This is a genomic window from Gluconobacter sp. DsW_056, from assembly GCF_002153595.1.
Classification (GTDB): Bacteria; Pseudomonadota; Alphaproteobacteria; order Acetobacterales; family Acetobacteraceae; genus Gluconobacter; species Gluconobacter albidus.
On the sequence record NZ_JOPF01000009.1, the window covers coordinates 57,672 to 172,315 of the forward strand.

112 protein-coding genes and 1 tRNA gene (2 of these 113 cut by a window edge) are annotated in these 114,644 nt (G+C 61.3%); 51 read left to right on the forward strand and 62 right to left on the reverse strand.

All coding sequences use genetic code 11. From position 1 onward, the window contains the following. Positions 1-814, forward strand: partial view of a hypothetical protein gene (locus tag HK22_RS07450; RefSeq protein WP_062033313.1) — the 3' portion only. 269 nt of this gene lie to the left of the window's left edge; the window shows 814 of its 1,083 coding nt (coding positions 270-1,083); its start codon lies beyond the left edge, outside the window; it ends in the stop codon at positions 812-814. Between the two features lie 5 nt (positions 815-819). Here HK22_RS07450 and HK22_RS07455 read toward each other — a convergent pair whose 3' ends face one another. Then, positions 820-1,383 (reverse strand): Smr/MutS family protein, encoded by a 564-nt coding sequence (locus HK22_RS07455; protein ID WP_233142479.1) that lies wholly within the window; start codon positions 1,381-1,383, stop codon positions 820-822. A gap of 155 nt (positions 1,384-1,538) precedes the next feature. Between HK22_RS07455 and HK22_RS07460 the strand changes: the two genes are divergently transcribed. Both HK22_RS07460 and HK22_RS07465 read left to right on the forward strand, forming a co-directional pair. Continuing rightward, positions 1,539-1,748, forward strand: coding sequence for a hypothetical protein (locus HK22_RS07460; RefSeq protein ID WP_086648837.1), 210 nt, complete (start codon positions 1,539-1,541; stop codon positions 1,746-1,748). A 127-nt stretch (positions 1,749-1,875) separates the two neighbouring features. Next, complete coding sequence (locus tag HK22_RS07465; protein ID WP_086648838.1) at positions 1,876-3,069, forward strand: lipase family protein; 1,194 nt, start codon at positions 1,876-1,878, stop codon at positions 3,067-3,069. A 76-nt stretch (positions 3,070-3,145) separates the two neighbouring features. Here the strand turns inward: HK22_RS07465 and HK22_RS07470 are convergent, their stop codons facing one another. The 4 genes from HK22_RS07470 to HK22_RS07485 form a co-directional block, all read right to left on the reverse strand. Beyond that, entirely contained in the window at positions 3,146-4,627 is a 1,482-nt protein-coding gene (locus HK22_RS07470; RefSeq protein WP_369827219.1) for a cytochrome-c peroxidase, read from the reverse strand. Between the two features lie 81 nt (positions 4,628-4,708). Beyond that, positions 4,709-5,527 carry a site-specific DNA-methyltransferase gene (locus HK22_RS07475; RefSeq protein ID WP_086648839.1) on the reverse strand — a complete coding sequence of 273 codons (819 nt, stop codon included), beginning with the start codon at positions 5,525-5,527 and terminating at the stop codon, positions 4,709-4,711. Further along, positions 5,524-6,666 carry a murein transglycosylase A gene (locus HK22_RS07480; RefSeq protein ID WP_086649097.1) on the reverse strand — a complete coding sequence of 381 codons (1,143 nt, stop codon included), beginning with the start codon at positions 6,664-6,666 and terminating at the stop codon, positions 5,524-5,526. Before HK22_RS07480 ends, HK22_RS07475 begins: the two co-directional genes overlap by 4 nt. 43 nt (positions 6,667-6,709) lie before the next feature. After that, positions 6,710-7,507: a Tim44/TimA family putative adaptor protein gene (locus HK22_RS07485; protein ID WP_086648840.1), complete on the reverse strand. Its 798-nt coding sequence runs from the start codon at positions 7,505-7,507 to the stop codon at positions 6,710-6,712. 207 nt (positions 7,508-7,714) lie between these two features. Between HK22_RS07485 and secB the strand changes: the two genes are divergently transcribed. After that, complete coding sequence (secB, locus tag HK22_RS07490; protein ID WP_062033330.1) at positions 7,715-8,236, forward strand: protein-export chaperone SecB; 522 nt, start codon at positions 7,715-7,717, stop codon at positions 8,234-8,236. Here secB and HK22_RS07495 read toward each other — a convergent pair whose 3' ends face one another. Both HK22_RS07495 and hemC read right to left on the reverse strand, forming a co-directional pair. After that, positions 8,237-8,884, reverse strand: coding sequence for a uroporphyrinogen-III synthase (locus HK22_RS07495; RefSeq protein ID WP_233142481.1), 648 nt, complete (start codon positions 8,882-8,884; stop codon positions 8,237-8,239). A 26-nt stretch (positions 8,885-8,910) separates the two neighbouring features. Beyond that, positions 8,911-9,960 carry a hydroxymethylbilane synthase gene (hemC, locus tag HK22_RS07500; RefSeq protein WP_077803816.1) on the reverse strand — a complete coding sequence of 350 codons (1,050 nt, stop codon included), beginning with the start codon at positions 9,958-9,960 and terminating at the stop codon, positions 8,911-8,913. A gap of 67 nt (positions 9,961-10,027) precedes the next feature. On the opposite strand from hemC, the gene tsaD reads away from it, so the two are divergent. The 3 genes from tsaD to HK22_RS07515 are packed head-to-tail and all read left to right on the forward strand — an operon-like array spanning position 10,028 to position 12,938. Next, entirely contained in the window at positions 10,028-11,125 is a 1,098-nt protein-coding gene (gene tsaD, locus HK22_RS07505; RefSeq protein ID WP_086648842.1) for a tRNA (adenosine(37)-N6)-threonylcarbamoyltransferase complex transferase subunit TsaD, read from the forward strand. Then, positions 11,122-11,961, forward strand: coding sequence for a 23S rRNA (adenine(2030)-N(6))-methyltransferase RlmJ (locus tag HK22_RS07510; protein WP_062033343.1), 840 nt, complete (start codon positions 11,122-11,124; stop codon positions 11,959-11,961). The genes tsaD and HK22_RS07510 overlap by 4 nt, the downstream gene beginning before the upstream one ends. 2 nt (positions 11,962-11,963) lie before the next feature. Then, on the forward strand, positions 11,964-12,938 hold the full coding sequence (locus tag HK22_RS07515) for an NAD(P)H-dependent glycerol-3-phosphate dehydrogenase (protein WP_198945507.1): 975 nt from the start codon (positions 11,964-11,966) through the stop codon (positions 12,936-12,938). A gap of 10 nt (positions 12,939-12,948) precedes the next feature. On the opposite strand, the gene sodC is transcribed toward HK22_RS07515, so the two are convergent. Together sodC and HK22_RS07525 are read right to left on the reverse strand one after the other, a co-directional pair. Beyond that, entirely contained in the window at positions 12,949-13,473 is a 525-nt protein-coding gene (gene sodC / locus HK22_RS07520; RefSeq protein ID WP_086648844.1) for a superoxide dismutase[Cu-Zn], read from the reverse strand. 98 nt (positions 13,474-13,571) lie between these two features. Then, positions 13,572-14,777 carry a NupC/NupG family nucleoside CNT transporter gene (locus tag HK22_RS07525; RefSeq protein WP_086648845.1) on the reverse strand — a complete coding sequence of 402 codons (1,206 nt, stop codon included), beginning with the start codon at positions 14,775-14,777 and terminating at the stop codon, positions 13,572-13,574. A 146-nt stretch (positions 14,778-14,923) separates the two neighbouring features. On the opposite strand from HK22_RS07525, the gene HK22_RS07530 reads away from it, so the two are divergent. The 5 genes from HK22_RS07530 (at position 14,924) to HK22_RS07550 (ending at position 23,009) form a co-directional block, all read left to right on the forward strand. After that, entirely contained in the window at positions 14,924-15,418 is a 495-nt protein-coding gene (locus HK22_RS07530; RefSeq protein WP_062033353.1) for a glutathione peroxidase, read from the forward strand. A 106-nt stretch (positions 15,419-15,524) separates the two neighbouring features. After that, a complete protein-coding gene (locus HK22_RS07535; protein ID WP_062033356.1) occupies positions 15,525-15,770 on the forward strand; it encodes a hypothetical protein in 246 nt (81 codons plus the stop codon). A 76-nt stretch (positions 15,771-15,846) separates the two neighbouring features. Beyond that, positions 15,847-17,403 (forward strand): murein biosynthesis integral membrane protein MurJ, encoded by a 1,557-nt coding sequence (gene murJ, locus HK22_RS07540; RefSeq protein ID WP_062110523.1) that lies wholly within the window; start codon positions 15,847-15,849, stop codon positions 17,401-17,403. 105 nt (positions 17,404-17,508) lie between these two features. Then, entirely contained in the window at positions 17,509-20,151 is a 2,643-nt protein-coding gene (gene mutS, locus HK22_RS07545) for a DNA mismatch repair protein MutS (RefSeq protein WP_086648846.1), read from the forward strand. Next, positions 20,148-23,009 (forward strand): [protein-PII] uridylyltransferase, encoded by a 2,862-nt coding sequence (locus HK22_RS07550; RefSeq protein ID WP_086648847.1) that lies wholly within the window; start codon positions 20,148-20,150, stop codon positions 23,007-23,009. Before mutS ends, HK22_RS07550 begins: the two co-directional genes overlap by 4 nt. Here HK22_RS07550 and HK22_RS07555 read toward each other — a convergent pair. Next, on the reverse strand, positions 22,975-24,672 hold the full coding sequence (locus HK22_RS07555) for a lipopolysaccharide assembly protein LapB (protein WP_086648848.1): 1,698 nt from the start codon (positions 24,670-24,672) through the stop codon (positions 22,975-22,977). The two genes, HK22_RS07550 and HK22_RS07555, sit on opposite strands and share 35 nt — an antisense overlap. A gap of 240 nt (positions 24,673-24,912) precedes the next feature. Here HK22_RS07555 and HK22_RS07560 point away from each other — a divergent pair, with 240 nt between their 5' ends. The 6 genes from HK22_RS07560 (at position 24,913) to HK22_RS07585 (ending at position 31,212) form a co-directional block, all read left to right on the forward strand. Beyond that, positions 24,913-25,149 carry a hypothetical protein gene (locus HK22_RS07560; RefSeq protein WP_233142483.1) on the forward strand — a complete coding sequence of 79 codons (237 nt, stop codon included), beginning with the start codon at positions 24,913-24,915 and terminating at the stop codon, positions 25,147-25,149. A gap of 48 nt (positions 25,150-25,197) precedes the next feature. Beyond that, positions 25,198-26,181, forward strand: a complete 984-nt coding sequence (locus HK22_RS07565; protein ID WP_086648850.1) for a hypothetical protein — start codon at positions 25,198-25,200, stop codon at positions 26,179-26,181. Positions 26,182-26,204: 23 nt separating this feature from the next. Continuing rightward, positions 26,205-27,605 (forward strand): threonine synthase, encoded by a 1,401-nt coding sequence (thrC, locus tag HK22_RS07570; protein WP_062033377.1) that lies wholly within the window; start codon positions 26,205-26,207, stop codon positions 27,603-27,605. Positions 27,606-27,668: 63 nt separating this feature from the next. Further along, a complete protein-coding gene (locus HK22_RS07575; RefSeq protein WP_086648851.1) occupies positions 27,669-28,934 on the forward strand; it encodes a pitrilysin family protein in 1,266 nt (421 codons plus the stop codon). Then, the gene (locus HK22_RS07580) at positions 28,931-30,262 is read left to right on the forward strand and encodes a TldD/PmbA family protein (protein WP_086648852.1); all 1,332 of its coding nucleotides are present in this window, start codon (positions 28,931-28,933) and stop codon (positions 30,260-30,262) included. Before HK22_RS07575 ends, HK22_RS07580 begins: the two co-directional genes overlap by 4 nt. After that, positions 30,262-31,212, forward strand: a complete 951-nt coding sequence (locus tag HK22_RS07585) for a Tim44 domain-containing protein (RefSeq protein ID WP_086648853.1) — start codon at positions 30,262-30,264, stop codon at positions 31,210-31,212. Before HK22_RS07580 ends, HK22_RS07585 begins: the two co-directional genes overlap by 1 nt. Positions 31,213-31,396: 184 nt before the next feature. Here HK22_RS07585 and HK22_RS07590 read toward each other — a convergent pair whose 3' ends face one another. The 3 genes from HK22_RS07590 to HK22_RS07600 all read right to left on the reverse strand — a co-directional run bounded on the left by HK22_RS07590 (position 31,397) and on the right by HK22_RS07600 (position 34,289). Then, positions 31,397-32,347 carry a heme o synthase gene (locus HK22_RS07590; RefSeq protein ID WP_077802452.1) on the reverse strand — a complete coding sequence of 317 codons (951 nt, stop codon included), beginning with the start codon at positions 32,345-32,347 and terminating at the stop codon, positions 31,397-31,399. Continuing rightward, positions 32,344-33,522 (reverse strand): cbb3-type cytochrome c oxidase subunit I, encoded by a 1,179-nt coding sequence (locus HK22_RS07595; RefSeq protein ID WP_086648854.1) that lies wholly within the window; start codon positions 33,520-33,522, stop codon positions 32,344-32,346. The genes HK22_RS07590 and HK22_RS07595 overlap by 4 nt, the downstream gene beginning before the upstream one ends. A gap of 86 nt (positions 33,523-33,608) precedes the next feature. Continuing rightward, positions 33,609-34,289 carry a class I SAM-dependent methyltransferase gene (locus HK22_RS07600; RefSeq protein ID WP_086648855.1) on the reverse strand — a complete coding sequence of 227 codons (681 nt, stop codon included), beginning with the start codon at positions 34,287-34,289 and terminating at the stop codon, positions 33,609-33,611. Positions 34,290-34,452: 163 nt separating this feature from the next. Between HK22_RS07600 and HK22_RS07605 the strand changes: the two genes are divergently transcribed. Continuing rightward, positions 34,453-34,650 (forward strand): hypothetical protein, encoded by a 198-nt coding sequence (locus HK22_RS07605; protein ID WP_062033395.1) that lies wholly within the window; start codon positions 34,453-34,455, stop codon positions 34,648-34,650. A 37-nt stretch (positions 34,651-34,687) separates the two neighbouring features. On the opposite strand, the gene gshB is transcribed toward HK22_RS07605, so the two are convergent. Further along, positions 34,688-35,665 (reverse strand): glutathione synthase, encoded by a 978-nt coding sequence (gshB, locus tag HK22_RS07610; protein ID WP_062033400.1) that lies wholly within the window; start codon positions 35,663-35,665, stop codon positions 34,688-34,690. Between the two features lie 93 nt (positions 35,666-35,758). Between gshB and HK22_RS07615 the strand changes: the two genes are divergently transcribed. Further along, entirely contained in the window at positions 35,759-36,223 is a 465-nt protein-coding gene (locus tag HK22_RS07615; RefSeq protein WP_086648856.1) for an NUDIX pyrophosphatase, read from the forward strand. A 4-nt stretch (positions 36,224-36,227) separates the two neighbouring features. On the opposite strand, the gene greB is transcribed toward HK22_RS07615, so the two are convergent. Then, the gene (greB, locus tag HK22_RS07620; RefSeq protein WP_062033406.1) at positions 36,228-36,734 is read right to left on the reverse strand and encodes a transcription elongation factor GreB; all 507 of its coding nucleotides are present in this window, start codon (positions 36,732-36,734) and stop codon (positions 36,228-36,230) included. A gap of 1 nt (position 36,735) precedes the next feature. Continuing rightward, a complete protein-coding gene (uvrB, locus tag HK22_RS07625; protein ID WP_086649098.1) occupies positions 36,736-38,946 on the reverse strand; it encodes an excinuclease ABC subunit UvrB in 2,211 nt (736 codons plus the stop codon). A gap of 169 nt (positions 38,947-39,115) precedes the next feature. Here uvrB and HK22_RS07630 point away from each other — a divergent pair, with 169 nt between their 5' ends. Further along, positions 39,116-39,529, forward strand: a complete 414-nt coding sequence (locus HK22_RS07630) for a hypothetical protein (RefSeq protein WP_086648857.1) — start codon at positions 39,116-39,118, stop codon at positions 39,527-39,529. Between the two features lie 20 nt (positions 39,530-39,549). Here the strand turns inward: HK22_RS07630 and ctlX are convergent, their stop codons facing one another. After that, positions 39,550-40,479: a citrulline utilization hydrolase CtlX gene (ctlX, locus tag HK22_RS07635; protein ID WP_086648858.1), complete on the reverse strand. Its 930-nt coding sequence runs from the start codon at positions 40,477-40,479 to the stop codon at positions 39,550-39,552. A 27-nt stretch (positions 40,480-40,506) separates the two neighbouring features. Next, entirely contained in the window at positions 40,507-41,523 is a 1,017-nt protein-coding gene (locus HK22_RS07640; RefSeq protein ID WP_086648859.1) for an ornithine cyclodeaminase, read from the reverse strand. A gap of 125 nt (positions 41,524-41,648) precedes the next feature. Between HK22_RS07640 and HK22_RS07645 the strand changes: the two genes are divergently transcribed. Further along, positions 41,649-42,068, forward strand: a complete 420-nt coding sequence (locus tag HK22_RS07645; RefSeq protein WP_086648860.1) for an Lrp/AsnC family transcriptional regulator — start codon at positions 41,649-41,651, stop codon at positions 42,066-42,068. Between the two features lie 26 nt (positions 42,069-42,094). Here HK22_RS07645 and HK22_RS07650 read toward each other — a convergent pair whose 3' ends face one another. Together HK22_RS07650 and HK22_RS07655 are read right to left on the reverse strand one after the other, a co-directional pair. Then, positions 42,095-43,456: an AarF/ABC1/UbiB kinase family protein gene (locus tag HK22_RS07650; RefSeq protein ID WP_086648861.1), complete on the reverse strand. Its 1,362-nt coding sequence runs from the start codon at positions 43,454-43,456 to the stop codon at positions 42,095-42,097. 8 nt (positions 43,457-43,464) lie between these two features. Beyond that, positions 43,465-45,273 carry a M3 family oligoendopeptidase gene (locus HK22_RS07655; protein ID WP_086648862.1) on the reverse strand — a complete coding sequence of 603 codons (1,809 nt, stop codon included), beginning with the start codon at positions 45,271-45,273 and terminating at the stop codon, positions 43,465-43,467. Positions 45,274-45,396: 123 nt separating this feature from the next. Here HK22_RS07655 and HK22_RS07660 point away from each other — a divergent pair, with 123 nt between their 5' ends. Beyond that, entirely contained in the window at positions 45,397-46,530 is a 1,134-nt protein-coding gene (locus tag HK22_RS07660; protein WP_086648863.1) for an acyltransferase, read from the forward strand. 6 nt (positions 46,531-46,536) lie between these two features. Here the strand turns inward: HK22_RS07660 and gltB are convergent, their stop codons facing one another. The 3 genes from gltB to HK22_RS07675 all read right to left on the reverse strand — a co-directional run bounded on the left by gltB (position 46,537) and on the right by HK22_RS07675 (position 53,647). Continuing rightward, positions 46,537-51,057: a glutamate synthase large subunit gene (gltB, locus tag HK22_RS07665; RefSeq protein ID WP_086648864.1), complete on the reverse strand. Its 4,521-nt coding sequence runs from the start codon at positions 51,055-51,057 to the stop codon at positions 46,537-46,539. Beyond that, positions 51,054-52,493, reverse strand: coding sequence for an NAD(P)-dependent oxidoreductase (locus tag HK22_RS07670; RefSeq protein ID WP_086648865.1), 1,440 nt, complete (start codon positions 52,491-52,493; stop codon positions 51,054-51,056). Before HK22_RS07670 ends, gltB begins: the two co-directional genes overlap by 4 nt. Before the next feature lie 155 nt (positions 52,494-52,648). Next, complete coding sequence (locus HK22_RS07675) at positions 52,649-53,647, reverse strand: complex I NDUFA9 subunit family protein (protein WP_086648866.1); 999 nt, start codon at positions 53,645-53,647, stop codon at positions 52,649-52,651. Positions 53,648-53,756: 109 nt separating this feature from the next. Between HK22_RS07675 and HK22_RS07680 the strand changes: the two genes are divergently transcribed. The 9 genes from HK22_RS07680 (at position 53,757) to HK22_RS07720 (ending at position 61,552) form a co-directional block, all read left to right on the forward strand. Then, a tRNA-Leu gene (locus HK22_RS07680) sits at positions 53,757-53,843 on the forward strand. A 62-nt stretch (positions 53,844-53,905) separates the two neighbouring features. After that, on the forward strand, positions 53,906-54,550 hold the full coding sequence (locus HK22_RS07685) for a ribonuclease D (protein WP_077802440.1): 645 nt from the start codon (positions 53,906-53,908) through the stop codon (positions 54,548-54,550). Positions 54,551-54,568: 18 nt separating this feature from the next. Next, positions 54,569-55,567 carry an SIS domain-containing protein gene (locus tag HK22_RS07690; RefSeq protein WP_062110564.1) on the forward strand — a complete coding sequence of 333 codons (999 nt, stop codon included), beginning with the start codon at positions 54,569-54,571 and terminating at the stop codon, positions 55,565-55,567. Continuing rightward, a complete protein-coding gene (gene lptC / locus HK22_RS07695; protein ID WP_077802439.1) occupies positions 55,564-56,340 on the forward strand; it encodes an LPS export ABC transporter periplasmic protein LptC in 777 nt (258 codons plus the stop codon). The genes HK22_RS07690 and lptC overlap by 4 nt, the downstream gene beginning before the upstream one ends. Beyond that, entirely contained in the window at positions 56,337-57,290 is a 954-nt protein-coding gene (locus HK22_RS07700) for an LptA/OstA family protein (protein ID WP_062110568.1), read from the forward strand. Before lptC ends, HK22_RS07700 begins: the two co-directional genes overlap by 4 nt. Continuing rightward, positions 57,287-58,042: an LPS export ABC transporter ATP-binding protein gene (lptB, locus tag HK22_RS07705; RefSeq protein ID WP_086648867.1), complete on the forward strand. Its 756-nt coding sequence runs from the start codon at positions 57,287-57,289 to the stop codon at positions 58,040-58,042. The genes HK22_RS07700 and lptB overlap by 4 nt, the downstream gene beginning before the upstream one ends. 9 nt (positions 58,043-58,051) lie before the next feature. Beyond that, positions 58,052-59,368: an RNA polymerase factor sigma-54 gene (gene rpoN, locus HK22_RS07710; RefSeq protein WP_086648868.1), complete on the forward strand. Its 1,317-nt coding sequence runs from the start codon at positions 58,052-58,054 to the stop codon at positions 59,366-59,368. A 49-nt stretch (positions 59,369-59,417) separates the two neighbouring features. Continuing rightward, entirely contained in the window at positions 59,418-60,749 is a 1,332-nt protein-coding gene (locus tag HK22_RS07715) for an anthranilate synthase component I family protein (protein WP_086648869.1), read from the forward strand. Beyond that, complete coding sequence (locus HK22_RS07720) at positions 60,746-61,552, forward strand: aminotransferase class IV (RefSeq protein WP_086648870.1); 807 nt, start codon at positions 60,746-60,748, stop codon at positions 61,550-61,552. Before HK22_RS07715 ends, HK22_RS07720 begins: the two co-directional genes overlap by 4 nt. A 75-nt stretch (positions 61,553-61,627) precedes the next feature. On the opposite strand, the gene HK22_RS07725 is transcribed toward HK22_RS07720, so the two are convergent. From HK22_RS07725 to HK22_RS07735, 3 genes are all read right to left on the reverse strand, one after another. Then, complete coding sequence (locus tag HK22_RS07725; RefSeq protein WP_062033461.1) at positions 61,628-61,990, reverse strand: RidA family protein; 363 nt, start codon at positions 61,988-61,990, stop codon at positions 61,628-61,630. A 39-nt stretch (positions 61,991-62,029) separates the two neighbouring features. Continuing rightward, the gene (locus HK22_RS07730) at positions 62,030-62,281 is read right to left on the reverse strand and encodes a DUF1150 family protein (RefSeq protein ID WP_077802433.1); all 252 of its coding nucleotides are present in this window, start codon (positions 62,279-62,281) and stop codon (positions 62,030-62,032) included. Positions 62,282-62,364: 83 nt separating this feature from the next. Next, positions 62,365-62,877: an Hsp20 family protein gene (locus HK22_RS07735; RefSeq protein ID WP_077802432.1), complete on the reverse strand. Its 513-nt coding sequence runs from the start codon at positions 62,875-62,877 to the stop codon at positions 62,365-62,367. A 187-nt stretch (positions 62,878-63,064) separates the two neighbouring features. Between HK22_RS07735 and def the strand changes: the two genes are divergently transcribed. The 3 genes from def to truA are packed head-to-tail and all read left to right on the forward strand — an operon-like array spanning position 63,065 to position 65,336. Further along, a complete protein-coding gene (gene def / locus HK22_RS07740) occupies positions 63,065-63,619 on the forward strand; it encodes a peptide deformylase (protein ID WP_062110829.1) in 555 nt (184 codons plus the stop codon). 6 nt (positions 63,620-63,625) lie between these two features. After that, on the forward strand, positions 63,626-64,540 hold the full coding sequence (fmt, locus tag HK22_RS07745; RefSeq protein ID WP_086648871.1) for a methionyl-tRNA formyltransferase: 915 nt from the start codon (positions 63,626-63,628) through the stop codon (positions 64,538-64,540). Beyond that, positions 64,533-65,336: a tRNA pseudouridine(38-40) synthase TruA gene (gene truA, locus HK22_RS07750; protein ID WP_086648872.1), complete on the forward strand. Its 804-nt coding sequence runs from the start codon at positions 64,533-64,535 to the stop codon at positions 65,334-65,336. The genes fmt and truA overlap by 8 nt, the downstream gene beginning before the upstream one ends. Here truA and HK22_RS07755 read toward each other — a convergent pair. Genes HK22_RS07755 through dapD form a run of 3 tightly spaced genes read right to left on the reverse strand, consistent with a single transcriptional unit; the run spans position 65,333 to position 67,934 of the window. Then, positions 65,333-65,914, reverse strand: coding sequence for a hypothetical protein (locus HK22_RS07755; protein ID WP_086648873.1), 582 nt, complete (start codon positions 65,912-65,914; stop codon positions 65,333-65,335). The two genes, truA and HK22_RS07755, sit on opposite strands and share 4 nt — an antisense overlap. A gap of 38 nt (positions 65,915-65,952) precedes the next feature. Beyond that, entirely contained in the window at positions 65,953-67,098 is a 1,146-nt protein-coding gene (dapE, locus tag HK22_RS07760; protein WP_086648874.1) for a succinyl-diaminopimelate desuccinylase, read from the reverse strand. A 5-nt stretch (positions 67,099-67,103) separates the two neighbouring features. After that, a complete protein-coding gene (gene dapD, locus HK22_RS07765) occupies positions 67,104-67,934 on the reverse strand; it encodes a 2,3,4,5-tetrahydropyridine-2,6-dicarboxylate N-succinyltransferase (RefSeq protein ID WP_062033875.1) in 831 nt (276 codons plus the stop codon). A 207-nt stretch (positions 67,935-68,141) separates the two neighbouring features. Between dapD and HK22_RS07770 the strand changes: the two genes are divergently transcribed. After that, the gene (locus tag HK22_RS07770) at positions 68,142-69,485 is read left to right on the forward strand and encodes a GGDEF domain-containing protein (protein WP_233142540.1); all 1,344 of its coding nucleotides are present in this window, start codon (positions 68,142-68,144) and stop codon (positions 69,483-69,485) included. Between the two features lie 29 nt (positions 69,486-69,514). On the opposite strand, the gene argB is transcribed toward HK22_RS07770, so the two are convergent. The 6 genes from argB to rpmH form a co-directional block, all read right to left on the reverse strand. Further along, on the reverse strand, positions 69,515-70,474 hold the full coding sequence (argB, locus tag HK22_RS07775) for an acetylglutamate kinase (protein ID WP_086648876.1): 960 nt from the start codon (positions 70,472-70,474) through the stop codon (positions 69,515-69,517). Then, positions 70,471-71,151, reverse strand: coding sequence for a ribosome biogenesis GTP-binding protein YihA/YsxC (yihA, locus tag HK22_RS07780; RefSeq protein ID WP_062033495.1), 681 nt, complete (start codon positions 71,149-71,151; stop codon positions 70,471-70,473). The genes argB and yihA overlap by 4 nt, the downstream gene beginning before the upstream one ends. Positions 71,152-71,168: 17 nt before the next feature. Continuing rightward, positions 71,169-72,884: a membrane protein insertase YidC gene (gene yidC, locus HK22_RS07785; protein WP_077802425.1), complete on the reverse strand. Its 1,716-nt coding sequence runs from the start codon at positions 72,882-72,884 to the stop codon at positions 71,169-71,171. Between the two features lie 90 nt (positions 72,885-72,974). Next, complete coding sequence (gene yidD, locus HK22_RS07790; RefSeq protein WP_062033500.1) at positions 72,975-73,226, reverse strand: membrane protein insertion efficiency factor YidD; 252 nt, start codon at positions 73,224-73,226, stop codon at positions 72,975-72,977. After that, positions 73,223-73,597: a ribonuclease P protein component gene (gene rnpA, locus HK22_RS07795; protein ID WP_086648877.1), complete on the reverse strand. Its 375-nt coding sequence runs from the start codon at positions 73,595-73,597 to the stop codon at positions 73,223-73,225. Before rnpA ends, yidD begins: the two co-directional genes overlap by 4 nt. Positions 73,598-73,635: 38 nt before the next feature. Continuing rightward, positions 73,636-73,770, reverse strand: a complete 135-nt coding sequence (gene rpmH, locus HK22_RS07800) for a 50S ribosomal protein L34 (RefSeq protein WP_062033507.1) — start codon at positions 73,768-73,770, stop codon at positions 73,636-73,638. A 146-nt stretch (positions 73,771-73,916) separates the two neighbouring features. On the opposite strand from rpmH, the gene HK22_RS07805 reads away from it, so the two are divergent. Beyond that, positions 73,917-74,132: a hypothetical protein gene (locus HK22_RS07805; RefSeq protein ID WP_231878160.1), complete on the forward strand. Its 216-nt coding sequence runs from the start codon at positions 73,917-73,919 to the stop codon at positions 74,130-74,132. On the opposite strand, the gene gloA is transcribed toward HK22_RS07805, so the two are convergent. From gloA to rpoZ, 19 genes are all read right to left on the reverse strand, one after another. Further along, positions 74,116-74,505 carry a lactoylglutathione lyase gene (gene gloA / locus HK22_RS07810; RefSeq protein ID WP_062033514.1) on the reverse strand — a complete coding sequence of 130 codons (390 nt, stop codon included), beginning with the start codon at positions 74,503-74,505 and terminating at the stop codon, positions 74,116-74,118. The two genes, HK22_RS07805 and gloA, sit on opposite strands and share 17 nt — an antisense overlap. Further along, complete coding sequence (locus tag HK22_RS07815; protein WP_086648878.1) at positions 74,505-75,347, reverse strand: LpxI family protein; 843 nt, start codon at positions 75,345-75,347, stop codon at positions 74,505-74,507. The genes gloA and HK22_RS07815 overlap by 1 nt, the downstream gene beginning before the upstream one ends. Positions 75,348-75,349: 2 nt before the next feature. Next, positions 75,350-76,207 (reverse strand): acyl-ACP--UDP-N-acetylglucosamine O-acyltransferase, encoded by an 858-nt coding sequence (gene lpxA / locus HK22_RS07820; RefSeq protein ID WP_077803813.1) that lies wholly within the window; start codon positions 76,205-76,207, stop codon positions 75,350-75,352. A 5-nt stretch (positions 76,208-76,212) separates the two neighbouring features. Continuing rightward, positions 76,213-76,692, reverse strand: coding sequence for a 3-hydroxyacyl-ACP dehydratase FabZ (fabZ, locus tag HK22_RS07825; protein ID WP_086649100.1), 480 nt, complete (start codon positions 76,690-76,692; stop codon positions 76,213-76,215). Between the two features lie 142 nt (positions 76,693-76,834). Next, a complete protein-coding gene (lpxD, locus tag HK22_RS07830; RefSeq protein ID WP_198945526.1) occupies positions 76,835-77,884 on the reverse strand; it encodes a UDP-3-O-(3-hydroxymyristoyl)glucosamine N-acyltransferase in 1,050 nt (349 codons plus the stop codon). 20 nt (positions 77,885-77,904) lie between these two features. Then, on the reverse strand, positions 77,905-78,819 hold the full coding sequence (locus HK22_RS07835) for an OmpH family outer membrane protein (RefSeq protein WP_174694413.1): 915 nt from the start codon (positions 78,817-78,819) through the stop codon (positions 77,905-77,907). A 52-nt stretch (positions 78,820-78,871) separates the two neighbouring features. Further along, on the reverse strand, positions 78,872-81,331 hold the full coding sequence (gene bamA / locus HK22_RS07840; protein WP_086648880.1) for an outer membrane protein assembly factor BamA: 2,460 nt from the start codon (positions 81,329-81,331) through the stop codon (positions 78,872-78,874). Positions 81,332-81,463: 132 nt separating this feature from the next. Further along, complete coding sequence (gene rseP / locus HK22_RS07845) at positions 81,464-82,564, reverse strand: RIP metalloprotease RseP (protein ID WP_086648881.1); 1,101 nt, start codon at positions 82,562-82,564, stop codon at positions 81,464-81,466. Continuing rightward, positions 82,557-83,783 (reverse strand): 1-deoxy-D-xylulose-5-phosphate reductoisomerase, encoded by a 1,227-nt coding sequence (gene dxr, locus HK22_RS07850; protein WP_086648882.1) that lies wholly within the window; start codon positions 83,781-83,783, stop codon positions 82,557-82,559. Before dxr ends, rseP begins: the two co-directional genes overlap by 8 nt. After that, entirely contained in the window at positions 83,776-84,609 is an 834-nt protein-coding gene (locus HK22_RS07855) for a phosphatidate cytidylyltransferase (RefSeq protein WP_086648883.1), read from the reverse strand. Before HK22_RS07855 ends, dxr begins: the two co-directional genes overlap by 8 nt. After that, positions 84,606-85,373 carry a polyprenyl diphosphate synthase gene (uppS, locus tag HK22_RS07860; RefSeq protein ID WP_062110601.1) on the reverse strand — a complete coding sequence of 256 codons (768 nt, stop codon included), beginning with the start codon at positions 85,371-85,373 and terminating at the stop codon, positions 84,606-84,608. The genes HK22_RS07855 and uppS overlap by 4 nt, the downstream gene beginning before the upstream one ends. Before the next feature lie 8 nt (positions 85,374-85,381). Next, positions 85,382-85,948 carry a ribosome recycling factor gene (frr, locus tag HK22_RS07865; RefSeq protein WP_062033538.1) on the reverse strand — a complete coding sequence of 189 codons (567 nt, stop codon included), beginning with the start codon at positions 85,946-85,948 and terminating at the stop codon, positions 85,382-85,384. Between the two features lie 68 nt (positions 85,949-86,016). After that, positions 86,017-86,757 (reverse strand): UMP kinase, encoded by a 741-nt coding sequence (gene pyrH, locus HK22_RS07870; protein ID WP_062033882.1) that lies wholly within the window; start codon positions 86,755-86,757, stop codon positions 86,017-86,019. Positions 86,758-86,872: 115 nt separating this feature from the next. Continuing rightward, positions 86,873-87,760, reverse strand: a complete 888-nt coding sequence (gene era / locus HK22_RS07875; RefSeq protein WP_086649102.1) for a GTPase Era — start codon at positions 87,758-87,760, stop codon at positions 86,873-86,875. A 25-nt stretch (positions 87,761-87,785) separates the two neighbouring features. Continuing rightward, positions 87,786-88,520 carry a ribonuclease III gene (gene rnc / locus HK22_RS07880; RefSeq protein WP_086648884.1) on the reverse strand — a complete coding sequence of 245 codons (735 nt, stop codon included), beginning with the start codon at positions 88,518-88,520 and terminating at the stop codon, positions 87,786-87,788. Next, the gene (lepB, locus tag HK22_RS07885) at positions 88,517-89,332 is read right to left on the reverse strand and encodes a signal peptidase I (protein WP_369827224.1); all 816 of its coding nucleotides are present in this window, start codon (positions 89,330-89,332) and stop codon (positions 88,517-88,519) included. Before lepB ends, rnc begins: the two co-directional genes overlap by 4 nt. 9 nt (positions 89,333-89,341) lie before the next feature. Continuing rightward, complete coding sequence (acpS, locus tag HK22_RS07890; RefSeq protein ID WP_086648885.1) at positions 89,342-89,803, reverse strand: holo-ACP synthase; 462 nt, start codon at positions 89,801-89,803, stop codon at positions 89,342-89,344. Between the two features lie 4 nt (positions 89,804-89,807). Then, a complete protein-coding gene (locus HK22_RS07895; protein ID WP_086648886.1) occupies positions 89,808-92,102 on the reverse strand; it encodes a bifunctional (p)ppGpp synthetase/guanosine-3',5'-bis(diphosphate) 3'-pyrophosphohydrolase in 2,295 nt (764 codons plus the stop codon). A 35-nt stretch (positions 92,103-92,137) separates the two neighbouring features. Beyond that, positions 92,138-92,533: a DNA-directed RNA polymerase subunit omega gene (gene rpoZ, locus HK22_RS07900; RefSeq protein ID WP_062033888.1), complete on the reverse strand. Its 396-nt coding sequence runs from the start codon at positions 92,531-92,533 to the stop codon at positions 92,138-92,140. A 194-nt stretch (positions 92,534-92,727) separates the two neighbouring features. Between rpoZ and HK22_RS07905 the strand changes: the two genes are divergently transcribed. After that, complete coding sequence (locus tag HK22_RS07905) at positions 92,728-93,336, forward strand: NYN domain-containing protein (protein WP_062033563.1); 609 nt, start codon at positions 92,728-92,730, stop codon at positions 93,334-93,336. After that, complete coding sequence (locus HK22_RS07910) at positions 93,333-93,896, forward strand: hypothetical protein (RefSeq protein ID WP_198945508.1); 564 nt, start codon at positions 93,333-93,335, stop codon at positions 93,894-93,896. Before HK22_RS07905 ends, HK22_RS07910 begins: the two co-directional genes overlap by 4 nt. A gap of 31 nt (positions 93,897-93,927) precedes the next feature. Here the strand turns inward: HK22_RS07910 and msrQ are convergent, their stop codons facing one another. Together msrQ and msrP are read right to left on the reverse strand one after the other, a co-directional pair. Continuing rightward, a complete protein-coding gene (gene msrQ / locus HK22_RS07915; protein ID WP_369827225.1) occupies positions 93,928-94,542 on the reverse strand; it encodes a protein-methionine-sulfoxide reductase heme-binding subunit MsrQ in 615 nt (204 codons plus the stop codon). Next, positions 94,542-95,480, reverse strand: coding sequence for a protein-methionine-sulfoxide reductase catalytic subunit MsrP (gene msrP, locus HK22_RS07920; protein ID WP_086648887.1), 939 nt, complete (start codon positions 95,478-95,480; stop codon positions 94,542-94,544). The genes msrQ and msrP overlap by 1 nt, the downstream gene beginning before the upstream one ends. Positions 95,481-95,560: 80 nt before the next feature. On the opposite strand from msrP, the gene HK22_RS07925 reads away from it, so the two are divergent. Beyond that, positions 95,561-96,433 (forward strand): NAD(P)-dependent oxidoreductase, encoded by an 873-nt coding sequence (locus HK22_RS07925; RefSeq protein WP_062033575.1) that lies wholly within the window; start codon positions 95,561-95,563, stop codon positions 96,431-96,433. 68 nt (positions 96,434-96,501) lie between these two features. Next, positions 96,502-97,110 (forward strand): superoxide dismutase, encoded by a 609-nt coding sequence (locus HK22_RS07930; RefSeq protein ID WP_062110615.1) that lies wholly within the window; start codon positions 96,502-96,504, stop codon positions 97,108-97,110. 86 nt (positions 97,111-97,196) lie between these two features. Here HK22_RS07930 and yajC read toward each other — a convergent pair whose 3' ends face one another. Continuing rightward, positions 97,197-97,541 carry a preprotein translocase subunit YajC gene (gene yajC, locus HK22_RS07935; protein ID WP_062110617.1) on the reverse strand — a complete coding sequence of 115 codons (345 nt, stop codon included), beginning with the start codon at positions 97,539-97,541 and terminating at the stop codon, positions 97,197-97,199. Positions 97,542-97,660: 119 nt separating this feature from the next. On the opposite strand from yajC, the gene HK22_RS07940 reads away from it, so the two are divergent. The 3 genes from HK22_RS07940 to HK22_RS07950 are packed head-to-tail and all read left to right on the forward strand — an operon-like array spanning position 97,661 to position 99,592. Further along, on the forward strand, positions 97,661-98,530 hold the full coding sequence (locus HK22_RS07940; protein WP_086648888.1) for an ATP-binding protein: 870 nt from the start codon (positions 97,661-97,663) through the stop codon (positions 98,528-98,530). A 14-nt stretch (positions 98,531-98,544) separates the two neighbouring features. Then, on the forward strand, positions 98,545-99,117 hold the full coding sequence (locus tag HK22_RS07945) for a hypothetical protein (protein WP_086648889.1): 573 nt from the start codon (positions 98,545-98,547) through the stop codon (positions 99,115-99,117). Between the two features lie 10 nt (positions 99,118-99,127). Next, complete coding sequence (locus HK22_RS07950; RefSeq protein ID WP_143412392.1) at positions 99,128-99,592, forward strand: hypothetical protein; 465 nt, start codon at positions 99,128-99,130, stop codon at positions 99,590-99,592. Positions 99,593-99,637: 45 nt separating this feature from the next. On the opposite strand, the gene HK22_RS07955 is transcribed toward HK22_RS07950, so the two are convergent. Further along, positions 99,638-101,857: a TonB-dependent receptor gene (locus tag HK22_RS07955; RefSeq protein ID WP_369827240.1), complete on the reverse strand. Its 2,220-nt coding sequence runs from the start codon at positions 101,855-101,857 to the stop codon at positions 99,638-99,640. A 472-nt stretch (positions 101,858-102,329) separates the two neighbouring features. Here HK22_RS07955 and HK22_RS07960 point away from each other — a divergent pair, with 472 nt between their 5' ends. Both HK22_RS07960 and HK22_RS07965 read left to right on the forward strand, forming a co-directional pair. Further along, a complete protein-coding gene (locus HK22_RS07960; RefSeq protein WP_233142487.1) occupies positions 102,330-103,499 on the forward strand; it encodes an aromatic ring-hydroxylating dioxygenase subunit alpha in 1,170 nt (389 codons plus the stop codon). Position 103,500: 1 nt separating this feature from the next. Beyond that, positions 103,501-104,505 carry a bifunctional GNAT family N-acetyltransferase/(deoxy)nucleoside triphosphate pyrophosphohydrolase gene (locus HK22_RS07965; RefSeq protein WP_086648892.1) on the forward strand — a complete coding sequence of 335 codons (1,005 nt, stop codon included), beginning with the start codon at positions 103,501-103,503 and terminating at the stop codon, positions 104,503-104,505. Between the two features lies 1 nt (position 104,506). Here the strand turns inward: HK22_RS07965 and HK22_RS07970 are convergent, their stop codons facing one another. Beyond that, positions 104,507-105,400, reverse strand: a complete 894-nt coding sequence (locus HK22_RS07970) for an SMP-30/gluconolactonase/LRE family protein (RefSeq protein ID WP_086648893.1) — start codon at positions 105,398-105,400, stop codon at positions 104,507-104,509. A gap of 99 nt (positions 105,401-105,499) precedes the next feature. Between HK22_RS07970 and HK22_RS07975 the strand changes: the two genes are divergently transcribed. Next, the gene (locus HK22_RS07975; protein ID WP_086648894.1) at positions 105,500-106,270 is read left to right on the forward strand and encodes a molybdopterin-binding protein; all 771 of its coding nucleotides are present in this window, start codon (positions 105,500-105,502) and stop codon (positions 106,268-106,270) included. 44 nt (positions 106,271-106,314) lie between these two features. Here HK22_RS07975 and HK22_RS07980 read toward each other — a convergent pair whose 3' ends face one another. The 3 genes from HK22_RS07980 to HK22_RS07990 all read right to left on the reverse strand — a co-directional run bounded on the left by HK22_RS07980 (position 106,315) and on the right by HK22_RS07990 (position 108,708). After that, positions 106,315-107,289 (reverse strand): acetyl-CoA carboxylase carboxyltransferase subunit alpha, encoded by a 975-nt coding sequence (locus HK22_RS07980; RefSeq protein WP_086648895.1) that lies wholly within the window; start codon positions 107,287-107,289, stop codon positions 106,315-106,317. Positions 107,290-107,351: 62 nt separating this feature from the next. Continuing rightward, positions 107,352-108,230, reverse strand: a complete 879-nt coding sequence (locus HK22_RS07985; protein WP_233142542.1) for a tyrosine recombinase — start codon at positions 108,228-108,230, stop codon at positions 107,352-107,354. A 55-nt stretch (positions 108,231-108,285) separates the two neighbouring features. Beyond that, on the reverse strand, positions 108,286-108,708 hold the full coding sequence (locus HK22_RS07990) for a hypothetical protein (RefSeq protein ID WP_086648897.1): 423 nt from the start codon (positions 108,706-108,708) through the stop codon (positions 108,286-108,288). Positions 108,709-108,767: 59 nt separating this feature from the next. Here HK22_RS07990 and aroB point away from each other — a divergent pair, with 59 nt between their 5' ends. The 4 genes from aroB to alaS form a co-directional block, all read left to right on the forward strand. Beyond that, positions 108,768-110,459 carry a 3-dehydroquinate synthase gene (gene aroB, locus HK22_RS07995; protein ID WP_086648898.1) on the forward strand — a complete coding sequence of 564 codons (1,692 nt, stop codon included), beginning with the start codon at positions 108,768-108,770 and terminating at the stop codon, positions 110,457-110,459. A gap of 316 nt (positions 110,460-110,775) precedes the next feature. Continuing rightward, positions 110,776-111,915 carry an OmpA family protein gene (locus tag HK22_RS08000; RefSeq protein ID WP_062033616.1) on the forward strand — a complete coding sequence of 380 codons (1,140 nt, stop codon included), beginning with the start codon at positions 110,776-110,778 and terminating at the stop codon, positions 111,913-111,915. 168 nt (positions 111,916-112,083) lie between these two features. Then, positions 112,084-112,647, forward strand: coding sequence for a GtrA family protein (locus HK22_RS08005; protein ID WP_062033617.1), 564 nt, complete (start codon positions 112,084-112,086; stop codon positions 112,645-112,647). A gap of 82 nt (positions 112,648-112,729) precedes the next feature. Then, positions 112,730-114,644, forward strand: the 5' portion of a protein-coding gene (alaS, locus tag HK22_RS08010; protein WP_086648899.1) for an alanine--tRNA ligase. 725 nt of this gene lie beyond the right edge of the window; only the first 1,915 of its 2,640 coding nucleotides appear in the window; its start codon is at positions 112,730-112,732; its stop codon lies off the right edge, out of view.

Genomic DNA, 114,644 nt, shown 5'->3' on the forward strand with positions numbered 1-114,644 from the left:
CGACGGCAACACTGCCCTGGCTTTTCCGGGCGCTACCCTTCTGGCCTCCCTGACGGGCGATTCCCGTGTTCACTACGACTTCGGACGCTGGACTCCGGTCCTCGTGGCATCCACCACGACCGTCGTCATCGCCCGCGCCGAACTGCACAAAACCCTGCGCAGCCGCCTGACGGGGTTCTTCCACGACCATCCTGTCCGCCTCGCCGTCTCCCGCATCGGGGGGCCGGAACTCAACGCGCTGATGGGCCTTTCTCTTCTGGGCCTGCGCCCCATTCCCGTGCCCGGCTATGTCGATTCGTCAAAGGCCCTGACTGCCTTGCACGAAGGCACCGTCGATGCTGTGCAGATTTCTCCATACACGCTCGACCGACCGCTGGATGATGTGCTCGCCAACCTGCCCGAAGGGACGAGCGCGATCTATTCCACCGGCGACCTGACCGACACGCATTCGACGACCATCCCCATTTTCATGGAAGCCTATCAGCAGGCCCGTCACCGCCCCCCCGAAGGCCCGTTCTATCACGCCTGGCAGGCCGTCTCCGCAGCCGCTGACACTGCCATGGCCATCGCATTGCCCATGCTGACGCCTCCGGAAATCGTCACACAGTGGAACCATGCCTGTACGGCTGCCACTGCGGATGCCGGCGTCAGACGCTGGGCCGAAACGCATCATTTCAAGCTGGTCACGGGCGACAACGCCGCTCCGTTCCTCTCACGCGCCGTTCCCGATCTGGGAGCCACGCTGGCCCTGCGCCGCTGGCTCGCCGTCAATACGCCGCGCTGGCGCGAAGGACAGGAAACCCGTCACCTCTGACAGTCTCAGCGGCGGCGCGTTTTCAGCAGGATGCGAACCGACCCATGATTGGCCGCATGGGGGTGCACGACGGCCAGAACCATGGACCGCAGATCCCCACGCTGGAGCCACAACGGAAGTTCACGGCGGATCAGGCCGCTCGTCTCCCCGCTTCCGAGCCCCGTCACAACCTCCACACAGCGCCAGTTCCGCACCCGTGCGCGCTGCATGAAATCATACAGCCGCTCAAACGCCTCCTGCACGACGTATCCATGCAGATCGAGCCGCGCATCAACCTTCATCTGCCCGCGTGACAGACGCTTCCAGCTCGTATCATCCAGCCCCGGCGCCCGTACGCCGACCGACAACTCCGCAGGACGGGACTTCGGCTTCGCGGATTGCACCGGCACGAAAGACCGCCCCGTCACCACAGGCAGGGAGCGCGGCAGCTCCGCAGCGGGTGCAGGAGATTCGACTTTCGTCACAAGACCCACGCGACGCGGAGAACGCGGAGAGCGCAACGGCTTGATATCGCGGACAACCATCCGCCACAGCGTCGCCTCTTCCTCCCTCAGATCCCGCTTCGCCACACTGCCCTCACTTCCTGTCCGGCCGCCCATGTCCATCAGGCAATTCAGGCCCCGAGCATGTAACGGCTTCCAGCACCATTGAACAATGTTCTTTCGGGACTTTACCCACGCTGATGCGTTCACAGGCAAGGTTCCATTTATGGAAAGAACGGCCCATGAGCCATCTGACACCGCAAGAGCGCGACAGCCTTCCTGATAGCGCTTTCGCCCTGCCTGAAAAACGGGCCTATCCCATCGACACTCGTGCCCGTGCCAGTAACGCCAAGGCCCGCGCCACACAGGAATACGAGCGCGGCCTGCTCACAGCGGAAGAGCGTGAACAGATCGGCAAGGCTGCCGACCGTCGCCTTGCACAGGATGATTAGCCTGTCCGAAGCATTTCAGACGCATTCGTGCCAGAACGCGCCATTTTAAATTCACTTGACGTTAAGGACCATGCCGTCAGTCTCGGCTGCAACGCCAGACCGGCCCAGGATCGACCTAGGATTTTTCATGCCCCTGCCTCTTTTACGTAAATTCGCCCCTCTTCTCGCCAGCACGGCACTCTGCATCGGCACTCTCGCCAGTGCAGCCCATGCCGCAGCACCCTCAGGCGTCCAGAAGCCCGGAACAATCACCGCTTCGGCGCCGCTCGCTGCAGCCCTCGGCCTTCCGGACGCCGGACGCGCCCTGCGCATCACCTATCTCTCAACGAACGGCATTACCGGCAAGGGCCTCGTTCCCGTCACCGCCGAAATCATCCTTCCCCCCGGCCCTGCTCCCAAGGACGGTTGGCCGATCGTCGCCTGGGCACACGGCACTGTTGGCGTGGACGACAGCTGCGCACCGTCCCTTAATCCCTATAGCGATCGCAATAGCACCTATCTCACAACATGGATGAAGCGCGGTTTCGCCATCGTCGCCACGGATTATCAGGGCCTGGGTGGTCCCGGCACCCATGCCTATCTGGACACCCGCGTCGAAGCCTACAGCGTCCTCGACAGTGTCCGTGCTGCACTGACCAACGTGCAGGGCCTGCAAAACAAGATCATGATCGTCGGCCAGTCACAGGGCGGAGGCGCCGCCGTAGCCACGGCGGCCTATGCTCCGACCTATGCCCCCGAACTGGACATTCGCGGCACCGTGGCCACGGGAGCCCCTTACGTCACCCTCGAACTTCTCGGGGATCTGCTCAAAAATGCCGCCCATCCCGACGCAGGCTACAGCCCGCTCGTCGATTACGTCCTCTACCTTGCCACCGGACTGTCAGGACACGACTCACACTTCCGCCCCGAAGAGGCTTTCACCCCTAAAGCGCTGCCTCTCTACCGCAAAGCCGCGCATGAATGCCTGACCTCCCTGTCGCAGCAGACGCAGGCCGCTGGCCTGACACTGCACAACACGCTCCAGCCGACCTTTCTCAAGGCCATCAGCCCGGCACTGAAGGGCATGGAATTCCCGACCCTCAAGCTGGCCCAGCCTCTCTTCACCGGGACGGGCACAGAAGACCGTGACGTCCCGCCTGCACTCCAGCTCGGGCTGGTTAAAGCTGCCTGCGCCGCAGGATCGCTCGTTCAGGCGCATCTTTACAAGGGCCTGAACCACAGTGAGACGGTCAACGGCTCTCTGGCAGACTCCGCAATCTTCACCACCGAAGTCATGACCGGTAAGCCTGTCCCGCCGCAGTGCAACCCCGTTCCGCAATAAGGCCTCCCAAATACCGCTCAAAAAAACGGCCCCGGATGATCCGGGGCCGTTTTCATTTCTGAACTTTCCGAGAGCTTCAGTTCGAAGCTGGTGCCGGAGCCTGTAAGGGCTGATCGGCTGGCACATCCTTCAACGGAATGCCTTCGTATTTGCCTGTCAGGGTTTTGAGGAACGCTACAATATCCGTGACATCCTGATCGGCAATATCCGTATCCGGCGTCTCGTAGCGGGCCATCTCACGCACAACCTGCTCCAGCGTAGTGGCCGAGCCATCATGCAGCCACGGACCTGTCAGCTCGACATTGCGCAGGTTCGGAACCTTGAACCGCGCCCGATCGCCTTCCGCATGCGTCACAGCCAGACGTCCTTCGTCCGCAGCCGTCAGCTTCGTGTGACGGTTCTCGAAATACGGTCCTTCCAGACCAAGAATTTCGTAAGCGTCCCCACCCACGGCAATGCCGCTATGGCAGCCTGAGCAGCCGATTTCCTTGAAGCGCTCGTAACCGCGCTTTTCCTGCGCCGTAATCGCCTTCTGATCGCCCTTCAGATACAGGTCGAAGCGGCTGTCCGGCGTGATCAGCGTCTTTTCATATTCTGCAATCGCGCCCGTGATCGTGTCTTTGTCGATCTGGTCGGAGCCAAAAGCCGCCTCGAACTGCCCGGCATAGCCCGGCGTGCTCCGAACATGCTCGGCCACCGTCGCCCAGTCATGCGAGCCCATTTCAAGCGGGTTCATGACCGGACCCGCCGCCTGTTCCGCCAGATCCTTCGCACGGCCGTTCCAGAACTGCGCCATGCTGAACACGGAATTATAGACGGTCGGCACATTGATCGGACCCTTCTGTCCACCAATACCCGTCGCGGTCGTCAGGTTGTCTACGCCCCCCTTGTTCAGACCATGACAGCTTGCGCAGTTGAGCGCTCCGTCACCCGATAATCCTTTATCGAAGAACAGCGCCCGGCCGAGTTCGGCCTTTTTCCAGTCCACGCCCACACTCTCGGGAATTGGCTGGATCGGCTCGCCACGGAACTGCGCCGCCACACCCGGCGTCGCATAATAACGCTCACGCTGCTCACGCACCCATTTCAGGATGTCCACGCGCTGTTTCTCGTTCAGATGCGCATGCGGGTGCATCAGCAGATAGGCAGCCGGCGGCATGCGGTTCTGCGTGATGACTTCCTCGATACGCGAAAGCTGCTCGACCGAAGGCGGCTTGCCGTCCTGCAACGCGGCCAGAACCGGCGCATATTCAAAATGACGCTGCCCCTGCACCAGATCGCGCTTCATGATCTGGTTGGCCAGCGGCAGGCTGAAATAGAACGGCAGGTTCGCATTCTGCGTGTGGCAGTAATCGCATCGCACTTCGCGTAGAGCCGCGAACGCCGCCATGGCCGTCGGGTCCTGTCGCGTCGGGCTGCTCGCAGGAAGCTGCGGTGCTCCAGCATGATCGAAATGCTCGAGATATGTGACAGTCCCGCCCCAGGCGACAACGCCCAGCGCCACCAGACCGGCAATTCCCTTTGTAATCGTGCTGGAACGCACCACTTTTCTCCTCATGATCACGGTGCCGTGATAATGTCGAAAAGTGACACGCAAAGTCAAAGTGATTGAACCTGTCAGAAAAACAGGTGTTGTCGATTAATCTTCGTCCTCATGATCAATCGCAGCCCGCACCCTCTTGCGAGCGACGTTCACATAAGACGTGTCGGTATCAATCCCGATCCCCACACAGCCCATCCGCTCCGCCGCCACCAGCGTCGTTCCCGACCCCATGAACGGGTCCAGCAGCACGCCGCCCGGCCGCAGCCCGTGCAGCCGGATGCAGGCTTCGGGCAACGCCACCGGGAATGTGCCCGGGTGGCTGAACTTCTCCTTGCGGCTGCGCACGGTCTCGTAGGGAATGAACCACGTATCGCCGCGACACCGCCGGTCCGTAATGTGCTGACGCCGGACGATGTTGCTCTTGTCCGTAAACGGCACACCTGCATCCAGCCGCTGCACCGGCACTTTTCCCGTCTTGGTCAGATGGAACACATGCTCATGATTGCGGTTGACGAAGCGCGCCGAATTCAGCGGTTTGAAATGCCCGTACGTAATCTCGCCAACCGAAATCGACTTGATCCAGGTGATGTGGTTCTGAAGCACGAACAGCTTGCGCAGCCGCGTCATCAACTCGAACGGCAGCCAGGGCTGGGACGACGATCCCGCAATGTTCAGGAAAAACGACCCGTCATCCCTCATCACCCGACACAGACTGGTGCAGACATCCTCCAGCCAGTCTAGATACGCATCTTCGGGCAGGCGGTCCTGATACGTCCGGTATGACACCCCCAGATTATAGGGCGGCGACGTTACCACCACATCCACGCTCTGCGACGGCATCCGTTTGAGGACCGTCGTACAGTCCCCCCGGATCAGCGTGTGAACACCGAGTTTTTCCCGGCGACTGCGGATCATTGCGCGGCAGATTCCGCAGGCGGTCGCGGCAGAAACAGCACCATTCGGCCATGCGCATGCAGGTTCCCGGCGATGGACTGTGCACTCGCGCCCCACCCGGTGAACAGATCGGCACGTCCTGCACCCTTGATATCCGTTCCGATATCCTGTGCGAACACCAGATGATCCCAGGTCGCGGGCTGCCCCGCGCCATAAGGCAGCTTCGTCTCAACCCAGAGCGGCATCGCAAACGGCACCAGAGACCGGTCAACCGCCACCGAGCGCCCGGCCGTCAGCGGCATTCCGAACGCCCCCTTCGGCCCCTGCGCCAGATTGCCGTCGTCGCGACGGAAAAAAACATAATTCGGATTACGCTCAAGCACGGACATCATCTGGTCCGGATGTGTCTCCAGCCAGTTCCGGATGCTATCCATGCTGACACCATCCGCAGGCAGTTCGCCCTGCTGTACAAGCACACGCCCCAGCGGCACATAGGCCTGTCCGTTGCGTCCGTCATAGCTCACACGCACCTGCCCGCCATCCAGCAGGATCAACCGCCCCGAGCCCTGGATCTGCAAAAACGACAGATCAATCGGATTTTTCAGCCAAGCGATCTCGAGCCCCTGCCCTTCCAGCGCGCCGCCATCAATCGCAGCACGATCGTAATAGGGCTCAAACTGTCCGTTCACCCACCGACCGCTGACCATCTGGCCATTGGTCGCCTTCGCCCGGACGAGATCATGCGGACGGCCATAGACCGGCGTCTGATACTCACCGCCGCGTGTCAGGGAGGCAGGAATCTGCGGCTCGAAATAACCGGTATAGAAGGCCTGAGTGCCGGTCTCGTATGGCTGGAACCACGTCTCCAGATACGTCTTTGCATCCGTTGCCGTAGCCAGCGCCGTACAGGCATTGCCCCAGTCGGCGGCATGACGGCCATAAGTGATGGCATCACTTCCACCGAGCAGCGTTTCGGGCGGCAACTGCGTCAGCCGGTGGCACTCCTCCCGAAGCAGCGGCATCAGCGATGCAAAATCCTCCTGCCCCCATCCGGCAAGCGAATCATATCCTACGGGAGAAAGCGAAAATGATGATGGCGCCTCCGGCTGCGTACAGCCACACAGCACGCCGAGCGTCATCAGGGTCAGCAGTTTTTTCATCGGACAGGCAGAAAACTCGAACAGAAAAGAACTCGAAAAACGATCAGGCGGGGCAGGATGCCGCAAGGCGCCACCGCGTATCGGACTGGCCGACCACGCGCTCGAACAGCCACAGATCATGGAATTCGGTAACGGCTTCGGTCCCGACCACAGGCTCTCCCTGACGATCGGTCAGGATATTTACCTGACGCGACACGACCCGGACTTCGATTCGGCCCGTCCGCACGCCATCTTCCGCAGACACCAGCATCGCATCCAGAATAGACAAGCTCTCAACGCCGCGGAGATCGCTCCGCTGCGTTTCACCAGCCTGCGTCCGCGCATCGATGGCCGCCGAAAAACCGTCCAGAGCGGCTGGCGTCAACAGTTTTTCCAGCGCAGACCGATCACCGGCTGCAAAGGCCGGAACCACCTGCCGGAACGTATCTTCCGCATCTTTCAGGAAACCTGAAGGCGAAAAACCGGGAAATGCCCCCGCAATATCGGCCAGAACAGCCCCGACGCGAGTCACGGGCGCAGGAATTTCATACTCGACTTCCGGCGCGGCGGCAGGAGCGAACACACCGTTGCCCCCTGTGGCCGAAGTCTGCCCCGGCAGTGGCGGCGGCGCACCCGGACGTGCCGTATCAGGAGCCCCGCCCTTCTGCGGGCCAAACCCGAAACGGCCACCGCCCGGACGTTCCTGTCGCACGCCCTGCATTCCGACGCGACGGCCGAGCACACGGTACAGCCTCACGCCCAGCACGACGGCGAGCACGAACAGGACCACGAGGTCCCAGGGGAAATAATGACCCGCATGCGCCATGAGGCCTGCGGGGAGGTGAATGTCATCAGAAGACATGAAGCCCTGTTTCTCAAAGTCCGGATTTCGCAGTGTCCGGTTAAAGATCCGTTGCCCTACAGATAGGGTGCAATTCCTCCGATCTCAACCATCCGTCCTCCAGAAGCGTATCTTGGCGTTCAGCAGACATCATGCTACCGCCGAGGGATCGCAATCGTTTTACTCGATGTCCGCAATAGGGTTTGCCCCTGCGGAACCGGAGACCGCATGTCAGAGAACACCGCCGACAATACCGTGATGGGTCAGGAAAACGTGCCGGCAATGCCGCTCGCCATCAACCTGCAGTACACGAAGGACCTTTCCTTCGAAGTTCCGGCTGGCGCGTCCATTTTTGCAACGCTGCGCTCTGCCCCGCAGATTTCCGTGAACATCGACGTCCAGGCCAATCGTCTGGAAGAAGACCAGGCTGTCTATGAAGTCGCTCTGGCCGTCCGCGCCGAAGCCGCCGAGCCGCCCGCACAGGAAGGTGGACAGGCCGGTCGCACGGTGTTCATTGCCGAACTGACGTATGCCGCTGTCGTGACGCTGACCAACCCGCCGCAGGAACTGGTCGAGCCGATCCTGCTGGTCGAAGTCCCGCGCCTGATCTTCCCGTATGTCCGCGCCATCGTCAGCGATGTCACGCGTGACGGCGGCTTCCCGCCCGTCGTGCTCCAGCCGATCGACTTCGTTGCCCTGTGGCAGGCCAAGCGCGCCCAGCAGTTCCCGGAACCCGCCGGCGAAGCCTAATCACACTGCCGGCCCGAGCTGCTTCAGCGGATCGGGCCACGTTACCGCGCGCCATTCCCCGTGGTTCAGGCGCGCGGCAATGGCCTCTGACAGACAGAGCGCCCGCACGGCCGACAGCGCCGTCACGTCTTCGGCTCCAAGCGCTTCCCGAAACGCTTCTGCCGTCTTCCCCGAATACAGCAGAACAGCCTCGACTCGCCCTCCCTGTAGCGCCTGAGCTGCTTCTGTAGCCAGAGCCTCGCGCTTGCAGGCCGCGTAGACTTCGACGCGTTGCACGCCCAGATCCCGCGCCAGCTCCACGCCATAGCCTTCGCCACTGGCCAGAAGCACATCTACGCCTGTAATGCCGCGCGCCCGACAGAATACGGCCAGCGCCCGCGCATCTCCTTCAGCCGCCTCGACATTCACGAACCCGGCCTGACGGGCCCGCGCAGCCGTCTGCGCACCCACTGCAACCACAAGACGGTCTCTCGGCCAGTCCCGCAGTGCAGGCAGCGCATTCGCACTGGTCACCAGAACCGCGCGGAAATCTTCCGGAGCCACTGCCGCCAGTGGCGTAATGTCCAGCATCGGACACGCCATCGCCTGCCAGCCCAGCGCCCGGACCTGCTCCATGGTGGCGGACAGTCCGGGCTCCGGCCGGGTCACCAGAACGATGCGGTCAGGTGGAAGCGTCAGGGACGCCTCATGTCTTCAAAAATATTAGCAGGCGTATCGCGACGCAGCTCATCCGCAAGCTCCGTGCCCAGACGCGCGGCTTCAAGCGGTGCCCCTTCGATGTCACGCTGCAACAGGAACGTCCCGTCCTCGCTTGCAATCATGCCCGTCAGCTTCAGCACACCCTTCTCGATCCGGGCATATCCCCCGATCGGCGTCCGGCACGACCCGTCAAGCTCCGCCAGAAGTGCGCGCTCAGCCGTCGAAACTGCCCGTGCTTCCGGATCTTCGATCGCAGACAGCAGTTCGCGCAGTTCCAGATCACTCTCACGAACCGTTACGCCCACAATGCCCTGACCCGAAGCCGGCAGCATCTGATGCGGCTCGAAAACCACATCCACACGGTCCTCCATGCCCAGACGGCGCAGCCCGGCCAGCGCCAGCAGCGTCGCGTCGCACGCTCCGGCCCGCAACTTGTCCAGACGCGTCTGCACGTTCCCGCGCAACAGACCAAACCGCAGATCCGGCCGCACATGCAGCATCTGTGCCTGACGCCGCACGGACGCACATCCAATCAACGCCCCTTCGGGCAGACAGTCATAGGGGCGCTCCGGATCAATCGTTACGGTCCGGTCCCGCAGGATCAGCGCATCGCGCGCATCCTCGCGCTTGAGCGTACACGCCAGCACGAGGCCCGGTGGCAGATTGGTTTCCAGATCCTTGAGGCTGTGCACCGCGAAATCAATCCGCCCGGCCACCAGCGCCTCGTGGATTTCCTTGGCAAAGAGACCCTTACCGCCGATTTCCGCAAGACGCTGCGCCTGATTACGGTCGCCCTCGGTGCTGATCTGGTATTCCTGAAATGCGCCCATGTCGCGCAGGACCGGACAGAACCGCGTCAGACGCGTCAGGAAATTGCGCGTCTGGACCAGCGCCAGCGGAGACGCCCGCGACCCGACACGAAGAGGAAGCTTGCGGCCAGTCGGCGGCGCAGCGGCATGGGATCGGCGGACGGCTTCCGCGGCAACTCGCTGGAGCGCATCGGAAGGCAGGACGGGAGCATTCATGAACGGCAGCTTTAGCCCATTCACACGGGACTGTCATGATATGACAGACTCGGCCATAATAAGAGCCATGCCAGCCTCCGCCATACGTCCCTCCACATCCGTGCGCCCCCTTCTCGCAATCGAAACCTCCTGCGACGACACGGCCTGCGCCATCCTCGCTTATGACGGCACGATCCTGGCTGAAGGCGTGCTGTCCCAGACCGACCATGCCATTCTCGGCGGCGTCGTTCCGGAAATCGCGGCCCGCGCGCATCTGGATGCGCTACCGACACTCGTGTCGGAAGTCCTGAAAAAAGCCTCCCTGACGCTGGCCGACATCGACATCTTCGCGGGCACAACCGGCCCGGGCCTGATCGGCGGCCTAATTGTCGGCAGCTCCTATGCCAAGGGACTGGCCATGGCGCTGCACCGCCCCTTTGTGGCTGTGAACCATATCGAGGCCCACATCCTCACCCCGCGCCTCCCCAGCCTTGGTGCAGACCTGCACTTCCCTTACCTGACGATGCTGGTCTCGGGCGGCCACTGCCAGTGCGTCTCGGTCGAGGAAACGGGCCGATATGTGCGCCTTGGTGGCACAATCGACGATGCCGCCGGAGAAGCCTTCGACAAGGTCGCCAAAATGCTTGGCCTGGGGTGGCCCGGCGGCCCCGCATTGGAAAAACTTGCCACCGAAGGGCAGGACGACGCGTATGCGCTCCCGCGCCCCCTCAAGGGCCGCGAGGGCTGCGATTTCTCGTTCTCGGGCCTTAAAACCGCCGTCAGCCGTCTGATCGACACACAGGACCCGACCGGCAGCCGCGACGCCCTTCCGCGTCAGTTCGCAGCAGACGTCGCCGCCTCCTTTCAGCGCGCCGTCGCAGACGTCATGGCCGACCGCGCCGAACATGCCCTGACCCGCAGCCCGAACGCCACTGCCCTCGTCGTCGCAGGCGGTGTCGCCGCCAACAAAACCCTGCGTCACGCCCTCGAAAAGGTCGCGGTCGCCCATGGCATCCCCTTCTTCGCGCCCCCGTTGCGCCTGTGCACGGATAATGCGGTGATGGTGGCCTGGGCTGCCCTCGAACGCCTCCATGCGGGCGAGACCCCTGACGAAATCGACACCGCCGCCCGCCCCCGCTGGCCCCTCTCAGAACGCACTCCCGCCATCCCGGAACACGCCTCTTGAACTACCGCCACATCTACCACGCCGGAAACTTCGCCGACTGCATGAAGCACGCTTTGCTTCTCGCACTCATCAAGGCGCTCAAGCGCAAACCCGCAGGTTTCGTCGTCCTCGACACTCATGCCGGATGCGGTCGCTACGACCTGTCTTCTGAAGAAGCCGAAAAAACCGGCGAATGGCGTGCAGGCATCGGTCAACTCCTCAACAGCCCGCCTGCCGCCGCCCTTGCGGATTATCTCGACGCCGTGCGACCCAACGTGCAGGAGCGGCACCGCTACCCCGGCTCCCCCGCTTTCGCCCGCGCCGAACTCCGCCCGCAGGACCAGCTCATCGCCTGCGAACTGCACCCCGAAGACGTCCGCCCCCTGCGTCGCCTCTTTCACGCCGACCCGCAGGCCGCTGTTCATCACCGTGACGGCTACGAAGCTCTCCGCGCGCTCCTGCCGCCCAAGGACTTCAAGCGCGGCCTCGTGCTCATCGACCCGCCATTTGAAAAAACGGACGATTTCGCCCGCTGCGCCGATGCCATTGCCCTGATCCGCAACCGTTTCCGCGCCGGGATCGTTGCTGTCTGGTACCCGATCAAGCACCGCACCCCCGTCCGTACCTTCTACACGGCGCTTCAGGACGCAGGCATTCAGGACATGCTCGCCTGCGAATTCCTGCTGCGGCCGCCCGTTGATCCGTCCCGTCTGAACGGCTGCGGCCTGCTGGTCGTTAACGCCCCGTTCGGTTTTGAGGACGAGGCCAGCAATATCCTGCAAGCTCTCGCCACCGGCCTGCGTTCCCCTGACGCCGAAGGCATCCAGATCAACATCGAACGACTGGCGGAAGAATAATCATGACCACACGTCCGCATATCGCCGTCATCGGCGCCGGAGCCTGGGGCACAGCGCTGGCCTGCGCCACCGCAGCGACCGGCGCGGACGTGACACTCTGGATGCGCAATCCCGTCGCGCCCGAAACCCGCACTCTCCCGCGCCTGCCAGACATCATCCTGCCCGAAAACGTCACCATAACCGGAGACTTTCCCCGTAGTGCTGACGTCGCCCTGCTCGTCACCCCCGTCCAGACCGCCCGCGACGTCTCCACGCGCCTTCAAACCATCCTCGATCCCGCAGTTCCCGTCGTGACCTGCTGCAAGGGACTGGAACAGACCACCTCCCTCCTGCCGCTCGACGTTCTGGCGGAAACCATGCCGAACCGTCCGACAGGCGTCCTCTCCGGACCGAATTTTGCCATTGAAATCGCCAAAGGACTTCCCGCCGCCGCAACGCTTGCCTGCGCGGACCTCGTGCTCGCGCAGTCTCTCACAGCCCTGCTCAACACCTCAACGTTCCGACTCTACGCCAGTGATGACGCCGCGGGCGTCCAGCTTGCAGGGGCTGCAAAGAACGTCATTGCCATCGGCGCAGGGATCACGATCGGTGCAGGCCTGGGCGAAAACGCCCGCGCCGCTCTCATCACCCGCGCCGTTGCCGAAATCGGCCGCCTCGCCGAAGCTACAGGCGGCCGTGCCAGCACGCTTGCGGGCCTCGCAGGCATGGGCGACCTCATCCTAACCTGCACGGGACGCGGCTCGCGCAACTACAGTGTGGGGCTGGAACTCGGCGAAGGCCACCCGCTCGCGGACATTCTCGCCTCACGCACAACTGTGGCGGAAGGCGTTCTGACGGCCCCCGCCCTGCTCGCCCTCGCTCGCAGGCACAACGTGCGCGTACCGATCATCGAGACCGTCACCCGCCTTCTCAACGAAGGCGTCTCGATCGAGGAAGCGCGCCACCTTCTGCTGGACCGCCCCCCGACCCGGGAATAATGACGACGCCTCAGTGCAGAACGGCGCAGGCCACCCGGTCTCCCGAACCACCGATCGGCTGGGTCTGATAGTCATCCGGCTTGGCATGAACCACCACAGATGCTCCATCCGCGTCCATCAGCGCGGGCAAACCGTGGTCGCCTTTCAGTGATACCAAGGTGGAATAAAGCTCCACCGTCGCTGTCCCGTCGGCTCCTACATACAGGTTAGGAAGGTCGCCGGCATCATTCGCATCCGCCTTCAGCAAACCATGCACAACCGGCGTCACAGCATGAACATGCGCGCCTGCACTGGTAAATTTCGGAGCCGCGCAGCTTCCCTTTTCATGGAAATGAATCCCATGCCAACCGGGCGTCAGCCCCTGCACCTGAAGGCGCAACAAAACCCCCTTCGGTGCCCCGGTTACCGTCACGATCCCATGAGACGTGCCATCCGTCCCTTTCAGTTCTCCCGAAACACTGTCCGCAGCGCTGGCCAGCGCAGGAATGGCCATCACGGAGGCCAGAAGAAGGGTCAGAAATCCGGAACGACACATGGTGAGCTCACAGTCTTTTAAAAAATCAGATGATAATTATTCGCATCTTACCCGAAACCAGCCTATCCCGCGATCAGAGATTCGTGATCCGCCAAAAATCAGACGAACAGTCCCGCAATCACCGCACTCATCGCATTGGACAACGTTCCGGCTACTACCGCCCGGACCGCAAGGGAAGCCACATCCGTCCGCCGGCGCGGCTCCGCACTTCCGAATGCGCCGATCAAAATCCCGATCGTCGAGATATTCGCAAAGCCGCACAGCGCAAAAGACAGGATCGTGATTGTCCGCTGGGACAGCGCATGGGCGTGGATCAATGGGGACAGGTTCACATAGGCCACGAACTCATTGAACGCGATCTTCTGCCCGAGCAGTCCACCGGCCACGATGCATTCATTCCAGGGCACGCCCAGAAGCCAGGCAAACGGCGCAAACACCATCCCCAGCATCCAGGACAGCGACAGCCCGACCGCACCAAGAAGCCCGTTCGCGAGCGCAATCAGCCCCACAAACGCAATCAGCACGGACCCCACCGCCACAGCGATCTTGGCACCATTCATCGCACTATCGGCAATGGCCTCGAACATGCTGTGATGCCCGTGATCTGCGCCTGCAATCTGCGCATCAGACCGGCGCGGCCCCGGAAACAGGATGCGTGAAAACAGCAACCCGCCCGGAATGGCCATGAAGGACGCCGCCAGCAGGTTCTCCATCGGCACCCCCAGCGACGCATACCCCGCCAGCACGGACCCCGCGATGGAGGATGTTCCGCTGCACAGAACCGTCGCCAGCTCCCCTTCCGACATTTCCGCCAGACAGGTCTGAAGCGCGATCGGAATTTCGCTTTGCCCCAGAAAAATCGTCAGCACCGCCGCAAATGATTCCAGCCCCGTTGTTCCCAGAACCCGTGAGAGCGCCCCGCCAATCAGCTTCGAGAGGAACTGCAATACGCCCCAGTGCTGCAAAAGTCCCAGAAGTGCCGCCACATAAACGATTTCCGGCAACACCTTCAGCGCAAAAACGAACCCCTCATTGCCGAACAACGCGTCCATTTTCGGTCCGACGAGACCACCAAACAGAAACGCACTGCCCACATCCCCGAAGGACAGGACCTTCGTCACCGCATCCGAGACAACGTGCAGTCCATGCGCGCCCGCCGGCACCCACAGCACGACCGCCGCAATCAGCACCTGCAACAGCAGGGCCCGCCCCACCAGAGCCCAGTCGATGGCCCGGCGGTTGGTAGACAGAAGCGCCCCCAGAAACAGAAGACCGGCCATGCCGAAAAGGACGCGCAGGATCACTCAGGCAAACTCCTCACAAAAACAGGTAGAACTGAACCTGAAACGACCTGAACCTGTCCATCATGTCACGTTCTGTCCACCCCTCCTCTCTCGCCTGCACGGGCTCAAGCCGCTAGAATGCCGCCCGACTGATAGGGAAACACCCCATGACCTGTGCCTATGATTTCAGCCTCCCCGGCCTGTCCGGCGATACGATCGACCTTTCGGCCTATCGCGGACGACCGCTGCTGATCGTCAACACAGCCTCCAAATGCGGCTTTACCCCGCAGTATGAAGACCTCCAGCATGTCTGGTCCCGCTATGGTCGCGACACCTCCGACGGCCTGATGGTCATCGGCGTTCCCTCCAATGATTTCGGCGAGCAGGAACCCGGTTCCGCGGAAGACATCAAGACTTTCTGTTACCGCAACTATGGCGTCTCCTTTCCCATGGCCGCCAAACAGCATGTCCGCGGCTCCGGAATCACACCGCTTTTTCAATGGCTTGATAAACAGGGAGGGTTCCTCGCCCGCCCGCGCTGGAATTTCTACAAATATCTGATCGACCGCGACGGCAAGCTCACCAACTGGTTCACCCCACTGGTCAAGCCCGCCTCAAACCGGGTCGAGGAAGCCATCCGCAAGGTCATCCTGAGCAACTGAAGCGTCGCCCTCACGCAGGAGAGATGCGGAGGTGCGTCTTTTTTCCTTGAATACCCGTATCGAAATCCGTCACAGTTCAAGTCAGAAATGTGACAGGAGATTTGTTATGAAGGACTCACTACTCCGTCCGATCCTGCCCCTTCTGGTGGTCGCGGCCCTCGGTGCGCTGACCCCGGCCGTGGCGCATCACGTCACGACATTCCTCGGCCTGTCCGGCATTTTCTGGGCCAGTGCCATGCTGATGCTGGAAGTCACGCTGCTCTGCATCGGCCTCGCCGCGGTCCGCCCCAGCATGGGCCAGTCGCAGCGCACCACCACGACCCCGTACAACCGCGAAACGATCCTGCGCTGAAGCCAATCCGCCACGGCGTGCTTTTCCTGTCACGGAGCATATGTCGCGGCGCTGAATGATAGGCTAGGATCAGGAAATGCTTCGCAATTTCCTGACAGTCGGCAGCTGGACCATGCTTTCGCGTGTCCTCGGCCTCGTTCGTGACCAGATTCTCGCCGCGTTCCTGGGTGCCGGCCCCGTTCAGGACGCCTACCTGATCGCGCTGCGGCTGCCCAACATGTTCCGGCGTCTCTTTGGTGAAGGCGCGTTCAACGCCGCTTTCGTCCCGATGTTCACCGAGCGGTACGAAACAAAAGGCCCCCAGCCCGCTTTGCGTTTCGCGGGGCAAGCCCTGTCCGGGCTGATGCTCTGGCTGGCACTGCTGACCGTTCTGGCCGAAATCTTCATGCCTCTGGTCGTGAGCTTCGTCGGCTGGGGCCTCAGCGGCACCCGTTTCGAAACTGCGGTGCATCTGTCACGAATCACTTTCCCCTACATGATGCTGATCTGCGGCGCCGCCCTCGTCTCTGGCATTCTCAACGGCCTCGGACGATTCACCGCAGCAGCAGCAGCCTACGTCACTTTCAACATCATCGGCATCGCGGCGATCCTCCTCGGCGCACTGGTCTGGCACAACACCGCCGTCGTCAGTGCCTGGGGCGTCACGCTCTCCGGTGTCGTGCAGTTCGGCGCGCTGTACTGGGCCGCCCACCGCGCGGGTATGGCGCCCCATCTGACATGGCCGAGCCTGTCCGCGGACATGCGTGCCCTGATGCGCCGCATGGGACCGGCCCTCGTCGGCTCCGGCGTCACCCAGATCAACCTGACCGTGGACATGATCATCGCAACCAAGCTCCCGGTCGGAACGCCCTCGATCCTGTATTTCGCGGACCGCATCAACCAGCTTCCCCTCGGCGTTCTGGGCTCGGCCGCCGGGACGGCCCTGCTGCCGCTCCTGACCCGCCATATCGCGAACAACGACCGCGCTGCCGTCCATTCCAGCGTCAACCGCGCCATCGACTATACGCTGCTCCTGACGCTGCCGGCCATGATCGGCATGATGGTTCTTGCCTCCCCCATCATGGCCGCCCTTTTCAGCTACGGCCATTTCACAGTCGCGGATGCCATCCTTTCCGGTCAGTGCCTTCAGGCCTATGCGCTCGGACTGCCCGCTTTCGTCCTCATCAAGGTTCTCTCCCCGGCCTTCTTCGCGGAAGGCGACACCGTCACCCCCGTACGGATCGGCTTCTTCACGCTGGGGCTGAACCTCATCATGAACCTCCTGCTCTACCGCCCGCTTGGCCATATCGGACCGCCGCTGGCCAGCACGATCGCCGCTTTCGTCAATTGCACGCTGCTCGCCGTGATCCTGCACCGGCGCGGCCTCTTCATCGCAGATCCGCTCCTCAAAGGCCGCGCCCTGCGGATTGCGGGCGCCGCCGTCATGATGGCGCTCTGGGTGGCAGCATCAGAAAAACTCGCAGCGCCTGGCCTGCCGTTCTGGCACGGCGCCTGGCGCTTTGGCATGCTGATGGCCCTGATCGTCTTTGGCATGCTGGTCTATGTCATAACGCTCGACGCGCTGAAGGTGGTGCGCCTGCGCGACGTCGCCGTGGCTTTCCAGTCACGCCTGAACCGCAGACGCACCCGCTGACCCCGCCCTGCCGGTTCACACACCGGCAGGAAGGCGTTATTGCCAAAGCACTCCTTTCCCCTTCCCCGACCTGACAACCCGGAGACCGGACCCATCGGCACCTTCATGCCCCTGCCTACCGCCGAAAACGCCAGCCCCGCGATGGCACAGTGGTTCGATCTCAAACACCGCGAACCCGACGCCCTGCTGTTTTTCCGTATGGGCGATTTCTACGAGCTGTTCTTCGCCGATGCACAGGCGGCCGCCATGGCGCTCGACATCGCGCTCACGGCGCGCGGCACGCATCAGGGCGAGCCGATCCCCATGTGCGGCGTCCCGGTCGCGGCCGCCCCGGCCTATCTGTCCCGACTGATCCGGCGTGGCTTTCGCGTCGCCGTCGCCGAACAGACGCAGACACCCCCGAAAAAGGGCGAAAAACCCCTCAAAGGCCCGCTCTCCCGCGCCATCGTCCGCGTCGTCACCCCCGGAACCCTGACCGAAGACGAACTGCTCGAAGCCGGACGCGCCAATCTCCTGCTCGCCCTCGCCCGCAGCCCGGAAAAACGCGCAAAAACGATCGGCGCGGCCTGGATCGACATCTCCACCGGCGCTTTCGAAACAGCTTCGGTCAGCGATGCCGCCCTGCCGGAGCTGATGGCACGGCTCGACCCTGCCGAAATCCTGTCCGAGCCCGACCTCATCGCGCCCGACTATGCGAACCGACTGGCTCCCGCCGCCGTCCCGCCCACGCTCGACAGCGCCCGTACTCTCGTCGCTCGCGCCTATGGCGTCGCCCAGATCGATGCCCTCGGAGACTTCCCGCCCGAACAGGCCGTTGCCTGCGCCATCGCGCTGAACTACGTCCAGCGCAGTCAGGCCGGAGCGCTCCCGCGCCTCTCCCGCCCCATTCCGCAGGGCACGGACGGCGTTCTCGGTATCGACCCTGCCACCCGCGCCAGCCTCGACATTCTCCGCACCCGCGACGGCGAAACGAAACACAGCCTCCTCGGTGCCGTCACCCGCACTGCCACGGCTGCAGGCTCCCGCCTCCTCGCACAGTGGCTGGCCTCTCCGCTGACGGACGCCACCGCCATCACGGATCGCCAGAACGGCTGGCTCTGGCTGCAATCCATCCCCGGCCTGCCCAGCGCACTCGGCGACATTCTGCGTCGCACGCCCGATCCTGCCCGTTCCTTGGGCCGCATCTCCGCCGGACGTGGACAGCCGCGCGATCTCGCCGCCATCCGCGACACGCTGATCGCCGCCAACGACATCACCGCCCTGTTCCAGCCCGCCTGCGACCCGAACACACCCACGCTGATCCGCACACTCACCGCGGGCCTTTACGGCCGCGCTGACACCCTGCTGGAACAGCTTCAGGCCGCCGTCGCCGAGAGCCTGCCTGCCCGCATCGAAGACGGCGGCTTCATCGCCCCCGGCTACAACGCGGAATTGGACCGCTATCGCGGCCTGCGTGACGAAAGCCGCCGCATCATCGCGGCCATGCAGGGCGATCTGTCCGAAAAATTCGGCGTCACGACGCTGAAAATCAAACACCACGCCCAGCTTGGCTACGTCATCGAAGTCCCGTCCGCGGCTGGCACGAAACTGCGCGACAACTCCGAACTCTCGTTCCGCCAAGGGACTGCCAGTCTCGCCCGCTTCTCCACCGAAGAGCTCGCCGGACTGGACCGCGCCATTCTCGAAGCCGCCGACAGAGCATCTGCGCTGGAACGCCGCATTTTCGCCGAACTCTGCGCCCGCATTCTCCAAACCCCGGCCCTTGATGAGGTGGCGGAGTTCCTCGCCCTCGCCGACGTGTTGCGCTCCTGCGGCCTGCTCGCAGAAGGCGGCTCATGGTGCCGCCCCGTCGTCACGGATGGCACGGAGTTCAGCCTCGTCGCCTGCCGACACCCGGTTGTCGAAGCCGCCCTGGCCGAATCGGGAAGCGCAGATGCCCGTTTCATTCCCAATGACTGCGCCCTGCCGCCCGAACACCGCGCCATGCTGCTGACTGGCCCGAACATGGCGGGCAAATCGACTTTCCTGCGCCAGACCGCACTGGCCGTTATTCTCGCGCAGGCGGGCCTTCCCGTTCCGGCAAAATCCGCCCAGATCGGCGTTGTGGACCGACTGTTCTCCCGCGTCGGCGGCGCGGACGACCTCGCCCGGGGACGCTCGACCTTCATGGTCGAAATGACCGAGACCGCAGCGATTCTCAATCAGGCCGGTCCAAAATCTCTCGTGGTCGTGGACGAGATCGGACGAGGCACCGCAACCCTCGACGGTCTGTCCATCGCATGGGCCACGCTCGAAGCCCTGCACACACAGCTTGGCTCACGGACAATCTTTGCAACACATTTCCATGAACTCGGCGCGCTGACCGAGTTCCTTCCCCGCCTGGCGCCTTACACGATGGCCGTGAAAGAGTGGCGCGGCGAGGTCATCTTCCAGCACGAAGTCCGCCCCGGTGCCGCCCGCAAGAGTTGGGGCCTGCATGTTGCAAAACTGGCGGGAATCCCCGCCTCCGTTATCAGCCGCGCCAGCCGCCTGCTGACCCAGTTCGAGCGCGAACAGGCCGATTCCCGCTCCTCCCTGCCCCTGTTTGAAGCGGTTGCGGAACCAGCGTCGCCCGCTCCCGCCGCGCCCATCGCCCCTACCCCGCTGGAAGACGCAATACACGCCATGAACCCCGATGATCTCTCTCCACGGGACGCGCTGGATGCGTTATACAATCTGAAACGCCTTGCCTCAGGAAACGGCACTTGAAAGAAAACTCTTTCTGGGGCGAAACTCTCCCTCTTTCCTTCGCTGACGATACGGATAAGCCCCTGTCTGACCGAACCGCCCCCCTCCCGTATGACCCGGCCTCCTCCCTGCAGAGCGCTCTCGATACGGCCGCGGAACAGGGGCAGACGAGCCGCGAGGCCGTGCTTTCCATCCTTCGGCGGCATCTGGGCAGCGGAAACGCCTCAGTCCGTTACCAGTTCGAAAAGCGCAGGGTTTCGGGAATCGATGCTGCCCGCGCTCTCGCCCGTCAGGCCGACGACATGGTCTGCGCACTGGCCGACCTCGCGGCCAGCAAACACGAATCCCCTGCCTCGTCCCCTCAAGAATCCCTGTGCCTCTGTGCCACCGGCGGCTATGGTGCGGGCCTGCTTGCCCCCTTCAGCGATATCGACATCCTGTTCCTGATCCCCGGCGATCCCTCCGCGGCCATGACGGCCCGGATCGAGTTTATTCTCTACGCCCTGTGGGATCTCGGCCTGCGCGTTGGCCACGCCACGCGCTCCATCGCCGAATGCGTCCGCGACGCCGATACCGATCTGACGATCCGCACCGCCCTGCTGGACCTGCGCTTCCTCCACGGGGACCGCACACTGGCGCGAAACCTGCGCTGCGCCCTGGGCGCAGACCTTCAGAACGACCGCCTGTGCGAATTCGTCATGGGCAAGATCGGCGAACGCGAGCAGCGTCACCGCCGCTTCGGCGACAACCCCTACATGGTCGAGCCCAACATCAAGGAAGGCCGCGGCGGCCTGCGGGATCTGCAAACCCTGAACTGGATGGGCCGTGCGGCCCTCGGCTGCGCCGTCTCGACACCGGACCGCAACGGTGCCCCCGCCGAAGCTCCCCAGACCCCCTCCTTCGCGTCCTTCGGTCTGCTGACGGAACGCGAAGCACACCGTGCCCGTCGCTCATGGGACTTCCTGTGGACCGTTCGCCTGCACCTGCACTACATCACGGGCCGCGCTGAAGAACGCCTGACCTTCGACGTCCAGCCCGTCATCGGCGGTCGTATGGGCTATGCAACACACGGCCGTCAGCGTGGTGTTGAGCGCTTCATGCGGCATTATTTTCTGACCGCACGCGACGTCATGCGTCTTACCAGCGTGCTGCAACCCGTCGTTCTGATGCATCTTCAGGACCAGACGACCGGCGAGCCACCCAAAATCGTTACCGGACCTGAAGAATTCCAGACGATCGCCGGGCGCATCTGTCCGATCGAGCCTGTCACCTTTGCATCCCAGCCCCGCGAAATGTTTCGCCTGCTGGACTGCGGGCGGCGCAACGACCTGCCCCTGCATCCTATCGCAATGCAGCAGATCATCCGCAACGAACGCCATGCCGTCGCCCTGCGTGATGATCCCGAAACCGCGAAAATCTTTCTGGATTTGCTCTGCGAGCCGAGTGCAGACGAAACCAAAGCCGTTCCGTTCTGGCTCCCGATCCTGAACGAAACCGGCCTTCTCGGGCGCCTCCTGCCAGACTGGTCCCGCGTTGTCGGGCAGATGCAGTTCGACAGCTATCATATCTATACGGTTGACGAGCACATCGTCGAAGCTGTGCGCATGATGGGCCAGATCGAAGCCGGTCGCATGGCGGACGAAATCCCCCTGGCCTACACGCTGGCCAGCGACCTGCGGTCCCGACGTGCGCTTTACGTCGCCGTCCTGCTACACGACATCGGCAAGGGACGCGGCGGCGACCATTCCGAAATCGGCGCCGACCTCGCGCTCACGATCTGCCCGCAGCTTGGCCTTGATCCCGAAGAAACCGATACCGTCTCCTGGCTGGTCCTGCATCATCTCCTGCTGTCTCAGACCGCCTTTACACGCGACATCGACGATCCCCGCACAATCCTCGACCTCGCCGACACCATCCAGTCTCCCGAGCGCCTGCGTCTCCTCCTTCTCCTGACCATCGCCGATATGCGCGCCGTCAGCCCGAAGGTCTGGAACGCCTGGAAAGCCACCCTGCTCCGCGAGCTTTTCTCCCGTGTCGCCGAGGTGCTGGAAGGCGGACTGGCCGCCACCGAACGCGACAGCCGCGTCAACCACGCCCGAGACCTAGCCCGGGATGGCCTCACCGGCACCTTGCCCGAAAGTAGCATCGACCGCTTTCTGGACCTCGGCTATCCGAGCTACTGGCTTGGCTTCGACACCGACACTCAAATGCGCCATGCCCGCATGGTCCACGATTCGGACCGCTACCGCTCCCCCGTCACGGTCGAAGCCTTCCCGATCCCCGAACGCGGCGTCACCGAACTCACCGTTCTCTGCGCCGACCATCCGGGCCTGTTTTCCCAGATCGCCGGTGCCCTCGCCGTCGCAGGCGCCTCCATCGTGGATGCCCGCATCCACACACTGAGCGACGGCATGGCGCTCGACACCTTCTGGGTGCAGGACGGCGAAGGCTGCTCTTTCGAGGAACCTCACCAACTGGGTCGCCTCAACCATCTCGTGGAACAGGCGCTTTCGGGCCGCCTCGACATCCGCAAAGGTATCGAGGACGCCAGCCACCACAGCACCTCGCGCCGGATGCGCGCAATTCACGTTCCGCCCCGCGTTGTCATCGACAACACGGCCTCGGACCGTCACACCGTCATTGAAGTCAACGGACGCGACCGCCCCGGCCTGCTGCACGACATCACATCAACCCTCAGCAGCCAGTCTCTCCAGATTTCCTCGGCCCATATCACGACCTACGGCATGCGCGCCGTCGATGTGTTCTATGTTCGGGATCTGCTGGGCTTGAAAATCACCGATCCGATCCGTCTCGCCCGCCTGCGCGAAACCCTGCTGGCTTCTCTCACGAGCCCTCCGGTTCCTGCCCCCGCAAAGTAAGCGCCACCGCAACCTCCTGAAGAACAACCGTCCACCCTTTGGAAACATCTGCTCCGGTGGGCGGACGGAACTGATGGACATCCCGGTACCAGTCTACGTCTTTCCAGCGCCAGTCGCCCCCTTCCCGATTGAGCAGCCAGAGCGGCCGCCCCACTGCGCCCGCCATATGCGCCACCAGCGTATCCACACTGATGACCAGTGCGCATAGCCCCACTTCCCGCGCCAGATCCAGCGGCGTCTTAAGCGACACCCGCTCCATCCAGTCCGGCGCATCACCAGGCTGAAGCGCCACAAAGCGGACGCCTGAAACCTGCCGCAATATCTCCAGACATCCCACCGGAACCGAACGTCTGCGATCAAACCGGTAAGACGGATTTCCCGACCAGCAGACCCCAACCCGGTCTGCTTCAGGTGTCTCCCTAACCGCGAGATACGGCTCGGCTGAAGGCATTTCCCCCAGCCCCAGAACATTCGGCAGGCTCAGCAGACTAATCTCCGCCGCTACAGGCCCTTCGGGCGGCAAAATCCGGTCCTGATCCAGCCCGGGCATCAATCCCGCCAGTTCCGCCGTCCGAAACCGCAGACGCAACGGCCGAAGCCGCGCTGCCTGCTGCAGAAAGCGTAGAAACTGCACCTCATCGCCCAGTCCCTGCTCTCCTACAATGGCAACGGGGTCCTCTCCCGCTGAGCCATTCCATTGCGGATTTTCCGAAACCAGCCCCAGAATCGTTCGGCGACTCTCGAAGTCCTGCCAGCCTTCCGCAAACCGCCCCTGGCCCAGCAGAATGGTTGCCCGGTTAAAACGTGCCCGCTCGGCTTCCTCTCCCGTTTCACGCCCCATGATCGTCCGGAAGAGAGTTGCAGCATCGTCTTCCCTTCCGATTTCCATCAGGATCGTGCCGAGATTATTCGCAATCCGGGCATCCAAAGGCCGCAACTCCAGCGCCCGCCGCAATGTTTCGGCCGCCGCCGCAAGTTCGCCCCGCGCCATCTCCACGAGCCCCAGACTGTTGAGCGTCTCCGCAGTCCCGGCTCCGAATTCGCAGGCCTGCACCAGAACCCCGTGCGCCTCATCAAACGCATTCCCGGCAAAAAGTGCCGCCCCCAGATTTGCCAGTGCGGCTCCGTCACGAGGCCTGTGACGCACAACCCACCGGAACTCTCCGACAGCCAGCTCCACCAGACCGTCATCCAGAAAAAGTTCCCCGATTCGGGTTCTCACATTACTTTCATCCGCCAGCAGAGCCGCCGCCTTCTGCAGAGCCTCACGCGCCTGCCCACGACGCCCCAGCCCGACACACACCTCCGCCAGAGCAGTGTGGGTTCTCGGATCGGCAGGCTGCAACAGCACGGACACATGCAATGCCGCTCGTGCTGCCTCGAGATGTCCCTGCTCGGAAAGGGCCAATCCCAGCGTCATATGCATCCGCGCCTTGCGATCGGAAGACACAGCCGGCTTCTGTAGAGCCCGTCCCACCAGTGCAATTGCCATGCCGCTCTGCCCTCGGACGCGGGCAAGACATGCCATGCCGTGCAACGCATCTGCCTGTCCCGGCTCCATCGCCAGAATGGCACGAAAGGCATCCTCAGCCCCCGAAAGATCTCCTGCATCGAAACAGGCGAAGGCGGATTCAGTGGGATCAGGGGCAAACGGCATAGTCATCAACTTTTCGTGCTCCAAAAAATCCTAAAAATCCACAAAGATGGTGTTAACGAAGTTTTCACGGTTCTTTGGTCAAAATCGTAAGTCCGAGACAGAAGCAGAGGTTTTTCAGCAATGCATCTTGAGCAACGAACTGGCCCTGTGCCGGGCTTGGTGTACGCGACTGTCCGGCAGGGAATGACCACCCGTACATTTCCTATTGAAGTGCGCCGCACAGCTTCCGGACACTATATCTCCCGCATGCCCGACAATCGCTGGTCAATCGAATGCCTGACTGTCGAAGCCGCCCTGCTCATGCATGCCGCGGTCCTGTTCCCGATCGAACAGGAACTCTCTCCATGGCTTTCCAATCCGAAGCCTGCACCGTCCGCCCTCAGCAACGCAGCTGGACCGATAAAAAGCCCCATCGCTGACGGCCAGGGGCCCGTTCCAGCCCATCAGAAAACCCTCAAACAGAAAACCGACGCGAACTCCTGAGTCCACTTCATCCTTGCCAAACAGCTCTGGCAAGGCAATGTCAGTCTTATGAAAACCCGTCTTCTGCACGCCGCCGCCCTAACAGGCCTGGTGGCACTGGCCTGCATGGCCTCCCCCGCCAGAGCGGATCACCCCTGGCAGGACTCTGCCGCTCAGGCGTCCATCACAGCCGACGCGGCACTTCCCGGCCTTCGAAGCACAACACTTTTAGCCGGCAAAAACGGAACTTATCTGGCCCTCGATAGCAGTGGACATCCCGTCCGGATCGATGCCACCAACACCTCGACTCCCCTGTCAGGTCCCGACGTTCCCACTGAGCCTCTGGTATTCCTCACGGTATCAGGCAATGATCTCTGGGGGCTTTCGACAGAAAAGATGCCCACGCTCATCCGCATGTCCATGGATGGAGCGGCCCAGTCTCGCCTCGCACTGACAGGCGCCACAGTTACGGGCAGTAATCTTGTCGCGCTCCAGATTCACGGCGCGCAGGCCTATCTGGCCGATGAAGGCAAGCCCGCCCTCGTCGTCGCTGACCTCAAGACTGGCACCGCAAAGCGCTTCCTGTCTTATGACATGTCCCTTATCGGTCGCCATCCGCTCCTGCGTGCCGGCGAGCCCCGGATGGGACCAGACGGACGCCCCATGGCCGGTGGCAATGTGCGCTTTCTGCTTCTGGACACAAAAGGTCAGTGGCTGTTCTATCAGCCCGCCTGCGGCCCGATGTCCCGCATTGACACCGCCCTGCTGACCGATACGGATTTCACCCCCGTCGAACAGCTTGACGGCATCACCGAATGGCGGACTACCCCCAGCATTGGCGGGGAAACCCTGACCCCGGACAACATATTTTACCTGTCCGACATTACTGTCGGCAGCATCCTGAAATTTGGCAGTGACCGGATTCCCCTGCGGATTATCCGGGACCCACGTCTCTATGACGCAGGCGCCCCCGCGGTTCCCGACAGTCACCAGATGGCCGTGCTGGCCACGGAAGATGGCACAACGCACATTCTTCGCATCGCTTTGCCCTGACAGGACGTGATATAAATTTCCCCATGCGCTACCGATCGACCCGCGGCGAGCTGACCGCCGACGCCCCGAACTTTTCTGACATCCTTCTCGCCGGCCTTGCGGGAGATGGTGGTCTCTACATGCCGGAGAGCTGGCCGAAGATCAGCCCGCAGACCCTGCGCGAGTGGCGCACGCTCTCCTATCCGGACCTCGCCGCCGAAGTCATCGCCCTCTTCACCGAAGGCGCTATCGACGTCGACACTCTTCGCGACATGACCCGCGATGCCTATGCTGGTTTCGACCATGCCGCCGTGGTCCCCCTGATCGAAGTCGAGCAGGATCTCTACTCCCTCGAGCTGTTCCACGGCCCGACGCTCGCCTTCAAAGACATGGCGATGCAGATGCTCGGCCGCCTGTTTGATCACGTCCTGACCCAGCGCAACCGCCATGTCACGATCGTCGGCGCGACTTCCGGCGACACTGGCTCGGCCGCCATCGAGGCCTGCCGTGGCCGCGAACGCCTCTCCGTCGTCATCCTGCACCCCAAGGGCCGCACCTCGGACGTTCAGCGCCGCCAGATGACGACCGTTCAGGATGACAACATCCTCAACATTGCCGTCGAAGGCGATTTCGACACCTGTCAGGATCTGGTCAAGGCGATGTTCGCTGACCATGCCTTCCGTGACGAAGTCTCGCTCTCGGCCGTCAATTCCATCAACTGGGCCCGTATCGCAGCCCAGATCCCGTATTACGTCCGCGCAGCCCTCGCCCTCGGCGCACCGGACCGCGAAGTCTCCTTCTCGGTTCCGACCGGCAATTTCGGCAACGTCCTCGCCGCCTGGGCCGCAAAGCAGATGGGCCTGCCCATCAAAAAGCTCTGCATCGGCTCCAACCGCAACGACATCCTCACGCGCTTCGTCATCGACAATGACATGAGCGTGCGTACGGTCGAGCCCAGCCTGTCACCGTCGATGGACATCCAGGTCTCGTCCAATTTCGAGCGTCTGCTATTCGAACTGCTGGACCGCAACGCCACACGCTGCGCCGCCATCATGCGCGAATTCCGCGAAACCGGCCGCATGGCCGTCCCGCATGACGCCTGGACCCGCATGAAGGACGTCTTCGAGGGCATGACCCTCACCGACGAGCAGAACAGCGAAGCCATGCGCCTGTTCTACAACGAGAGCCTCTATCTCGCGGACCCGCACACCGCGATCGGCCTCGCCGTCGGCAGGCGCTTCCAGGAACCCGGCACCCCCATGGTCGCGGCCGCCACGGCCCATCCCGCCAAGTTCCCGGATGCCGTGATTGCCGCCACCGGCATCCACCCCAAACTCCCGCCACATCTGTCAGACTTGTTCGAACGCACCGAGCGTTACGAATGCATGGACAGCCAGATTGCAGGCCTTCAGGACGCCGTTCGCGCCCACATCAAGCGCGCCTGATCTTCAGAAAAACACAGGCTTCCCATCCGGGAAGCCTGCCTTCCTTCGACATTACGGAACCTCATGCCCGATACGATTGAAGTCACCAGACTCGATAACGGCCTGACCATCATCACCGAACGAATGGACCGTGTTGAAACCGTGTCTTTCGGAGCCTATGTCTCCATCGGCACGCGCGACGAGACTGCCGCCAATAACGGCGTTTCCCACTTCCTCGAACACATGGCCTTCAAGGGCACCGAACGCCGCTCAGCGGCGCAGATCGCCGAAGACATCGAGAATGTTGGCGGCTATATCAACGCCTATACCGCCCGCGAAACCACAGCCTATTACGTCAAGCTGCTGAAGAACGACCTCGCCCTCGGCGTGGACATCATCGGCGACATCCTGACCCACAGCACGTTTCTGGGCGCCGAAATCGAGCGCGAACGCGGCGTCATCCTTCAGGAAATCGGTCAGGCCAACGACACGCCAGACGACATCATCTTCGATCAGTTTCAGGAACGCGCCTTCCCGGAACAGCCCATGGGCCGCCCCACACTGGGCTCGGAAGAGCTCGTCTCGACCATGACGCGCGACACGCTCATGTCCTACATGCGCGAGCACTACACGACCCACAACATCACCATCGCCGCCGCCGGAAACCTGCACCATCAGGACGTCGTGGCTCTCGTGAAGGAACACTTCCGCGACCTCCCCACCCATCAGACGCCCCGCCCCCGCGCGGCCGCGTATGAAGGCGGCGAACTGCGCACGACCCGCGAACTGGATCAGGCCCATCTCGTCATGGGCTTCCCGTCCGTCAGCTACATGCACCCCGACCATTACGCGGTCATGATCCTCTCGACGCTACTCGGCGGCGGCATGTCCTCGCGCCTGTTCCAGGAAATCCGTGAGCGTCGCGGTCTGGTCTACAGCGTCTATTCCTTCGCCTCCCCCTTCAGCGACAGCGGCCTGTTCGGCCTCTACGCCGGCACGGGCGAGGAGCAGGCCGCCGAACTCGTCCCCGTCATGATCGACGAACTCAAGCGCCTTCAGGACGGCCTGAGCGAAGCGGAACTCTCCCGCGCCCGCGCCCAGCTCAAATCCTCGCTCCTGATGTCGCTGGAAAGCACCGGCAGCCGCTGCGAACAGCTCGCCCGCCAGATCCAGGTCCATAACCGCCCGATCCCGACAGCCGAGACGGTTGGCAAGATCGATGCCGTGACGGAAGACGACATCCTGCGCGTCGCCCGCACCATTTTCTCCGGCACGCCGACCTTCACCGCCATCGGCCCCGTCGGCAACATGCCCTCCCTGGAGGACATCACAGCAAGGCTCGCCGCATGACCACAACGCCCGTCGAAGCCCTCCTCGCCGCCGCCCGCCGCCATGGCGCGGACCACGCGGACGCCATTCTCGTCCGCGACGAGTCCGAATCCGCACTCGTCCGCAAAGGCGTCCCCGAAGGTATCGAGCGCTCCGAGAGCGTCGCCCTCGGCCTGCGCGTCTTTCGCGGCAAACGCGCAGCGACGGTTTCGACCAGCGTTCTGAACGAAGCCGAATTCGACCGTCTCGCCGAACAGGCCTGCGCCATGGCTCTCGTCATCCCCGAAGACCAGTATGCCGGCCTGGCCGAATCCGCCCTTCAGGGCCGTTTCGACGCCGCCGGACTGGACCTCGAATGCAGCTCCGCACCAAGCATGGACGACCTCCTCGCCCGCGCCCGCGAGGCCGAGGACACCGCCCTCTCCTTTGAAGGCATCACCAACACCAACGGCGCCTCAGCCGGTCACGGCCGCACCTCGGTCGCACTCGGCACCTCGGCAGGCTTCTTCGGCGCCTACAGCCGCACCACACACTCCACCAGCGCCAGCGTCCTGGCTGGCGAAGGTGGCACAATGCAACGCGACTACGCCTATCGCAGCGCCGTGCATCTCGAAGACCTCGAAAGCGCGGACATTATCGGTCGTGAAGCCGCCGAGCGGGTACTAGCACGCATCAATCCCGGCCGTCCCCGCACCGGCACTTACAGCGTGATCTACGACCCGCGCGTCTCCGCCACGCTGCTCGGCCATCTGGTCGGCGCCATCAACGGTGCGGCCATCGCACGGGGCACATCTTTCCTCAAGGACAGCCTCGGCAAGCAGATCCTCTCCTCGGGCCTGACCGTCCATGACGATCCGCGCCGCATCCGGGGCGCGGCATCCCGCCCCTTCGACGCCGAAGGCTGTGCCGCTCTTCCGCTGGATCTGATCGCAAACGGCGTCCTCCAGACCTGGCTGCTCGACTCCCGCAGCGGCCGCCAGCTCAACATGCCCACGAACGGCCGCGCCAGCCGCGGCGTCGCCTCGCCGCCTTCCCCGAGTGTGACAAACCTTCATCTTGCAGCCGGAACCCTTTCTTCCGAGGCCCTGCGTTCCGATATCATTGAAGGGTTTCTGATCACCGAACTCATGGGTTCATCGGTCAACATGCTGACTGGCGATTACAGCCGTGGCGCTTCGGGCTTCATGATCCGCAACGGCGAGATCGCCGAGCCCGTCGCCGAACTCACGGTGGCAGGCAACCTGAAAGACATGTTTGCCCGCATGGTTCCGGGCAGTGATCTAATGTTCCGGCAAAGCGTTAACGCGCCGAGTATCCGGATCGACGGCATGAACATTGCAGGACTTTGATGCGTAATTTTCGACTTCTCCCGATCGCCTTTGCCTTTCTCTGCGTCCTCGGAACCGCAGTTGCACGGCCAGGCGGCGGCAGCTCCATCGGAAGCCGTGGCTCCCACACCTGGAGCGCGCCCCCGCGCACATCCATCACGCCCGGCTGGGCCCGCCCGATGGACCAGTCGGCCACCCCGCGTCCGTCGCCCAATTACGGCGCACCCGGCTATGCCTCTCCGGCCCGTCCTATGCCCGGTTACGGCGCTCCGGCATACAGGCCCTCCTACCCTGTCCGCCATCCGTTCCTGAGCGGCTTCGCAGGTGGCTTTCTGGGCGCGGGCCTCTTCGGTCTGCTGAGCGGTCACGGCATGATGGGCGGCATGACAGGCGGCACGTCCTTCTTTGGCTTCCTGTTTCAGGTCCTTATCATCGGTGGCCTGATCGCGTTCGTGCTTCGCATGTTCGGCAACCGCCGCCAGAACCAGATGAGCGGAAGCCCGATGGGCATGCCGTCATCTGCTGGCGCGGCACCGCCTTTCGGCAATAATGGCGGCAGCACCCCCGTGACGCTTACCAACGACGACTACACAAGCTTCCAGAGGCTCCTGCTCGACATCCAGGCCGCCTGGAGCGCACAGAACATGCGCGCGCTCTCCAACATGGCCACTCCGGAAATGACGGGCTATTTCAACGCCCAGCTTTCCGATCTGGCGAGCCGTGGGGCCCGGAACATCGTGTCCAACGTCCAGTTCCAGCGCGGAGACCTTTCGGAAGCTTGGCGCGAAGGCAGCCTCACCTACGCCACCGTCGCGATGCGCTACTCCATGACGGACGTCACCACGGACTCCATGGGCAACGTCATCGACGGCAGTTCCACTGAGCCCGTCACCGTGACCGAACTCTGGACCTTCGTCCGCGCCGACGGCCGCGGCAACTGGATCCTCTCCGCCATCCAGCAGGCTGGCTGACAAACCCCAAAACAGAAAAAGGCCCGGGGGAAACCCCCGGGCCTTTTTTATTGCCTGAACGCTTTTTAAAGCCGCGTCAGAGTAATCACATAAAAGATGACGGCCAGCAGCACCACGCCGCCAACAATCCCCGTAATCCGACTCAGTCGTCGTTTACGGGCCAGATCAATATCAGTGGTCATGCTCATCCGATCAGCACCCGGTCAACCAGAAGCCCGCAGAACAGCAGGAACAGATAAGCCAGCGAATAGCGGAACGCAAACCGCGCCGGCTTGTCCTTCGTCAGGCTCACCCCTTCCGCATCCTGCTGGTCCGTCAGAACCCGGAACGCACACAGAATGAAGCCCAGATCCAGCAGGCTGGTCACAACCGTATAGGTCAGCCCGACTTCATGCACGAAGCTCGGCACCAGCGACACTGCCGCAAGAATGAACGTGTAGATCAGGATCTGCCAGCGCGTATGGCGTGCACCCTTCACGACCGGCAGCATCGGTATGCCCGCCTTGCCGTAATCCTTGCACGCATAGAGCGACAGGGACCAGAAATGCGGCGGCGTCCACAGGAACACGATCGCAAACATCGCCACCGGCAGCACGTCCATGGAATTCATGGTTGCAGCCCAGCCGATCATCGGCGGAAACGCCCCCGCAGCCCCACCAATCACGATGTTCTGCGGCGTGCTTCGCTTGAGCCACATCGTGTAAATGACGCTGTAGAAGAAAATCGAGAACGCCAAGATCCCGGCCGCCAGCGCATTCGTCGCCAGCCACAGCACAACCACGGACAGAGCCGAGAGCACGACACCATAAACCAGTGCCGCCTGCTCCGGCATCCGACCGTCGGGAATGGGGCGTACGACCGTCCGCTTCATGATCGCATCAATATCGCGGTCATACCACATGTTGATCGCACCCGCGGCGCCTGCCCCGATGCAGATGCACAGAATGGTAATCAGCCCGATGGGAATGGACGGCCAGCGCGGCGCCACGGCCATACCCGCAGCACCCGTAAACACCACCAGCGAAATCACGCGCGGCTTGAGAAGCGCCAACCATTCACGCAGGGAGGGATCACCATCCTTCCCCGGAATGGAAAAAACCCCCGAAGGGGCCAGAGGTGTCGCCGTATCGCTCATGCCGAGACCCGGGCACGCCCGGTCTCCCTCAACAGAAACAGCCCCACCAGACCAAAGGCCAACAGGCTGACACCCATCAAAATCTCACCATAGATCATCACGCCCGGTACGATCGAACAGAACGCCCCCCCCAGCATGAGACCCGCATGAACCCGGCTCAGCAAAGCAGGAACACGACCGGGGAGAAGCCTCTCGACCCAGGCATAGAACCCGCCACACAACGCCATGATCCCGCCAAACGCCACGGCCGTATGATCGCCGGAATGCCCGGGCAACCCATCAGACAGCCAACCCGCAGCGAAGAGAAGAATGCTGCCAATCGCCCACAGCGCGGCGCCATCCAGATCGCGCTTCTGCTGCCACACATCCCGGCACAGCGCTCCAATCAGCACCACTGACGGCACGATCTGCGTCATCAGGACAAGGCTGGCCCCCACTCCGGATGCAAGAGACCCATACAGACCATCCATCCAGAACAGCGGCCCGCCAATCCCCATCACGCCAAAGACATAAGGCGCAACCGTCCAGGACATTCCGCCACGAGCAGTGCGCGAAAGCAGCGCCGACGTGACCAGCCCGAGTGCCGGGGTCAGCATCAGTGCCATTTCAGGCAGATGGAGCGTCTCAATCAGGACGTCGGTGGTCAGTCCGTCCATCATGCCGCGCGTGACGACAGCAGCCAGAACAGGCGCGACCAGCACAACGCTGCACGCTGTGGCCAAAAGCGACCAGGCCAGCGGCGGCATGTCCCGGAAGCGGCAGGTGCGCCCTTCAAGGCAGGTAGTGATAACATCAATCGCTACCGCCAGAATACCGACCGACCAGAGCAGCAGTGCTACAAATGGCAGAACCGGTAACAGAACCACACCAGCTGACAGAAAACCGAAGCCGGCCAGTGTCAGCCCCCGGAGCACCGTCCGGTCGGTCCCGAGCGCGATTGGCAGAAGCCACTGCCCGAAACCACCAAGCGCCGCAGGACACATGACGAAGAACGTCATGAGAATACCGTGGCAGAAGGCCTGCCCGCTCGTGGGGTGTGTCTGAAGAATTGGCAGGGCCAGCGACCCACCCAGCAGGCCCGCAAACAGGGCCAGCAGAATGAAGGATGTCCCGACTCGGCGGCTGGAGCGGGCCGAGGCAGTATCCGGAGCAGTATCGACGGCCTGATAAGTCATGATCGCGTAGTCGGTCCCTGAACTAGGAATACCGCAGCGAGCGTCGGAATACTCGGCGCCGACACACGTGCGGAACCAAACGCCGATCAGGCGACCAGGGCTGCTGCGTCGCTTTTACTCTCGCATTGCGGCAATGTCACGAGTGTAAACAGCCCTGCAGGTGGAACCGGGGTCAGCGTGGCACGACGTAGATCTTCCGGCGGCAGAAGCGACTCAATGGCGAAATCCGGATGCCAGCCCAGCGAACGCGATGCCCGCGCCATTCCACGCTCAACAGACAGACGCACGCCACCGGTTGCCAGAAAATGATTGACGAACAGGATATGTCCACCGGGCTTCACAACACGCTTGAGCTCGGCCAGCAGGCGGGCAGGATGCGGAACAACGGAAGCCACAAACATCGCCACCGCAATGTCGAAACTGTCGTCTTCGAACGTCGTGGCTTCCGCATCCATTTCCAGCAGATCGTCCACGTTCGTCAGATGCTCCTGAAGCACCCGCATCCGTGCACGCTCCAGCATGTCTTCGGAAAGATCGATTCCCGTGATGCGCTTGCTCTGGGAATAAGCCGGCAGGGCCAGCCCCGTCCCGACGCCGACCTCCAGAACCCTTTCTCCTGGCAGGGCATTGACTGCAGCCACTGCTCTCTTGCGCCCGTAACCCGAGATACCGCCAAAAACAGTATCATAAACACGGGCCCAACGACGATAAGCCGTTTTGACGGCTTCCGCGTCCAGTGCCGAACGCGGGGAAAGGGTTGAGGACATTGTGATATGCGACCTTCTTTGTCCGCTCGGCCTTCACAGGCCAGAGCTATCCGGAACATGTTCAATTCGCACCTTCTTGCCCTCCCCGATAGGCATCTGGCAAGACACGCAGTGTGCATGACGTTTCAAACCCATGCCTCAAAACGGGCTCAGGAGAACAAACGTGCTGATCTATTTCCTTGTTGCGGTCACTTTGGGCGCCTGGGGCGCCGTCTATTTCCTGTATTTCCGCATACCTCTTCAGGACTGGTTCGGTAATCGTTTCGGCCGGGAAAGCACTCCCGAAATCAAAGAACTTGCTCCAGATGAACCCCGGACATCCTTCGCCCACATGCCTTCTTCAGACGAGGATACGCCCTGACAGGCCGCCCTTCCGGGCAGCCCATTCCAACTTTCCTTCAGGCCAGAACGCGTCTTTCGATCGCATCCCAGATCAGCCCCGCACTGTTGATTCCGTCAAAACGATCCAGTTCCTGCAAACCCGTTGGTGACGTGACGTTGATTTCCGTCAGCCAGTTCCCGATCACGTCGATCCCGGTGAAAATCAGGCCATGTTCGCGCAGATAGGGCCCGATCGACTCACAGATCTCCCGATCACGCGCCGTCAGTTCCACACTCATGGCCCGACCGCCCACATGCATGTTCGAGCGCGCCTCACCCGTTGCCGGGACGCGGTTGATCGCACCGATGGCCTCGCCATCCACCAGAATGATGCGCTTGTCGCCCTGACGCACGGCCGGCTCATAACGCTGAATCATGAGCGGCTCACGCGAACGTGCGAAGTGCATCTCCAGCAGCGCCCCCAGATTCTCATCATCCGGCTTGATCCGGAAAATCCCCGCACCGCCATTGCCGAACAGCGGCTTGACGATAATGTCCTGATACTTCTCACGGAACGCCAGAATTTCGCGCGTATCCCACGTCACAAGTGTAGGCGGCATCAGATGCGGAAAATGCGTCACCAGAAGCTTTTCCGGCGCATTGCGCACAGCCACCGGATCGTTCACCACCAGCGAGCGACCTTCGCCCACACCATGCACGTGCTCAAGCATATGCGTCGCCGTGATATATCCCATGTCGAACGGCGGATCCTGACGCATCAGGATCACATCCGTCTGCCCCAGATCCAGCACCTGCTCTTCGCCAAACGTCGCGTGATTGCCACGCTCGCGCCGCACCTCGACCCGTCGCGCCCGTGCCTGTACACGGCCACCCTGACCCTGCCCTTCGACAAGGCTCAGCGTCGTCACCGGATAGACCCACAGCTCATAGCCGCGCGCCTGCGCTTCGAGCATCATCGCAAACGTGGAGTCGCCATCAATATTGACGTACTCCAGCGGGTCCATCTGAACAGCAACACGAAGAGAACGGGACATCGAGAAACTCCGGCAGGGAGAAAGGGGAGTGGTCCAGTCCTCTGTAACCGCATGACCCGGTTTTTCAAAATCCCGCACCCCGGAGTTTCCTAAATGACTACCCCACGTCGCGCTCCGTTTCAGGTTCTCGTCCTGCCGTTCCGCAAGACCGATCGCGGCACCGAATACGCCCTCTTCCGCCGCAGCGATTCCGGGGACTGGCAACCCATCGCAGGCGGCGGTGACGACGGCGAAGCACCCCTGCAAGCCGCCAGACGCGAAATGCAGGAAGAAAGCGGCCTCTCGGCCGACACACCCCTTTTTCCGCTACAGGCCAGCGCCACCATCCCGGTCAGCCATTTTGCAGCCCGCGCCACATGGTCACCGCGGCTCTACGCTATCCCGGAACACTGCTTCGCAGCCGATGCCACGGGTCAAACCCTGTCTCTTTCCGCCGAACACACGACCTGTGGCTGGTTTTCTTACGAAGACGCCCGCCACCACCTGACATGGGACTCCAACCGCACGGCACTCTGGGAAACAGCCGAACGCCTGTGCGACCGCACGCTCCTGCCATGAGCAATCAAGCCGCCGCCACCGCCATGGGATAGACAATCTTCAAAATCTCGATCTCAACCGGCCCGCGCGGCGTCTGCAACATCGCAACATCGCCCACGCGCGTCCGCATCAGTGCCCGCGCCACCGGCGAGACCAGACTGACCTCGCCGCGCGCCAGATCGGACTCGTCCACGCCAAGGATCGTTACCGTATGCTCGACGTCATCCTCGTCCACATATGTCACGGTCGCGCCAAAAAACACGCGGTCCCGCGTCGTCTGCCCGGCGGGATCGACGATCACCGCATTTTCCAGCCGCTTGCCCAGAAACCGCATCCGCCGGTCGATTTCCCGCAGCCTGCGTTTGCCATACTGATAATCCGCGTTCTCCGAACGGTCCCCATTACTCGCCGCCCAGGACACGATCTCCACAATGCGCGGCCGTTCCTTCTGCGCGAGTTCCTTCAGTTCAGCGCGCATCACCGCCGCACCTTTCGGCGACAGATAATGCGAAAGCGGCGTCTTTTCAGCCATCTCAGCGCCCCCGGCCACGCTTCTTTTTCGCAGGATCATACCCGCCCCCACCCGGCCCCAAAGGCACAGGCGTCTTCGGAGCCTTACGCGCACCGGGTCTTCCAGCGGTCGAGTTCGCAATCGGCGGCGGCTCCAGCCCCATATCAATAGCCTCAAGCCGCTTGACCTCGTCACGCAACCGGGCTGCCTGCTCGAAGTCCAGATTGGCTGCGGCCTCGCGCATCCGCTTTTCCAGATCCTGAATCGTAGCAGGCAACGATTTGCCGACGAACTGTTCCGTATCGCCAGAGCCATCCGGCGCCACGGTCACATAATCCTGCTCGAACACCGACGAAAGCGCATCGCCAATCTTCGAGCGCACCGTCATCGGCGTAATCCCGTGCGCCTCGTTCCATTCCGTCTGCTTGGCCCGACGCCGCGCCGTCTCCTCGATCGCGTATTTCAGACTGTCCGTCATCTTGTCCGCATAAAGCAGCACACGCCCATCGACGTTACGCGCCGCACGCCCGATCGTCTGGATCAGCGAGGTTTTGGACCGCAGGAACCCTTCCTTGTCGGCGTCGAGAATGGCCACGACCGAACATTCCGGAATATCCAGCCCCTCACGCAGCAGGTTGATTCCCACCAGCACATCGAAGGCCCCAAGTCGCAGATCGCGGATGATTTCAATCCGCTCCAGCGTATCCACATCCGAATGCAGATACCGGACCTTGACGCCCGCCTCCCCCAGATAGTCCGTGAGATCCTCGGCCATCCGCTTGGTCAGCGTCGTCACCAGAACACGACCGCCCTTGCTGATCGCGTCCCGACATTCATGCAGCAGATCATCCACCTGCCCCTCGACCGGCCGCACATCCGTCACCGGATCAATCAGCCCCGTCGGCCGGATGATCTGCTCGGCGAACACACCGCCCGTCTGCTCCATTTCCCACGGGCCCGGCGTCGCCGACACAAAGATCGACTGTGGCCGGAATGCATTCCACTCCCCGAACGCCAGCGGGCGGTTATCGATGCAGGACGGCAGACGGAACCCGTAATCCGACAGCACGCTTTTCCGCGCCCTGTCCCCACGCTCCATCCCGCCGATCTGCGGCACCGTGACATGACTTTCATCCACGATCAGCAGCGCATCTTCCGGCAGATATTCAAACAGCGTCGGCGGCGGATCGCCCGGCCCACGCCCCGACAGATAGCGCGAGTAGTTCTCGATCCCCTTGCACGCCCCGGTCGTCTCGATCATTTCCAGATCGAACGTGGTCCGCTGAGACAGACGCTCCGCCTCCAGCAGTTTGCCTTCTTCGGTAAACTGCGTCAGCCGCCCGCGAAGCTCGTTCTTGATCCCGATCATCGCCTGATTGAGCGTGGGACGCGGCGTCACGTAATGCGAGTTCGCATAGACGCTGATTTCCGCCAGATCCGCCGTCTTGTTTCCCGTCAGCGGATCAAACTCCACGATCTGGTCGATCTCATCGCCAAACAGCGACACACGCCAGGCCCGGTCCTCGTTCTGCACCGGGAAGATGTCGATCTGCTCACCCCGCACCCGGAACGTCCCGCGCTCGAACGCCGCGTCATTGCGCCGGTACTGCAACTCCACCAGCGCCTTGATCAGCCGTTCGCGGTCAATGGACCCGCCGACCTCAAGCCGCACCACCATTTTCGAATATGTCTCGACCGACCCGATACCGTAAATGCAGGAGACGGATGCAACGATGATGACGTCATTACGCTCCAGCAACGCCTGTGTGGCGGCATGGCGCATCCGGTCGATCTGCTCGTTGATCTGGCTGTCCTTCTCAATATACGTGTCCGACCGTGGCACATACGCCTCCGGCTGGTAGTAATCGTAGTAGGACACGAAATACTCGACCGCATTGTCCGGAAAGAACTGCTTCATCTCCCCGTAAAGCTGCGCCGCCAGCGTCTTGTTTGGCGCGAGGATAAGCGTCGGCTTCTGCGTTGCCTCGATCACCTTCGCCATGCTGAACGTCTTGCCAGACCCCGTAACGCCCAGCAGAACCTGATCCCGCTCGCCGCCCTCAACGCCCTGCACAAGCTCCGCAATCGCTGTCGGCTGATCGCCCGCCGGATCATAGTCCGACTTGACGACGAGTTTACGCGTCTTGGGTTTGACGGGCTGCCTCTCGGGAAGAAACTGCGTCAGGGGCATGGATGCGGCATTGCGCACGGAAGAGGTCGGTTTTGTGGCCATCATCCCAAGATGGGAAACCCCGTGACACAGAGCAAGAGGCATCTGCACACACATCCGGACGGACAGCATTCCGCCTGCGTATCTTTATGACATTTTATTGCTGAAAGGGATGGAGAGACTCGCAGCCCGGCGGTATCAACAGCCATGTCTCTTTGAAGGAAAAACCGTCATGGACGTCCAGACGATCGAGCAGACCTACACCCAGCTCCAGCAGCAGGCCCAGCAATCCGCGCAGGCGCTTCAGGCTCTCGGCTCCAAGATGCAGGTTGCTGCCCAGACCGGTGACATGCAGGCCCGCGAATGGTCTCTCGACCTGCGCGAACTCGCCCTCGCCTTCCAGGCTGAACAGCAGCAGGTCACGAACCTCCTGCAACAGCTCCACGCGGCCCTCGCCAACGCTCAGCCCGATTACGGCACACAAAACCCCTATCAGGCTCCGACGCAGCAGATCCCCGTCCAGCCGGTGCAGTCCGTGCCCGACAACAACTTCATCTCGGACATTCTCAATTCCGGCTTCGCCCGCTCTGTCGAAGCCGGTGCCGGATTCAGCATCGGCAACGATCTCATCAAGGAAATCTTCTGATTTTCCTCAAGACCCTTCCCTCAGGGGCGCCGGGTCAGATGAATGCCCGCCATCATGCAGCGCACAGACCCACCGGCCAGTTCAATGGTCGGTACGTCGAGCGGCAAAAGCGTGGCCGAACGTTCGATCGCCCGGATCTGCTCTGGCCGGAGCGCCGTCAGGGCGCGGCGTGACAACGCCAGAACGCGCCCTCCGGCGCCCGAAAGCTCCAGAGCATTTCCTGCAAAATCGTTGATCTGCCCAAGGGAAAGATCAACGATCTCCCGACCATTCTCTGCAAGCCTGTCATGCACCTCCCGACGGCGGACGGGATTACCGATCGTTTCCAGGCCGATCAGCGCAAACTCCGTTCCCACACACATCAGGACATTGGTGTGGTAAATGAGTCGTCCGCCCTCATCTGCGGCATCGAAAACGATCGGCTCGAAATTGAAATGCGTGCAAAAGCGCTCCATGGCCACTTCGTTGGTCCGGTTGGACTTCGCCGCATACGCAATCCGGCTGATATGATCGAGAACCATGGCCCCCGTTCCTTCCAGCGACAGGCCATCCTGCTCCAGCCCTGAATAATCAATGACATCCTGAACGCGATACTGCTGTTTCAGCATCTCAATCACATCTGAACGCCGCTCCCGCCGCCGGTTCGGTGAAAACATCGGATAAATGGCGACGTGACCGCCCGCATGCGTCGAGAACCAGTTGTTCGGAAACACGGAATCAGGCGTCTCCCGGCCCTCATCCTCAAACAGATGAACCTGAACCCCCGCTTTTTCGAGGTTCTCCGCAGCCCGGCTGACCTCGGCATAAGCCTGCTCCGCAATCTCTACACCCGTCCGGGTGCCATCACGGGTCTGGAACAGATTGTCCCCTTCCGTCTCCGGATTGGGGTGGAAATGATGCGGCCGGATCATGACAACCGCTCTGGGGGCCTGAATTGAGAAAGACGTCATCACTGTATTCCCATGGACCAGAAAAATTCAGTTTTGCTGCAAAAGACCAAACAGGTTCCGGGGATCTTCCGGTTCGGCCACAAGGTCGATCTCCGTATAGAATCCGGTTCCCTGAACCTTGTCGCGCAGATATCGCAGCGCCGAAAAATCTTCCGTAGCAAAGCCGACCGAATCAAAAATCGTGATCTCCTGACCAGACCGACGCCCCTCCGCCTCTCCGGTGATGACCTGCCACAGCTCCGTCACCGGAAAATCTTCCGGCATCTGCTGGATCTCGCCTTCGATGCGCGTCTGTTCAGGATATTCCACGAAAACACGCCCGCGCCTGAGAATATCTGCCTGAAGCTCCGTCTTGCCAGGACAGTCGCCTCCCACGGCATTGATATGAACACCGGCGCCAATCATGTTGTCTGACAGGATGGTCGCCTTCAGCTTGTCGGCCGTCACGGTGGTAATCACATCTGCGCCCAGCACCGCCTCCTGACTGCTCCGCTCCACCAGAATTTCCAGCCCGCTTTCCGCCATGTTCTGGCAGAATTTTTCAGCTGCAGCCGGATCGACATCATACACCCGCACATGTGTGATCCCCAGCAGCACCCTGAACGCCGTCGCCTGAAACTCGGATTGCGCACCCAGTCCGATCATCGCCATCACTTTGCTGTCGGGCCGTGCAAGATACCGCGCAGCCAGCGCAGACGTCGCCGCAGTCCGCAGGGCCGTCAACAGCGTCATTTCCGACAGCAGCAGGGGATACCCCGACGCCACATCCGACAGCACCCCGAATGCCGTCACGGTCTGGAGACCCTGCCGCGTATTTCCGGGATGCCCGTTGACGTATTTGAAACCATAAAGCGCAGCATCAGCGGTCGGCATCAGTTCGATCACGCCTTCGGCAGAATGGCTGGCCACACGCGGCGTCTTGTCAAATTCCGGCCAGCGCCGGAAATCGTTTTCGATAAACCCGGCAAGTTCGCTCAAAAAGGTTTCTACCCCGACCGCACGCACTAGACTGATGAGGTTCCCGACACCGACATACTGGACCATGATCTCTCCTGCTTGCTGCTACAGGAAAATGGTGCCGTCACGAATAAGCGGTTTGAATGCACAATCTGTACAGTCTTTCAGGATTCTTATGACAGATCGTCAATCCTGAAATATCATAATGTCCGATGCATATTTTCGATGATCTCGACCGCAAACTGATTGCCGTCCTGCGAGAAGATGGCCGCGCGCCCGTCGCAAAACTCGCCACCATCGCGGGCGTGTCCCGCGCGACCATACAATCACGGCTGGATCGCCTGCTGCAAAGTGGCGCCATTCTGGGCTTCACAGTCCGAGCGCGCGAACATCACGACGAAATCCGCGCCATCATGCTGATCGAAGTCGCTGGAAAATCCACGACGGCGGTTATCCGCTCCCTGCGCGCCATCTCCGAGCTTCACGCCCTTCACACGACGAACGGCGCGTGGGATCTGATCGCCGAAATCCGCACAGACACACTTCAGAACTTCGACCGCGTTCTGCGCGACGTCCGCATGACGGATGGCATTCTCAACTCAGAAACCAGCCTGCTCCTCAGCACCATCTGAACAGCAGGAAGGTGGGCCGTTTTGTCTCAGAGCGAAGACAGCGCCGGGGGCACCTTCGCCTTCGCCAGAGCCTCTTTCTGCCGTGCTGCCAGCACATTCACATCGAAGCCCTCGATCAGTTCCTCGAACATATTGTGCCAGTTCAGCCGCGCCTCCAGGCGCAGGAACGCGCTCCCCAGTCCGATCGCGGAGCGGTCCATCAGCACAAACTCACGCGGCAGTTTCACACCTCCCGTGCGCTTGAGCCCGTCATAGACCTTCTCCAGAACCTGACGCGCTTCCGCCGGATCGTTGCTCTCCTGCATGGAGCAAACCCGGTCCGTCATCAGCGGACGATAGAAGAAGCGTGCCCATTCATTCAGAATACCCGCCGTCTCACGCGAGATTCCGACGAAGCCCCACTTGCTGTAGGCATGGAAGGCCATTTCCTCGTTGTTCTCACGCAGGGCCGTGAACAGATCAATGATCCCCTCCACAAAACGCGGCGAGAAGATCCGCACAGCTCCGAAATCCAGCAGGTTCAGACCATAGTCGTCCCGCACGGTGAAGTTGCCCATATGCGGATCACCGTGAATGACACCATAGCGATAGACCGGCGTGTACCAGGCCTTGAACAATGCCGTGGCCATCGCGTTGCGATCTTCCAGCGGCAGATTTTCGCCCAGAACGACCCGCATGCTTCGGCCGCTCACCCAATCCATCGTCAGCAGCCGTCCGGTGGACAGTTCCTCCACCGGCGCCGGAACCGTCACCTCGGGCGTCTCGGAAAGCATGTCCCGATACAGCCGCAAATGGCTCGCTTCCCGCCGGTAATCCAGCTCTTCGCGCAGTCGGTCCGCGAGTTCTGTATAAACCTCATCCTGCCGGATCGTCGTCTCGAACTGCTTGTAAATGCCCAAAGCCGCCCGGAACTGCCGCAGATCCGAATCCACAGCAGCCTGCATATCCGGATACTGCAATTTGCACGCCACCTCGCGCCCATCGACTAGACGCGCCCGGTGCACCTGTCCGAGCGACGCTGCCGCCACGGCTTCATGGCTGAAGGAGCGGAAATGCTTTTCCCACCCCGCCCCAAGCTCCGCCTGCATCCGACGGCGCACAAAGCTCCAGCCCATCGGCGGCGCGTTGGACTGCAGATGCGCCAGTTCTTCCGCATATTCATCTGGAAGCGCACCCGGGATAGTGGAGAGAAGCTGGGCCGCCTTCATCAGCGGGCCCTTGAGGTTTCCCAACGCCGACTTCAGGCCCTCTGCATGAACGCCCTTGTCCGTCTTGAAGCCCAGACGGTTGCCCGCCATCCGCGCCGCAATACCGCCGACCGCGCCGGAAGTCCGCGCCATGCGACGCAGTTCCCCCATAAGGCCGGTGTTGTCGAGATCCCTCGTCATGATGCTCCTCAGTCCTCCTGCTCGAGCTGATCAATCAGCCCCGAGATCACATCCAGTCCTTTACGCCAGAAACCCGGATCTGTCGCATCAAGTCCGAACGGCGCGAGCAGTTCCTTGTGTCGCAGCGTCCCGCCCGCTTCGAGCATGGTGCGGTATTTCGCAGCAAAACCCTCAGGTTTTTCCTGATAAACACCATAAAGCGCATTCACCAGACAGTCCCCGAAAGCATACGCATAAACATAGAACGGGGAATGCACGAAATGCGGAATATACGACCAGTAGAGGTCATAATCCGGTGTGAAGTGGAACACAGGCCCCAGACTCCGCACCTGGACCTCACGCCAGATTTCTCCCAGACGCTCCGGCGAAAGTTCGCCCTTCGCGCGCTCGTCATGAACCTTCACTTCAAACTGATAAAACGCGATCTGCCGGACGACCGTGTTCAGCATGTCCTCGACTTTTGCCGCCAGCATGTGACGACGGCGCTTCGGATCGCTCTCCGCATCCAGCAATGACTGGAACGTCAGCATCTCGCCAAACACCGACGCCGTCTCCGCCAGCGTGAGCGGCGTATCGGCGTTCAGATAGCCCTGCTTTTTCCCGGCCAACGTCTGGTGCACGCCATGTCCCAGCTCATGCGCCAGCGTCATGACATCCCGCGGCTGCCCGCGATAGTTCATCAGGATGTAGGGATGCACTGACGGCACGCAGGAATGCGAGAACGCCCCCGAAGACTTGCCCGCCACGGGTGCCGCATCAATCCAAGGATGCGTCAGGAACCGGTTCACGATCTCGCCCAGACCCGGATCAAACCCGGCATAGGCCGTGCGCACAATCTCCTTGCCCTGCTCCCAGTCGATCTTCCGCACCTCGACACCCGGCAACGGCGCATTGCGGTCCCAGTGCTCCAGCTTCTCAAGCCCGAGCCACTTGGCCTTGAGCGCATAATACCGGTGCGCCAGCCGCGGATAGGCCTCGTCCACCGCGCCCACCAGCGCATCAACGACCTCGTCCTCAACCATGTTCGCCAGATTGCGCGAACTCGTCGGGCGCGGATAACCACGCAGCTTATCCCCGATCGCCTTGTCCTTGGCGAGCGTGTTGGTAATCATCGTCAACAGCCGCGAGTTTTCACCCAGAACCGCACTGATCTGCTGCGCCGCAGCCTCACGCTTGGCACGGTCCGCATTCGTCAGCAGGTTGAACGCCTCGCCCAGCGGCTTTTCCTCGCCGTCGATCGTGACACTCAGCGTCGCCATGGTTTCATCGAACAGCCGGTTCCAGGCATTTCGCCCCGTCACCGACTTGTCCATCAGCACCTGCTCGACCTCATCAGAAAGCTGATAGGGCCGGTACATCCGCAGATCCCGCAGATACGCATCCCATTTGCGCATTTCCGGCGCTTCGCAGATCTGTGCCAGATCCTCGTCCGCGATCCGGTTCAGCTCCAGCGTGAAGAACATCAGGTCGGAGGCCACCTCCGTCATCCGCTCCTGCACACCCTGCGCGAACCGCCCCCAGACCGGGTCAGTCGTATGCGCAGCAAAGCCCAGGCTGGAGAACGACCCGATCTTCCCGAGACCTTCCTCGATCGCCTCATATTCGGCGAAGGCCGCAGCGAGTTCCGCCCCGCCCAGATCGCCCAGACGTCCTTTGTACGTCTCACAGAAACGGCGCGCCTCCCCCGCCCAGCGATCAAAATCCGCCGCCAGCACCGGATCTTCCGGCGAAGCATAGAGATCGGAGAGGTCCCAGCGGGGGGGCATCTGCTCCCCGGAGGACGAATTGGGCGTGCCGTCAGCGGCAGAAAAGAGCATGGTCATACCCTGACCTTAGAGCCACAATCCCCGCCGTCAAACGGGATGTTGATGACAAATCCGTAGTGTAAAACCGCCGCCCAACCGCAACACAGCCCGCAACCCCGGATCTTCCGCCACTTCATGCATAAATACCCCCCCCAGGCATCTGAGCGCCTGACATCCTTTGAAAATCTTCGGGAGCGAATCGCAGGCCCCGATCTGGTGCGTTCGGTCGCCATTCTCGATGTCCTGATCTGCCATGACGGAAGCCTGTTTCTGGACTGGTGGCACCGCACACTCCCGTTCCATCTTGCGGTGCTGGGCTTCTACGGTGTGATGCTGTTCTTCGTCCTCAGCGGCTTCCTGATCGGCACGATCATGCTGGACCTGCTGGAACGCGGAACCTCCCTGAAAGGCTGGGGCATTTTCCTTATCCGCCGATGGATGCGAACCCTCCCGGCCTATTATGTCTGGCTGTTCTTTCTGCTGATCCCGCTCGCTTATTTCGGTCCCTATGGCGTGGTCTGGGACGAGGCCCGCCGCGTCCTGCCATGGTTCCTGACCCTGACGCAAAATCTCGGCTGGCCCATGGTCTCGAACTGGTATGGCGTCACATGGTCACTCTGCGTGGAGGAATGGTTCTACATTACCTTCCCCGCCCTGCTGCTCACCCTTCTCGCCTGCCGCGTCAAACCGGCCCTGGCCTTTGGAAGCACGCTTGCAGCCTTCTTCATCGTGCCGCTCTGCTGGCGGCTATCTCTGCCCGCAGACGTCAACTGGGACGAGGTCACCAGCAAGATCGTTCCCTGCCGTTTCGACTCGATTGCATGGGGCATTACTGCTGCATGCCTCACCCGATACGCGAAAACCGTTTCCCGCCTGCACATCCCACTGGCCCTCATCGGCACGGGGATTGTCCTGACGACATGGCTGGCAGACCTTTTGCCCATCCCGCTCTGGACACACCATTTTCAGACCATGGCGATTTTCGATGTCGTGGGCTTCGGCTACGCACTCTGCATGCCCGCGATGATGCGCCTGCGAACCCTGCCGCCCCTGATCGGCCCGGCGGTCCGCAGCCTCAGCACCCACAGCTACGGGCTTTATCTGTGCCATCTCCCGCTGGTGATGATGGCTGGCGACCTTCAGGCCCGATACGGCCTCGGCCGCAGACATGCCGTGATCTTCACGCTCCTCACCACGATCGGTGGCGCGATCCTGTCATGGCGCCTCGTGGAGCGCCCCTGCCTGAAACTCCGCCCCAGGCAGGGATAACGCGCCTCAGGCCGAAAGCTGGGACAGATCTTCCTGAACATAGCCGATGATCCGCGCATAATCGCGCGGCACAACATGCCAGAACCGCTCCAGCGTCCGCTCCCAGCAGTGCAGAAGATCCTCGGCATAGGTGCTGCCCGTCTCCGCCACATGCCGCTCAACCAGCGCCCGAAGCTCCTGATCCCAGCGGCTGCCAGCCTGCACACGGCTCCAGATCACCGTATCGGGGTTGATCTGCGCCTCGAACCGCCCCTTCACGTCCAGCACATAAGCCATGCCCCCCGTGAAACCGGCACCGAAATTGTCGCCCGTCTCCCCAAGGATCACGACCGTCCCGCCGGTCATGTATTCGCAGCCATTCGAGCCACAGCCTTCGACCACCGCCGTCGCACCGGAGTTTCGCACCGCAAAGCGCTCACCCGCCTGCCCGGCTGCAAACAGCGTCCCCGCCGTCGCCCCGTACAGAACCGTATTGCCGATGATCGCGCTCTGCTCGGACGCCCACTGCGCCGCCGGTGACTTGCGGACAACGATCGTCGCGCCCGAAAGCCCCTTGCCAACATAGTCGTTAGCATCGCCCTCGACTTCGATCTTGAGCCCCTGCACACCAAACGCACCCAGAGACTGCCCGGCAGACCCGCGCAGCGACAGCGTGAGCTGGCCTTCCGGAAGCTCCTTCATGCCGAATTTGCGCGTGATCAGCCCCGAAACCCGCGTACCGATCGCACGATGGGTGTTCTGCACGGTGTAATGCAGGTGCAGCTTCTCCCGACGCTCGAACAGCGCGGTCGCATCCGGGATGATCTGCCCGTCCAGCGTCTCCGGTACTTCGTTACGCCCTTCACGGGTGCAGTAACGCGCATGCTCGCCCGGATCGGCCTGAACCAGCAGGGAGTTCAGATCCAAATCATCCAGATAATCCGCACCACGCGACACCTGACGCAGCATATCCGTCCGTCCGATCACCTCTTCAAGCGACCGCACGCCCAGATCCGCCAGAATATGCCGGATGTCTTCCGCAATCAGCGTGAACAGGTTGATGACCTTCTCCGGCGATCCCCCGAACTTCTCGCGCAGCTTCTCGTCCTGCACACACACGCCCACCGGACAGGTGTTGGAGTGGCACTGGCGCACCATAATGCAACCCATCGCCACGAGCGCGGCCGTACCAATGCCGAACTCTTCCGCGCCCAGCATCGCCGCCATGACAACGTCGCGGCCAGTCTTGATGCCGCCATCCGTCCGCAGCACCAGACGATGACGCAGCCGGTTCAGCATCAGCACCTGATGCGCCTCCGACAGCCCCATTTCCCACGGCAGACCCGCATAATGGATCGAAGACTGCGGGCTCGCACCCGTCCCTCCCGAATGGCCGGAAATCAGGATCGCATCCGCTTTGGCTTTCGCAACACCGGCCGCAATCGTGCCAATGCCCGTCCGCGCCACCAGCTTGACCGTGACGGTCGCCGTCGGATTGATCTGCTTGAGATCGTAAATGAGCTGCGCCAGATCCTCGATCGAATAGATGTCGTGATGCGGCGGCGGCGAAATCAGCGTCACCCCCGGCGTCGCATGACGCAGACGCCCGATCAGTTCCGTCACCTTAAAGCCCGGAAGCTGCCCGCCCTCGCCGGGCTTCGCACCCTGCGCCATCTTGATCTCGATCTCGCGGCAGTCATTAAGATACTGCGCGGTCACGCCAAAACGCCCGGACGCCACCTGCTTGATCGCCGAAGACGCATTGTCCCCGTTCGGACGCGGCTTGGAGCGCTCGGCATCCTCGCCACCCTCACCGGAATCGGACTTCGCACCAATCCGGTTCATGGCAATCGCCAGCGTCTCATGCGCCTCGGGGCTCAGAGCGCCCAGCGAAATTCCCGGTGCCACCAGACGACGGCGGATCTGCGTGATGCTTTCTACTTCGTCCACCGGAACCGGCGCATGAAGCGGCTTGAAATCCAGCAGATCGCGCAGCGCCACCGGCGGCATCTGGCGCACTGCATCCGCATAGCGCCTGTAAAGCGTAAAGCTGTTCGCCGTCACTGCACTCTGAAGCATGTGCACAAGCTGCCCGGAGAACGCATGCGTCTCACCCTGACGGCGCAGCTTGTAGCGTCCGCCGACCGGCAGCGCCTCGACCTTCCGGTTCCACGCGGCCGCATGTGCGCCAAGAACGTTCCGCGCAATTCCCGGCAGACCAATCCCCGAAATCCGCGACGGCATGCCCGGGAAGAACTCTGCTACCAGCGCACGGGACAGCCCGATTGCCTCGAAATTATACCCGCCACGATAGGCCGAAATGATCGAAATGCCCGACTTGGACATGATCTTCAACAGACCCTTGTCCACGGCCTTGCGATACCGCTCCATCGCCTCACGCAACGACATCTTGCCGAACAGCCCGCGCCGCAGCCGGTCCGCCACGCAATACTGCGCCAGAGCCGGATTCACCGTCGTCGCACCCACACCGATCGTCACGGCAATCGCATGAACATCAATCGCCCCGGACGTCCGCACGTTCAGCGACGTGAACGTCCGCAGCGAATTGCGCACCAGATGGATATGCACGGCTGCGGTGGCGAGGATCATCGGAATCGCAACGCGCGTCGCATCCGTATTGTCATCCGTCAGGAACAGATGCGTGCACCCGCCACGAACATGATCCTCAGCCTGCGTCCGGATGGACGCAATCGCCGCCCGCAGACCTTCCTCGCCCTCTTCAGCCGGAAAGGTGCAGTCGATCACGCCCGCATTCTCGCCACAGACCTTCCGCAGCTCGTCGAACTCACCAATCGTGAGCACAGGGCTCGGCAGCTGCAACAGATCGCACTGCTCCGGCGCCTGATCGAGGATGTTCCCCAGATTGCCCAGCCGCGTAATCAGGCTCATCACCCGCGTCTCACGCAGGGAATCGATCGGCGGATTCGTGACCTGGCTGAATCCCTGACGGAAATAATGCGACAACCCGCGATAGATCTTCGACAGGACCTGAAGCGGCGTATCATCACCCATCGAGCCCAGAGCCTCGGCCGCATTCTCCACCATCGGGTGCAGAATGGTCTCCAGTTCCTCATGCGTCAGACTGACCGCCACCTGATGCCGCCGCAGCACATCCGGGTCCAGCGCCTCAGGCTCCACAACATCGCGCACGATTGGCTCGATATCGCGGATGCGCTTCACCCAGCCCTGGAAATCCTGACGCGACGCCAGCATCTCGAGCAGCTCTTCAGACTGGTAAAGCCGCCCTTCCTTCAGATCGAGCGCCAGCGTCTGCCCCGGACCAAGCCGCCCGCGGCTTTTGACGCGCGCATCCGGCACCCGGACCATCCCCGTCTCGGAGCCCACGATAAGCAGACCATCCTGCGTGATGCTGTACCGCAACGGGCGCAGCCCGGCGCGATCCAGCCCGGCCACGACCCAGCGCCCATCCGTCGCACACAGCGCCGCCGGACCATCCCAGGGCTCGATCACCGCATTGCAGTACCGAAACAGCGCCCGCGCCGCGTCAGACATCGCCGAATTCGCACCGCCAGAAGCCGGCACCAGCATCGTCTTCGCCATCGGCGCGTCCCGCCCGGCGAAGGTCAGCAGCTCGAACACATTGTCCAGCACTGCCGTGTCCGAACCGGCCGCCTGCACGACAGGCTTGAGATCCGCCATGTACGGGTCCAGCTCCGGGTGTGCGAGCCGCGTCTCATGCGAGCGCATCCAGTTCGTGTTGCCCGAAATCGTATTGATTTCGCCGTTATGCGCCACCTTGCGGAACGGCTGGGCCAGCTTCCAGGTCGGGAACGTATTGGTTGAATACCGCTGATGGTAGATCGCAAACCGCGACACAAACCGCTCATCCAGCAGATCCGGATAAAAATCCGTCAGGTTTTCGGCCAGGAACATGCCCTTGTAGATCACCGAGCGGCAAGACATCGAACACACATACAGATCAACCTGCTGCGCCGTCGCCTGCTTCTCGATCCGCCGACGCAACACATACAGGTCACGCTCGAACTCGTCCTCGGACCGGCCAAGCCGGTTGCGGATCATGATCTGCTCGATCTCCGGCCGCGTCTGGTTGGCCTTCTCGCCAATGCACGCCGTATCGATCGGCACCTGACGCCAGCCATAGATCCCGTAACCGAAGTTCAGGATCTCCGTCTCAATGATCTGGCGGCCACGCTCCTGCGAACCGAGATCGGTCTTGGGCAGGAACACCATGCCCACCGCAATGCGACCGTCGATCGTATCGTCGCTGGAGCCGTTATGGATCGCCTCGGCAAAGAAATCCTGCGGGATTTCCACATGAATGCCCGCGCCATCGCCGGTCTTGCCGTCTGCATCCACCGCACCGCGATGCCAGATATTGCCCAGCGCCTCGATGCCCGCCTGAACCACACTGCGCGACGGCTTGCCGTCCAGCGCCGCGACCAGACCCACACCACAGGAATCGCGCTCCTGCGACGGGTCATACAGCCCCTTCAGCCGTTCGACGTTCTCAGCATACTCGCGGATGAAATCGTTATTCTGTGTCATTCCGCGGCCTCCAGAGAACCGGTTACTGTTTCAGTCAGATGATGATGGATCGCATCGGCCGCATCCCGGCCGTCCTTGATCGCCCAGACAACAAGGCTCGCTCCGCGCACAATGTCGCCCCCGGCGAACACACCCGGCAGGCTCGTCTCAAAGCCCCCCGGCGGCACCGTCAGCGTGCCCCAGCGCGTCACGGTCAGCTCAGGCGCGTTGAACTGCCCCGGCAGATCCTCGGGATCAAAGCCAAGAGCCTTGATGACCAGATCGCCCTCGATCACGTCATGCTGCCCCGTGCCCTCGATGGACCGGCGCCCCGATGCATCCGGAGAACCCAGACGCATCTTCAGCACCCGTACACCCGACACGCTGCCATCGCCCAGAAACGCTTCCGGCGAGGCCAGCCATTCGAAATGCGCGCCTTCTTCCTCGGCATTGTAAACTTCCTGTCGCGACCCCGGCATATTCGCCCGGTCCCGACGGTAAACGCATGTCACACGCTCGGCACCCTGACGGATCGACGTGCGCACGCAGTCCATGGCCGTGTCACCACCGCCAATCACCACGACCCGACGCCCCTTCGCATGAAGCGCCGCGTCCTCGCCCGGATCCTCATCATAGCCCCGACGGTTAGATGCCGTCAGGAAGTCGATCGCATCGACAACACCCTCAAGCCCGGCCCCCGGCACCTTCACATCACGCGAGCGATACACGCCTGTTGCGAGAAATACCGCATCATGCCGCGCCCGCAGATCCTCAAGCGCCGTCTCGCCCTCGCCCGAACCAACAGGCGTGGAGAGGTGGAAGACGATCCCCTGCGCCTCCAGCAGCGCGTGACGCCGCGCCATGACATGCTTTTCCAGCTTGAAGCTCGGAATACCGTACGTCATGAGCCCGCCCACACGGTCCTGACGCTCATAGACATGAACCTCATAACCCTGCGCCCGCAGCCGCTCCGCACAGGCCAGACCAGCGGGCCCGGACCCTACGATTCCGACACGGCGCCCGAGTTCACGATCCGGGAGCGCCGGCTTCACCCAGCCCTGCTCGAACGCATTTTCGGTAATGAACCGCTCGACAGCACCAATGGTGACGCTCTCGAAGCCCTTGTTGATGACGCAGTTGCCTTCGCACAGCCGGTCCTGCGGACAGATCCGCCCGCAGATCTCCGGGAACGTATTCGTCGCGGACGACATCTCATACGCTTCCTCAAGCCGGTCCTCGGCCGTCAGCTTCAGCCAGTCGGGAATGTTGTTCCCCAGCGGGCAATGCACGGAGCAGAACGGAATCCCGCACTGCGAACACCGCGACGCCTGCTCTTCCGCCCGGCTGCGCGCGAACCCACGATAAATCTCCCCGAAGTCCTGACGGCGTTCAGCGGCGTCGCGCTTCTCCGGAAGCACCTGGGGGTGGGTGACGAACTGCAACATCCGTTCGGCCATGCGTCGTGTCTCCTGCAAACATGCGAGTGAGAATGCAGCTATTCCGTCACTTTATCCAATAACAGTCAGTGATACTGACCTTTCGCGTGAAATGGCTCATCTATTCGCTCCATGAGCCATTTTTCACACAAATTTTTAGGACCGAAACGGACCCTTCATTTCCGAAACCGCCTCCAGCTCTCACAAACACTCCCCCTTAGATAGTCCGGAACGATACTCCGCATCGCCGCAGGCCTGATCCCCAGCGCCTGAAGATCAGCCATTCCCGGCTGCACCACATTGTCCACGCCCATCATCGCAACCTGATCGCGCGTCAGCAGATGCCCCGGCAACGCCTCAAGAATGCCCGCCTCCAGCTTCGCTACCCATCCCGGCACCGGCAACAGAATTCGACGGCGCCCAGACGCCTCCAGAACGAACGCCATCAACTCCTTCATACTCAGAACATCCGGCCCACCCGCCTCAACCGTCATACCCTCATGCCCCGGCTCCACAAGCGCGATGATCGCCCGTGCCACATCACCCACATAGACCGGTTGAAACAGAATCTCGGGCGCAAACACCGGCAGAACCGGCGAGAGCTTCGCAATCAGCGCGAACATGTTGAAGAAACTGTCCTGAGGCCCGAAAATCACCGAAGGTCGCAGCAACGCCGCCTCCGGGAACACCTCCCGCACCGCACGTTCAGCCAACCCCTTGCTCCGCCCGTAATTCCCCGGCGACGTCAGCGACGCCCCAATGGCCGACATGTGCAGGTACTGCTCCACTCCCTGACGCCGCGCCATGAGCGCCGCCAGCCGCGCGCCCTCCACATTGACCCGATGCATCGCCCGCACATCCGGTGACATGATCGACACCAGGTTGATCCCCACATCCGCGCTGGCGAACACACGCTCCAGCGAAGCCGCGTCATTCACGGATGCCTTGATAAATTCCACACGTCCGTCACCCGGAAACCGCGCCAGTGCCTGATCGCCTTCGGGATTCCGGCTTCCCACACGCACGACATGCCCCAGGGCCACGAGCCGGCCAACAAGTTCGCGCCCGACAAACCCTCCGCCGCCTAAAACCGCCACAACCTTTGGGCCGTGGCCCGTTCCAGCGTCATTTCCAGCTCCGCCACCGGTTCCGTCCACGGAAAAATTTCTACGCATTTTCGCTTTTCTTTCAGTTTGGCTGTTGACGCCCCACACGTGCAGGGGTAAACGCCTCTTCACCGAGCCGGGATGCCTCAGGAAACTGAAAAAACCCGGTGCTTTCTGAGCCCAGATGGCGGAATTGGTAGACGCGCAGGTTTCAGGTACCTGTGTCCGAAAGGACGTGGAAGTTCGAGTCTTCTTCTGGGCACCACAGACGATCAGGCAGCATACTGCCTTGATCCTCTGGTGATCAAAAAAATTTGGTGACGACAAATGAGTTCGCAGAACGCCATCCATCTTCATGACGGCGATCTGCCGGATGACTTTGATCTTGGCCCTGTCGTTGCCATTGATACCGAGACCATGGGTCTCAATCCCCACCGTGACCGTCTCTGCCTCGTTCAGCTTTCAGCCGGCGACGGCGAAGCGCACCTCGTGCAGATCAAACCGGTCTCCATGGGCGGTCGCGGCTATGACTGCCCGAACCTCAAGGCGCTCCTGACCGACGATTCCGTCACCAAGCTGATGCATTTTGCACGCTTTGACGTTGCAGTCCTGCAGAACGCCTTCAATATCACGATCCCGTCGGTCATCTGCACCAAGATCGCGGCCCGGCTGGTCTATACCTTCACCGACCGACACGGCCTGGCCTATCTGTGCCGGGACCTGCTCGGCGTTGAAATTTCCAAACACCAGCAGAGTTCGGACTGGGGTGCCGAGACCCTTACCCCCGATCAGCTCCGCTACGCCGCATCGGACGTGCTGCATCTTCACGCATTGTGGGATAAGCTCGAAGCCATGCTGATCCGTGAAAACCGACGCGACCTCGCGCAGTCCTGCTACGATTTCCTCCCGGCCCGCTGTCGCCTCGACCTGCTGGGCTATGACGAGTCCGACATTTTTTCGCATCGCGCCTGAATCCCGGTCCGGCTGATCATGCACCGCCCGTCGCCCGGCTTTTCCCGCACCGCTCTGGAATCGGCCCTTCAGACCGTCTCGATCGAACGCAAAGGACTGGAAGCGCTCGAACAAGCCCTCTCCGGCCCTCTCGGGATCGCGTTCTGCGAGGCCGTCAACTGTATCGCAGAGAGCAGCGCTCGCCTGATCGTGACCGGAATCGGTAAATCCGGCCATATCGCCCGCAAAATTCAGGCGACCCTCGCCTCCACGGGCACACCGTCGCTGTTTCTGCACCCTGCCGAAGCCGCACATGGGGATCTCGGCATGGTCGCCCCCGGCGACCTGATCCTCGCTTTCTCCAATTCTGGTGAAACCACCGAACTCACCGCGATTCTGGCCTATGCCGCCCGCCAAAATCACTGCGTGATCGCCGTAACATCAGTTGACACCTCAGCCCTTGCCCGCGCCGCACAGATCCCGCTGGTTCTGCCCACAAGCACCGAAGCCTGCCCGATGGGTCTGGCACCGACGACAAGCACCCTGCTTCAACTCGCCCTAGGTGATGCCCTGGCACTGGCACTGCTCGAAAAACGCGGCTTCACCGCCCGCGACTTCGGCGCTTTCCACCCCGGAGGGCTTCTCGGCGCCCGTCTGCGCCCCATCAGCGACCTCATGCATACCGGTGAATCCCTGCCGCTCGGGCAGGGCAGTCTCCCGCTCCGCTCCGTCATTCTCGAGATGACACGCAAATCATTCGGGTGCATGGGTATCATTGATGACAATGGTAAACTTCAGGGTCTCATCACGGACGCCGATCTCCGCCGCGCCCTCTCCGGCGACCTCGACGCGACCACGGCGGCTGACGTCATGAATCCCGCTCCCGTCACCGCGCGCGCCGACACGCTGGCGCAGGACGTGCTGCACCTCATGAACCAGCGCGAACGCCCGATTACGAGCCTCTTCATCGTGGACGCGGAACACCGCCCTGCGGGAATCGTTCATATCCACGACCTCCTGCGGAGCGGTCTGTCATGAGCGGCCCTACGCCAGATAATGGCGAACACCGCATTCGCCGGGAAGATTTCGACCCCAACCGGACCGAAAGCCTTGCCCGCCTCGACAACCTGCGCCGCGCTGCTTTCCAGCGGATCCGTCAGGCTCCCAATGCTCAGGAACTCGCCCGACGCCGCTCGCTTCTGGGTTTCGCCAAATGGGCACTGCCAGGGCTGGCCCTCGTCCTCCTCAGCTCCATCGCGGCCTGGCCCGAGATTTCCCATCTCATGAACCAAAACCGCGCCGCCCTGAAGGAAATGGCCCGCCTGCGCGTGGAAAGCGGCAACATGGAACAGGCTACCTATCGCGGTCTCGATGCCCACGATCATCTGTACATGATCACGGCCCGCACCACCCACCAGCAGGGCCCGGATCGCGTGGACCTTGTCGATCCCGTCGCCGACATCCAGCTCTCCGGTAATTCCTGGGCGCATATCAAGGCTGATCGCGGCGTCTACATGCAGCACGAACAGACCCTCGATCTCGACGATAACGTTGTGCTCTACCGCGATGACGGCTTTCTCCTGAACGGCCCCTCCGCAGATCTGGACCTCAAGGCCGACGTCATCGCTTCGCGGGACTGGGTCCATGCGGAAGGCCCCTTCGGCACGCAGGACGCCCAAGGCTATTTTCTGGACCAGCATGCGGGTATCATGCAGTTTACGGGGCCGGGACTGACGGTCCGCAACGATGACAACGGCCCTCCGAGTGCGGCGGCCCGCCTGCACCTGCAAGGACTGAAGACAGAGAAATGACCCGCCGTTCCGCAGCCTTCCTTCCCCTCCTGATCGCCCTTCCTCTGGCCTTCCCCTCCGCTCCTGCCCACGCGGACGGACTGGACATGTCCCACGGCGAAGCGGTGCAGCTCTTCTGGAAAAAGGAAGAGGTCTACGATCGCAATGCCCAGACCGTGACCCTTACGGGCGGGGCGCGGGCCGTACGCGGGGATACGACAGTCGATGCGGATACGCTGATCGGATATCTGCGCAAAAAAGCGCCCGCTCCCGGACAGCCCGCTCCTGCGCCAACACCGGCCGATGGCAAAAGCGCGAGCAGCGGCGATCCGATGGGTGGCTCCCTCGAGCTGTACCGGATCGAAGCGCGCGGCAACGTCCATATCTATAACCAGACCGATCAGGGCTGGGGCGATCACGCGCTGTACGACATGGATCAGGGCGTCATGGTCATGACTGGCAAGCATCTGAAACTGACCACGCCGCAGGACGTTCTGACGGCCCGCGACGTCATGGAATATCACGCCAAAACGCGCATGTCGGTTGGCCGGGGCGATGCGACTGTCACGACCAATGATGGCAAACAGGTCAAGGCGGACGTGCTGGTCTCGTTCAGCAAACCCAGCGATGCGCCATCTCCGTCTGCAAAGCCGGCACAGGCAGCCGCAGATTCATCCAATCCAATGGGCGGCGGTTCCTCGAAGCTCGACCGGGCCTATGGCTGGGGGCATGTCGTTCTGCGCACCCCGACCCAGACCGCCACGGGCGATCGTGGCGTCTATGTTTTCGATACCCAGATTGCCCGCCTGATCGGCCATGTGCATGTCACGCAGGGGCAGAACCAGAACAATGGCTCGCAGGCCATCGTGAACATGAAGACCGGCATCGCAACCATGCTGCCGGGCACGGATTCCCCCATTCAGGGGCTCGTCGTGCCAAACGAGGCCAACAGCAGCCAGGCACCCAAGTGACAGACAGCCATATCCCCTCTCAGCCGCCCGCAACCGGTCTGGTCGCAAGCGGCATCGGCAAGTCCTACAAGAAGCGTGCCGTCGTCAAAAATGTCTCGCTTCAGGTGCAGCGCGGCGAGGCAGTCGGCCTCCTCGGCCCGAACGGCGCGGGCAAGACGACCAGCTTCTACATGATCGTCGGTCTCGTGCAGCCTGACACAGGCACCATCACGCTGGACGGTGCGGACATCACACAGCTTCCGATGTATCGCCGCGCCCGTCTCGGTGTCGGCTACCTGCCACAGGAAGCCAGCATTTTCCGCGGCTTGAATGTCGAGCAGAACATCATGGCCGCCCTTGAGGTCGTCGAACCCGACTCGGAAAAGCGCGACCTGATGCTCAACGGCCTTCTGGCCGAATTCGGCATCACCCATCTACGCCGCTCGCCTTCGCTCGCCCTTTCCGGTGGTGAGCGCCGCCGTCTGGAAATCGCCCGTGCGCTGGCCAGTCAGCCGAACTACATCCTGCTCGACGAACCGCTCGCCGGTATTGATCCGATCGCCGTAGGTGAAATCCGCGATCTCGTCTCGCATCTGAAGGATCGTGGCATCGGCGTGCTGATTACGGACCATAACGTCCGCGAAACGCTCGAAGTCATCGACCGCGCCTACATCATGCACGGTGGGCAGGTGCTGATGGAAGGCACGCCCGAAGCCATTGTTGCGAACGAAGATGTCCGCCGGGTCTATCTCGGAGAGAATTTCTCGCTGTAACATGCCGGGATGCTTGTCCCGGGCCTGATCCAGCGTCAGTCGCAGTCTCTCGTCATGACGCCCCAGCTGCGTCAGGCGATTGCACTGCTGCAATACACGCAGATCGACCTCGCCCAGCACCTGCGGCAGATCTGCGAAGCCAATCCGCTCCTCGTCCTGGAGCCCGGCGAGACTGCGGTCGATCCCGCCCCCGCTCCGGAAGAGTTTCACGACGACGACCCGGACCGCTTCACCAGTGCCTCTGAATGCCCGGAAGCAGCGGCACCACCTCCGTCCGCCCGGGATGATCTGATCCTCCAGATCCGCCTGTCTTTTTCTCCCGACGAACAGAACGCGGCACTGCATCTTCTGGACAGTCTGGACGAAAGTGGCCGCCTTCCCGTTTCAGTAGCGGATCTTGCAGGCGACCTTCGCATGGAGCTCGCAAGGCTCGAAGCGATCCGCCAGAGTCTCATGCATCTTGAACCTGTCGGGCTTTTCGCCCGATCGCTTGAAGAATGTCTGGCGGCGCAACTCCGCGTCCGCAACCGCCTTGATCCCGCGATGCAGACCCTCCTCGACAATCTGGACCTTCTCGCCCGGCGCGACTGGCGCAGGCTGCGCGAAAAATGCGCTCTTGAGCAGGACGACCTGCTGGAGATGCTCGCCGAAATCCAGGCGCTCGATCCGCGCCCCGGCCTGACCCTGCCACCGCCTGAGCCCCCCAGCGAACCCGATCTGATCGTTCGCTTCAACGGCGCCGGCTTCCGTCTGACCCTCAACACGCGCCTGCTGCCGAAACTCCGGCTTGATGACACGATGCGCGCGCAGCTTGATGGACGCACGGATTCCGGCAAGACGCTTCTTGCCTGTGCGGCAGAGGCCACGGCCCTGATCCGCGCGCTGGACAGCCGCAAACAGTCCCTGCTCGCGGTTGGCCGCGCGATTGTGCAGCATCAGGCCGATTTCCTGCGCGATGGTCCCGCCGCCCTGCGCCCGCTGACCATGCGCGACATCGCCGAGCGCACGGAGTTGCACGAAAGCACCATCAGCCGCATCGTCAGCAGCAAATATATCGACACGCCACAGGGCACCGTCCCGCTCAGGCTGTTTTTCTCCACAGCCCTGACGTCCGAAGACGGCACGTCCCAGAGCGCTCACGCGATCCAGCATCGTCTACAGGCGCTCGTCTCGGCCGAAGGAGACAACGTCCTGTCCGACGATGCCCTGACGGTCCTTTTGCAAAAGGAAGGCTTCTCCATCCAGCGCCGCACGGTTGCGAAATATCGCGAGGGGCTGGGCATTGCGAAATCCAGCCAGCGCAAGCGGCTGCGCCGTACGGCCTGAAGACTCCGGGGCTTTGACAGGCTGACAGAATTTCCCTTACGGAGCCTGAATGTCTAGCGTCCCGCTGCCTCTCACTGAAATTCCCTGGAGACCTCCCGAACAGGCGCTTTCCGCAATGGACTCCGCCCCCTGGGCCGCGTTTCTCGATAGCGGAGGCCCGGACACGGACGAACGCGCCCGCTGGTCTTTTCTGTGCCTGTCTCCTGCCGAAACTCTCGACTGGCAAGGGGGGAGCCTTCGCAGGAATGGCATATCCATACAGGGTGATGTCTGGACGCATCTGCGCGATATGGCCGCCGCCTCGACCCGTTGCCCCGAAGCAGAGGATATCATCCCCTTCACCGGCGGGGCGGTCGGTATGATGAGCTATGAAGCGGGCATGGCGCTTGAAAAAGTTCCATCCCGCCATGTTTCTTCTGCGCCCAGACTGGTGGCGGCCTCTTTTGAAGATGTGCTGGCGTTCGACCGGCATGAAAAACGCTGTTGGTGGATCAGCCGGAGGGGACATCCCGCACCCGAATTAACCTCGCCGACGATCCGCCCCACCCCCTCCCTGCGTTTTCGGCCTGAACAGCCGCGGGACATCTGGATGGATGCGGTTCGCAGCATCATCGCCTTCATCCGGGCCGGGGATATTTTTCAGGCCAATCTGACGATGCGCTGGGTTGCGGAGTGTGCTGACGGTTTCGATGAGCTGGCTGCCTATCAAACACTGCGCCAGACCTCCCCGGCTCCGTTCGGGGCCTATCTGAAGACGCCGGATTTTTCGCTGCTCAGCACCTCCGTGGAACGTTTCATTTCGCTTTCGCGGGGCGGGCTGATCGAGACGCGCCCCATCAAGGGCACCATTTCCCTTGGATACACGCCCGAAGAAACAGCCCGGAACAGCCGGACACTGGCTGCGGACGAAAAAGAACGCGCCGAAAACCTGATGATTACGGATCTGATGCGAAACGACATCGGTCGTGTCTCACAGATCGGCTCTGTTCGCGTTCCCCAGCTGTCGAAGGTTGAGCAGTTTCCCCACGTCCTGCATCTGGTCTCGGTCGTTCAGGCGCAACTCCGTCCCGAACTGGACGCCATTGATCTGCTTCAGGCCACACTTCCGCCGGGTTCCGTCACAGGGGCACCAAAAAAACGCGCCATGGAGATCATCGACCTTCTGGAAGCCTCTGCCCGTGGGGCCTATTGCGGCAGCCTGTTCCGTATCGGCGAGGATGGAGCCATGGACAGTTCCGTCATCATCCGCAGCATGGCGCGATCGGGCGACACCCTTTCCGTCGGTGCGGGAGGCGGGATTACCGTACTGTCCGATCCGATGCGGGAATATGAGGAAATGCTTCTGAAAGTCTCCCCGATCCTGAAGGCGTTTGAGGCATGAGTACTCCTGTCTGGCTCAATGGCCGTCTCCTGGACGCGACAGACGCGCATATCGCTCCGAACGACCGGGGATTTCTGCTCTCTGATGGGCTGTTTGAAACAATCCGCGTCGCCAACGGACAGGCGCCACATCTGGCACGGCATCTGGCACGGCTGGAGGAAGGATGCACGATCCTCCGTCTGCCCACGCCGGACACGACGCTGCTGACACAGGCCGTTTCCGATCTGCTGCATGCCACGGGGCTGTCAGACGGATCGCTGCGCCTGACGGTCACGCGCGGCACCGGGCCACGCGGTTTGGTACCGCCTGTTACGCCGCAACCCACAGTCCTGATTCAGGCAACTGCTTCCGCGCTGGCCGTGCCTGCCCCCGTCAGGCTGGGGCTTGGCCGCTACCGGCGCGATGGGGGCTCTCCTCTGGCGCGCGTGAAATCGCTTGCCTGTCTGCCATCCATCATGAGCCGCATGGAAGCCGTCGCAGCCGGCCTGGATGATGCGCTTCTTCTGGGAATGACGGGGGCTGTTGCCGAGGCCAGCGCTGCAAACGTCCTGTTCCTGCAGGAAGAGCGTCTGCAGACGCCTCCCATCCATGACGGCGCGTTGCCGGGAACGTCCCGCGCCCGACTGCTGGAAGGGAGCTTCTGTACCGAAGGCCGTCTTTTGCCGCAGGACCTCAAAACGGTGACAGGCGTGTGGCTGGTTAATGCATTATCGCTGACCGCCGTATCGGGCATCGACAATTATGAGCTGCCCCTGCACCCCGAACGGGACAGGCGGCTGAGAGAGTTTCTGTTCTCTGTCTGAACCGGCCCTTGCCGCCACAAAAAAAAGCCGCTTTCCCGATGGAAAGACGGCTTTTCAGCGTTCAGCAGCAGGCTCTTATTTCAGCGCAGCAATCGCCGTCATTTCCACGCGCCATTCCGGAACGGCCAGCTTGGCTTCAACCGTGGCGCGGGCCGGTTTGCTGTCCGTGTCCAGCCATGCATCCCAAGCCCGGTTCATCGCCCCGATTTCCGCGATATCCGTCAGGAAAATCTGCACCGACAGGATCCGGCTCTTATCCGTTCCCAGCGAGGCCAGAAGCGCGTCGATCTGGCGCAGGATGTCGACTGTCTGCCCTTCCGTGTCGAGGGTAGCGTCGTCCGCGACCTGACCGGCCAGATAGGCCAGCCCGTTATGGACGACGACGCCCGCAAGGCGCTGCTCTTCGAGGTGACGGGAAATATCGGCGTTTTTGCTCACGGGCGTGGACTTTCTGACGTCGGTTACTGAGGCGGGAGGTTACTGAAGCAGGGTCGGGATCATTTCATGTTCGAGGATGGCGTCGAGTGCGCTTTCCTCATCTTCGGCAACCGCCATGGGTGTACCGTCGGCGGCATGAATGGCCACGAGCATTTCACCGTCATGCATGACGGATCTGACATAGGCGAGACGGGACATCCCCAGTGTCAGGAGCTGCGGTCCCGTGATGCGGCGCAGATCCGCAGGGAGTTTGTCGTCCGAACGATCACCGTTTTCGAAGGGATTGTTCAATTCAGGTTCCTTCTGAAGCCGCGGCGGCGTCTGCCGACCGATCTTGAGTTCAGTCTGTAAAAAATGCGACCGCGCGACCGGCCTTATTCGTCGTCGATATCGCGCGCAGGACGCGTCGTGCGCCGGGTTTTCACGACGGGCGGCACCACTTCGTGATGAACCGTCGGCGCTGGTGCCGGGCTGCGCCGCCCCTGCGAAATCGCAATCCGCTTGACCCGCACTTCCGGCTCCGGACGCAACAGATCGATATGCAGCAGGCCGTTATCAAGCCATGCTCCGCCGATTTCGATGCCTTCCGCCAGCACGAACGCCTTGTGAAACTGCCGCGCCGCAATACCGCGATGCAGGAAAATGCGTCCCTGGCTGTCATCCGTCTGACGGCCGCGAATCACAAGCTGGTTGTCTTCCTGCGTAATCTGCAGATCGTCCATGACAAAGCCCGCAACAGCCAGCGTAATCCGCAGGGCCGTAGAGCTGAGCTGTTCAATGTTGTAGGGGGGATACCCGTCGGACGTCGATTTTGCAGCACGCTCAAGCATCTGCTCGAGGTGATCGAAACCGAGGAACATCGGGGACGTAAACAGGCGACCGGACATAGGGCGAGAGCCTCCTCCATGAGCGAGACAGACAGGACCGGCCCCATTATGCGGCGACCGGCTGACCCTACGATATGGTGTCCACCCCCGCAGATGCAAGCTCTGCTCTCACCGGAGCATCTGCAAAACCGACGTTGATGGCATGTTGCACTGGCATTTGAAGCCTGCGCTCGCTACATCGCAGGGCATGAGCGAATTCGATTTCCTGTCCGGCATCGACGATGTGCCGCCCACCCCGATCCTGATCGCCCCCCAGCCCGTGCTGCGGGAGGTCACCCGCGACGTGCGCCCTGAAGACATCGCCTTCATCCGCGACCAGCTTCCGGGCATGTTTTCCGCCATGTACAAGGCCCCCGGCATCGGCCTCGCCGCGCCACAGGTCGGTCTTGGCATGCGCTTTGCTCTGGTGGATGTGGCCGAGGAAGATGCGCCTCGTGAGCCCATGCTGCTGATCAATCCGGAAATCGTTACGGATTCAGAGCAGATGGCTGCCCGCGAGGAAGGCTGCCTTTCGCTGCCGAACCAGTATGCCGAAGTTGTCCGCCCCGAATCGATCCGTGTCCGGTACCGCAACCTTGCGGGAGAAACGATCGAGCGTGATGCATCGGGCCTGCTCGCCACCTGCATCCAGCATGAGATGGACCATCTCGACGGCATCCTGTTCGTCGATCATCTCTCGACGCTCAAGCGCAACATGATCATGCGCCGCCTTGCCAAAGAGCAGAAGCTCGGAAGGCGCTGATCCCCGATGCGGCTGATTTTCATGGGAACGCCGGACTTTTCGGTCCCGGCGTTGCACGCTCTGCTCGACGCCGGTCACGAGGTGGTTGCGGTCTACACGCAGCCGCCGCGACCGGCAGGACGTGGCAAAGCGCTGCGTCGTTCGCCGGTTCATGAAGCGGCCGAAGCGGCCGGGATCGAGGTACGGACACCCGCGCGTGTTCGCCGGGACGCGGCGGAGCACGCTGCTTTCGCCGCCCTGAATGCCGACGCCGCCGTGGTCGCCGCCTATGGCCTCATCCTGCCCAAAGAGATGCTGGACGCCCCGCGTCTGGGGTGTCTGAACATCCATGCGAGCCTCCTGCCGCGCTGGCGGGGTGCCTCGCCCATTCAGTCTGCGATCCTTGCCGGAGACAGCCAGAGCGGCGTCTCCATCATGCAGATGGATGAAGGCCTCGACACCGGTGCGGTGCTGCTGGAGGAAGCCACGCCCATCAGCGCGACCGATACCGCCAGCACGCTGCACGACCGTTTGTCCGAAATCGGCGGCCGTCTGGTCGTGCGTGCCCTCGTCGAACAGCTGACACCCGCGCCGCAGCCCGCAGACGGCGTCACGTATGCCGAGCGCCTGACCCGCGATGATGGCCGTATCGACTGGACAAGATCGGCCTCCGAGATCGACCGCCAGATCCGTGGCCTCACCCCCTGGCCCGGCGCGTTTACGACGCTTGATGGTGTCGTGCTGAAAATCGGCACAGCCATCCCGTTGCCGGACGCAACCCACGGTTCCTCCCCCGGCGCCACACTCGACGACGCTCTGACGATCGCCTGCGGCACCGGCGCAATTCGCATCGACCGCATCCAAAAGCCGGGACGCAGCATGATGTCCGCTGCCGACTTCCTGCGCGGCCAGCCTCTCCCGAAAGGGACGCGCCTTGTCTGAAACGCAGGCCGCAGAGCCCTCCGCTCTGAACCGCTGGGCCCTGCGCATCGAATATGACGGCACCGGCTATCTCGGCTGGCAGAAGCAGAATGACGGCATCTCGATTCAGAGCCTGATTGAAGCCGCCGCCGCGAAGCTCGTGCGCAACCGTCCCGTCCCCAGCATCACCGCCGGGCGTACGGATGCAGGCGTTCATGCCGCAGGCATGGTCATCCATCTCGATTTCCCGGATGACGCCCCGATCGACGCCCGCCAGATCCGCGATGGCATGGGATATCATCTCAAGCCCCACCGCGTCGTTGTACTGGAAGCCGCGAAAGTCGGGCCGGAATGGAATGCACGCTTCTCCGCCACATGGCGCAGCTATCGCTACACGATTCTCAACCGCCCTGCCCGCCCGGGTCTGATGGAAAACCGCGTCTGGCACATCAAGCGCCCGCTGGACGTGGATCGCATGCAGCAGGCCGCGAACCATCTTCTCGGCCCTCATGATTTCACGTCATTCCGCGCGGTCGCCTGTCAGGCCAGAAGCCCCGTCCGCACGCTGGACGTTCTGAACATCCGCCGCGATGGCGAACTGGTCATGATCGACACGAAGGCACGCTCCTTCCTCCATCATCAGGTCCGCAACATGGCTGGGACCCTGATGATGATTGGCGCAGGCCTGTGGCCTGTCGAGAAAACTGTCGAGATTCTGGAGGCGAGAGACCGCTGCGCCGCGGGACAGACGGCCCCGCCCGAAGGGCTTTGCCTGATGGATGTCGGCTATCCCGACAATCCGTTCCGCAAAACCTAAAACGACACCCCAAGCAGGTCCACCATCGCATTGTAATGCGGCGGCAGAAGCCACAGCACCCAGAGCAGCGCTGCTACCGGCAGCGTTTGCAGAAGCGTCATGACGAAAGCCTGCCACCCCGTCGTCACAAGCCCGACTTTAGTCACATACCAGGTCAGCCACAGCGTATAGAGCTGTGCGCCAAAAGCGAGACCTGCCAGCGCTTGACCGGAGGCAGCAGCCCCCGGCATCACGAGATGCAGCACACCCTGCGCCATAATCAGCAGCACGAGCGGCAACCACCCACACCACAAGGACGCCGTAGCATAACGCGCCCACAGCCCCTTACGGCTCAGGAAAGCCGCATAAAGCTCCGACACCACAAGTTGCAACAGTGTGCAGACCAGCGGCACCACAGCCCGCACAAGCCCCATGATCCTTTCCGCGGGCGGCAGCATGAACGCCATCCACACACCGATGAGCGCCAGCGCGATCGTGGGTGCCAGAGCCGCGAACAGCGCCCCTGCTCCGGGCGCGAAACAGTTGATCCCTTCGGACCGCCCGCGCCCCAGAAGCCACACGCCCAGCGGAATGGCCATGGTTCCAGAGGGTGGAAACGGGCCCGGCCGTCCGGAATTCACAGCCCGTATCCTTCCATGAACGCCAGATAGATCCGAGTCAGATCCTCCAGCGTCCCAAGCTCAACATTCTCGTCCCGCTTGTGCATGGTTGCGCCGACAAGGCCGAATTCCGCAACCGCGCAATAGCGCGAAATGAAACGTGCATCGGACGTGCCGCCGCCAGTATCAAGCCGAGGTGTCCGGCCCGTCACCTGCTGCACGGCGTCCGAGAGGCACGTGACCGCCTCTCCGGGTTGCGTTAGAAAAGCCTCGCCACTGATGGACACCTGCACGTCCGCTGAAGGCGCATGATGCAGGACCACATCCTCGATCCACGCCGTTAGAGCGGATCCGGTGTGAAGGTCATTGAAGCGGATATTCAGCCGCCCGACGGCCTGCGCCGGAATGATATTGGTCGCGGAATTGCCCACGTCGATACTGGTAACCTGAAGCGAAGACGAATCAAACCACTCGCTACCCGCATCCAGCTCCCGCGCCGTCAGTTCGGAAAACGCTGCCAGAAGACGGTGAACCGGATTATCCGCCAGATGCGGATACGCCACATGCCCCTGCATACCCTGAACAGTCACGACGGCATTCATACTGCCGCGTCGGCCGATCTTGATGACATCGCCCAGAGCCTCGGGATTCGTGGGCTCACCCAGCAGGCAGAAATCCGGAAGCTCCTCCCGTTCCGCCAGCCATTCGATGACCGGTTTCGTCCCGAAATGCGCGGGGCCTTCCTCGTCTCCCGTAATTAGTAGGGAAACGGAACCCTTCAATGGCCCCTGCTCCAGACGCCGGGCTACAGCGGCCACGAAACAGGCCACGCCGCCTTTCATGTCCGCAATGCCGCGTCCATAAAGCCGCCCGTCCTGAACCACGGCGGCAAACGGATCATGCGCCCAGCCTTCGCCGGGCGGCACGACATCCGTATGGCCCGCAAAACAGAGCGTGGGGCGCCCCGTACCCAGCCGGGCATATAGATTGGGCGTCGGGGCCTCCGCGGGGCCGAAAGGAAGATGGACTGTCTCAAAACCCATCCCCTCCAGCACACCTGCCAGAAGCATCTGCGCGCCCCCGTCGGCCGGGGTCACGGACGGACAACGCAGCAGATCCCGTGCCAGTGCCACGGGATCTGTCGGCAGGTGTGATCCGCTCACGACACTCAGTCGCGCAGGAGGTCGTTGATGGAGGTCTTGGAGCGGGTCCGCTCATCCACGCGCTTGACGATCACCGCACAGGCCAGCGACGGCATGCCCGGCTCTTTCGGCGGCAGCGTACCCGGAATGACGACGGAATAGGCCGGGACGCGGCCCATGAAGATTTCGCCCGTTGCACGGTCCACGATCTTGGTGGACGCGCCGAGGAACACGCCCATCGACAGGACGGAGCCCTTCTCGACCACGACGCCTTCGGCCACTTCCGAACGCGCACCGATGAAGCAGTCGTCCTCGATGATGACCGGCGCAGCCTGCAGCGGCTCCAGAACGCCACCGATCCCCGCACCACCGCTGATGTGGCAGTTCTTGCCGATCTGGGCACAGGAACCGACGGTTGCCCAGGTATCGATCATCGTGCCGCTGTCGACGCGTGCGCCGACGTTCACGAAGCTCGGCATCAGCACCACATTCGGCGCGATGAACGCGGAACGGCGCACGATCGCCCCCGGCACGGCACGGAAACCGGCTTCGGCGAAACGGAACTGGTCCCAGCCATCAAACTTCAGTGGAACTTTGTCGAAAGCCGGTTCACCGCCGCAGCCGCGTTCCATGACACGGCTGTCGTTCAGACGGAACGAGAGCAGGACGGCCTTCTTCAGCCATTCGTGAACGATCCAGCCGTTTTCGGAGGGCTCGGCGACGCGCAGGGTACCGGCATCAAGCGCGGACAGGGCTTTTTCCACGATGTCGCGGTCTTCGCCTTCCGTACGGGCGCTGAGAGTCGTACGACGCTCCCACAGGGCTTCGATGGCAGTACGAAGAGGTGCATTCGGCATCAGGTCGGTCCGGTCAGAAAAGCAGAAATCCGCCGGAACATGCGGTTCCCGACGGTGCATGTCAACGGATCTTTACCTCCGATTCCGACCTGCACAGTTTCGTGCGTTGTTCATGACTTCTTAACCCGCCACGCTTATGAAAACGGAGGGCTTTGACTGGCTGGCCCGACCTCGAGCTTTCTGCGGGATATGTCACCCTTGCCTGATATGCGTTCCCTGTTGTCCCAGTTCATGAACCCGTCCGCACCCGACAGAAGTCCGCAGGATCTGCGGAACATGCTGGCGTCCACGCTGGAAAGCCGCGAACGCTGGCGGTCCCTGCTTTATCAGGCCGTGGATCTGGTCTTCGAAACAGACAGCCGAGGCCGCATCATCCTCATTTCCCCGGACACCTGGCTCGGGCAGCCGACTACATCCCTGATCGGGTGCCCCTTCAGCGCATTATGCGACTCTGTAGACATCCTTCAGTCCCATACGGGAACGGCGGCTACCATTACGACGCCACAGGGCGAGCCTCTGACGGTGATCCTCTCTTCCCGCCCGTTCCATGATGACGAGGGACAGATCACCGGAACACGTGGCACCCTCAAAGCTGTTTCGAAGCCGCTATACGCGTCTGCAAGCGGGACGGCCTCGCCTGCAGACCACGATGGGATTGCCATTCTTGCCGACGTGACGACCGCTCTGCGCAAGGCCATCGTCCCCCGACTGGCCGCCGCTGCTGCCATGGAAGCCCTACTGGAGCCGCTCGGCGCCGAAGGAGCCCTGCTTGATACGGCGGCTCCAGATACACTCCTGTACAGTTCTTCAAGCCTGACAGACGACATTCAGGCCGTTCTCTCCGCCAGCCCCTCGCAGACAGGGACGATCGTTTTCCGAGCCGGTACGCGTCATGCCATGATCTGCCGCGAGAACATCCGCAGTCTCGAACAGATGTGTCTTATCGTCTGGCGAGCCACCTCATGGTCACCGCAGGAGCAAAAACTGTGTCAGGCCGTGTGTTCGCTGCTGGCAGGTTTCTGGGAACTGGACAGCATTCATCGCCGGATCCTGTTCGACTCCGACTATGACATTTCGTCCAATCTTCTGAACTGGAAAGGGCTGAAGGCGGAAATAGAACGCCGCACCCGCCGTCTCGATCAGGAGGTCATGCCCGCGACCCTGATCATCGCGCGCGTTCCCGGTCTGACGGAACTGTCAAAAACACGGGGATTCGAAGCCGGTGAGGAAGCCCTCCGGCAATGCGTTGCCCTCCTCCGCAAGGCAGTTCGTCCGACGGATGCCATCGGTCGCATCGGCAACAATATCTTCGGCCTCTGGATGGATGGCGGCGACCGCTTCGCAGCGGCCGAGCGGGCCGAGCGCATGACGGCGCACGGAATCCCCATCCTGATCGACCCGCCTGTCCATCTTCCATTGCAACTCGGCCTCGTCTCCCGCGAAGCCAATGCAGAGGAAACGCCCGAGACCCTGCTGGAGCGTGGAATGCTGGCATTGCAGGAAGGGCTGGTTGAAAACAGATTATGGCGCTTCTCACACGAAGCGCCATAATCTGTAGTCCGGTCTGAACAACAGACCGGTTATGCCTTGATGAGCGTCCCCGGACCTGCCCGCGTGAAAAGCTCGAGCAGACAGCTGTGCGGCACCCGGCCGTCCAGAATGACGGCAGCTTTCGCACCCTGGCGAACGGCTTCAAGGCAGGTTTCGACCTTCGGAATCATTCCTCCCGAAATCGAACCATCCGCAATCCGGCGCAGGGCCTCCTCCGCGCTCAGTTCCTCGATGAGCTTGCCGTTTTCATCCAGCACTCCCGGAACATCCGTCAGCATCAACAGACGCGAAGCATGCACCGCACCTGCGATTGCACCCGCCGCCGTATCGGCGTTGATGTTATAGGTCTCACCGTCTGCACCTACGCCAACCGGAGCAATAACAGGAATCAACCCGGCCCCGAGGAGCGCATACAGCACCCGCGGATCAATCTTTTCCGGCTGTCCGACAAAACCGAGATCAATGACCTTTTCGATCTCGCTGTCTGGATCACGTTTCATCCGGGTCAGACGACGTGCCTGTATCAGTCCGCCGTCCTTGCCGGAAATGCCGACGGCCAGCGCCCCCGCACGGTTGATCAGCTCGGCGACCTGTTTGTTGACGCTACCTGACAGCACCATCTCGATCACATCGACCATCGACTGGTCCGTAACCCGGAGACCATCGATAAATTCGGAGCGGATCTTCAGACGGTCCAGCATCGCGCTGATCTGTGGACCACCACCATGCACAACGATCGGATTGATCCCGACCAGTTTGAGCAGCGCGATGTCATAGCCGAATGCATGCGCCAGCTTACCTTCGCCCATGGCATGACCGCCGTATTTGACGACAATCGTGTCCCCGGCATAACGGCGCAGGAAAGGCAGCGCACTGGACAGAATGGCTGCCTGCGCCTGCGCCTCTTCCGCGTTCACGACCGGCGGCACATCCGGCAGTTTGGCGCTGTGAGTTTTGCTGTTGTTTCCGCTTGAGGTCTTACTGGTCATGATCCGGACTGTCCTTCCCCTGACGTCTGGAGTGGCACGGCAAAACGGGCAATTTCCGCCCGCAGGTCCTCGATCCCGAACCCGGTCTCGCTGCTGGTGGAAATGATACGCGGATAGGCGGCGGCGTGTTTGAGCGCCAGCGCCTCGACTTCCGACGTCTTTGCTGCAAGCGCCTTCGGGCGCACCTGATCGCATTTGGTCAGCACGATCTGGAACACCACGGCCGCACGATCCAGCAGTTCCATGACGTCCCTGTCGGACTCCTTGAGCTCGATCCGCGCGTCCAGAAGTAGGATGACCCGCTCCAGCGTGGTGCGACCCCGAAGATAGGCGAACATCATGTCCTGCCAGTCTTCCTTGACCGACTTGGCCGCCTTCGCAAATCCGTAACCCGGCATGTCCACAAGAGACAGGCGGTCAGCGAGATTGAAGAAATTGAGCTGCTTGGTCCGTCCCGGCTCGGACGACGCCCGTGCCAGCGCACGACGCCCCGTCAGCGCATTGATGAGGCTTGATTTGCCGACATTGGAGCGTCCGGCAAAGGCCACTTCGGGTCGACCGACCGGAGGAAGCTGGTCGATCTTCTGAGAACCGAAGAAGAATTCGCATTCCCCCGCAAACAGAAGCCGCCCGTCTTCGATCTGGGCCTCGGTCGGAGGCCCTGGTATTTCTTTCATCATGCCTCTGGTCGGCCTCAGGTCCGGGAGACCGGAACGGGCAGACCGGTCCGGCGCTGGATGAACATCTGCTGCGCCACCGTCAGCAGGTTGTTCCAAGTGTAATAGACTAGAAGGCTGGCCGGGAAACTGGACATGAAGAACACATAAGCCAGTGGCATGAACTGCATCACACGCGCCTGTGCCGGATCAAGGCTCGCCGTCGAGCTGGTCTGGCGCTGCAGCAGCCAGAACGTCAGACCCAGCGCCGTGCCCCAGATGCTGACATGCAGGAACGAGGAATAGTGCGTCGGGTCGAAAGGGAGCAATCCGAACAGGTTGAAGACGTTTGTCGGGTCCGGCATCGACAGATCGCGGATCCAGCCGAAGAATGGCGCATGACGGGCGTCGATGCTGATGTTCAGGATCTTGTAAAGGCAGAAGAAGATCGGTGCCTGGATCAGCATCGGCAGACAGCCGCTGGCCGGACTCACCTTTTCTTCACGATACAGCGCCATGACCTTCTGGTTCATGGCCATCGGGTCGTCCTTGTTCTTCTCGCGGATTTCCTTGACCTTCGGCGCCAGCAGACGCATCCGCGCAGAAGACTGGGCAGCCTTTGAAGCCAGCGGAAAGAGAACGATTTTGACGATCAGCGTCAGCGCCATCAGCGCAAGACCGAAATTGCCGATATGCAGATACAGCCAGTGTAGAAGCGTCAGCAGCGGGCGGGTCAGGAAGCTGAACCAGCCGAAGTCGATCGCCTTGTCCAGATCAGGAATTCCAAGCTGTTTGCTGTAGGACTGCAAAAGGCTGAGCACCTTGGCCCCGGCAAAGACATGGCTCTTCTCGGTGATGGAGCCATTCGGCATGATCTGCTGGGGCGCCTGTGTGGACATCCCCACCTGATAGGATGCCGGCGCTCCCGGAACGTATGCAAAGCTTGCCATAACGGGCGTCCCGTCCGCAGGCGCCACGGCCGTCAGCCAGAACTTGTCACTGATGCCATCCCAGCCATTCGTTCCCGTGGACGACCAGGAGACGTGATCCGGATGATCAGCCCCCTTGCGCAGATTCTTGTAGCTCTCGTCCTGCATTCGGCCACCAACGACGGCGATCGGACCTTCATGCGCGGTGAAAGCCCCTTCCGGCGCTTCGTAGTCCCGCTGCACGCGCTGGAACGGCACAAGTGCCACTGGCTGTGCGGAATGGTTCTCGACCGTCTGGTTCACCGCGAACATGTAATGGTCGTCCAGCGCGATCTGGATGGAGAACACCAACCCCTGTCCGTTATCCCAGTGTAGCGTCACCGGATGGTCCGGAGTCAGCGTCTCGTCCGGACTGTCCCAGACCGTGTTCAGGTCCGGCACGCGGGCGTTTGAACCCGGAGCATTGGTCCAGCCGATCACGACAAAATTGGGATGGGTACTTCCGGCGGTGTCCAGCAGCCGCACAAGCGGGCTGTCTTTGGCAAGGGTCTCGCGATATTTCGTGAGGATCAGATCATCCAGCACCGCGCCCTTCAGGTTGAGGGACCCCTGGACATCCGGCCCCGTCAGAGGAATACGCCGCGCGGCAACCTGCGTCTCTGCCGGGGCTTCAGACGCGGCAGGGGCGCTGGTCTGAACCTGCGCAGCAGGCGCATGAGGGACGGAATGGGGATCGTCCTGATGGGGCTTCGGCATGAAATAGTCGAAACCGATCAGGATAAGGGCCGAGAGAAGTGTGGCCGCAATAATGCGCTTGATGTCCATCGGGCGGATGCCGGTCTTTCGTCTCACTGAATGGGGCTTGCGCTTCAAGTGGCCGAAAACCGCATCCAAAACAATAGGTAGCGGGTGTTTTTAATGCCGGTGTGGCTTCGGAGGCAGGTCGATGCCCCCTTCCGACCAGGGATGACAGCGCCCGATCCGGCGTATCGCAAGCCATCCCCCACGCACGGGACCATGCTCGCGGATCACCATCAATGCATAGGTGCTGCATGTCGGATCGAACCGGCAGTTCGTACCGATGAACGGACTGATGAAGAGTTTGTAGGCATCAATGAGCGACAGCATCAGGGCAGTGACGGCTTTCCTGATGACGCGCGCAATCATTTCGCCCGATTCCGGCTATAACTGGAATTTCCGGAAGGTTTTTCACGGAAATTGGCATCCAGCCCCTTGCGAAGAGCCTGCCTCAGATCGTCTTTGAGGAGAGAAAACTCACGCCCCCGGGTCTTGTCACGCCCGATAAGGACGAAATCGCCGGAAGGCAGACCGTCTTCCCGTGCAACGAGGCGGAGAGCCTCACGAAGACGACGGCGGGTGCGGTTACGGATGACAGAATTACCGACTTTTTTTGTGACTGTGAAACCCACGCGGGTTTCGGTCGCTGTGTCATCCGGAAGGATCTGCACAACCATACCGGGAGTGGCGACCTTGCGCCCTTTCCCGGCTACACGCAGAAACTGCGGCCGTTTTTTCAAACGGCTCGGTGTATGGGTTGTGCCGATCTGGGTCGAACTCAGGCGGAGAGCTTCTTGCGACCCTTGGTGCGACGGTTGGCCAGCACGCGGCGGCCGCCGACGGTTTCGCTACGCGTACGGAAACCGTGACGACGCTTGCGAACCAGCTTGGAGGGTTGATACGTGCGCTTCATGACGTTGATCCTTAAAAACCAGGCGGACGCCTCAACTGCTGGACATCCGCGTCGATCGGGCGCACGAAACGCCCGGTGATTGAGACCCGGGCTTGTAAGCACGCAGGCCCTTCATGTCAATGCCAGACCTACAGGAACTTGACCCCATGCCCGAGTCCAGCAACCATTCTGCTTCCAGCACACCGTCTCAGGATGCTGCCACCTTTCGTCACGACCTGCGCAATGCCTTGGCTCCTGCGCTTCTCTGCGCTGACATTCTCGGCACCCACAGGGACAAGGCAGTCCAACAGAACGCACAGACGATAATCGACGCGCTGGAAAACGCCCTGAAACTTCTGAAAAACGTTACGATTTCTCGATAAGCTCGATTTTGTAGCCGTCGGGATCTTCGACAAAGGCAATAATGATCGTTCCAAATTTCAGCGGACCGGCTTCGCGTGTCACCTTGCCGCCACCCGAACGGACCGTTTCGACCAGAGCCGCCACGTCAGGGGCGCCAATCGCAAAATGGCCGAAACCGGTCCCAACATCGTAATCGGACTCCTGATCCCAGTTGTAGGTCAGTTCGATTTCGGCCTGCCCATGCTCGTTATCGGCGAATCCGATGAAAACAAGCGTGTAGCGCCCTTCCCGGACTTCCTTGCGGCGAAGCTCCTTCATCCCGAGCAGCTTGTAGAATGCCAGACTCCGGTCAATGTCCCGGATTCTCACCATCGTATGCAGAAACGTATTCATCACTTGTCCTTCAGATCTTCCGGCGTCAGCCCATACAGGAAGAGCCCGTAACGATCCGCCAGCTTCACGCAGCCCGCAGGATCCGTCATGAGCGTCACTCCGGGCTGGAACGCAACGCCCCGCAATCCGTTCCGGGCCGCATTTTCCAGCGTCTCCGGCCCGATCGTCGGCATGTCCGCCCGAAGGTCCTGTCCGGTTTTGGGCATCTTTACCAGAACGCCACCACTTCCCGCCTGCATGAGGCGCCCGCAGCGGCCCAGCATGGCATCCGTCCCCTCCAGAGCCTCGACCGCCAGTACAAGCCCGTTCTGGACCACGCATCCCTGACCGATATCCAGGACGGCCATCGCCTTGAGAACATCGACACCACGGGCGATGTCCTGTCTGGCCTGAGTGTCAGGGAGCACACGCCCCAGGGTTCCTGAACGGCCGGTGGCATGTTCGAGAAACTCGTGCGCACCCCGGACATGAAAACCTTCTTCGCCGAGGACACGGACGATCGCGCCGAGAAGCCCGTCGTCTCCGGAAAAGATCGCCCGCCCGAGGCGCGCGAGAATGCGGGCCCCTTCCGCATCGGGACGCAGGTCCCGCCATGCGGGCCGACGGACCGGCCCGATCAGGACCAGTTCGCGGCAGTTATTTTTCTTCAGAGCGCCAAGAATATCGCCTGCGGCGGCAAGACGAATGATTTCGTGCGGGTAAGGATCAAGAAGCGCGCGATCGGCGAAGTCACGGAAGCCAATGACGAAAACCTTGCGGCCTTTGGCGATGGCGGCAGCGGCGACCTGTGCGGGAAGCGGTCCCGAGCCAGCCAGAATGCCGATGCAACCCCGGTCGCCCACGATCAGGCGCCTTCGGTTTCAGACTGCCCTTCCTGACGCGCAACACGTGTCAGGCCGCGACGGCTTGGAGCCTCCATGAAGTCCAGCATCTCGGCAATGCGTGGAAGATGTCCGTATTCCGCCCTGACTTCGGCAATGCGGCTTTCCAGAACGGCTTCCGTCGCCCCATGCCGTGGGTAAAGCGTGCGGAACGCACGGCGCATGGCCTGCATTTCTTCCGGCCCAACCCCCGAACGCTTCAGACCGATCCAGTTCAAACCGACTAGACGGGCACGGTTTCCGAGCACGCTTCCGTAAGGAATGACGTCCATTTCGACGCCACAGACACCGCCGACCACAGCCCCGCGTCCGATGCGGACGAACTGGTGCAGCGCTGCCGAGCCCATAACCTTGGCGTCGTCGTCAATTTCGACATGACCACCCATGACGACATTATTGACGATGATGACACGGTCCCCAAGAACGCAGTCATGGGCCACATGGGAATTGGCCATGATCAGACAGTTCGCGCCGATGCGCGTAAGCGCATGACCTTGCGCCGTACCACGATGGATCGTTACGTTTTCGCGGATGACCGTATTGGCGCCCACTTCGCAGAGCGTGGGTTCGCCAGCATATTTCAGATCCTGCGGGGCAAGGCCGATCGTCACGAACGGATAGACTTCCACGCCTTCGCGCAGGGTCGTGTATCCGTCCACAATGACCGATGCGTGCAGGCAGACCCCGTCACCAATGGTGACGTTGGGGCCAACCAGACACCAGGGACCGATGCGCACGTTTTCACCGATGCGCGCACGCGGATCAACGAGAGCGGTCGCGTGGATTTCGGCGGTTTCGGGACGCTTCCCTGCCATCTGCATCAGCGTCAACCCATGATCATCGCACTGAAGGTCGCTTCGGCCACGGCAACGCCATCGACACGGGCCACACCCTTGAACTTCCAGACATTGGCGCGGGAGCGCTCCTTGTCCACATGGATCCGGAGCTGGTCTCCAGGGCCGACCGGACGGCGAAACTTCGCGTTTTCAATTGTCATGAAATAGACCAGCTTGCCTTCAAACGCTTCACCCAGGGTCATGACAACCAGCGTCGCCGCTGTCTGGGCCATGGCTTCCACGATCAGGACGCCAGGCATGACGGGGTGGGACGGGAAATGACCCTGAAAAAACGGCTCGTTGACCGTCACGTTCTTGATGCCGATGGCGGACTGTCCGGCATGGATCTCGACCATCTTGTCGATCAGCAGAAACGGATAGCGATGCGGGATCGACTGCATGATCTTGAGGATGTCGATGCTCTGCGGAAGCTGATGCCCTGCAGCGGCGGCGTCTGTCGCGGGAGTCATCTGTTCGGCTGGAGCGTCAACTCGGTCCATCGTTTTACCATGCCCTTCAAGCGGTGTTGTCTGTCAATCGCTGCCAGAGGGCAGCGCGAATGGCTTCCCTTAGCAAACCTGAGGGGGAGTTACCATCCGCGCTACAGGGCAGCTAGTCGCTGCTTTTGCGGGAAAGCTTCCGCAATGTTGCGACATTGCGGAAAAACTCGCGGAACGGCATGGCAGGACTCCCAATAACATCGGCCCCTGCATCCACGTCCGACATGACGCCGCACTGGGCACCGATGCGGGCCTTGGAACCGATCTTGATGTGTCCGATCAGACCGGCCTGCGCAGCAATGGTGACGAAATCGCCCAATTCTGTAGAGCCAGAAATACCAGCCTGCGACACGACGATACAGCATCGTCCCAGACGGGCATTGTGACCGATCTGAACGAGGTTATCGATACGCGTGCCCGCGCCGATCAGCGTATCCCGCATGGAGCCACGATCAATGGTGGAGTTGGCGCCGACTTCCACACCATCTTCCAGAACGACCAGCCCCAGTTGCGGTACGGTTTCAAACCCTTCCGGCCCTACGGCGAAACCAAAGCCGTCCTGTCCAATACGAACGCCAGGATAGAGCGTGACACGATCACCAATACGCGCATGAGAAATGGCAGCATGAGCACCAATGCGGCATCGGGAACCAATTTCAACGCTCTGACCAATGCTTGCGTGACTGGCCACGATGGTATCACGGCCGATACGGGCCCCGCTGCCGATTACAGCAAAGGGGCCAATTTCGACGTTTTCGCCAATGTCTGCGTCATCTGCAATCCAGGCCGTTGGGTGACGGACTCCGGTAGACTTTGGATCGGGATGAAACAGCGTGGCGACACGGGCCCAGGCGAGATAGGGCGCCTTGCAGACCAGTCCCGCCGTATCGGGCGGTAGCTTGTCGGAAAACGCTGGCGACAGGATAACGGCGCCGGCCTTCGTTTCAGCCAGAAGCGGCAGATAGCGACGGTTATCGAGAAAACTGACCTCGTCAGGTCCGGCCACATGCAGGGGGGCCACACCGCGAAACGCCGCCACGCTTTTACCTGATGCTGCGGCAACCACGTCGCTGTCGGATGCTTTAGCCAACTGCTCCAGACCAAAGGGTCCGGAGCGTTGAAAAAAACGGCTGTCGCCGGGGCGGGTCTCGCTTGCTGTCATATCAGACACGGACATTCGCCTCAGTGATGCTGACGCAGAACGGACTCGCTCGGTGCGGAAGCCGGAGCCTGCTGGGGCGCCTGACCCTGCGGCCCCTGGGCCTGTCGCTGTTCATCGGCTGTCGTCGGCATCTTCCCTGAGCGGGCAAGCTGCTCAGGGTCAACACCGTCATCGGGAATGAAGACATGCGGCAGAGTCTTGTTGAGCTGCGCGCCGACTTCTTCGGTGATATCCTGACCGCCGACATGCAGTACGACCTGCTCAGCATGCAGGATCAGATTCATGTTATGCGCTGCCGCAACAGCAGCGATGATGCCGTTGGGTTCTTCCAGTTCACGCTCGATCTGGTGCATGGCGACCTGCGCCGCTTCCTGGATGATACGGGCCTGGCTGCCGAAATCGTGCTGGTCCTTGGCACGGCGTTCCTGAAGGTGACGCTCACGCAGCTGGATCTGGTCGGACGTCAGGGTCCGGGCCTGGGCCTGCAGTTTCTGCTGTTCACCACGCCATGCGGCCTCTTCACGCTGGACGGCCTGCGCCAGACGATCGCGACGGGCACCCAGAACCTGCTGGATTTCCTGCCAGGCGCTGGAAATCTGCATGACGGCTTGAACATTGATGACGCCAATGATGGCAGCCGGCGGGGGAGCCCCCTTCGCAATGCTCGGAGGCGCCGGGATAGGCGGAAGAGGCAGGACCGGAGGCGCCTGCTGCTGATCAGACGGAGCGGACTCTTCTTCCTCTTCAGGAGCTGCTTCCGGAACGCGACGCTGAACAGGACGCGGCGGCGGGGCGTCGGGGTGCGCGGCCTTGGGAACGAACCAGCCACCGTTGCCGCCAGCGGCCTGCGCGTGAGCACCCGGAGCGGAGACAAGAATCGACGCAGCCAGAAGCGCGCCGGCCGAAACCGTGCGCATCAGGGAATTGAGGGTCATGACCACCTCTTGGCAAGGGGTTGGAAAACAGAATGGCAAAGTTTCGGACAGCTTAGAACTGCTGACCGAAACCAAAACGCAGCGGGTATAGACGGTCGCCGTGTTCTTTGCGGATCGGCACGGCACCATCAATATTAACAAGACCGAACGGGCTCTTCCACGACACACCAAGGCCACCGGAAACGCGCGGAATCAGATTGTCACCGGTGATAGGAGTATAGTTGTCCCCATCATTCGTACGATTCGTATAAAGATGCTTGACGCGAAGACCCGCAAGGCTACCCGCATCAATGAATCCACGACCGGAAATTCCGAGATCATCACCCATAGGCAGCGGGAAATTGAGCTGTGCGGAGGCCGTATACATGAAACGGCCACCCAGAAGATCTTCCTGGCCCTGTGCAGGGATATAGACGCCGTTGATTTTGAGATGTCCAGAACGTGGACCGACACCGCCCTGAAGGAATCCTCGCAGGTTTTCACCACCAAGATAGAAGTTATCAATGATGTTGCGGTTTCCGCTGGAGCTCCAGTCGCCCATGTAACCCACGCCGCCCTTGAACTGGAAGGTCCAGTCATGATTGCCGGTCAGGTCATCAAGCGGCAGGTAATAAGCGCCATCAGCCTTCACGCGGGCGTATTTGGAATTACCACCCAGACCTGCGAAGTCGCCACCAACCTTGAACATATAACCGGAGTGCGGCTTTGCCCGCTGGTCGCGACGGTCGTAGGTTACGGACGTACTGATCTGCGAGAGCAGTGACCAGCCCGCAGACTGCTGGACGTAAATGGATGGGACGTAGGCCTGGTCAACATCCTCGGATGAGGCATCGTAGAAATTGCCGACCTGACGATCAACGAGAGTGTAGTTCCAGGATTGCGACAGATAGCGGTTATAGGCATAACCCAGACGCAGGCTCATGCCGTACTGGGATTCCTTATAACTCTGATACGTCTGGTAGTTATTCTGGATGAAATAGAAATCAGCACCAGCAACAAGGTTCCGGTTCAGAAAGTAGGGATCCGTGATCGAGATGTCGGCCTGTTTTTCATAATAGGCGACCGTTCCCGAAATGCCGGCATCCACGCCCGTTCCGAGCAGGTTATGCTGCTTGATCGAGGCGTTACCGAGAATACCGACGTCCGTCGAATAACCACCACCCAGCGAGAACTCACCGGTCGGCTTCTCCACCACGTTTGCAGAAACGTTGACGCGATCGGGTGCGGAACCCTGTGTCTGGTCAACGGAGACCGAACTGAAATAGCCGAGATCCTGAAGGCCCAGTTTGGAATATTTGCGATCGAACGGGGTGTACGGGTCCCCTTCAGCCATCGGCAGGTTCCGGCGGATCACGTCGTCATGCGTAATGGTGTTGCCGTTGATGTCAATACGCTCGACATACACATGCGGACCTTCTGTGACGTCGAACAGCAGGTCAACAACGTGCTTTTCCGGATTTCGGGCGATTTCCGAACGGACCATGGCGAACGGATGACCGGTGGCCTGCAACCATTCCTGCATGTTCTTGGTGTTGTTCTGGATCGCCGTACCATCATAGATCTGGTGCGGGAACAGCTCGACATGCGGACGGAGCATTTCCGGCGTGACATGGCGCACGCTTGAGCGGACGTCCATCTTGCCCAGACGATACCGGTCACCTTCGTGAACAGTGAAGGTAATGTAGAAAGACTTGTGATCGGGAGCGAGCTCACCCGTTGCATCGACCATGTGGAAGTCCACAAAGCCGTTATGCAGATAGAAGCGGCGCAGCAGCTCCGCATCGTATTTGATTCGCTCGGGGTTATATTCGTCAGCCGACGAGAAGAAGCGGTACCAGATCGACTCCTTGGAGGAGATGACCTGCGCCAGACGCGCCTCACTGAAGGCATGATTGCCGACGAAAACGATCTTCTTGATCAGTGTCTGCTGCGCTTCGTTGATGTTGAACACCACATCAACGCGATTATGGGACAGCTTGACGATCTGCGGCGTAACGGTCGCACCGAAGCGGGCCTTGCCGGCATACTGGTTCAGGATCTTCTGGCGGTCGGCAGCGGTGGTCTCCGCCGAGAACACCGCGCGCGGGCGCAGGCTGATTTCCTTGCGGAGATCCTCATCCTTCAGCGCATGATTGCCTTCGAAGACGATGCGGTTGACGATCGGGTTCTCGACCAGATCCACGAGCAGCGTATCGCCATCGCGGTGCAGGGTGACATCCTTGAACAGGCCGGTGGCGTAAAGCGTCTTCAGCGAGCGGTCGAGGTCGTCCTGATTGAACGTGTCACCCGGCTGGGCGACCATGTAGGACAGCACCGTGCTCGTCTCGATCCGGGTATTTCCCTTGACCGAAATGGCTCTGATGATGTTTCCGCCGGGCGTTGATGCCGGGGCCTGATGACGAACGGAACGCGCCTGAGCTGTTCCGAGGACGACCGGCAGCAGGCAGGCTGATGCGAGAAGCAGCAGACGCGTGTTCGAAGACCGGGAACCTCTTGACCGTGATCCTGACAAACCGGCTTTCCTTGTAACATATTTTTTGCAGGCGACTGACACGTTACGCCACTGGCCGAGGTATCCGATAACCCCTGCCCCGCGCAAGATGCCCTGACGTGTTCAACTGTATCACAAGTCTTTTCAGAATATTTAGCTTACTGCGTGAAAGATCCAGTGGAACAGCCCGATATTGGTCAGATCGTTGAATGTCGAGAAGAGGAAAAGGGCGCCGATCAGCGCCATTCCGACCTGCATGCTGATCTCCTGGACCCTGCGCGAGACCGGCCGCCCACGGACGAGTTCACACGCATAAAAGACCAGACGGCCACCATCGAGCACCGGAATTGGAAAGAGATTGATCAGGCCCAGATTGATCGAAAGCAGCGCCATGAAGGAAATGATGCTGGCCAGACCATAGCTGGCGACCTGTCCCGAGAGTTGTGCAATGCGAATCGTACCCCCGAGTTCCCTGGCGCTCCGCTGGCCGCTGATGATCTGCCACACACCCTGCAGCGTCATGACCGATTTATCCCAGGTTTCCTGGATGCCCATAATGAATGCCGAAGGAAGCGAAACAGGATTTCCACGGGAAATGGCAAAAGCAACCCCGAGGCTGCCCGTCTCGTGGCCGCCGCTTTTCACGGCATCGAACGTGACGGGCAGGCTGAGATCCTCGGTGCCGCGATGGATACCAAGGACCGTCTGCTGCCCCGGATGGGACGAAACGGTATTCATCACATCCTCGGCGCCGAGGATGTGGGTTTCTCCGATCCGGGTGATTACGTCGCCAGGCTTGACGCCGGCATGTTCCGCAGGGCTTCCCACAACGACCTGTGAAATATCCCCGTGAAGTTCCGGCTTGCCGATGACTGCGAACAGCACCGTAAACGCCAGAATGGCGAAGATGAAGTTGAAGATCGGCCCCATGAGAATGACGATGGCCCGTGAACCCACGGGCTTGTCGTGAAACGTCCGACCCGGAATCCACGCAGCTTTCTGTTCTTCGGTCGCGTCTTCCGGACCTTCAAACCCGTGCGGTTTGACGAAACCGCCCAGAGGGATGGCGCTGATGCGCCATTCAGTGCCGGAGCGGTCATGCCAACGATAGAGTGCAGGGCCAAAACCGATGGAAAACGTATCGACCTTCACGCCGCGCCAACGCGCCGCCAGATAATGCCCAAGCTCGTGAATGAAAACGAGAATGCCCAGAATCAGGACATAGGCCAGAATGGTCCGCAGAAGATCATGCATTCAGGGCGGCCTCACTGACGTGGTTTCGCAGATGTCCACTGGCCCGCAGGATATGGGCCTCGGCAAGGTCGCGCCCCCGTGCGTCCCAGTGCAGGACGTCATCCAGACTTTTGAGCTCGGGATTTTCAGTCATGGCCTGCAGGGCAGCGTCGATTGTCTCGCCAATGCCGAGAAATCCGATACGACGGTTCAGAAACGCCTCGACGGCGATTTCGTTGGCGGCGGAGAACACGGCCGGTGCCGCCCCGCCGGCCCGCAGGACCTGTCTGGCGAGGCGGAGGGGGGCGAACCGGACCTCGTCCGGCGCCTCAAACTCGAGGCGGCCATAAGCAGCCAGATCAAGGCGTCCACAGGGCGTGGTCATGCGCTTTGGCCAGGCGAGCGTGTGAGCGATGGGAATGCGCATGTCGGCAGACCCCATCTGGGAGACGAGGCTGCCATCCCGAAACTGCACAAGACCGTGCACGACAGACTGCGGATGAACCAGAACGTCGATCCGGTCTTCGGTCAGGCCGAACAGACGGGCGGCTTCGATGACTTCCAGCCCCTTGTTGGCCATGGAGGCCGAATCGATCGTGATTTTGGCGCCCATCGACCATGTCGGATGCTTCAGGGCCTTTTCCGGGGTAGCTGCTCGCATCTCTTCGAGTGTCGATTTACGGAAAGGGCCGCCTGACGCCGTCAGAATAATCTTCTCAACACTCTCCATATCACAGCCGCCCAGAGACTGGGCGATGGCGTTGTGTTCCGAATCGACGGGCAGAAGGGTGGCACCGGCTTCGGAGACGGCACGCAGCATGACATCGCCCGCGCAGACGAGCGCTTCCTTGTTTGCGAGTGCCACCGCATGTCCGTTGCGAACGGAGGCCAGTGTGGGTTCCAGACCCGCAGCGCCCGTAATCGCAGCCATGGTCCAGTCAGCTTCCATGGCACCGGCTTCAATCACGGCCTGGCGGCCAGCGGCCGTCCGGATGCCGGTGCCTGCAAGCAGGGATTTCAGTTCGTCGTGACGGCTTTCGTCATGCAGGACAGCCACTTCAGCATTCAGGCGACGGGCCTGTTCGGCCAGAAGCGCCGCGTTGCAGCCTCCAACCAGCGCCCGGACCTCGATCTCATTCGGAATCCGGGCAAGGAGATCGACCGTGGAGGTTCCGATACTGCCGGTGCTGCCCAGCACTGTGATGCGACGGCGTGTGGACCGTGCAGAACCGTCAGTCATGCGAAGAACTCCCGTAAGAAGTGGGTAAGTGTGCAGGAAGGATGGACCACCAGAAAGGCTGCGTTGCCACCGCAAGCGACAACAGGGCCGCCGCAGGAGCCGCTGCGAGAAGACCGTCAAAGCGATCCAGAAGGCCGCCATGTCCGGGGATGAGGCGTCCTGAATCTTTCACGCCCAGCCGGCGTTTGGCCGCGCTTTCCAGAAGGTCCCCGCTTTGGGAAAAAACTCCCAGAACCGCACCACAGATCAGACCGCCGATCTGCGTTCCCGGGACAGCCAGCCACGCAACAAGGCCGCCCGCCAGAGACGCTCCAAGAAGCCCTCCGATAGCACCCGAGCGGGTTTTACCGGGCGAGATGGACGGAGCCAGCTTCGGACCACCGAAAATACGACCTGTCAGATACGCGAAGCTGTCGCTGGCAATCACGACTGACAGCACGAAAAGAACCGAGGCCATACCAAAAGGCAGATGACGCAGCCACAGAAGCGAGAGGCCCCCAACAATGGAGACGATGACGGGAACGCTGGCGGGAAACCCAAAAATCAGGGTCGGCCAGATCATCCAGAAGGCGGCGCTCCACTCCCCTTTCAGGGCAGCAAGACCGGCAATTACGGGCCAGGCCAGTAGCAGACCCCCGCGCCATGTTTTCAGGGGCTGGCGGATAAGCGTCTCGCCCTCCCAGACCAGACCGAACATCGCCAGCAGGATCAGGGCATCATAGACCAGACCGCCGCGCCAGATGCAGAAGGCTGCGACAGGGACAAGAACCGCGGCCGACAGAAGACGCAGCCGCAGATCGGACCACCGTGCGGAAGCACTGCTCATGCGGGGCGTCCACCAAATCTGCGCTGACGACCGGCAAAACGCGACAGCGCATCCAGAAATTCGGGCTCGCCAAAATCGGGCCACAGAACGTCCATGAAGATCAACTCGGCGTAAGCACTCTGCCAGAGCAGGAAATTGGACAGCCGACATTCGCCACTGGTCCGGATCACCAGATCGGGATCGGGCATGTCGGCTGTCTGCAGGGCATCGTGAAGCGTGTTTTCCGTGATGCTGTCAGCCGTAATCCGGCCCGCAACCGCATCTTCGGCGAGACGGCGGGCGGCTTGCACGATTTCAGCGCGGCCGCCATAGGACAGTGCAAGCGTCAGGGTCAGGGTAGTGTTGTGAAGCGTGAGGGTTTCAGCACGGTGGAGTTCTTCGCGCAAAGGCCCCTCGAACCGCTCTGGCTCGCCGATGACCCGCAGCCGCACACCTTGCCCGTGGAGTTCGTTGATCTTGTGGCGCAGATAAAAGCGCAACAGAGAAGTCAAATCTCCGACTTCTTTCGTCGAGCGACGCCAGTTCTCGGACGAAAATGCATAAAGCGTGAGATATCGCACGCCCTGCTGGATGGCCGTACGGACGCATTTCTGCACGGATTCCGCGCCCTGGCGGTGTCCTGCGATGACCGGGAGCCTGCGCGCACGCGCCCAGCGGCCGTTTCCATCCATGATCACGGCGACATGGACGGGAACGGCGCTCGCTCCCCCCCCGATGGGAGAGGAGACCGTGCCTTCAGAGCGGGGAAAAGATCCTAAGGGCAAATGCGCAATCAGACCTGTTTGATCTCGCGTTCTTTGTCCGCGAAAATATCGTCCACTTTCTTGATGTACTGGTCCGTCAGCTTCTGGATGGCGTCAGTCCAGGTTTTCATATCGTCCTGACTGATCTCGCTCTTCTTTTCCAGCGCCTTGGTCTGCTCCATACCGTCGCGACGCACGCCACGTACGGAGATCTTGCCGTTCTCGGTATAGCGGGCGGCGGCACGGGCCAGTTCATTACGGCGCTCTTCGGTCAGGGCCGGAATGGGAACGCGGACCGTCTGGCCGTCCGTGGACGGGTTGAGGCCGAGACCACTGTCGCGGATGGCGCGCTCGACGGCACCAACGACCGTGCGGTCCCAGACGGAAACTGTCAGCATCCGGGCTTCAGGTACGGCGATGGAGCCGACCTGCGACAGCGGCACCTCGGACCCGTAGGCTTCGACGCGGACCGGCTCAAGGAGGTTCGGGCTGGCACGGCCCGAACGCAGGCCCGAGAGGTCCCGGCGCAGGCTTTCGATCGCACCGTCCATACGGCGCGTCAGATCGGCGATGAGGTCATTCAGGTCAGCAGGCATGAGCTGTTCCTTTCAGTTCGACGTTGGTCTCAGGACGGAACCTGAAGATTTCGTTGAAAATGCGAAGATCAGTCCGCTTCGATGATCTTGGTGAAAAGCCCTTCCCCACGCATGACGGCGCTGAAAGAGCCGGGAGCATGCATGTTGAAAACCACGATGGGCAATCTGTTTTCGCGAGCCAGACTGATGGCCGCAGCGTCCATGACGTTTAGATCGCGGGCAAGAACTTCGAGATAGGTCAGACGGTCGTAACGCTGGGCGTCCGGGTTGCGGCGCGGATCGGCGGAATAGACGCCATCCACCTGCGTCCCCTTGAAGAGCGCATCACATTCCATTTCGTTGGCACGCAGGGCGGCGGCTGTATCCGTCGTGAAGAACGGATTACCCGTACCGGCCGCAAAAATGACAACGCGGCCCTTTTCCATATGGCGCACGGCGCGACGGCGGATATAGGGCTCGGCGATGGAGGCCATCTGAATCGCGGTCATGACACGCGTTTCCATGCCGCGGCGCTCCAGCGCATTCTGCAGCATCAGCGCATTGATGACAGTGGCCAGCATACCGGCATAATCGCCCTGAGCACGGTCCATGCCCTTGGCGGCCGCTGCCAGACCGCGGAAAATGTTGCCCCCCCCGACGACGAGGCAGACTTCTACCCCCGAAGCCCGCACTTCAGCGATATCGGCGGCAACCATGTCCACCATCACGGGGTCTACTCCCGACGGCCCATCGCCCATCAGGGCCTCGCCGGACACCTTGAGCAGGACGCGTTTGTAGGAGGAGCTCTGTTCTGGGTTCTCGGTCATCATGCCCGTCTCCGGCTGGATGTGGTGTCTTGATTTGCGCCCGTCATACAGACGTGGCGGCATTGGAACAAGCGATGTCAGGATCGCCGGATTTCAAACGCTCCGGCACCTGTCTTTTTCAATCGTCCAGACCGATGGCACGCAGCCGGGCCTTTTCCTCGTCCCATCCTGCGCGTTCCTTGACGTTCAGGAAAAGATGGCACTTGCGATCCAGCAGTTCCTGAAGCTCCATCCGTGCCCGCGCACCGAGGGATTTAATCTTGTGGCCGCCTTCGCCGATCAGGATGGCCTTGTGTCCGGGACGGGAGACGTAGATCGTCACCTCGATCCGCACTGAACCGTCCGGACGTTCCTTGAAGCTCTCCGTCTCGACCGTTGCCTGATAGGGAATTTCCTCATGCGTCTGCATGAAAATCTGCTCCCGCACCAGTTCGGCGGCCAGAAGGCGATCTGGCAGATCGGTCAGGTCATCTTCAGGATACAGGAACGGACCTTCCGGCAGTTCGGTCGCCAGACGGGCCATCAGGTCGTTAACGCCCTCGCCCGAACGCGCGCTCAGCATGAAGACATGCTCCACGCTGATGAGACCACCGATCTCCTGAGTCAGGGGAAGCAGCTCTCCCCGCTCCACCAGATCCGTCTTGTTCAGGATAAGCCAGATGCGCCCTTTGCTCCCCGCAAGCTTTGCGATAATTTCGCGGACGTCCTCGCGCAGGCCCGATTTCGCATCCACCAGAAGCAGCGTCAGATCCGCGTCCTGCGACCCCGACCAGGCGGCATTGACCATGGCCCGGTCAAGGCGGCGCCGCGGTTTGAAGATACCCGGCAGATCCACGAGAATGATCTGGGCATTGTCCTGCATGACGATGCCCAGTGTCCTGAAACGGGTCGTCTGCGCCTTGGGGCTGACGATGGACAGCTTGGCTCCGGCAATCCGGTTGAGCAGGGTGGATTTCCCCGCGTTCGGAGCCCCGACGAGAGCCACGAAACCGCAGCGCGTGGTCATGTTCTGATCCTTTGTTGATGACATCTCAGGACGCCACATTCTGACCGAGACGTTTCAGCAGGGCGGTTGCCGCTGCCGTTTCTGCCAGCCTCTTGCTGCCGGCCTCGCCCGTTCCCGTCTGCCCGAGCGTCGTGACGCTGACTCGGAAGACTGGAGCATGGGAAGGACCGTCCGAAGACAGGAGTTCATAATTTGGAAGCGGCAGCCCCTGCGACAGCATATATTCCTGAAGTAGGGTCTTGGGCTCCTTGTGCGGCCGGTCAGCACTGTCCAGCCGGGACTGCCAGTACTGGCGAACCACCCGACGCGCAGGCTCCAGCCCACCATCCAGATACAGTGCGCCCAGCAGGGCCTCCATCGCGTCCGCACGGATACTCGATAGACGCCGGATCCCGGCATCTTCCTCATGCGGAGAAATCTGGAGGGAGCCGGAAAGCCCGACCTGATCGGCGATTTCAGCCAGAACCGTACGCGACACCAGATGGGCGTGACGCGGGCCAAGCGCGCCCTCCTGTTCGTCCGGGTAACGTTCCAGCAGCCATTCGGCCATCAGCAGACCCAGAACACGATCCCCGATGAACTCGAGACGTTCGTTCGAACCCGTGCCCTTGGGACGCTGGCTCCGGCGCGTCCGGCGCGGATCGCGGCCGGAAACGGCGGAACGATGGGTCAGCGCTTCGCTCAGCAACTCAGGCTTTGCAAAATCATGCCTGAGCGCTGCCTGCATCGACGCAAGGGCGTCTGTTGAGGAGAGTTTCATGTGACGAGATGCAGGAAACGGTTCCAGCGGATTTCGGTCGGCCAGTACCAGAACTGCCATGCCGGATGGCGCATATCCATTGAGAACAGGACGACCGGCGCGCGACCGACAAGGTTCTGCATGGGCACGAAACCAAGATCGTCCGGACCATCACCCTGAAACCGGCTGTCGGCGCTGTCGTCGCGGTCATCGCCCATGGCGAAGAACGATCCCTCCGGAACCACATATTCCGGCGTATCGTTTGCGAAACCTTCATCCGTCAGCTTGAGAATGTCATGATCGACCGGCGGACGTCCGCCGCTGCCAGGAAGGCTCTCACGATAGAGTTCGCCACTGAGGAGGCGGTTGTTCTCGTCCAGCACCTCGTAATGACCAAGTGCCGTCCGGGGAACTTCGATTCCGTTGAGAATAAGATGCCCTCCCGTGACCTGGATATGGTCGCCGGGTAGCCCGATGATACGCTTGATGTAATCAACGGACGTATCCCGCGTGAAACGGAAGACCGCAACATCGCCACGATGAGGCTCGGCCCCAAGAATCCGGCCACTGAAGACGTTTGGCGAAAACGGAAAGGAAAAACGGGAATATCCGTAGCTGAACTTCGAGACCAGAACGAAATCACCGATCTGCAGTGTCGGGATCATCGAACCGGAAGGGATATTGAAAGGCTCCACCACAAGGGAGCGCACGGCAAACACCGCCAGCAGCAGCACGCAGAAATAACGGATGCTTTCGCCAAGCGTCTCTTCGCGGCGTGCGGGCTTGTCACCCGTACTTTCTGAACCCTGCACGGGTCTGTTCTCCTTGATCATCAGACGCTCTTAACGCAGCTTGGCGACGTTGGCGAGCGCTTCAATCGGTCCTGGCCGTCCGGACGCCTCCGGCGGTACCGATTGGATGATGACCTGCGCCAGGGCGAACGGCGGGTCATCCGTCAGGCTGACGAAAAGCTGGGCGTTCTGTCCCGGAGGCGTCAACTGGGACAGGACTTCCCGCGCCCTTCCTGAAAGCCGCAACTCGGGAGCACCGCTTGGTCCGTTACAGACCCCGATATCCTGAAGTTGGACTCCGTAAGCAAAGCCTGTGCCCAGCGCTTTCACGCAGGCTTCCTTGGCGGCCCAGCGCTTGGCGTAGCTGCCCATGCGCTCCACTCCCGAGAGCCGGTCAGCATGGCTGCGTTCGGCCTGCGTGAAAACGCGGTTGAGGAAGCGGTCGCCAAAGCGCTCGACGCTTTTCTCGATACGCGAGATCATGCACAGATCCGTCCCCATCCCGAGGATCATGGGGTCATCCCTTGGCGCGCTCGACCTGCATGACACCTACAGCCGTCCTGAAGGCCGCGATCATGGACGAGAGATGGCGCAGGTCCTTCACTTCCAGATCTACCAGAATTTCCATGAAATCGAGCTGGCGGTTTACGATCTTGAGGTTGAGGACGCTGCCATTGTGCTTTGCAGCCACATTCGTCAGGGTCGCGAGAACCTCGGGCTCGTTGGCCGCGACCACCGACAGTCGGGCCGTATAGGGTTCGGCACCCTGACGGCGGCCAAGAGCTTCGTAATCCCAGTCCACTTCCAGAAAACGCTCGGGCGTGTCCGCGAAGCTGGACAGGTTCTGACAGCCGCGTCGATGAATGGTGACGCCCTTGCCCTGTGCGATGATGCCGACGATCGGGTCTCCCGGCAGCGGCCGGCAGCAGCCCGCGAAACTGATGGCGATCCCCGAACCGATCCCCTTGATCGTGCTTCCGGAATGCGCCGTCGTCTTCGGGGCGCCATGACCCGAGCCCAGCATGAGGGAGTGCCCGAAACGGGGCGACAGTCCCGGCACCATGCGGGGCGCACGAACGCTCTGACGCAACTCGGGATACGCCGTGTTGACGACGTCCTTGGGACCGAGCTGACCGTTCCCGACCGAGACATACAGATCTTCGACTGAAGCCTGACGGAGTTCCTTGAGGATGCCGTCGAGCACCTTTTCGGAACCATCCACGCCTTCCTGACGGAACGCCTTGGCAATGGCGGCACGGCCATTATCGAGATGCACCTGCCGCTGCTGCTGCGTCACAAAACGCCGGATACGGGCACGGGCCTTGCCCGTTGCGACGAAACGCTCCCACGATGGCGACGGCGTGCCGCCACGGGCCGTCATGATCTCGACCTGATCGCCATTCTGCAGCTCGTGCCGCAAGGGCATCAGGCGTCCGTTGACCTTCGCGCCGACGCAGGTATCGCCGACCTGACTGTGCACGGCATAAGCGAAATCAACGGGAGTGGCGCCGCGCGGCAGGGAAATCAACTGCCCCTTGGGGGTGAAGCAGAAAACCTGATCCTGATAGAGTTCCAACTTGGTATTTTCGAGGAACTCGTCCGGAGCCTGACTGTCCTCGAGGATTTCCAGAAGATCCTGCACCCAGCGCAGCTTGCGGGTCGGCGCGCCAAAGGCGGACGACAGGGCCGCGGCTTCGCGTTCGCTCGGGGTTGCGTGTTCCTTGTAAGCCCAGTGAGACGCCACACCGTTTTCAGCCAGATCGTGCATTTCGGCAGTCCGGATCTGGACTTCGATTTTCTGGTTGCGCGGATGACGCAGGGTCACGCCGGTATGGAGACTTTGATAACCGTTGGCTTTGGGGGTCGAGATGTAGTCCTTGAAGCGCCCGGCAATCATCGGATAGGCGCCGTGGATAGCCCCCAGCGCCATGTAACAGGCATCACGCGTGGGGACGAGCAGGCGAAAGGCCATGATGTCCGAAAGCTGCTCAAACGCCACGTTCCGACGCTGCATTTTCTCCCAGATCGAATAGGGAGATTTCTCGCGTCCCGTGACCTCGACTCTGTCGATCCCGGTTTCCGCACACAGAGCCATCAACTCCTGACGGACCTGCTCAATGACGTCAGCGCCCTGCCCGCGCAGAAAATTCAGCCTTGCGCGGATCGTCGCATCGGCTTCGGGCTCGAGCTGGGCGAAGGAAAGATTCTGAAGCTCCGTCTTGACGCGGTCCATACCGATGCGCTCGGCGAGCGGCGCATAGATATCCATCGTCTCGCGGGCGATACGCTGCCGGCGGTCCGTACGCTGCACATAATGAAGTGTGCGCATGTTGTGCAGGCGATCGGCAAGCTTGACAATCAGGACGCGGATATCCCGCGACATGGCCAGAACCAGCTTGCGGAAATTTTCGGCCTGTTTGGTGCGGTCGGACTGGAGTTCGAGCCGCGTCAGCTTCGTCACACCGTCAACGAGCGCTGCAACATCCTCGCCGAAGCGGGCTTTCAGGGAATCACAGGAAACGCCGGTGTCTTCCACGGTATCGTGGAGCAGCCCCACCATAATGGAGGTTGCGTCCATGCGGAAACCCGCAAGGATATTGGCGACGGCAATCGGGTGCGTGATGTAGGCGTCGCCATTATCACGGCGCTGCTCGTTATGGGCGTTGGCCGCAACATCATACGCGGCTTCGATCTGCGCGAGATCGGCCGATGGATCATAGCTTTCGATTCGTCGCAGCAGTCCGGCAATGGACGGCTTGAAGTCCCCGCTTGCGACAGGCGGGGGTGCAGTCGGAGGAGATGCATCAGGCATGCAGCATTCCTCCTCTTAGTAAAACCGGTCAGAGATCAGCGACGACCCCGACCACCCAGTTCGGCTTCAATGGCAGCGGCTTCGTCTGCAGACATGTTCTCGGCCATGTGAGCATGCTCTTCCTCGGCGGAGACATCCTGCAGACCAAAAATGTTCTGGTCCGTCGGGATCAGATCCAGCACCTCTTCGTCCACGGGCTCCGGCTCGGGAGCGCGCGCCAGAGAGCGGATGATGCCTTCGCGCAGCACGGGGAGGCTTACCTTGTCTTCGGCGATTTCACGCAGGGCGACGACCGTATTCTTGTCGTTTTCACGATCAAGCCGGATTTCCTCGCCGCGCGACAGGCCACGGGCACGCTGGGCGGCCAGCAGGACCAGTTCGAAACGGTTAGAAACCTTCTCGATGCAATCTTCGACGGTTACGCGCGCCATGCGACAGGCCCCCTTCGGGTAAGACAAAAGAATAAAATAAGAGAGAACGCTGGCAATAACATGCAGTTCATGCGAATGCAATCGGCGCCTGCCCCGCCTCCGGAATTGAACCCGAGTGCCTCCACGCCTGGTCGCAGCTGGACGGCAGCCTCTCCTGCGCAGGGCGACATATTTTACATACCGGGATTACCTTCATGCTTTTGCGCCAGAACGAACGCACTGCCCTTTTCATCGACGGCGCCAGCCTCCATCACGCAGCCCGCAATTTGGGTTTTGAAGTCGATTTCCGCAACCTTCGCAAACTCTTTGAAAATGCGTCTCTTTTTCAGCGCGCCTTCTATTATGCCGCCATGCCTGAGACGGATGACTATTCCCCGATCCGCCCCCTGACGGACTGGCTGTCCTATAATGGGTATCATCTTGTGCTGAAAACTGCGCGGGAGTTTACGGATCCTTCAGGAAGACGGCGTATCAAGGGGAACATGGATGTCGAACTGACAGTGGATCTTCTGGAACAGGCGGGCCGCCTCGATCACGCCGTGATCGTCAGCGGCGATTCTGATCTGCGTCGTGCCGTTGAGGCGGCGCAGGCACGCGGGGTCCGGGTTACGGTCATTTCCTCGATGCGCTCGACGCCCCCCATGATCGGAGACGATCTGCGGCGTCAGGCAGATATGTTCGTGGAACTGGCGGACATCGCGCCGTCGTTCACACGGCGTCAGGCTGAACCGCGCAATCCGCCCCGACAGGGCCCGGTTCGTCATCCTGCCGACATCAACAGCGACGAGACCAGCGACTCATGACCCCTCGGGCTTCTACCGGAACGATCCCCGCCCCTCCTCCGCTCTCCGCCTTTGCAGAAGGCGCGCGGTCAGGAACCGGGCCGCTCTCAGCCGAAATGCTGATTGTCTGCCTCGATCCGGAAGATGCCACGGAGACCCTGGCGTCCTTTCTGGACGCCAACAGCATCGTCTTCGACCCGGCCCTTGCCGGGCCGGAGGCCATTCTTGGACGCATCACCAGCGTCATGCAGCCCCTGTCGCCACAACCTCTGGCTCTCCCGTCAGAGCTCGAAGCCTGTAGCGCCGCGCTCTGTACCGAGCTTCAGAGCATGCCCAGACTGAAGCTGGTCCTCACACTCGGAATCAGCGCCCATATTGCGGTTCTGGGCGCATGTGGCATTCCGTTATCGCGGCTTGATTTCCGGCCTGGCGAAATCACCCATCTTCCGGATGGCTTGCTTCTGGCCGACGGATGCCACTTCCCGAGCAAGCCTTTCCCGGCTGACATGATGGCGCAGCGTCGCTCCGCCCTGACTGAGCTATCGCCCAAAATTCGCGCAGCATTGCGTCCGACCCTGTAAAAAACCCGACGGGCTCTGGATCAGAGCCTGTTTATACGCGTCTCTTCGGCAGGATGCGGCACGCCAGAAGCAACGCCAATGCCGCAAGATAGGGCGCAGAGACCGAGTTCAATGTCTTGAATGACAAGAAGAAGTGGATGCCTGCCAGAACTGCGGCCGGGTAGATCAGCCTGTGCAGAAATTTCCATCGGCGCTTCATCAGGCGCATAGACAACGCGTTTGAGGTCAGCGCGAGTGGAATGAGCAGAACCAGAGCACTCATCCCGAGAATGATGAAGAAGCGGTGCGTGATGTCGGTCCACAGAACGGTCCAGTCGAACCCGTGATCCAGACCGACATAGGCCAGCACATGCAGACTGGCATAAAAAAACGCCAGCAATCCGGTCAGACGTCGGTATCGAAGCAGATTAACGCCCGCAAAACGTCTCAGCGGAGCCAGCGCCAGACAGGCCAGCAGAAAACGGAAGGCCCAGAGCCCTAGTGACCGCTCGAACACATTGACCGGGTCGGCGCCGAGCGCGCCATGCTGCCCCTGCCAGACGAGCCACCCGGCCGGGATCATGCCGAGCGGATACAGGATCACGCGCCAGTGCCGTTGCAGCATACCGCTTCTGGCTCTTGAGGCAGACATCCCCTCTGACGGCATCAGAAGTTTTTCCGCAAGTCCATGCCGCGATACAGATCCGCCACCTGCTCGCCATATCCGTTGAACATCAGCGTCGGCTGCCGTGTGGCACCGAAGAGGGAGTGCGCGCCTATGACGCGCTCTGTCGCCTGACTCCAGCGGGGATGATCGACCTGTGGATTGACGTTGGCATAAAAGCCGTATTCGTCGGAGGCGAGGCGATTCCATGTCGTGGGCGGCTCGTGGTCCAGCAGGCGAATACGCTGAATCGACTTGATGCCTTTGAAACCATATTTCCACGGAACAACCAGACGAATGGGCGCGCCGTTCTGGTTTGGAAGCGTCTCGCCATAAACACCCAGCGCGAGTAGCGTCAGCGGATTCATAGCTTCGTCCAGACGCAGACCCTCCACGTAAGGCCACTGGATGCCCGACAGGCCGTCACTCTGTCCGGGCATTTCCGACGGACGCAGAACGCTCTCGAAAGCGACATGGGTGGCGCGGGGATCGGGATCAGCGTCCTTCAGCAGGCTCGCCAGCGGGAGACCGTCCCACGGGATGACCATGGACCACGCCTCGACACAGCGCATGCGGTAAATACGCTCTTCCATTGCCGCAGAACGCAAAAGCTGCTCCACGTCCAGACAGACGGGCTTGCGAACAAGACCCGTGATCTCCAGCGTCCATGGAAGCGGATGAAAGTCCTGCGAGTGGGCCGCAGGATCGGCTTTGCCCATGCCAAATTCGTAAAAATTATTATAGTGCGTCACGTCTTCGTGTGGCGTCGGCGTGAGATTGCCGGAATACGGCCCCGGATGCGTCTGGAGGGATGCGGCGTTTGCCGCGGTGGCAAGCGTGCTCAGGGCTGCCGCACCGCCGATCAGGGCACGTCGGGAGAGATACATCTCTTTTGGAGTAATCTCGGATGGCAGCGGCCTGGGGTACTGAAAAAGTGCCATGATCAATTTCCGGACTCTGAGAAACTCTGGCACCTATGATGCGTGAGTCTGTCGTAACGCATCATAAGGAGCCAGTATCCATGCCCCGTCCTAAAATCGGTTTTATCGGCTACGGTGCGATGGCCCAGCGTATGGGCGCCAATCTGCGAAAGGCCGGCTACCCGGTTGTCGCGTTCGCGCCGTCAGGGGGCAAGGATGAAACGGAAATGCTGCCCTCGCCCCGTGCGATTGCCGAAGCGGCCGAGATCATCATTTTCTGCGTACCGAATGATGCCGCGGAAAATCAGTCCCTGCATGGCGAAAATGGCGCGCTCGCTGCCCTGACGGCTGACAAGCTTGTCCTCGATACATCCACAGTCTCGCCGGATCAGGCGGACGCCTTTGCAAAACTTGCTGTGGAACATGGGTTCTCCCTGCTTGATGCCCCCATGTCCGGCAGCACGCCGGAAGCCGAGACTGGCGATCTGGTCATGCTGGTGGGAGGCGATGAGGCCGTGGTCAAGCGGGCGCAGCCGGTTCTGGACGTGATCGGCAAGCTGACGATCCATGCCGGGCCTGCCGGTGCGGCCGCACGCCTGAAACTGGTCGTGAACGGCGTGATGGGGGCGACGCTCAACATCGTGGCCGAAGGCGTATCGTACGGGCTGGCTGCGGGGCTGGACCGCGATGTCGTGTTCGAGACGCTTCAGCAGGTGGCCGTTGTCAGCCCGCATCACAAGCGCAAACTGAAGATGGGCCAGAACCGTGAGTTCCCGTCGCAGTTCCCCACACGCCTGATGTCCAAGGACATGGGGCTGCTGCTCGATGCCGGACGCAAGGTTGGCGCGTTCATGCCAGGCATGGCCGTGGCCGATCAGGCTCTGGCCCTTTCCAACCGGCTGCATGCGGATGAGGATTACTCGGCCCTCATCGGTGCGATGGAACACAGCGTTGCCAATCTTCCTCATAAATGAGAACGATACGCGGGAGCACCCGTCCCTGAGGACGGTCATCTCGCCTTATTCTGCCAAGGAGTGACATCATGGCCTTTGAACTTCCCACCCTGCCCTACGCCGAAAATGCTCTCGCTGATGCGGGCATGTGCCAGGAAACGCTGGAACTGCACCACGGCAAACACCATCAGGCCTATGTCACGGCCCTGAACGGTTTCGTGGAGAGCAAGCCGGAACTGGCTGGCAAGACGCTTGAGGAGATCATCGCGTTCTCCCACGGCAAGCCTGAGATTGCCCCGGTCTTCAACAATGCGGGCCAGCACTGGAACCACATCCTGTTCTGGAAGAATCTGTCTCCGAAGGGCGGCAAGATCCCGACCGGTCTGGAAAAGAAGATTGCTGAAGACTTCGGGTCTGTTGAAGAGTTCAAGAAGCTCTTCAAGCAGGCTGCCACGACGCAGTTCGGTTCGGGCTGGGCCTGGCTGGTACTGGACAAGTCCGGCAAGCTTGCCGTGACGAAAACGGCAAACGGCTCCAACCCGCTTGCTGAAGGTCAGGGCAAGACGCTTCTGGGCCTCGATGTGTGGGAGCACGCTTACTACCTCGATTTCCGCAACCGTCGCCCGGACTATGTCACGAACTATCTGGACAAGCTCGCCAACTACGAGTTCGCGGAAGCTGAACTGAAGTCTGCCTGATCCCTTCGAGGTTCATCAGACAAAAAAACGCCCCGTCCGGTTTTCCGGGCGGGGCGTTTTTCATGAACGGATCGCAAAAGCCCGGTTCAGGAAGCGCTGGGCGTTTTCTCGCGCGACGTGATGGTCGTGATCGTGCTGCGGACGATTTTCACGCGTACACCCTGTGCGATCTCGACATCGACTTCATCGCTGTCATCACGCGTCGCCTGCACGACGCCCACGATGCCACCGGCCGTGACGATACGATCACCACGACGCAGCGAGCCCTGCTCGTCACGCAGTTTGCGTGCGCGCTGCTGCTGGGGGCGGATCAGCAGGAAATAGAACACCACGAAGATGAAAATCATCGGGGCGAACTGAAGCACCTGCGGATTGGAAAGCAGACCACCACCATCGGCGGCCTGGGCGGAAGAAATAAACAGACTGCTCATGGATGTCGGGGTCCAGTCTTGAGTGAAGCTGGCGGGGACCATATCGTCCGGGGGCTGCCCGTCAAGCGTGGCGCCGACGTCTTTTGATCTCAACTCCTTTCAGCCCGGAACCGTTTTCCATGACCGACCACGCCCTGCTCAACGCTCTCGAACGTATTGCCGACAGTCTGGAGCGCATGAGTCCGCCTCCGCCGAACGCGGATATCCTGCACAAACATGACGCCTTTCTGTGGCAGGCCGCGCTGGGCGTACTGACTCCGGTTGAGAAGGTTTCGGGCGTGCCCCTGTCCCTGCTTCAGGGCGTGAAGCGTCAGATGGATCAGGTCATGGCCAACACGCGGCATTTCGCGGAGGGCTTCAGCGCCAACAATGTCATGCTCTGGGGCGCGCGTGGCATGGGGAAGTCCTCGCTCGTTAAAGCCTCCGTTGCGGCTGTGAACGCGGAGCAGCGTGCGAAGAACGGCGGGACGCTCGCACTGATCGAGATCCAGCGGGACGAACTTCCATCGCTGCCGAAACTGCTGGCTGTCCTGCGGACCACGAAACGCCGCTGCATCCTGTTCTGTGATGACCTTTCGTTCGAAAGCCAGGACGCAGATTACAAGTCACTCAAATCCGTGCTCGATGGCGGGATCGGCGGACGCCCGGAAAACGTCCTGATCTATGCGACGTCCAACCGCCGTCACCTGATGCCGCGGGATATGATCGAGAACGAGACGGGAAGCGCAATCAATCCATCCGAAGCGATTGAGGAAAAGGTCTCTCTTTCGGACCGGTTCGGTCTGTGGATCGGACTGTATGGCGCGACGCAGGACGATTATCTGGCGATCGTTGAAGCCTATGCGGCTTATTACAACCTGCCGGTTCCGCGTGAGAACCTGCGACGCAAGGCGCTTCAGTGGGCCATGGCGCGGGGCAGTCGGTCCGGCCGCGTGGCCTCGCAGTTCATCAGCGATCTGGCTGCGGAACTGGGTATTCCGCAGTCGTGAGGACGGAAAAAACCATGAAGATATTCCACGCCCTCGGACTCCTTGCCCTTCTGGCCTCTGCCATGAATACGGCTCAGGCCGGAGACAATCCACGCCTCAAGGCCATGTTCGACGCCGATCAGGCAGAGCGTGAACAGGAGCCGATCAACTGGGACACCCTGATCCCCAATGACATGAAGCGGCGGGCCGAACTACACAGGATGCTGGAGCAGAATGTCGTCACGACGGGGCTGGACTACTACGAAGCAGCCTTCATTCAGCAGCATGGCCAGAAACCGGACGATTACCTGCTTGCGCACGTCCTGGCCATGGCCGCACTGGCAAAGGGGTACACACAGGCCCGCTGGATCGCAGCAGCGACACTGGATCGCTATCTTCAGCAGAACAGGCACCCACAGATTTTCGGCACGCAGACTGTCATCCGGAGCGTGGCCGGAACCGGGAAGGAAGAAACTCCCACACGCGCACCATTTAACGCTGCACTGATACCTGACAGCCTTCGTGCCACACTTGGCGTCGCCGATCTGAAAACACTTGCGAACCGCCTATCCAAAAAGGACTATAATTCTTCGGATGGCGAGAACTGAGGTTACGTTCATGGCACCCCTGATACTTCTATGCCTGTTTGCTGCGGTTTTTCTGGCCTACGCCGCACCCGATACGCCGGTCGGCAGGATCTGTCGTGATCGGCTTGTGACGCGTCCCTGCAGATGGATAAAAGAATTTCCCCATGTTGTGGGAATTCTTGCGCTGGGGATTATTCTGCTTGTGGGTTGCGCCACGTGGTTACTGGGCCATGATGGTTTTGCCACAAGCCTACAGATGGCTCCGGATTTTCTGACCTTTGCCACCAGCTTTGAAGTCACGTCTTTTATCGAAGCGGCATCCAGCCTTGCGTTTGTGATGCTGACGACGGGAGTCGGAAAAAATATCCTCATTCTGCGGGAGCTGTTCCGACGCACGGCAAGACGGAGCAGGCGTGTTGCGAGTGCAGCCCGCTCACGTCTGACGGGACAAAATGCAGACGACCCTGACCCGGCAGCTCTCTCAGCTTTTTCCTGATGCTGAAAGCAGGCGGACCGAAGCGCCGCCTGCCTTGTCCGTCGTTCAGAACGACGCGCTGACGGTGCCGAAGAATTCGCGGACAGCACCGCGCTCCATGGACTGGTAATCGCCCACAGCGGGATTATCGTTCTCACCCATCATGGAGATGTATTTGGTGTTGAACAGGTTGTAGACATTGAAGCTCGCCGTGACATCCTTGAGAACGCTGAGCTTGCCGAAACGATACTGCGCACCGGCATTAGCCAGCCAGTAGCCGCCGATCGACGTGTCGTTCATGAAGCTGTAATAGCGGCGGCTGTAGTAGTTGGCATCGAAATGCGCTGTCATACCCTTCCAGCTATAGGCAACCGATGTTTTGTACATCCAGGCGGGATAGTTGACGATATTCTTGCCCGCGAGCGCGTAATAGCCGCCGACCGTATCGACGTTCCGATCGTAGGTACCTTTGTTGTAGCTCAGGTTATTGCTGATGCTCAGGCCGTCGATGGGGGTAATGGTGATATCGCCATTCGCACCCGTCATGGAGATATGGCCGAAATCAATGACCTGCGAGACCGGGTTGGTCAGAGAGCCAACGGCCGCGGCCAGGATCGGGTGGATCAGGCTGGCGTGGTAGACCGTCGCGTTCACCTGAAGGAGCTTCGACGAATAGCGATAACCACCGAGATAGACCCAGGCCTTTGACGGCTCTAGAGACTTCTTCTGCGCCTGGAACGTAGCCTGATCCTGCACGGAATAGACCGAGTTTGCGACACCATAGGCCGAGACCTCGTAGGCGCGCATGTTCTCGGCCACGTCAACATAGATCTCGTGGTGGCGGTTGATGTGCCAGTCCAGATTGACATGGGGCAGGAAGGCCTGAGACGCAGTCAGCGATCCGTTCGGCAGGGCGTCAGCACCCGTCCAGTCAGCATTGTTATACTGCGCGCCGCCGGATGTGGTAGCGGTCATGGACTTGAAACCGGCATGCAGGGTCAGGCCTTCAGCAAGCTGGATGCTGTCCTGAAGATGGAACTGCATGACATTGGTGTTCCACTGGAAGTTGTAACCTTCCAGGTAGGCCGGGCCATAAACGTCATAAGGCCCGACGGCCTTGAGCGGTGCACCCTGCCCCAGAATCGGCTCGCGGTAATTGAAGAGCCCTGCCTGCTGGTTGTTGTTCTCGTACCAGACACCGCCTTCGATCGTATGACGGCCCCATTTGTAGCGCAGGCTGGTATCAAAACCGTAGCGTTCCTGACGGTTCTGCCAGACTTCCTCGGACAGGGGTGCGCCGCCCTCGACCTGATCGTCGGGGTCGCTGTCGGTATAGCTATAATAGCCGGTCTGGCTGTGGCCGTAGAGCGTGCTGTTCCAGGTCAGATGGTCGGTAAGGGCAAGATCGAAATGCAGCCCGCCCATGTAATTAGTTTCGGCCTGACCGCCGTCATACATGGCGATATTGGAGCCATCGATACCCGGAACACTGTTGTAACCCGCCGGATAGGGGCGCGTCCCATTGGCGATGCCGTAAGCCAGACCATAGTTCGGATAAAGATGGGGGGTACGCCAGCCGAGGTTCTTCAGGATGCCGATGGACGTATCGGGATAGTTCCACTGCGCAAGGCTGGACCAGTTGAAGAAGGCCGACATGCGGCTGCGTTCATTGATCGGCTGTACGAGCTTAGCATCGACCTGCTGCATGAACTGGTCGCCACTGCCCATCCACATGCCCTCGTCGGTCCGGGCATAGGAGGTGTAGAGCTTCGTGCCGGTCTGGTTCAGCTTGCCGGAATCCAGGCGGACATAGGTGCGGTAGGAGCCATAGCTGCCAAAGGACTGGCTCACCTTGCCACCGCGTTTATCGTCGGGATCCGAAGATCCGATCTGGATCGTCCCGCCCAGCGTGTTCATGGAGGGCAGCTCAACGGAGCCTGCGCCCTGCGACATGCGCATGGACTGGATGTCATCGGGAATGATGGCAGAGGCCAGGCTCATGCCGCTGACGGACTGGTAGGTCTGGTCGTTCAGGGGAACGCCATCCACCGTCACGCCCATCTGATTCATGAAGAACCCGCGCACGTAGAGATTGGCGCCGAAGCTGTCGATACCAAACGGGTCGGTGGAAGTGAAGCTCACGCCCGGCGTGCGGTCCAGCATCTTGTAGGCACTGGTTCCGGGGACGTACTGGCGCATGATGGCTTTCGAGACTGCCTGCTCGGCATCACGGCCCGTCAGTTGCCGCCCCGTGACGGCGACGCTTTCGGTCGCGCGGGATTCCAGAGCTCCGGCCTTGCGACGAACCGGTGCGGCGTGCTCCGCGCCATTCCGTGCAGATGCGCCAGAAACAGCTTTCGGGGCATGATGCTTTGCCGGATGCGCGGACACCAAAACCGGCGAAGCATCATCCGCTGCAGGAAGGGGCTGATGCCCTGCCGCCAGAGCTGACTGGCGGACTGCAAACAGTGCGATGGAGGAAAGCAGCAGGGATCTGGTTCGCACCGTGGACGAAACTCCGGAATCTGGGTTTTGTAAACTTTGGGAAGCGGTGTCCTAAACGTGCCTGCACACTGCGGAAAGCGCCAGCATTGCTAGATGATGTTTCAATGACACGAAAACGGTGGTTTTTGTGCCGCATGTTGCGGGAAAGACGCGCTCTGCGGGCATGAATGATCGCTTCCTGTAGGGGGGCTTTGCCTGTTAGGTTCACTCTCAGCAAGACGATGTCGCGGTTTCATTACGGATCAGGATACTCATGTCGCAGACGCTTTCTGTCTCTTCTGCTGCCGAAAACTCTCCTTCGGGCACAGATCGGGTGATCGACCCGAATATCGGCGAATATTCTCCAGTCGAGGATGTGGTCCGCAAGACAGGAGATCTTCGGCGCGTTCTGGCCAACCCCGATTACTGGTATCCGGTCGCCTGGTCCCGCGAACTCAGGCGCGGCAAGACTATCGGCACGCGGTATGCGGGGCAGCCGATCGCGCTCGTGCGCCCGATGGACGGCAGCGTGTTCGCGCTGGAAGACCGGTGCGCGCACCGACAGGTTCCCCTCAGCCTCGGCAAGGTCAGCGGTGAAGCAGTGCAGTGCTGCTATCATGGCTGGGCCTATGGACGCTCCGGGCGATGCATCGACGTGCCGTATCTGGGCAAGGGCAAGCTGCCGAACGGCGTGCGGACCTATCCGTGCCGCGAAGAAGGCGGCCTGATCTTCATCTTCCCGGGCGATCCCGCGAAAGCCGAAAGCACGCCGTTTCCGCAGATGGGATCGGTTGGCAATCCCGAATACAAGACGCGCCGTTTCGGCGAGACGGTCGCGTGCCATTACAGTTTCATGCATGAAAACCTGATGGATATGAACCATCAGTTCATGCACATGAAGCAGATGGGCCAGATGAAACCCCGCTTTCTGGGCGGGCGGGACGAACCCACACTGGTCGAGGCGCGCTACAGCTTCGCGCGTACCGGCGGCAAGCAGCCCTGGGGCGAGACGTTCATTTTCGGCGAGCGCCGCGACGCGAGCGAGAAATACGCTCATAAAGACGTCATGACGATCCGGACGGAATATCCGTACCAGACACTCCGCATCGCCACGGGCGACGAACCGCCGGTCATGGATCTGTGGATCGTCTATGTCCCGCAGGATGTGGAACAGAAGACCTGCCGTGTCTTCGGACTGCTCTCGATCCGTCGCCCGAAGGCCAAGCTGGTTCTGGACATCGCCTGGCCCTTCCTGGTTGCGTTCACGGAGCGGATCTTCAAGGAAGACCGGGATATCGTGGAGTTGGAACAGGCTGCGTGGAACGAACAGGGCGGCGACCGCAATCAGGAAGTCTTCCCGGTCATCAACATGCTGCGCCGGCTTCTGGCCCGATGCGGCGTTCCAGCCGACAAACCTACAGCCCAGCAGGTTTCACAATCCTGACATGACACCTGAACTCAAGGCAGGGGGCCTCGTTCTGCGCGCCCTGCAGCCGGAAGACGCCCCGGCCGTCCATCGTCTGATCAATGACTGGAGCGTCGTGCGGATGCTCAGTCGCCTGCCCTTTCCGTATCCGCGCGATCTGGCGGAACAGTGGATCGACTCCACCCGTCATGACAGCGCGCAGGGCAGCGCACATCATTTCGCCATCACCCGTGACGGATCGCTTCTGGGCGCAATCGGTCTCGTGCTGTCTGACGACCGGCGTTCCGGATCGCTGGGCTACTGGCTGGCTCCGAGCGCATGGGGACAGGGCCTCACCACCCAGGCGGCCCGGCGCGTGATCGAATGGGGGCTGACGGTCCTTCGGCTGGAGAAAATCACAGCAGATTCAGCGCAGGACAATGCAGCCTCTCTGGCGGTTCTGACCAAGCTTGGTTTTGCAAAAACAGGCACATCCAGCCGACGCTTCGTGTCACGCGGGCAGGATTGTCCTATTGATCTGCTCGAACTGCCCCGGACGACATTTCTTTTGGAAGCGCAGCCACCAACTGAAACTCCTGTGCCGCCGACCGAAGCGGTTCCTGTCGCTATGGAACCACCTAAGCCGCGTACGCTGCTGGTCGTGGCCGCAGCACTTCTGGACGCGCAGGGACGGATTCTTCTCGCCAAAAGACCGGAAGGCAAACGTCTGGCAGGACTTTGGGAATTCCCCGGCGGCAAGGTCGAGCGTGATGAGACGCCAGAGCAGGCGCTGATCCGGGAAATGCGCGAGGAACTCGGACTGGATCTGACCGGTTCCTGTCTGGCGCCGTTCACGTTCGTCAGCGAAAATGCCGGACCGTTTCATCTGCTGATGCCGCTTTATGTGGTGCGGCGCTGGCGGGGTGTTCCCACCCCGCGTGAAGGCCAGACTCTGGAATGGGTGGCCGCCACCGATCTGGGCCGTTATCCCATGCCGGACCCGGACCTTCCGCTGATCCCGCTTTTGCAGGAGCTTCTGGGCTAGGTCAGCCGTTCAGACGGAAAACCTGCTGATCCACACCTGCGACATCCGTGCGAAACACGAACAGCGAACCGGCCTGCGGCTCCTTCGCAAGCGTTTCCGCATCCAGTCCTTTGCGTGCCGTTGTCACGAAAACGGTCTTCAGGTCGTCGCCACCGAACGCGACCTTGGTCACGTTTGTAACCGGCATGGGAATAGACGAAAGCTCCGTGCCATCCGGCCTGAAACGCGCCACGCGCGAGCCGCCCCAGACACCGGACCAGAGCGTCCCTTCGCTATCGGTCACGATTCCGTCGGGATATCCCTGTTCCAGCCGCGCAAAAACCCGCTCGTTCGCGAGTTCGCCATCGGACTGGATATCAAAGGCGTAAATCGTCTGTTCCGGGCTGTCACAGACGTAAAGCGTCTTCCCGCATGGGGACACGGCAGGCCCGTTGGAAACGGTATAACCTTCATCATGATGGGTTATGTTCAGGCCGTTCCCTTCATGCACAACGCGATAAATCGAGCCGGAAGGCTGCTCCTCGCCGTCATCCATGGTCCCGAACCACAGACGTCCCTGTGGATCGACACAGCCGTCATTCAGGCGGTTGCCGGGTTTTTCAGGCTCAACAAATTTATGATCGGAGAAAGCACCTGTTCGCGGGTCGAAACGGCGCAGACCGTCAGGCATGCCCGCCAGAGATGTCCCATCTTCGACCGGCAGGAGAAAGGCCACACGGTCCGGTGCACTCCAGCTTTCATGAGCCCCTGTCTCGGGCGTGAAACGGTGAATCCTCGCTTCGGGGATATCGACGAAATAAAGGGATTGTTCGCCTGGAATCCAGACAGGGCCTTCCCCGAGTGTTGCACGCAGATCCAGGAGGCATTCGGGCTGATGGAGCGGGCTGGTGGTCATGGTTCCTCCTGATGAAAACCAAAATGCGGGACGGGTTTGTTCTCGACAACGCGGGACGACCCGTTACGTTCTGTGGCGAAGACTATCAGGAGCGGACAAATGCTTCAAAAAACTGCCTGTTTTCTCGTTATTGGCAACGAGATTCTCTCGGGACGCACACAGGATGCCAATACGCGCGTTCTGGCTCAGGCGCTCAACGCGCAGGGAATCCGGCTCATGGAAGTCCGTGTCATTCCCGATATCAAAGACTGGATCGTCCGGACCGTCCGGGAGTGTAGCGCGGCATTCGATGTCGTCTTCACGTCAGGCGGGATCGGGCCGACGCATGACGACATCACGGCCGAATGCGTCGCCACGGCCATGGGGGCACCACTGGTCCGACATGAGGAAAGCTTCCGGTTGCTGGAGGCAGCGCTTGGGGCGGATCGCTTCAATGTCGCCCGTCAGCGCATGGCCTATCTACCGGAAGGGTCAACGCCAATCCTCAACACGGTTTCCGTAGCGCCCGGTTTCAGCATCGGCAATGTGCATGTGATGGCCGGAGTGCCGTCGATTTTTGCCTCCATGGTCGCATGGCTGGTTCCACAGATGGAGAAGGGCGCGCCCCTCGTTTCCGCAAGCTGGCATGCCGCGGGACTGAAGGAAGGCGATTTCGCGTCCGATCTGGCAACGTTGCAGGAGAACTTTCCGACGATTGATCTCGGCTCCTATCCCTATCACCTGCCGGATGGGGCGAGTGGCGTAGCCCTCGTGGCCAAGGGTTATGACAACGCGATCGTCGGTCAGGCCGCACAGGCGATCCATGATCTCATCATGGCGCATGGACGTGAACCCCTGTCGGGTGAGCCTCCACACAAACAGACGGCCTGAAAAAACAAAAGCCGCTGCACGAAGCAGCGGCTTTCATGAAGACCTCAGTGAAGAGGTGTGCGGGTCATGGACAGGAACTTGTCCCGACGCTTCTGGATCAGCGCCGGTCCTGTCAGTCCCTTGAGGGACTCGAGTTCTTCGGAAATCGCATTCCCGATAGCCGTTACAGCTTCTTTCGGCGCGCGCTGGGCGCCACCGATGGGCTCGGGGACAATCCGGTCGATCAGGCCGAGGGACTGAAGATCCTGCGCGGTGAGCTTGAGAGCTTCTGCGGCGGCAGGGGCCAGCTTCGGATCCCGCCACAGAATGGAAGCTGCGGCTTCCGGCGAGATCACGGAATAAATCGAATGTTCGAGCATCAGGATGCGGTCACCCGCACCGATGGCGATGGCACCGCCCGAACCACCCTCGCCGATCACGGTCGCGATCAGCGGTACGGGCGCCTTGAGACACACGTCGATCGACTTCGCGATGGCCTGGGCCTGTCCGCGCGCTTCGGCGTCGATTCCCGGCCAGGCACCCGCAGTGTCGATGAAGCTCAGAACCGGCAGGCCGAAGCGTCCGGCCATTTCGATCAGGCGCTGTGCTTTGCGGTAACCTTCGGGACGGGCCATGCCGAAATTATGCTTCAGACGCGTCTCGGTGTCGTGACCACGCTCGGTACCGACAATGACGACCGGCTCTCCGCGGAAACGGGCCAGACCACCGATCATGGCGTCATCGTCACCGAAGGCGCGGTCGCCGGACAGGGGGGTGTAGTCTGTCGTCAGCAGACGCACGTAATCCAGTGCCTTGGGGCGCTGGGCGTGACGGGCCACCTGCACTTTCTGCAACGGCGTCAGCTTGGAGTACGTTGAGCGGAGCTGCTTGTCGGCCTTTTCGGACAGACGGGCAATCTCGTCATCGATATTGATGCCGCTGGTGCCTGAGGCCTTGCCCTGGCTGCCCATCTGGCGGAGTTCGTCGATTTTGGTCTCGAGTTCGGCGACCGACTTCTCGAAATCTAGGAATTGGCGCATGGCCGCCCGATAGCACGCCTGCGCGCCGGGAAACAGTCCCTGAGACAGGCGGAATGCTTCTGTCAGTCTTCCGCGAGCGCAGATACCCCTTTGCGGGCGAGCGGATGATGCGCGCTCACAGCCTGTCGCAGACGTTCGGACATGACCTGCGTATAAATCTGGGTTGTCGCGATATCCGCGTGCCCGAGCAGCATCTGAAGCGCCCTCAGGTCCGCCCCATGCGCCAGAAGATGACTGGCAAAAGAATGCCTCAGAACATGCGGGCTGACGCGGTCGGGGTCGACACCGGCCTTGAGGGCGCAGGCGAGCAGGATCTTGTCGAATCCCTGCCGCGTCAGAGGTTTTTGCGGATTGCGTCCCGGGAAAAGCCACGGACTTCCCAGATCCCTGTCAAAATGCACAAGCTGGTCGGCCGCCTCCCGCGCGCTCCGGGACAGAGGCACCAGACGCTCCCGTCCGCCCTTGCCCCGCACCAGCAGCATGGGACCGCGCACATGGACGCAGGTCGCGGGCAAAGCGAGAAGCTCGGAAATGCGCAGCCCCGTCGTATAAAGCAGTTCCAGCGCAGCCCGGGAGACGACGTCCCGGCGTTCGTTTTCATGTCCTTGTGTGCCGGTTTCGAGCAGGAGGCGGATTTCAGCCTCGTCGAGCGGTCTGGGCAAGGAAGATCCAATTTTAGGAGCCTGCTGCCGTTCGGTCGGATCGTCTTCCCGCACCGACTCGAGCATCAGGAAACGATAGAACTGACGCAGACAGGACAGCCGTCGCGCTGCGGTTCGTGCCGCCAGACCGGCGCGGGACAGTTCGGCCAGATAGGACTGAACCTCCCTCCCCTGCGCGTCGCAGAGGGACATGGGCGCGCAGTGCGCCGCAAAATCAGCGAGATCGGAGGCGTAAGCCTGCCGGGTTTTCAGCGCCGCGCCGCGCTCGGCAGCCAGCATCTCAAGAAAGGCCTCGACATGCCTGCTGTCACCGGAGCGCGACACGACAGGATGCTCAGTGTCGGGGAGCGGAAGCCGGTGCGACCGGAGCGGCAGGCATGGACTGCGCTGGAGCAGCCTTGGGAGCAGGCATTGTTGGCAGTGGAGTCGAAGGGGTCAGGGGCGCGGCGGCAGTAGCAGCAGCCGGGGCTGCCGGAGTCGTTCCAGATGCAACAACAGAGGCAGCCGGGCTCTGGGCCGTCGTCTGAACCGCGGTCTGGGCCGCAGGCACGGGCGGCATGGCCGGAAGTTCTGCCTGCGGCGCGGTGGAGCTTGCGAAAGCCGCACCCGACAAATCCTTGTGCACCATGGTCTGCTCCGGCGGAGTGGCAGTCATGCCCAGACGCAGAAACGCTCCGCCAGCGCCCAGAACGAGAAGGACGGCAATAGCTCCGCCAATGAACGGCAGGCGGAAAATGGAACGATCAATATTGGCCATGGAAAAGGTCTCGAAGTGAGGGCAGGACGTGCCCCTTCTCCTATGATAGGTAGCAGGGCATGTCACGCCTGCCTTTCTCCCTTTCAGCCAAGTCGGAACCCTTTTTCTCATCCGATGGCATACCGTCGCGCACGGTTGTCCTCGTCGGGATGATGGGGGCTGGCAAAACCACTATCGGACGGCGTCTCGCCCAGATCTGCGGCCTGCCCTTCGTCGATGCCGACGTCGAGATCGAACGCGCCGCCGGAAGCTCGATTCCCGAAATCTTTGCCCGACATGGCGAAGCCGCGTTCCGGGACGGGGAACGGCGCGTCATCCAGCGCCTTCTTGATGGGCCACCGTGCATCCTGGCAACGGGAGGCGGTGCCTGGATGGACGCCCAGACCCGTCGGCTGGTGCGCCGTCATGCGGTCTCGATCTGGCTGCGCGCGCCCGTGCATGTGCTGGTCAAGCGGGTTGCAGGGCGCCCGGGGCGACCGCTCCTGGCCCAGGGACGTCCCGACGAAGTTCTGGAGCGGCTCGTCGGGCTGCGCTATCCGGTTTACGCCGAAGCAGACATCATTATCGATTGTGGAGACGAAACCGTGGAACAGGGCGTGCATCGGGTACGGGAAGTTCTGGAGGAATATCGCAGGCCGGAGACGGTGCATGTTTCGCTCAGCCATCACAGCTATGACGTGCTGATCGGGCCTGATCTCATTTCCCGTGCCGGCGCGCTGCTCGCCCCGCATCTCCCCCAGAAACGCGTGGTCGTCATTACTGACGGCATCGTGGCCGGCCTGCATCTGCCGCGTCTGCTGGCGTCTTTCGAAGAAACGGGCATCCGTGCGGACGTGATTTCGGTTTCCGGCGGCGAGGAGAGCAAATCCCTCGCCTGCTACGCCGATGTGATGAACCGGCTTCTATCCACGGGCATCGAGCGCAAGACGACCATTGTGGCGCTGGGAGGTGGCGTGGTCGGAGATCTTGCCGGTTTCGTTGCAGCTACGGCCCTGCGCGGACTGCCTTTCGTGCAGATCCCCACAACGCTGCTCTCACAGGTGGACAGCAGCGTCGGAGGCAAAACCGGGATCAACGCAGCGGCAGGCAAGAACTTGATCGGGGCGTTCCATCAGCCTGTCGCGGTTCTGGCAGACACGTCCGCCTTGGCCACCCTCCCAAGACGTCAGCGCATTGCCGGATATGCCGAGATCGTCAAATCCGGCCTGATCGCAGACCCGGACCTGTTCGCATGGTGCGAAAACTACGGGCAGAATGTTCTGGAAGGTGATCCTGCTGCACTTGCGGAAGCCGTTCGCCGCGCCTGCGCCTTCAAGGCCGCTGTCGTGGCTGCCGATGAAAAGGAACAGGCCACTGTCGGAGGGCGCGCCCTGCTCAATCTGGGGCATACTTTCGGCCACGCCCTGGAGGCGGAACTGGAATATGACGGGCGCCTTCTGCATGGCGAAGGGGTTTCAATCGGCATCCATCTGGCCATGGCGCTTTCCGTGGAACTGGGTTACGCCCCCGCCGAAGACCTGCATCGGCTGGACCGGCACCTGCGCAGTCTGGGTATGCCGGTGAGCTTTGACTGGTTCAGGGACTCGTTCTCGGCGGAAATACTTCTGCACCACATGACTCGCGACAAGAAAATGCAGGACGGGAAGGTTGCATTCGTCCTGCTGCGCGGGATCGGGAAAGCCTTCTCCACACGCGAAATTCCCGCAGAAACAGTGCGTAATCTGCTCGTAAGCGAGGGTTGCCGTCCGTGATGAATGTTAAAATTTCGTCATACCTCGGCTAAATAGCTGTTTTGCCACCGCTTTTGCATAGCTGCTTTCTGCGGGAGGCTCTGGCGTCGGCTGAAACCTTGAGCTAAGGCAGCATAGACGCGAGGCGTAGATCGTGAAGCGGGCGAAATGGATTGTGGCTTTTATGTCACTCCCCTTCCCCGAGTAGAGCTGGAACCCCCTGAGTGGCTTTGTCGCCGGGAACTCTGAGTTCTATATGCGCTTATGCATCGCGCTGGGTCCGTTGGTGAAAGCATTTTCCAACGGCTCGAACGTTAGTCACTAAGAGGACGAAAACATGCGTCTCCGCACGGCACTCCTTGCCATGACGTCGATGGTCGCCGCACCGTCGCTTGCCATGGCCAGCACGATCACCGGCCCCTATGTCGACCTGGGTGGTGGGTACAATCTGGTCCAGAACCAGCACGGTCACTTCTCGCCGACGACACAGGCCGATGGCACAGGCAGCAATGCCGGTTCCAGCTCCCAGTACCGTCACCATGACGGCTTCACCGGTTTCGGTGCATTCGGCTGGGGCTTCGGCAATGGTCTGCGCGTTGAAGTTGAGGGTCTGTACAACTACTCTCAGATCAACCACCGCGCCCACACTGCAGCAACGGGTTCCACCCGTGGTTCCGATCAGGCCTATGGCGGTCTCGTCAATGTCCTGTATGACATTGATCTCGCCAACTTTGGCCTGAACGTTCCTGTCACGCCGTTCGTTGGTGTTGGCGCTGGCTACCTGTGGCAGCACTACAACCCGACCACGACCCAGTACGACAACGGCAATGTGAACCGCATGGGCGGAACGCAGGGCAGCTTCGCGTACCAGGGCATCGTCGGTGCAGCCTATGACATCCCGAATGTTCCGGGCCTTGCTGTCACCACCGAATACCGTTTCATCGGTCAGACGTTCTCGGACGGCCCCTATCGCTCCACGGCGTATAACGGTTCTGGCGTCCACAAGGGCAACGTGAACTTCGACCAGCGCTTCTCGCACCAGTTCATCCTGGGCCTGCGTTATGCCTTCGACACGGCTCCCCCGCCGCCGCCGCCGGCTCCGGTCATCGTTCCGCCGGCTCCGACCCCGGCCCGCACGTATCTCGTGTTCTTCGACTGGGACAAGTCTGACCTGACGGGCCGCGCCCGTGAGATCGTTGCCCAGGCAGCTCAGGCTTCCACGCACGTCCAGACGACGCGCATCGAAGTCAACGGCTACACGGATAACTCCGCTGCCCATCCGGGCCCGCGCGGCGAGAAGTACAACCTCGCCCTGTCCAACCGTCGCGCTTCCAGCGTGAAGGCTGAACTGATCCGTGACGGTGTTCCGGCTGCTGCCATCGACATCCACGGCTACGGCGAGTCCAACCCGCTGGTTCCGACCGGCCCGAACACCCGCGAGCCGCAGAACCGTCGCGTCGAGATCATCCTGAAGTAATTCAGACATGATCTGACGCCGGGGTCTTCGACTTCGGTTTCGGAAAAAAGGCGTCCTTCGGGGCGCCTTTTTTTATGCGCTCATGTGGACTGAAAACAGAACGCCCTTGCATGCCTCTTTCCCAGCACGCTAGAGCCATCCCAACCCGCCCCACCGGAGACATACTCCTTGCGACGCAGCCGTATCTTTTATCCGCGCAGCCGCCCGGAAGTCATTGACCAGTTCCTGCGCTTTGGTACCGTGGGTGCAATCGGATTTCTTGTGGACTGGGGAACCGTCTCCCTGCTGCGCCAGCCGACAGGACTGATCGCAGCAACCCTGATTGCCTATTTCGTCGCGGCCACCGGAAACTGGTGCCTCAACCGCTTCTGGACTTTCCGGCTCTCAGCCGCCGACAACCAGCACATGATCCTGCAATGGCTCCGATTCCTGCTGGCCAATTCGTTCGGCTTTCTCCTCAACCGCGGAATGGTTTTCCTTCTATACGCTACGGTTCCGCTGACCGTGCATTTTCCTGCCTTGGCGCTGGCGGCGGGAGCGCTGTGCGGCATGGTTGCCAATTTCAATCTTTCGAGACGCCTCGTCTTTCGTGCTCAGACCCCGGAAACTCCGCTGGAACTCGTCCAGATGGCTGTAGAAATCCCCGCCGCCGGACTGACAGCACCGGAACCCGAACCGGACCTGTCGGGCCTTCAGGATCACAGCCTCAGATCGCATGACCGCATTGACTGACGGCTGCATTTCCAAGGCGGCCACAATAGTCTAGGACAGACAGCATATTTCCCTGTCTTCCCGGAACTGACGCTCCCTTATCATGACCAGCACCAACGATATCAGATCGGCCTTTCTCGAATACTTCGGTGCGCAGGGCCACCGCATCGTTCCTTCGGCGTCCCTCGTGCCGCAGAACGACCCGACCCTGCTATTCACCAACGCTGGCATGGTGCCGTTCAAGAACGTCTTCACCGGTCAGGAAACCCGCCCCTATTCCCGCGCAACCACGGCGCAGAAAGTCGTGCGCGCAGGCGGCAAGCACAACGATCTCGACAATGTCGGATACACGGCGCGCCATCATACGTTCTTTGAGATGATGGGAAATTTTAGCTTCGGGGATTACTTCAAGCCCGAAGCCATTGAATTTGCCTGGACGCTGCTGACCCGCGATTTTGGCCTTCCCAAGGACAAGCTGCTCGCCACCGTTTATGCGGAAGACGAAGACGCAGCAGAACTGTGGAAGAAAATTGCTGGTCTGTCCGATGACAGGATCATCCGCATCGGCACGTCCGACAATTTCTGGCGGATGGGCGATACGGGACCGTGCGGTCCGTGTTCAGAGATTTTCTACGATCATGGCGACAGCGTGTTCGGCGGTCCTCCGGGAAGCCCGGATGAAGATGGCGACCGCTTTGTCGAGATCTGGAACCTCGTGTTCATGCAGTTCCTCGATCAGCCGGACGGTTCTCGTGATTCTCTCCCCCGGCCTTCCATTGATACCGGTATGGGACTGGAGCGCTTTGCCGCGATCATGCAGGGCAAGCGCGACAATTATGATACCGATACAATGCGAGCGCTCATCGAAGCCTCGGCCGATGTCATGCATCAGGACGCGGATGGTGCTTTCAAGGCCAGCCATCGCGTTGTCGCCGACCATCTGCGCTCTACCGCTTTCCTGATCGCCGACGGCGTCCTGCCGTCCAAGGAAGGACGTGGCTATGTGCTGCGTCGTATCATGCGTCGCGCCATGCGCCATCTGCATATGATGGGCGCGAAAGAACCCGTCTTTTATCGCCTGCTCCCGGCGTTGATCCAGCAGATGGGCGCGGCCTATCCCGAACTGGTTCAGCATCAGGCACTCATTGCCCAGACGATGAAAGGCGAAGAAGAACGCTTCACAGCCCTCCTGGAACGCGGCCTCACGCTTCTGTCCGACGAACTGGATCGTCTGGGTGAGACGGAAGCCCTTCCCGGTGATGTGGCGTTCAAACTGTATGACACGTTCGGTTTCCCCCTCGACCTGACGCAGGACGCCCTGCGCGAAAAGGGACGCACGGTTGACGAAAGCGGCTTTGAAACCGCCATGGCCGAGCAGCGCAAGCGCGCGCGTGCGGCCTGGGTCGGATCGGGCGACACCGCTGCCGAGACGGTCTGGTTCGATGCGCGGGACAAGCACGGCCCCAGCGAGTTCCTCGGCTATGTTTCGGAAAAGGCCGATGCGGAAGTGCAGGGCATTTTCCGCGGCAATGACGAACTGGCTTCGGCGCCTGTCAGCGACGATACGGTTGCGATCCTGTTGAACCAGACACCATTCTATGGCGAAAGCGGCGGTCAGGTCGGCGATCATGGAACGCTGACGGCTTCTGGTTTGCGCGTCGAGATTACGGATACGCAGAAGCGTAACGGCGATCTGATCGTGCACTACGGCAAGGTTGTCGAAGGTACGCTGAAGCCGGGCATGGCGGTTCATGCCGAGATTGATCATGCCCGTCGCACGGCGGTTCGTGGCCACCATTCCGCGACCCATCTGCTGCATGAAGCCCTGCGCCGCCAGGTCGGAACCCATGTCACACAGAAGGGCAGTCTGAATGCACCGGAGCGTCTGCGCTTCGATATCAGCCAGCCACGTCCGCTGACGGAGGAGGAACTTGCGGCAGTCGAGGCGGAGGTCAATGCCCGCATCCGCGAGAATGCTCCGGTCGAGACGCGCCTGATGACGCAGGAAGAAGCCGTTG

Bases quoted from the DNA above. Each gene is read 5' to 3' on its own strand.
- HK22_RS07685 (WP_077802440.1), top strand. From the start codon at position 53,906: ATGAGTTCGCAGAACGCCATCCATCTTCATGACGGCGATCTGCCGGAT.
- thrC (WP_062033377.1), top strand. From the start codon at position 26,205: ATGCGCTACCGATCGACCCGCGGCGAGCTGACCGCCGACGCCCCGAAC.
- gloA (WP_062033514.1), bottom strand. From the start codon at position 74,505: ATGAATACGTTTCTGCATACGATGGTGAGAATCCGGGACATTGACCGG.
- HK22_RS07645 (WP_086648860.1), top strand. From the start codon at position 41,649: ATGCATATTTTCGATGATCTCGACCGCAAACTGATTGCCGTCCTGCGA.
- HK22_RS07600 (WP_086648855.1), bottom strand. From the start codon at position 34,289: ATGTCCTCAACCCTTTCCCCGCGTTCGGCACTGGACGCGGAAGCCGTC.
- rpmH (WP_062033507.1), bottom strand. From the start codon at position 73,770: ATGAAGCGCACGTATCAACCCTCCAAGCTGGTTCGCAAGCGTCGTCAC.
- HK22_RS07735 (WP_077802432.1), bottom strand. From the start codon at position 62,877: ATGTCCGGTCGCCTGTTTACGTCCCCGATGTTCCTCGGTTTCGATCAC.
- HK22_RS07930 (WP_062110615.1), top strand. From the start codon at position 96,502: ATGGCCTTTGAACTTCCCACCCTGCCCTACGCCGAAAATGCTCTCGCT.
- HK22_RS07480 (WP_086649097.1), bottom strand. From the start codon at position 6,666: ATGAAAAAACTGCTGACCCTGATGACGCTCGGCGTGCTGTGTGGCTGT.
- HK22_RS07660 (WP_086648863.1), top strand. From the start codon at position 45,397: ATGCATAAATACCCCCCCCAGGCATCTGAGCGCCTGACATCCTTTGAA.
- mutS (WP_086648846.1), top strand. From the start codon at position 17,509: ATGCCCCTGCCTACCGCCGAAAACGCCAGCCCCGCGATGGCACAGTGG.
- yajC (WP_062110617.1), bottom strand. From the start codon at position 97,541: ATGAGCAGTCTGTTTATTTCTTCCGCCCAGGCCGCCGATGGTGGTGGT.
- uvrB (WP_086649098.1), bottom strand. From the start codon at position 38,946: ATGGCCACAAAACCGACCTCTTCCGTGCGCAATGCCGCATCCATGCCC.
- def (WP_062110829.1), top strand. From the start codon at position 63,065: ATGAGCGAATTCGATTTCCTGTCCGGCATCGACGATGTGCCGCCCACC.
- HK22_RS07670 (WP_086648865.1), bottom strand. From the start codon at position 52,493: ATGGCCGAACGGATGTTGCAGTTCGTCACCCACCCCCAGGTGCTTCCG.
- rnc (WP_086648884.1), bottom strand. From the start codon at position 88,520: ATGAAACTCTCCTCAACAGACGCCCTTGCGTCGATGCAGGCAGCGCTC.
- HK22_RS07855 (WP_086648883.1), bottom strand. From the start codon at position 84,609: ATGAGCAGTGCTTCCGCACGGTGGTCCGATCTGCGGCTGCGTCTTCTG.
- lptC (WP_077802439.1), top strand. From the start codon at position 55,564: ATGAGCGGCCCTACGCCAGATAATGGCGAACACCGCATTCGCCGGGAA.
- yidD (WP_062033500.1), bottom strand. From the start codon at position 73,226: ATGATTGCGCGCGTCATCAGGAAAGCCGTCACTGCCCTGATGCTGTCG.
- HK22_RS07905 (WP_062033563.1), top strand. From the start codon at position 92,728: ATGCTTTTGCGCCAGAACGAACGCACTGCCCTTTTCATCGACGGCGCC.
- HK22_RS07590 (WP_077802452.1), bottom strand. From the start codon at position 32,347: ATGAGCGATACGGCGACACCTCTGGCCCCTTCGGGGGTTTTTTCCATT.
- HK22_RS07580 (WP_086648852.1), top strand. From the start codon at position 28,931: ATGACCACAACGCCCGTCGAAGCCCTCCTCGCCGCCGCCCGCCGCCAT.
- aroB (WP_086648898.1), top strand. From the start codon at position 108,768: ATGTCACGCCTGCCTTTCTCCCTTTCAGCCAAGTCGGAACCCTTTTTC.
- era (WP_086649102.1), bottom strand. From the start codon at position 87,760: ATGACCACGCGCTGCGGTTTCGTGGCTCTCGTCGGGGCTCCGAACGCG.
- HK22_RS07470 (WP_369827219.1), bottom strand. From the start codon at position 4,627: ATGAGGAGAAAAGTGGTGCGTTCCAGCACGATTACAAAGGGAATTGCC.
- HK22_RS07585 (WP_086648853.1), top strand. From the start codon at position 30,262: ATGCGTAATTTTCGACTTCTCCCGATCGCCTTTGCCTTTCTCTGCGTC.
- HK22_RS07985 (WP_233142542.1), bottom strand. From the start codon at position 108,230: ATGCTGGCTGCCGAGCGCGGCGCGGCGCTGAAAACCCGGCAGGCTTAC.
- fabZ (WP_086649100.1), bottom strand. From the start codon at position 76,692: ATGACTCCCGCGACAGACGCCGCCGCTGCAGGGCATCAGCTTCCGCAG.
- HK22_RS07805 (WP_231878160.1), top strand. From the start codon at position 73,917: ATGCCCGAGTCCAGCAACCATTCTGCTTCCAGCACACCGTCTCAGGAT.
- HK22_RS07960 (WP_233142487.1), top strand. From the start codon at position 102,330: ATGTCGCAGACGCTTTCTGTCTCTTCTGCTGCCGAAAACTCTCCTTCG.
- HK22_RS07715 (WP_086648869.1), top strand. From the start codon at position 59,418: ATGTCTAGCGTCCCGCTGCCTCTCACTGAAATTCCCTGGAGACCTCCC.
- HK22_RS07465 (WP_086648838.1), top strand. From the start codon at position 1,876: ATGCCCCTGCCTCTTTTACGTAAATTCGCCCCTCTTCTCGCCAGCACG.
- HK22_RS07720 (WP_086648870.1), top strand. From the start codon at position 60,746: ATGAGTACTCCTGTCTGGCTCAATGGCCGTCTCCTGGACGCGACAGAC.
- HK22_RS07970 (WP_086648893.1), bottom strand. From the start codon at position 105,400: ATGACCACCAGCCCGCTCCATCAGCCCGAATGCCTCCTGGATCTGCGT.
- HK22_RS07755 (WP_086648873.1), bottom strand. From the start codon at position 65,914: ATGGCCATTCCGCTGGGCGTGTGGCTTCTGGGGCGCGGGCGGTCCGAA.
- gltB (WP_086648864.1), bottom strand. From the start codon at position 51,057: ATGACACAGAATAACGATTTCATCCGCGAGTATGCTGAGAACGTCGAA.
- HK22_RS07910 (WP_198945508.1), top strand. From the start codon at position 93,333: ATGACCCCTCGGGCTTCTACCGGAACGATCCCCGCCCCTCCTCCGCTC.
- HK22_RS07575 (WP_086648851.1), top strand. From the start codon at position 27,669: ATGCCCGATACGATTGAAGTCACCAGACTCGATAACGGCCTGACCATC.
- HK22_RS07630 (WP_086648857.1), top strand. From the start codon at position 39,116: ATGGACGTCCAGACGATCGAGCAGACCTACACCCAGCTCCAGCAGCAG.
- HK22_RS07640 (WP_086648859.1), bottom strand. From the start codon at position 41,523: ATGGTCCAGTATGTCGGTGTCGGGAACCTCATCAGTCTAGTGCGTGCG.
- HK22_RS08000 (WP_062033616.1), top strand. From the start codon at position 110,776: ATGCGTCTCCGCACGGCACTCCTTGCCATGACGTCGATGGTCGCCGCA.
- msrP (WP_086648887.1), bottom strand. From the start codon at position 95,480: ATGGCACTTTTTCAGTACCCCAGGCCGCTGCCATCCGAGATTACTCCA.
- yihA (WP_062033495.1), bottom strand. From the start codon at position 71,151: ATGAAAGAAATACCAGGGCCTCCGACCGAGGCCCAGATCGAAGACGGG.
- pyrH (WP_062033882.1), bottom strand. From the start codon at position 86,757: ATGATGACCGAGAACCCAGAACAGAGCTCCTCCTACAAACGCGTCCTG.
- HK22_RS07485 (WP_086648840.1), bottom strand. From the start codon at position 7,507: ATGTCTTCTGATGACATTCACCTCCCCGCAGGCCTCATGGCGCATGCG.
- tsaD (WP_086648842.1), top strand. From the start codon at position 10,028: ATGCCAGCCTCCGCCATACGTCCCTCCACATCCGTGCGCCCCCTTCTC.
- lepB (WP_369827224.1), bottom strand. From the start codon at position 89,332: ATGATCAAGGAGAACAGACCCGTGCAGGGTTCAGAAAGTACGGGTGAC.
- fmt (WP_086648871.1), top strand. From the start codon at position 63,626: ATGCGGCTGATTTTCATGGGAACGCCGGACTTTTCGGTCCCGGCGTTG.
- lpxD (WP_198945526.1), bottom strand. From the start codon at position 77,884: ATGACAGCAAGCGAGACCCGCCCCGGCGACAGCCGTTTTTTTCAACGC.
- HK22_RS07565 (WP_086648850.1), top strand. From the start codon at position 25,198: ATGAAAACCCGTCTTCTGCACGCCGCCGCCCTAACAGGCCTGGTGGCA.
- hemC (WP_077803816.1), bottom strand. From the start codon at position 9,960: ATGAATGCTCCCGTCCTGCCTTCCGATGCGCTCCAGCGAGTTGCCGCG.
- HK22_RS07950 (WP_143412392.1), top strand. From the start codon at position 99,128: ATGGCACCCCTGATACTTCTATGCCTGTTTGCTGCGGTTTTTCTGGCC.
- HK22_RS07655 (WP_086648862.1), bottom strand. From the start codon at position 45,273: ATGCTCTTTTCTGCCGCTGACGGCACGCCCAATTCGTCCTCCGGGGAG.
- HK22_RS07925 (WP_062033575.1), top strand. From the start codon at position 95,561: ATGCCCCGTCCTAAAATCGGTTTTATCGGCTACGGTGCGATGGCCCAG.
- HK22_RS07975 (WP_086648894.1), top strand. From the start codon at position 105,500: ATGCTTCAAAAAACTGCCTGTTTTCTCGTTATTGGCAACGAGATTCTC.
- HK22_RS07835 (WP_174694413.1), bottom strand. From the start codon at position 78,819: ATGACCCTCAATTCCCTGATGCGCACGGTTTCGGCCGGCGCGCTTCTG.
- HK22_RS07615 (WP_086648856.1), top strand. From the start codon at position 35,759: ATGACTACCCCACGTCGCGCTCCGTTTCAGGTTCTCGTCCTGCCGTTC.
- dapD (WP_062033875.1), bottom strand. From the start codon at position 67,934: ATGCCGAATGCACCTCTTCGTACTGCCATCGAAGCCCTGTGGGAGCGT.
- greB (WP_062033406.1), bottom strand. From the start codon at position 36,734: ATGGCTGAAAAGACGCCGCTTTCGCATTATCTGTCGCCGAAAGGTGCG.
- HK22_RS07770 (WP_233142540.1), top strand. From the start codon at position 68,142: ATGCGTTCCCTGTTGTCCCAGTTCATGAACCCGTCCGCACCCGACAGA.
- gshB (WP_062033400.1), bottom strand. From the start codon at position 35,665: ATGTCCCGTTCTCTTCGTGTTGCTGTTCAGATGGACCCGCTGGAGTAC.
- HK22_RS07945 (WP_086648889.1), top strand. From the start codon at position 98,545: ATGAAGATATTCCACGCCCTCGGACTCCTTGCCCTTCTGGCCTCTGCC.
- acpS (WP_086648885.1), bottom strand. From the start codon at position 89,803: ATGATCCTCGGGATGGGGACGGATCTGTGCATGATCTCGCGTATCGAG.
- HK22_RS07980 (WP_086648895.1), bottom strand. From the start codon at position 107,289: ATGCGCCAATTCCTAGATTTCGAGAAGTCGGTCGCCGAACTCGAGACC.
- HK22_RS07675 (WP_086648866.1), bottom strand. From the start codon at position 53,647: ATGCGTAGAAATTTTTCCGTGGACGGAACCGGTGGCGGAGCTGGAAAT.
- rseP (WP_086648881.1), bottom strand. From the start codon at position 82,564: ATGCATGATCTTCTGCGGACCATTCTGGCCTATGTCCTGATTCTGGGC.
- sodC (WP_086648844.1), bottom strand. From the start codon at position 13,473: ATGTGTCGTTCCGGATTTCTGACCCTTCTTCTGGCCTCCGTGATGGCC.
- HK22_RS07940 (WP_086648888.1), top strand. From the start codon at position 97,661: ATGACCGACCACGCCCTGCTCAACGCTCTCGAACGTATTGCCGACAGT.
- HK22_RS07530 (WP_062033353.1), top strand. From the start codon at position 14,924: ATGACCTGTGCCTATGATTTCAGCCTCCCCGGCCTGTCCGGCGATACG.
- HK22_RS07555 (WP_086648848.1), bottom strand. From the start codon at position 24,672: ATGACTATGCCGTTTGCCCCTGATCCCACTGAATCCGCCTTCGCCTGT.
- rpoN (WP_086648868.1), top strand. From the start codon at position 58,052: ATGCTTGTCCCGGGCCTGATCCAGCGTCAGTCGCAGTCTCTCGTCATG.
- HK22_RS07650 (WP_086648861.1), bottom strand. From the start codon at position 43,456: ATGACGAGGGATCTCGACAACACCGGCCTTATGGGGGAACTGCGTCGC.
- secB (WP_062033330.1), top strand. From the start codon at position 7,715: ATGTCAGAGAACACCGCCGACAATACCGTGATGGGTCAGGAAAACGTG.
- HK22_RS07460 (WP_086648837.1), top strand. From the start codon at position 1,539: ATGAGCCATCTGACACCGCAAGAGCGCGACAGCCTTCCTGATAGCGCT.
- lpxA (WP_077803813.1), bottom strand. From the start codon at position 76,207: ATGCAGATGGCAGGGAAGCGTCCCGAAACCGCCGAAATCCACGCGACC.
- frr (WP_062033538.1), bottom strand. From the start codon at position 85,948: ATGCCTGCTGACCTGAATGACCTCATCGCCGATCTGACGCGCCGTATG.
- HK22_RS07990 (WP_086648897.1), bottom strand. From the start codon at position 108,708: ATGGCCAATATTGATCGTTCCATTTTCCGCCTGCCGTTCATTGGCGGA.
- HK22_RS07965 (WP_086648892.1), top strand. From the start codon at position 103,501: ATGACACCTGAACTCAAGGCAGGGGGCCTCGTTCTGCGCGCCCTGCAG.
- argB (WP_086648876.1), bottom strand. From the start codon at position 70,474: ATGACCAGTAAGACCTCAAGCGGAAACAACAGCAAAACTCACAGCGCC.
- murJ (WP_062110523.1), top strand. From the start codon at position 15,847: ATGCTTCGCAATTTCCTGACAGTCGGCAGCTGGACCATGCTTTCGCGT.
- HK22_RS07535 (WP_062033356.1), top strand. From the start codon at position 15,525: ATGAAGGACTCACTACTCCGTCCGATCCTGCCCCTTCTGGTGGTCGCG.
- HK22_RS07475 (WP_086648839.1), bottom strand. From the start codon at position 5,527: ATGATCCGCAGTCGCCGGGAAAAACTCGGTGTTCACACGCTGATCCGG.
- HK22_RS07515 (WP_198945507.1), top strand. From the start codon at position 11,964: ATGACCACACGTCCGCATATCGCCGTCATCGGCGCCGGAGCCTGGGGC.
- HK22_RS07690 (WP_062110564.1), top strand. From the start codon at position 54,569: ATGCACCGCCCGTCGCCCGGCTTTTCCCGCACCGCTCTGGAATCGGCC.
- yidC (WP_077802425.1), bottom strand. From the start codon at position 72,884: ATGGACATCAAGCGCATTATTGCGGCCACACTTCTCTCGGCCCTTATC.
- HK22_RS07895 (WP_086648886.1), bottom strand. From the start codon at position 92,102: ATGCCTGATGCATCTCCTCCGACTGCACCCCCGCCTGTCGCAAGCGGG.
- HK22_RS07595 (WP_086648854.1), bottom strand. From the start codon at position 33,522: ATGACTTATCAGGCCGTCGATACTGCTCCGGATACTGCCTCGGCCCGC.
- HK22_RS07560 (WP_233142483.1), top strand. From the start codon at position 24,913: ATGCCCGACAATCGCTGGTCAATCGAATGCCTGACTGTCGAAGCCGCC.
- rpoZ (WP_062033888.1), bottom strand. From the start codon at position 92,533: ATGGCGCGCGTAACCGTCGAAGATTGCATCGAGAAGGTTTCTAACCGT.
- msrQ (WP_369827225.1), bottom strand. From the start codon at position 94,542: ATGCCGTCAGAGGGGATGTCTGCCTCAAGAGCCAGAAGCGGTATGCTG.
- ctlX (WP_086648858.1), bottom strand. From the start codon at position 40,479: ATGACGTCTTTCTCAATTCAGGCCCCCAGAGCGGTTGTCATGATCCGG.
- dxr (WP_086648882.1), bottom strand. From the start codon at position 83,783: ATGACTGACGGTTCTGCACGGTCCACACGCCGTCGCATCACAGTGCTG.
- HK22_RS07700 (WP_062110568.1), top strand. From the start codon at position 56,337: ATGACCCGCCGTTCCGCAGCCTTCCTTCCCCTCCTGATCGCCCTTCCT.